Source organism: Jeotgalibaca ciconiae (assembly GCF_003955755.1).
Taxonomy (GTDB): Bacteria; Bacillota; Bacilli; order Lactobacillales; family Aerococcaceae; genus Jeotgalibaca; species Jeotgalibaca ciconiae.
The window spans coordinates 2,342,742-2,458,084 of record NZ_CP034465.1 but is presented as its reverse complement, the minus strand read 5'-3'; the positions used below and the strand labels follow the sequence as shown (position 1 = coordinate 2,458,084).

Here is a 115,343-nt window from a genome sequence, read left to right as displayed (position 1 = left end):
CAATCAATCCGTTCTTCTTCTCGAGATATATTGGGAGAAAAGGTTACTTTGCTTTCATCTTGCTCTACTGGAGTGATTTCTTCTGCAAATAACTTAGGCAGTACCTCCATTAATAAATCTCTTCCTAAGAGACTCAATTTATCAAACATGGATTGCACGTCATCATCTTCCTCAATGGGAATGCTCCTTTGAGCTAAGACAGCACCTGCATCCATTTTCTTTTCCATATACATAATGGATACGCCTGTTTCTTTTTCTCCTTCAATAATCGCATAATGAACGGGTGCTCCGCCACGATATTTTGGTAATAAAGAAGCATGGACATTAATTGCCCGATGTTTTGGCGCATTTAATAATTTAGTTGGTAAAAACTGTCCATATGCAGCTGTTATGAGCAAATCTGCTTCTAAAGCAATCAACTCTTCTAATTCTTTTGACCCTGAAATTTTTTCAGGCTGATAGATTGGAACTTGATGCTTTAAAGCAGCTTCTTTTATCGGTGGAGGTGTTAACACTCTTTTTCTCCCCACAGGTCGGTCCGGCTGCGTAACAACGGCAACTACTTCGTACTCACTTTCAAATAAAGCTTCTAGAATTGGAACCGAAAATTCTGGTGTTCCCATAAAAATAATTCGTTTCATTTTTGCGGTGTGCTTCTGATACAATCTCTGTCATTCCCACACCTTCTCCCCTTTCTAGCTAGAAAACAAAATCAGAAGAAATTCACTGGTTCTGTATCGATTGATATATATAATCCTTTTGCATTGTCTTTTTGTGATTGATCTAAAATCATTGTTAATACATCATGTAAACGTGGCTCGTTTTTATATTTAACTAATAATTGAAAATAATAACGATTATTCATTTTGGCAATTGAACTTTTTGAAGGTCCTAAGACAATAGTTCCTTCACCCATTTGTTTTCGGATCATGGCATTAATTTCGTATATTTTCACTTGTGCTTTTTTCTCATCTGCATCACTAACGGTAATTTGCGTAGTGAAATAGTAAGGCGGATAACCTCCATGATGACGCAAGACCATTTCTTGGCGGTAAAACCCATCATAGTTATGATGCTTGGCGTATTCAATGGCGTAATGTTCAGGATTGAATGTCTGGACGATCACTTCTCCCACCAAATCAGCTCGTCCCGCCCTCCCACTTACTTGGGTGAGTAACTGGAATGTTTTTTCGGAAGAGCGAAAATCTGGCAAGTTCAAAGATGTATCCGCGTTGATTACCCCTACAAGCGTAATATTGGGAAAATCCAATCCTTTTGCAATCATTTGCGTGCCTAATAATATATCTGCTTTCCCTTTCCCAAATGCATCCAATAGTTTTTCATGCGCACCTTTTTTTCTTGTTGTATCAACATCCATTCGAATGATTCTTGCTTCTGGAAAGAGCTCATTCAGCTCTTTTTCAATCTTTTGAGTGCCGGTTCCATAGTAGCGGAATTGGTGACCTGCACATTTCGGGCAGGTCTTTGGAACTGGCTTCTCATGGCCACAATAATGGCATTTCATCCCCTTTGTGTCCATATGAAAGGTCATGCTGATATCACAATTTGGACACTCTAAAACATATCCGCAATCACGGCACATAATAAATGAAGAGTAACCTCGTCTATTTAATAGTAAAACACTTTGCTCTTTCTTTTGTAGGCGATCTTGGATTTTTTCTTGTAAAACACGTGAAAAATTACCACGGTTATTTTCCTGAAACTCTTCTCTCATATCGACAATTTGAACTTCTGGCATTGCTTTTGCGTTGATTCGATCTGGTAGTTCCAATAATTTATAAACATTTTTCTGAGCTCTAGCACGGCTTTCAAGCGAAGGCGTGGCACTTCCAAGAATCACTGGACACTGATTGTACTTTCCTCTGTATATTGCAACATTTCGAGCATGGTATCGAGGGTTGTCTTCTTGTTTATAGGTCGTTTCGTGTTCTTCATCGATAATAACAATACCTAGATTTTCTACAGGAGAAAATATGGATGAGCGAGCTCCAACAACGACGTGAGCTTCGCCTCGTTTTATTTTCCGCCATTCATCATACTTTTCTCCAGCCGATAACCCACTGTGCATTACCGCCACATCATTGCCGAAACGTTCTTTAAAATGACGGACCATCTGTGGAGTAAGGGCTATTTCAGGTACCAGCATCAGAGCCGTCTTCCCTTTCTTCAAAACATCTCCGATTAACTGCAGATATACTTCTGTCTTCCCGCTGCCTGTCACACCCTTTAAAAGAAAAACATGATGTTCGTTGTTTTCAATGGCTTCTTTAACTTGATTAAAAGCTTCTGTTTGAGCATCATTTAACTGTTTATTTTCTGTTTGAGAAAAATGATGATTTTTTAGCGGATCACGATATACTTCTTTTTCTTCTTCTTTCAACCAACGCTTATTCACTCCAGTTTGAACAGTTTGCGCTGAAAGATCGAATTGTTCTTGAAATTCTTTTTTTGTCATCCACTGATCTTCTATTTTTTGTAGAGCATGCAGCAGTTCTTTTTGCTTACTAGCATTTTTCGGCAGTGTTTCTAATTCTTCTTCAATTTGCAACCAGGACATTGCTGAACAATATACTTTGATTTTTTTTGATTTTACTTGATTTTTGACGAGATAACGAAGATCAACCTTTTCTCTTTTCTTTAAATCTAATAACTGTGGAAGCACCCCTTTTTCCAGTGCTCTTTCCCACGATAATGTATCTTGTCCTTCGAACAAATCAAACCACAGAGCTTCTTCTATTTCATCTGTTAAAAAAAATTCTTTTGAATATTTTGCTTTCAGCATGGTAGGGAGCATGGTTTGATAACAATAAATTTGATAAGAATATATGCGGTCTGCCATATCTTTTCCCAACTGAAGTAATTCTTCTGTCAGTACTGGTTCGATATCAAGAGGACGAACAATTTCCTTTAACTCACCATCATAATTTGAGTCATCTACAATCTCAGTTATGAAGCCTTGAATCGAGCGAGATCCAAAAGGCACTTCCACTCGCATACCTATTTCAAGTTTTTGAACAAGATTAAGAGGAATTACATAATCATATGGTCGATTTGTTTGCATAGCAGGTACATCTACAATCACCTTTGCAATTTGTTTCAATGATTTTCCTCCTTTAACGATTGTTTTCACTACTCATTTTACTAGATTCGCATTATAAAGTCTTGTCAATTTTTATTGTCAGACTCCAAAAGAAAAAGTTGCTGGATTCGACAAGCAAATTCAGCAACTTTTATGTAATTTTTTAGTTCAGTAATCTTCTTTAACCGTTAACTCTCCAGCAACAATTTCTTCTAGAGCTCGTCCAACATTTTTATGAGATTCATACTCTTCTAAAAGAGGTTCTGCTTTTTCGTGTAATTCATGCGCACGTTTTGCGGAAACAATCACCATGGAATACTTTGAATTAACTTGACCTAACAACTTGTCAATCGATGGGTAAAGCATCATCGTATCATCACTCCTTTTCTGTTCTCAATTTTGTATCTAATATGCGTGATACTTTTAAATGTTCACTTTTAATAATTGCCAATACTTTGTTGACCGCATTATCAACGGTATCATTTTCAACTGCATAGTCATAATAGCGTATTAAGTTTAGTTCTTCAACGGCCTTTTCCATTCTCTCTCGAATAACCGGCGAAGCATCCGTCCCGCGATTAATAATTCGAGCTTCTAATTCCATCATGTCAGGAGGTGTTAGAAAGATAAAAATACCTTCTGGCATACGTTCTTTAACTTGCATTGCACCTTGAACTTCGATTTCCAGAAAAATATCATTTCCAGCTTCAAGCGTCTTTTTCACATAGTCGATTGGCGTGCCATAGTAATTGCCTACATATTCTGTATACTCAAGTAACTCATTTTTCTCAATCATTCTTTCAAACTCTTCTCGTGATTTGAAAAAATAATCAATGCCATCTACTTCCCCTTCTCTTTGTTTCCGGGTCGTAGCTGAAATTGAATACATAAACTCTTGTTCACCCTGTGAAAAAATCGCTTGCCTAACTGTTCCTTTTCCCACTCCTGAAGGACCAGATAGTACAATTAGTAATCCCTTTTCGGTCATTAGTAAATCCACCATCCATCTAATTTGCTTGCTTTTGTAACTTTCCATTAAAATGACGTAAGTTATTTCCCACTAGTGTACCACAATCCGAGAAAAGTGAAAACATACAAGTATCTTTTCACATCAAATTTTCAATTTCATGATGAATTTATTTATTGAATGCAGAAAAAAACTTATAATATCCCCATTTATAAAAAAGAAAGAGACAACATTCATTGCCTCTTTCAAAACGTATTTCATCATTCTCTAGTTGTTCGTACCCATATCTTTTACTTTCATCATGCGAACAATGGATGAGCGTTCATTTTCTTCTAGTTTCATTTGAATATAACGAATCGTCTCTTGTAATTGAGGAATCATACGGTATTCCAATGCATTTACACGTCTTCTTGTTTTTTCAATTTCATCAGCCATGAGTTGACAGGTCTTTTCGATTTCACTTAACTTTAAAAGCTTGGGCAATATCGATTCAATCCGCTCGATAGCTTCATCCAACTCGCTGCTTGAATTCAAGTAACCATACTGAATATCAGAAGTTACATCTGCTTCCTTGATGTTAAAATCCATTTGCGGAACAATCACACTCATGATGTTTTTTTCATGAATGTCCAGCTCTACATTTGTCTCAGAGCCAACGAATAATTCTTCAATAAACAATTCGTTAATTAAAGATTTCGCAATAACAAATTCCTTCATGGAATCCGTCAATTCTCTTTCAACTTCTTCACGTAAGGCATTGTTTTCCTTAATTAGGATAATGAATTGTCTCATCAATTCATCTTGTTTATCTTTTAATAACTTATGTCCGCGAGTAGATAGCTTAAGACGATCCTTAAGATTTGCCAATTCCATTCGGGTAGGTTTGACATTTAAACGAGCCATCGGATCACTCTCCTTCCGGCATGAACTCTTCGATCATATCATTCTTAATACGCTTCAACTCTGTCTTCGGCAGGATTGATAATAGTTCCCATCCTAAGTCAAGTGATTCTTGAATCGTACGATTTGTATAGAAGCCTTGATTGACATATTCTGCTTCAAAACGATTTGTAAATTCTACATAAAGTTTGTCTGTATTGGATAAAGCAGATTCCCCCAAGATAACAGCTAGCTCTTTTGCTTGTTTTCCTTCTGCATAAGCGGCAAATAACTGGTTCATGGTTGCTGAATGATCTTTACGAGTTTTTCCTTCTCCAGTCCCTTTGTCTTTCAATCGTGATAAAGAAGGTAATACATCGATTGGCGGTTGTACGTTTGCATGATCTAATTCACGTGACAAAATAATTTGTCCTTCCGTGATGTACCCTGTCAAGTCAGGAATTGGATGGGTAATATCATCTTCCGGCATGGAAAGTATCGGAATTTGGGTAACGGAACCTTTTTTTCCTACCAATCTTCCAGCACGCTCATACAACGTTGATAAGTTTGTATATAAATAACCAGGATATCCACGTCTGCCTGGAACTTCTCTTCGAGCAGCAGAAATTTCTCGTAAAGCTTCACAATAATTGGTCATGTCAGTCATAATTACCAGTACATGCATGTCTTTTTCAAATGCAAGATACTCCGCAACTGTCAAAGCCATTTTAGGCGTCGCAATTCTTTCAATCGCAGGATCATCCGCTAAGTTTACGAACATTACGGAACGGTCAATCGCACCTGTTTTCCGGAAGTCTTCCATAAAAAACTCAGCTTCTTCAAAAGTAATTCCCATTGCTGCGAAGACAACAGCAAATTTTTCATCACTATTCAATACGGAAGCTTGACGAGCAATTTGAGCCGCTAATTCTTTATGAGGTAATCCAGAGCCAGAGAAAACAGGAAGTTTCTGGCCACGAACAAGGGTGTTCAAATGATCGATTGCTGAAATACCTGTTTGGATAAATTCATCTGGATAGTCACGTGAAACAGGATTAATTGCCTGTCCGTTTATATCCAATGAAGCTTCCGGAATAATCTCTGGGCCATTATCTATCGGTCTTCCCATCCCGTCAAACACTCTACCAACCATGTCTTCAGAAACATCAATTGATAAAGGTTTTCCACGAAAACGTACTTTTGTATCTTTTATATTGATACCAGCTGGACCTTCGAAAATTTGTACCATTGCTTTATCTTCTGTAATTTCCAGAACTTGTCCTGTACGAATCTCGCCATTTTGCATTTGAATTTCCACTAACTCGTCGTATTTAACGCCTTCTACTTGCTCGACTGCCATCAGAGGGCCGACTACTTCTGTTACTGTTTTGTATTCTTTAAGCATGGTTCGTCATTCCTCCCTCTGCTAAAATTTTACGTAATGTTTCTTTCATATCTTCTTTGATTTGCTTAATATCATCGATATTTTCTTCAGCAATGAATTTACTTCTTGCAATCCGGTCACGAATTTCTTCTGTACCATCGATAATCTCGTTGAAGTAAGCTCCTAAACGCATCGCTTCGCTAGCTTCTTCTTCAAAACTTAAAATTAAATCCAACATCATTAATTGTTTTGTTTGGGAAGTATAGGTATCCACGTCATCAAATGCATTCTGTTGCAAGTAATCTTCTCGAATTGATTCAGATATTGCCATCGTTAATCGATCCGCTTCAGATAAAGATTCAATCCCAACTAGACGCACAATCTCTTCTAATTCCGATTCTTTCTGCAGTAATCTCATTGCATGTTGAACCATTTTCGACCAATTCGGATCTAGTTGCTCATCTAGATATTCACCTACTTCTTTATTGTAAAGAGAGTAAGAGTCCAACCAGTTCATCGATGGAAAATGGCGTTTTTGTGCTAATAATGCATCTAATGCCCAATAAACTTTTACAACACGAAGCGTATTTTGCGTAACAGGTTCTGAAGTATCCCCACCTGGTGGCGATACAGCTCCAATCGCAGAAATACTGCCTTCTCTTCCGTCGCTTCCAAGAGCAACTACACGACCAGCTCGCTCATAGTATTCAGCAATCCTACTTCCTAGATATGCTGGATAACCTTCGTCTCCTGGCATCTCTTCCAGACGTCCAGACATTTCACGAAGAGCTTCTGCCCAACGAGAAGTCGAATCTGCCATGACAGCCACGCTGTAGCCCATGTCACGGAAGTATTCAGCAATTGTGATCCCTGTATAAATAGATGCTTCACGGGCTGCTACCGGCATATTAGACGTATTAGCGATCAAGATGGTTCGTTCCATCAAGGATTCTCCCGTATTAGGATCAATCAATTCTGGAAACTCATTCAACACATCCGTCATTTCATTTCCACGTTCTCCACAGCCAACATAAACTACTAAATCTACATCTGCATATTTTGCGATTTGATGTTGAACAACCGTTTTACCAGCACCAAAAGGTCCGGGAACCGCAGCTCCTCCCCCTTTAGTGATTGGGAAGAAAGTATCAATAACACGTTGACCTGTTCTTAATGGAACATGTGGATTTAATTTTCTTTCGATTGGACGGCCTCTTCTTACCGGCCATTTTTGCATCATCGTGAATTCTTTCAATTCATTTTCAGTTTGTACAGTATAAATGACATCCTCTAGAGTGAAAGTACCTTCTGCTTGAATGGATTCAATCGTTCCTTCAACTCCGTAGGGTACCATGATACGATGTTCAATAACTTTTGTTTCTTGTACAATCCCCACGATATCACCGGCAATTACCTTATCACCAGCTTGTTTTGTTGCTTTAAATTCCCATGTCTTGCTACGGTCCAATGGATCTACATGAGCACCACGTACTAAATAATCACTCTTTGTAACAGCTTTAAATGTGTTAAGAGGACGTTGGATCCCGTCAAACATTTGGGATACAATTCCAGGTCCTAATTCTACTGATAGTGCTTCTCCCGTTGTTGTAACAGGTTCGCCTGGTCCTATACCTGAAGTCTCTTCATATACTTGAATAGAGGCAACATCTTTACGCATTTCAATGATTTCACCAATTAAACCTAATTCGCCTACTTGACAAATATCTTGAATATTTGCATTTTCCATGTTTTCTGCCATGACTAAAGGACCGGAAACTTTGATTATTCTACCTTTTTTCAAATAAGTTCCCTCCTAATTATAAAATATTTTGTCCAACTGCTTTTTCTACGTTATCTTGAATTCTTTGTTTTCCAATTCCTAAAGAACCACTGTGGTTTGGAATTAAAATAATCGCAGGAGTTAACTTGGCATCATATCTTTTTATTGTTTCTGGAATTTGTTCTGCTAGAGCTTCCGTTAAATAAATGATTCCATAGTTCTCCTCTGCTAGGCGGTCAATGGTTTCTCTTGCCTCATTTGCTGTACTGCAAGCAAAGACAGAGAAACCAATAATTTTAAATGGGAGGATGGAATCTTTATCGCCTACAACACCTATATTATGAGCCATAAACTTTTCGCACCCTCTCTCTTAATTTTTCTTCTTCAATTTCATTATCCTTACCAACTAAAATCAAACGAAGATTGGTAACTTCTGTTTCTTTTGCGTAAATATATCCAAGCAAAGGCAACGGTCCAAATGCTTGATAAATTCCCTCAGAAACGATTTGATGAATTAAATCATCCATCAGCTTGTCTAGCTTCAACGTATCAATTCGATTATTATCCTCGATGACGGTTTCCAATTGTGAGCCATAAGACATACCAGAGTATAACTTTCTTAGCACACTAACTGCTCCATTCATTGACTCGTCAATGATATCTTGCTTCGAAATTGAACCTGAAGAAGACAATAATGCATATAAATGGCTACGTGGCTTTCCTTGATTCAAACTTCTTACTACAGAAGTTAAATTATACAAATCAATCAATGTATCCGTAATATTTGTAATCGGAGAATAGTCAATTTCATTGGTTATTGCTCGTAAATGACGGAAATAATACGTATCCATATAGACAGTCACAGCTTCAATTAAGCCTCGTTCCTCATAATCACTTTTCGCTGATTGAACAGCTTCTACCATAATAGGATGAGCAACATCGCTTTCTCCTGTTTCAACAAGATTCTTCAGGGAGTCAATCGACAAATGTCCAATTGGAATCAATAAAGATTCATAATTTTCCTTTAAAATATATTGTTTTAGCAATACTTTTAAATTGTGATAGGTATACCTTAGGGTAAACAAGTCGATCAGTTCAGGTGTAGGAGCTAACTCATATAATTCACGGTAGACATTTGCTAAATGATTCATGGCAAATTGATTGAAGTCCTTTGTTCGAAGCACTTCCGCTTGATCAAATTCATAATCTGTTCCTTTTAGTACGTCTAAAGCAGAAGCTAAATCATCTGCTTTAATCATTCGTTCAAAATCTTCTGTTTTTAATAACCGAAGTTCATAAGTACGAATTAACGTATTGATACCTTTATAATCAGTATCTCTCATTAGCTCTTCCCCCTATTCATTTTTCTCAAATGCAAGGGAAGCCAATTTTGGTGAAAAGTCTTTTTTTATTTCGGCTACGATTTGATCAAAGAAAAAGTTATAATCAATGCCACCCTGCTCGACAATAAAGCCAGCTTTGTTGCTTGCTGTTCTATTTTCGATTATTAAATGAGGGTATTTTTTCTTTAAAGTCTCTTTAAAAGAATCTGTAAAATAGGAAGCAGATTTCTCTCCTATTATTAAATGTAGCGAATTAGTATTGAATTGGTTCAAAACTTTTTCAACAAAAGATTGAAATGTTACTGAATCCCAAGCAGTCATTTTTGCAATTGAATTTTGAAAAACTTCATTCATAATGGTTTGTTTTTCAACTAAAATTCGATTTCTTCTTTCATTAGCCAACGATTGAACTTGACGCTCATAATCGTTTTCGCTTTTTGTTTTAATTGTTGCTTTGCGCGCTTTTTGTTGTTCTACAAAGCGCACGCGGTTTTCTTCAATTTTTTGAGCTAATTCTTGTTCTTTATTTGCTAATTTTTTCTGACCAGCTTCTTTTGTACGTTTTAATATTTGTTCCGAAAGTACATTCAATTCTTTCATGTCTATCATCCCTTCGTTCAGTATTAGTTATTTAGAACTAGTAGGAAGGAAATAACAAATCCTAAAATAGCATAAGTTTCAACCATTGCTGAATAAATAATCCCTTTAGTATTATGCTCTTCTCTTTTAGCCAGGATTTGGATTGCTGCAGTTGCTACACGTCCTTGAGCGATTCCTGAAGTCAATCCAGTGAAAGCAATAGGCAAAGCAGCCATCAACATGTAAATTCCATCTTGGAAAGCCATGTCAGAAGACATATTTAAGTAGATCAAGAAACCAATAACGAATCCGTATAAACCTTGTGTACCAGGCAGCAATTGTAGGATCAAAGATTTACCAAATTTATCCGGTTGTTCCTTAATCAATGCAGAAGCAGCTTCACCTGTCATCCCAACTCCACGCGAAGATCCCATACCTGAGAAGATTACCGCGATTGCCACCCCTAAAGCAGCAAAGATGATTCCTCCGTTATTTTCAATAAAAAATTGTAGCCATGTTTGGTTTTCCATATTTCTATTCCTCCATTTTGTAAGTAAGTGTATTTTTTAAATCAATGTATTCTTCTGACGTTTTTAGCGGTTTTAGCGCTTTTCCGCCACCTTCGTAGAATTTACCGAAAAACTCCACAAAAATTAGTCTTGCCCCATGAACATAGGCACTTAAAGCAGAAAGCCCAATATTCACTAAATGTAAAACAATAAAAAGAAGGATTCCGACTGTGAACTTCGCGCCTGTTGGCAAGAAGTCAATAATCATATTAAAGGCTAAACCAATACTTCCTCCTGATACTCCCAGAGCCATTAATCGTGTGTAACTAACGATATCTCCGACATATCCGGTAATACCGTATAAATTATAAAGCCCAATACCCACTCCCAACGCTTTGTTCGCCGAAGCTAAAGCTGAGGCAACAATCACGATCACTACTCCTGCTAGGGCAATAATTGTTCCGATTGTTGATAAAGTTGCATTTGGGAAAACTAGATTTGCTAAAACTAACAGAATAATCCCTGCAAAAATTGTCAGCCAACCGATTCCATCGGAAAGTGCACCATATTTGTCATCTTCTTTTAACAGTAAATAAGTTTTTATTCCTAATCCTAATAAAATTTGGATTACACCAAAAACTACTGATATCACTAAAATCGTATTAACATCATCCATGATCGAAAGTGGAACGATTGGTAGTTCCAATCCAAAGAATGAACCATAAATGATCCCCCATACGATTGTTGCACAGCCTAACATTTGGAAAAAGCGCATGTTTTTTTGCATGCTTTTAGTAAGTGTGAAAAATTTCAATGCTAGAGTCGTTGCAAGGAACATCATTAACCCATATCCAGCATCTGCCATCATCATTCCAAAAAAGACTAGATAAAATGGCATAAGAAACGGCGTTGGATCAATCTCATTATACTTCGGTAAACTATACATCTCAGTAATAGTTTCAAAAGGTGCTATGTATTTATTATTTTCCAATACAATTGGAACTTTATCAATTTCTTCTTCCTTGACCTCTTCTACAAGAAAAGCATAATCATCAATGGAAAGCGTTTCTTGCATAGTTTGTTGGACCTCATGGACTTTCTTCTTTTCCATCCATCCTTCTAAAATAAATAGGTTAGGTTCGTCAACCAGAAGCAATTCTCCCCGAACTCTTTGAAGATGAGCATAAACCGTTTCAATCATTAATTTTAATTTCCACTCAATGTCTTTTCGATCAGTAAGTGTCTTTTGTAGGTCTTGTCTTTGTTGGATAAGAGTTTTCATCTCGTTCTCGATTTTCTTTAATTCTTCTGTTGGAGTATCTTGATATAGATAGTTAAGTTTAAAGAAATGATTCGTTTCTAATAATGAAAGGACAGCTTCTTTATCCTTATAGTCAAAGACTACTGTAACACCGTACTCATCCCTCGTCTGGTAAATTTCTTCCACATGAAGTAAGTCAGATTCGCGAATAGACCGCATAAATTCATCCGAAACTGTCTGCGGAATGGTTCCTGCTAGAACTCGGATGAATTTGTTATTCTCCATTTGATGTGGAACGTAGCTCATGTTCTTCCATTTCAACAAGAACTCCTCTGATTCTTTCATTTGCTCTAAAGATTCTTTTATTTCTTTTAAAGTATCCATGGAGCTTTGAATCGTATGGATTACTTCATGTTGATCAATATCTTTCGTTTCACGTTCTAACTCTTGAATAGTAAGGCCTTGTCTTTTTTCACGCATTTTCCCTAAAAGTGATTGTTTCGGAAAATAGTCTTGCATAAAATTCATATAATTTCTATATTCTTCATATCTATTTTCCAATAATTTAATTGATTCATCAATTTTATCTCTTTTGCGTGGGCTCATTGCACTCAATCGTTTGTATTCAGCAGACATGTCAATTAATTCAATGCTTTCCATGCCTTGAATCGTTTGTAAAATCATTTCTTTTTGTTCTTGTAACGAAATGATTTTTATTTTATTCATTTTAGCTATTGCCATATTGTTTCATCACCTCTTCAATAACAATATCAACAAGCTGATCTTTTTTAGTATGATAATTGCTCTTAAGAGCATCCATCTCTTCAGAAGTTTCTTTCTGTAGTTGCTGCTTCAATTGATCGAGCTTTTTTTCTGTCGCAAGATTTTGCTCGTTTTGATATTCTTGTAGATCCGATTCGATTGTTTCTTTCATTTCCGAAATTTTTTGTTCCGTTTGATCAACCATTTCTTTCATCTTATCATCAAAGGAAGCTTCTAATTCTTTTGCAGCTTGTTCAATCCTTTTTACTTCATCAATCGTATTCAAGTATACCACCCCCAACTCTAAAAAAATTGTCTAAAATTTCCCAACAGTACAATTATAACGTCATTTACTGATGACTTCAAATCTTTTTCGTAATATTTAAAGAGATTTAACTCTTCAGAAATTTAAAAACAAAAAAACACTTGCTTTTTAGAACAAACGTTCTATAATAAGAATATACAAACAAACGTTCGGAGGCCCTGAAATGGAAAATTATTATGATAATCACTTCTTGTCTGCAGAAGGTTCGCGCTCTACTCTTCAATCAGCCTTACCTGTCTCAATTCATTCTGAACTCACAAACTCTGTTATGCCATTATACCAAATTATTCGCTTCGCTAATCAAGCGGCTATTAATAAAAAGAAAGTTTCGATTACAATTGAAAAAAAACTTGGCCATAACCAGTACACTCGTCAATTATTAACTGGCACATTCCACTCAAAACTCAATAAAAACAAACAAATTGCTTTTAAAACTGCTGAAAATGACATGGTTCATCTATTGAAAATCGACCAAATTCTAGCCATTCAACAAATATAACTTTTTAAACCACTCCTAAAAAAGGAGTGGTTTTTAAATTTATCTGTAAGATATTGTGTTTCATTTTCTACATAAAGATCTATAGATGTCAACTGAATCGCAAAGAATCAGAACATCTTTTTTGATAGAAATCTTATGGGAATTGCGGAATAAATTCTTTATAAAATAGGAGAAAGCAAACGAGAAAAATATTGTTTGAATTTTCGCCAACGAGATTGATTTTGAAAATACTCAGCGTCAACCTGCAGACTTTTACTTAAATCTTGATTGAAATTCGCTAATAACTCCTCTGCAATGGTGGAATCATAAATAAATGCATTAATCTCAAAATTTAATTTAAAACTGCGCACATCCATGTTTGCTGATCCGATTGATGCAACTTCATTATCCACAATCAGAACTTTTGAGTGAAAAAATCCGTCCTCATAAATATAGACATGGGCACCGTACTCAATAATATCTTTCGCAAAATATTCAGTAGCACGGTAAACGAATGGATGATCGGGCTTGCAAGGAATCATAATATGAACTTCAATACCCGATAAAGCAGCAATCTTCAGCACTTCATGAACACTGTTATCAGGAATAAAATAAGGTGTTTGTATATAAATAGAATGTTTTGCTTGGCTGATCATCTTAATAAATCCCATTTTTATTGCTTGAATATCATCTTCCGGACCGCTCGATACAATCTGCATAGCAGTGTTACCCATTTTAGGTGAAATTGGGAAATAATATTCCTCATATCCTCTTTTTTCTTCTTTCGGTGCAACCGCATTCCAATCCATAAAAAAGCGACTTTGCAAGGTCAACACAGCATTTCCTTGAATTCGAATATGGGTATCACGCCAATTTCCTAAAGGTCCTTTTCCAATATATTCCTTCCCTATATTAAATCCACCCATATAAGCAATCTTACTATCAACAACAATAATTTTACGGTGATTTCGATAATTCATACGTAAATTAACGAAAGGGATACGAGAACCAAAGAATACAAGCGTCTTTCCACCGAGCTCCTCTAATCGTTTAAAAAATTTAGGATTATTCCCTCTACATCCTAAGGCATCAAAAACAACCAACACCTCGACACCTGCAGCAGCACGATTTTCCAAAGCAGCTAACACACGCTTTCCTAATTCATCTGAACGAAAAGTATAATAAAGAAGGTGCACATGATGTTTTGCTTCCATGATATCTTTAATCATCTGATCAAATTTTTCTTTACCATCAATAATGACTTCGACGTCGTTCCCTCTTGTTAAAATAGACTCATTACTTTCAAGAAAAAGAATAGCCGTGTGAACCTGCACATCATTGTCTTCCTCGGAAGCAATTTGTTCATTTTCCTCCAGCATTTCCTTTTGATAATCAGCAAGTTCGGACATTCCAAGACTCTTTTGCGACTTCATATCATAAATCCGTCCAGCTGGTATTTTTTTGCCGACAAATACATAGAGTATAAATCCGAAAACCGGTACTAAAGCTAAAGTCAGAAGCCATGCCCAAGTAGTAGGTACGTCTCGTTTCTCATGAAAAACAGTATAAATCGCACCGACTAGGTTGATAATAAAAATTGCCGTAATAATTCCTTGCCAAATACTCATCTCACATACTCCCTAAGTCATTTTATAAAAAAGTACAGAAAAGAGGTGAAAACATTTTTCCACCTCTCCTATATCGGTCATTTAGAATAATTATTAATCGTTTAATAATTTTGATTTTTCTTTTCTACTTAAAAATGGCGTATCTTTTGGAATAAAAAACTTTGGTAAAAACTTTGCTAAAAGTAGTAATACAATTGCATTAGCCGCCAAGGTAACAGCAAAAGACAGTCCATCAATCTTCAGATAGTGAGAGATAGCGCTGCTTCCCTCCGCTACTTGCTCCGCGTTAAATGATAGAGAAGCAACAAATTTCCATAGATAGAAAACCAAAGTTCCTAAAATTGATGCTGTAATAATGTTCACTGCTGCATTCGGATAGCGTTTGTTGTTTAATGTTCGCTGTGTAAATTTCGCAAAAAAACCAACTATTCCAATAAAAGCAAGTGGTCCAAATTGAGAAACGATGTTTACCAATAAATCATTGCTATTACTCATTAACAATAATGCGAGAATACCTGCAACAATTCCAGCAAAGAATCCTTGCAATAATCCTCTGCGGAGACCGATAAACAGTATCGGTAAAACTGAAAAAGTGAGGAAACTATCCCCAACCGCAATTGGTACATACAAGAGTAAGTATGAAACTACCCCAATGAGGATTGCTTCTATCCAACCCCTCAAACTATTTGAACCCATATAAAAAACCGCTCCTTTAATCATTAAAAATTTGGCGAAAAACCTTACTATTTTTTCAAGTAACTAGATGCTTCCATGATGATTGGTAAAATAACCGGACGACGTTTCGTCTGATCAAAAAGATACCTGCTTAATGAATCTCTTATCTCTTGTTTTAATGTCGACCATTCAAAATCCTTATTCTCAAGGTTATCTTCTACCACTTTTTTCGTTATTTCTGTACTCTCTTTGATAAGATCCTCACTGGCTTTCATATAAACGAACCCACGAGAAATAATTTCTGGACCCGAGACAATTCTTCCTTGACGACGCGAAATAGTAACAACTACGATAAACACTCCATCATCTGCCAATAACTTTCTATCACGCAGAACAATATTACCAATATCTCCAACGCCAATTCCATCAATTAAAACATTCCCAGCAGGAACTTGACCCGACATTCTCATGCGCCCATCTTTGTATTCAATTACATCCCCTTTTCCAGGAATAAAAATATTTTTGAATGGTATTCCAACTTCATGAGCCAATTCAGCATGCGCAGCTTGCAAGCGATAATCTCCTTGTACAGGGATAAAGAATGTTGGATTTAATAAATTCATTAACAATTTTAAATCATTGGGCGTTGCATGTCCTGATACTTTAAATGTATCCGAAATTTCTTTCACACTTCCACCAGCACTATAAATCATGTTTTTGGTGCGCGCAACGACTTTCTCCATTGCGGTAGAAGGAGTAGTTGTAATATAAACTAAGTCTCCATCTTGAATGTTCACTTGTTTATGTTTATTTTTAGACATCCGTTGAAGTGCTTCGAATGGCTCGCCACTTTGTCCGGTCTCCAATATTACCAGTTCATCATCCTGATATTGATCTAAACTCTTTTGCGTAACAATCACATTTTTAGATGGCAATATAAGCTTACCTAAATTAATGGCGGTATCTACTACTTGAACTAATTTCGTTCCGGTCATAAATATTTTTCGTTTTGTCTGATAAGCTGCATCAAATACTTGCTGGATTCGCATAACATTACTTGCCACGCAAGATACAATTACTCGTCCCTCCGCATTGTTAAACGTATCGATAATTTCTTCCGTAACTTTCATGTCGCTCACATTTTCAACGTATGATTCAGCATCGCTAGAATCACTTAACAATGCTAAAACATTTTTTTGACCGATTTGAGAAATGGCAGCGAAATCAGTTTTATACATTTCTGATGCGCTTTGATCAAATTTAAAATCACCCGTATAGACGATGGTTCCATCGGTTGTATCCAGACAAATAGCAACTGAGTCAGGAATTGAATGGGTTGTTCGGAAGAATTTTACAGTAACATTGTCAAATTCAATTTCTGTTTTTTCATTAATGACATGATAATTATCGAATTTTGGATTTAAACCAGTGCTTTTCACTGATATTTTAGCCAGTTCAATTGTTAATTCAGTCCCAAAAACAGGTGCATCGATATTTTCAAGAAAATATGGCAATGCCCCTACTGCATCTTCATGACCATGTGACAAGAAAATGCCGGCGATTCTATTTTTATTTTGTTCCAAATAGGTAAAGTCTGGTATAACGATATCTATACCAAGAAGTTCGTTATCCGGATATATTAATCCACAATCCAACACAAAAATAAGTTCGTCTACTTCTACGACGTACATATTTTTCCCGTTTTCTCGCACTCCACCTAAAGGAATGATTTTTATTTCACTCATTATTACACCTCTTCTAATTAATCATTCTACATATTTTGTTAGGAGTTAAGGAAAATTGAGCTATTGCTCCTTTAAAAAACCACTATCCCTCTCTTTTTCAGAAAGACCTAAAAAATAACCAATTGCGATCCGAAAAAATTCTTTTAAGAATCAAAAGAATAACTTCAGCTTGCATTAGCATTCAAAAGGCAGCTATTTCTTTTTATTTTTTCTGCATTATAAAAGATGATAAAAACTTTTTTATTCTTTGTATATCAAAAACGATACACGTAACCGAAGTTCTCCTAAAAATATTATACCTTATCTAGGCTGGTTTTGTAATCATTAGCAATTATTTATTACAAAAAAGCAGGACAAGCCACGCGGTTTCAAGAGATTTATAGGGATTTTTTTATAAGAAAAGCGGACAAGTCCGCCTTGGCCTATGAAAAAATAGGAAATTTGACCCTGAATTGTCAGGAGACTTCACGTTTCAGCGGGTTAGTCGAATGATATGCGTTAGCGAGCAGCGAAGCGCGCAATGGGGCAAATTTATCTTTTTTTCACTAGGTCAGGACTTGGGAGCTAGACATTGATGGCTGAACTTATAATCCCCTAGTCTATAAAAAAAGCTCTCCTTCAATCAATAGATTTTACAAATCCATTCATTGAGTGGAGAGCACCTTCTTCTTGTCAGTGTTAAATCAAATTCATATCGATCATTGTTTCCGCAATTTGAATTGAATTCCAAGCTGCTCCTTTAATTAAATTATCGGAAACAATCCATAAGTGGAAGCCTTTTTTATCATCCGGGTCTTTACGAATGCGTCCCACAAACGTATCTTTTTTATCTTCTGATTCTGTCGCTAATGGATAGAGCTGCGTTGAAGGATCATCTTGTACAATAATCCCAGGAGCGTCAGCCAACACCGCGCGAAGATCAGCTACTGATACGTCATCTTTATCGATTTCAATATAAACAGATTCAGAATGTCCATACTTTACTGGTACCCGAACGCAGGTAGCAGAAACTTTCAAATTAGGCATACCCATTATTTTTTTCGTTTCATTAATCATTTTCCATTCTTCAAAAGTGTAGCCTTCGTCAGAAAACAAGTCAATTTGAGGAATAACGTTAAAGGCCATTTGATAATGTTTCTTGTCACCTGCAGAAGGTAAAATACTAGCTTCTACTTCTTCGCCTTTTAACACGCTTGCTGTTTGTGTATCTAATTCTTCAAGGGCTTCTACTCCTGCGCCGCTTACAGCTTGATAAGTAGATACAATTACCCGGCTTAGTCCGAATGCTTCTTTGATTGGTTTTAATGCCACTACCATTTGTGTAGTGGAACAGTTTGGATTTGCGATTAGTTGATTATGGTTATGCAAGGCTTCTGCATTTACTTCCGGCACTACTAATGGTGTGTTTTCATCCATACGGAATGCACTTGTATTATCAATTACGACAGCTCCGCTTTCGCGAGCAGCTTTTTCAAATGCTTTCGTAATCGATCCGCCTGCGCTAAACAAAGCAATATCAACATTTTTAAAAGATTCATTTGTTGTTTCTTCAATTTTATATTCTTTCCCTTTAAAAGTAGCTGTCTTTCCAGCAGAACGCGCTGAAGCCAATAGCTTTAATTCTTTCAATGGTATTTCTGATTTTTCTAATAATTGAATCATTTTTTGACCTACAGCTCCTGTGGCTCCAACAACTGCAATTGTATATTCTTTCATATTTCCCATTCACTCCATCTTCTTATACTTTAAAGTTATTTAGTACCTTAAAGAGGTTTTTACCATTTTAGCATATAAATGAGTTTTTTTTAATCTATTTTCTATTTTTTTATCATTTCCATGCAAAAGCCCTGTTTTTTTCATAATTAGTGATTGTTTATTCGTCTTTACTTCAGCTGCACACCAAAAAAAGACACCTCACTTTTGAAGTATCTACAGGTCAAGAGTTTCGAAAAGAATCCTTGTACGTAATTTTTAGCTAGTTAAATTTAATTATTGGATCAAATGAAAGCTATCCACAATTCTATCAAACAGCTCACTATCACAGATTGAATCATCTAATACTGTGGTGTACCAATATTTCTTGTTCATATGATAACCTCCATAGTAGTTACAGTCATCAACCAATGACGCAACATTTTCAGCAGTTCCTTTCAAGTCAATGATTTCAACTTCTTTATCAAGAGATGATTTCAGTTTTTTTCCATCTATAGTCATGATGATTGCAAACCACTTGCTATTGTCGTGATTTCTAAACACTGCATAATTCGGGTATTTTTCCCATAGATATTCCTCGTCAACGTTATACTTGTTTTTGATAAATTGAACAACTCGTTTTGTTTGTTCTGATTGGAAAACATCGTAATCAAAACATTTATCAGAAACCTCTCGTAAAAAGTCTTCACACTTTGTCTGGATTTCTCCGACGAATGAACCTTGAGCGTTTGCAGTTTTTACTAATGCATATTCTTCATTTATAGAGGAATCTATAACAGAATAATCTACTTGATCCGTTTTGGTGACCTTTAAAGATATGTAGAACTGATTATCCAAAATTGTTTTTTTGATCTCATAATATTTGACACAGTCTACAAAACCAAATGACTTCAATTTCTCAACATTCATTTTCTTAAAATCGAAAATACTCTTTACATCAATCATAATGACACCTCACAAATGTTAATTATATTACTTTCTTTCTATTTAAAATTGGAACTCCTGATTCTCTCTTAGTCTTCATCATACTTCCAAGTACGTTGATCCCTATTTCTAATAAAACACAGGATGCCCAAAGCAACTCCGCTAGACCAAGATTTGAGTTCTGGACATAGATGGCAGAACTTATAATAAATCTGGGAGGTTCAAGGCTTTTTTACTGGTCCAAGCTTGCACTTTTAAAAACAAAGCCAAGAATATTCTTTTTTTTTATTCCATCGTCCTCCCTAACTTGAAAAATACGTAGATAATAAACAGCAACTTGTTCTTTATCATTGGGTGAGAACTTGCTAGCTCGACATAAGAAAAGCGGACAAGTCCGCCTTGACCTATGAAAAAATAGGAAATTTGACCCTGAATGAGCAGCGAAGCGCGCAATGGGGCAAATTTATCTTTTTTTCACTAGGTCAGGACTTGGGAGCTAGACATTGATGGCTGAACTTATAATCCCCTAGTCTACAAAAAACTGGAAATCAGTAAGATTTCCAGCCATAAATCCTTATTTTATTCGCTATCTTTCTTTAGCAATGCTTTACGAGATAAGTTGATTCTACCTTGTCTATCAATTTCAAGAACTTTTACTTCAATTTTATCTCCGATAGAAACTACATCTTCAACAGCACGAACTCGTTCATTTGCCAGTTCAGAAATATGGACTAAACCATCTTTTCCTTTAGTGATTTCAACGAAAGCACCGAATTTTTCAATACGTTTCACCGTACCTTCATAAATTTCTCCTGCTTTAACTTCGTGTGTTAATTCTTTAATAATATCTTTTGCACGTTGAATCATTGCAGCATCTGCAGAAGCAATGCTCACATTTCCATCTTGATCGATATCAATCTTAACGCCGGTTTCATCAATAATTCCATTGATTGTGTCGCCGCCTTTACCGATAACCACTTTGATCTTATCTGGATTAATTTGCATCATTTCAATCTTAGGCGCATATTGAGAAAGTTCTGCGCGTGGTTCTGGCAAAACAGACTCTAAATGGTTTAGTATTTCTACGCGTGCTTTTTGAGCTTGCACAAGTGCTTCTTCTAAAATCTCTTTAGTAATCCCTTGAATTTTAATGTCCATTTGTAAAGCTGTAAGACCATCTCTCGTACCAGCAACTTTAAAGTCCATATCACCTAAGTGGTCTTCCATTCCTTGAATATCCGTCAAGATTGTGTAATCTTCGCCGTCCTTCACAAGTCCCATTGCGATTCCTGCAACTGGAGCTTTAATCGGCACACCAGCATCCATTAATGCCAGCGTTCCAGCACAAATACTTGCTTGTGAAGAAGAACCATTTGATTCTAAAACTTCAGATACTAAACGGATTGTATATGGGAAAGCATCTACATCAGGAATGATTTGTTTTAATGCACGTTCGCCAAGAGCCCCATGTCCGATTTCACGGCGTCCTGGAGATCCGGCACGACCTGTGCTACCTACTGAAAATTGTGGGAAGTTATAGTGGTGAATAAATCGTTTGCTCTCTTCAACACCTAAACCGTCCAATATTTGATGCTCGCCAAGGGGAGCTAAGGTACAAGCTGTAGCAGCTTGTGTTTGTCCTCTAGTAAACATACCCGATCCATGAACACGCGGCAATAAGCCTACTTCAGAATCGAGGGAACGAATTTCGTCTAACTTACGGAAATCAGGACGGATTTTATCAACTGTAATTAAACGTCGAACTTCTTCTTTTTCAATATCTTCAATAATTTGTTGTACATCTTTAATAATCGATACAAAGTTTTCAGATTCCATATATTGTTCTGTGAAATAATCCATGATTTCTTCTTTCACAGCTTCAATCTTATCATTACGTTCTTGCTTATCTTTTGTTAGAATTGCATCTTTCATTTTTTCACTAAAGTTTTCTTTTGCTTCAGCATGCAAATCTGCATCCGTTGCTAATAAAGTAACATCCATTTTTTCTTTGCCAATTTCAGCAATGATTTTTTCTTGGAATTCGCACATTTGTTTCACTGCATCATGTCCAAATAATAATGCTTCCAACATATCTGCTTCTGATACTACTTTCGCACTACTTTCAACCATGTTAATGGCCTCTTTCGTACCTGCAACGGTTAATTCGATATCAGACTCTTCCGTTTGTTCTGGAGTCGGATTAAGAATTAATTCACCGTTCACACGACCTACGTTCACTCCCGCAATTGGTCCTGAAAATGGAATATCTGAAATTCCTAACGATAATGAAGAACCAAGCATTGCAGCCATTTCCGGTGTACACTCTTGATCCACAGACATCACAACGTTTGTTACTTGGACTTCATTTCTGAAACCTTCCGGGAACATAGGACGAATAGGACGATCGATTAGACGTGCTGTCAATGTCGCATGTTCGCTTGGTCTACCTTCACGTTTAATAAACCCACCTGGGATTTTCCCTACTGCATACATTTTTTCTTCATAATTCACAGTAAGTGGAAAGAAGTTTGTATCTTTTGCTTCCTTACTTCCTACTGCTGCAGTTAGTACAACTGTATCGCCGTATCTTATTAAAACTGCACCATTTGCTTGTTTGGCAACTTGTCCAATTTCAACTTGCAGAAGACGCCCTGCCCATTCCATTTGGAAAACTTTCTTTTCTGTCATTCCTTCATTCTCCTTTTAACTTACTTCCCTTTTGCTGACTACTAAACAAAGGTCAGATTTTTTATAATACCTTTATTTCTAAAAAAGCTCACATTTGTATAGTAGTGCCATGCTCAGGGAGCTATCTATCATTATAAACGAAACATCTCGTCTTTTGCACATAATTAGTAAAAAACTTCTAAAAATAAAACGGATTCTCCGAGAAGAATCCGTTCAATGATCTATTATTTAGATAGATTAACGACGTAGACCTAATCTTTGAATAAGATCACGGTAACGTGCAACGTCTTTTTTACGCAAATATGCTAATAAATTACGACGATGACCTACTTTTTTCATTAAGCCACGGTATGAGTGGTGGTCTTTTTTATGAACACGTGCATGCTCATTAAGTAGATTGATTTCATATGTTAGTACAGCAATTTGCACTTCTGGAGAACCAGTATCTCCTTCGTGAACAGCGTACTCTGAAATAATTTCATTTTTCTTTTCTTTTGAAATTGCCATTCTTTTCACCTCTTCTTTTTCTTATTCCTCATTCTGAGTAACACGTTGGTGACTCGCGAAACCAAGAATAAGGTATTGTGTAGAACACAAAAATAAGATTACCTTATTTTTTGTTGGATTGCAAGTAAAAATTACTTTTTATAAGTAGTTTGTAACTCCAATACAACATCTCGAAGTTCTGCTGCTTTTTCGAAATTAAGTTCTTTCGCCGCTTGACGCATTTCTAGCTCTAACTCGTCAATTAAAACCGCACGTTGTTCCCGATTCATTTGTTTATAAATTTCCATTGTATTAGATTCTGCCGGAATATCTTCTGGAATGTGTGTAATCCGAATGAGATCACGCACTTCTTTTATAATTGTTTTCGGTACGATTCCATGTTTTTCATTATATTCCTCTTGAATCCTGCGTCTTCTCTGTGTTTCATCAATTGCTTTTTGCATGGAATCAGTGATACGATCTGCGTACATAATCACTTTCCCATTCTCATTCCTCGCTGAACGGCCAATAGTTTGAATCAACGCTCGTTCGCTACGTAAAAACCCTTCTTTATCTGCATCCAAAATTGCAACCAAGGAAACTTCTGGAACATCTAAGCCTTCACGCAGTAAGTTAATTCCGATCAACACATCAAATTCTCCCAGACGAAGATCACGGATAATTTCCGTTCTTTCTAACGTCTTGATATCACTATGCAGGTATTTTACTTTTATCCCGACTTCTTTTAGATAATCAGATAAATCTTCTGACATCTTCTTCGTTAAAGTTGTAATAAACACTCTTTCGTTCTTCTCACTCCGAATGTTTATTTCACTAATCAAATCATCAATTTGATCTTTGATTGGACGAACTTCAATAACTGGATCTAACAATCCGGTTGGACGGATAATTTGCTGAGCAATATAAGGACTCTGTTCATACTCATATGGTCCAGGCGTTGCCGATATATAGATAATTTGGTTTACATGGTCTTCAAATTCTTCTAAACGCAACGGACGATTATCTAGCGCTGACGGCAAACGGAACCCATAATCAATTAGTTGCTGTTTACGAGCGCGGTCCCCATTATACATTCCACGTATTTGCGGCATTGTCATATGTGACTCATCCACAACAATTAAATAATCATCAGGAAAGAAGTCTAATAGCGTATAGGGAGCTTGACCGGGCTTTCGTCCATCCATGTGACGAGAATAATTTTCGATTCCGTTACAGTAGCCCATTTCTAAAAGCATTTCAAGATCATAATTGGTACGCTGTTCTAATCGTTGTGCTTCAAGTAGTTTATTGTCTGCTCGTAAAACCGCTAATTGTTCTTTTAATTCTGCGCGTATGGTATCAATAGCGTGTAGTGTTTGTTCTTCATTCGCAACGAAATGTGTTGCTGGAAAAATAGGAAAATGATCCACATCATTTTTTATTTCCCCTGTCAGAACATCTACTTCTCGGATACGATCAATTTCATCTCCAAAAAACTCTACTCGAATTGCTTCGCTATCGCGAGACGCTAGAAATATTTCGACAACATCTCCGCGAACACGAAATCTTCCCCGTTGAAAATCAATGTCATTTCGTTCGAATTGCATATCAACTAACCGTTGCAATAATTCATTTCGAGAAATCTCCATTCCCTTTCGAATAGAAACAACATGTTCCTTGTAGTTCCGGGGATCTACAAGACCATAAATGCAAGATACAGAAGCTACTACAATGACATCCCTTCGCTCTAGCAAAGAACTCGTTGCAGAATGCCGCAGTTTGTCAATCTCGTCATTCACACTTGCTTCCTTTTCTATATAGGAATCACTAGAAGGTACATAAGCTTCTGGTTGATAATAATCATAGTAACTGACAAAATACTCCACCGCATTATTGGGGAAAAATTCTTTTAGTTCTCCATACAATTGACCTGCGAGTGTTTTGTTGTGTGCTAAAACCAATGTCGGTTTATTTACTTCTTGAATAACATTGGCAACAGTAAAGGTTTTTCCAGTTCCTGTTGCACCTAATAAAGTTTGGGCTTTTCGATTTTCTTTTAATCCTTTTATCAATTCGCGAATTGCTTCAGGTTGGTCACCACTTGGTTGATAATTTGATTGTAGTTTAAATTGATCTTTCATTTCTGTGCTCCTTACATAAAAATAGCATCTAAGTTCTCATTACATTTAGTCCTCTACTAGTTTACCACCATAATGATTTTTCGCCAAACAACAGGATTCCAATGGGAACTTATGAAAATTAACAGAGGCAATTCCAATTTTTATTGCAATCGGAATGAAATTTAGGTATAATATTTCGTGTTGGTAACAAACGTCTGACGTTTAACAGAAATACTGAAAGAGGGGTGAACCCATTGCCAAATATCGATTCAGCAATCAAACGTGTTCGTACAAGCGAAAAAGCGAACGAATTGAATAACGCTAAGAAAAGTGCTATGCGTACTACAATCAAAAAATTTGAAGAAGCAGTAGCTGCAGGTGCAGATAACACTGAAGCTTTATTGCAAGATGCTTTCAAAGCTATTGACTCAGCAGCATCTAAAGGATTAATCCACAATAATAAAGCATCTCGTGATAAATCACGTCTTGCTAAAAAATTGAACAAATAATGCACAAAAAAAACAGACCTAAACGGCCTGTTTTTTTATCTTTATAATTTTAAAAATCCCTTAAGCACTAGCATATTTCAACATGAACAATTCAAACTGAACTTCTTTGAGTCCATCCCCTGTCTTCATCTTCGTTTCTGCTTCTACTAGTCCTAAATAGGCATCCGTTAATTTTTTTTCGTTTAAATTACGGATTTGTTGATTTGCCAGCTTGATTCGATAAGGATGAATTTTTAAAACTTTTGTCATATCCGGTTGTTGGTAGCCTTTTTTTGCTAGTAATTTTACTTGTATGAGCAAACGAAATTGCCCTAACAAGATCGCATTTATTTTAATGGGCTCTTCCTTTTGAAGAAGTAAATCACGATAAGTCTGAATTGCTTTTTCGACATCCTTTTTTAACACATAAGTTACAATATCAAAAATATTTTGTTCCAAATTCCGTGGAACCAAATCTTCTACCATACGTTTGGTAATCTTTTTATCGTCCATAGCGGCTAAAAATAATTTTTGTAATTCATCCATTCCTTTTGATAGGTTATCTTCTATTCGTTCAAAAAAGAATTGCACAGTCTGGCGATCCATCTGATACCCTTCATTTTGAATAACCTTGCTTAAATATTGACGCGTTTCTGTGTCTTTTAAGGGAGATACATTGACAACATTCGCCTTTTTTTGTATGAGTTTGCTGATTTTTTTCCGGTTATCCAACTTCTCGTAAGGCGCAAAAAAGACCAAAATCGTTGTATCGGATGGATGATTCAAATAGCGCTCTAGCCATTCGATATCATGTTCCACACTCCCTTTTGGTTTTTCTCCCGTTAGAAAAATAGGATTATCAACTATTATCACCCTTCGGTCTCCAAAAAAAGGTATGGATTCTGCATCTTCCAAAGCATTGCCTAATGGTGCTTCATCCATATTATACATACCGACATTTAAATCTTGATCTTCTGCCGGCATTGAATACTCTAATAGAGTTTTTCTTGCCTCTTGAATAAAATACATTTCTGTTCCCAAAAAAAGATAAACAGGACTAAAAACACCTTTTTTAATTTTTGCTATTTCAGTTGCATAACTCATTTTCTCACATCACATTCCACAAAATTATCTTCCATCATTGTACCATAATCTTCGTCTGATTCTTATTTCTTCGATAGATAAAATGAATAGCTCCTTGTTTATCTGTACGATATATGGTTATTCCTTCATTTTCTAGCCTTTCGATAACTTCGCTATTTGGATGCCCATATGAATTATTATCTCCCACCGAAATCCACGCAACTCGTGGGGAGACTTGTTTGACAAAAGTCTCTGTTGTGGAAGTCTTGCTGCCATGGTGTCCAACTTTTAATACATCTACTTGTAGATTCGGATAGCGCTTAATTAATAACTCCTCTCCTTTTTCTTCCATATCCCCTGTAAATAACCAAATCAAGTCACTGATTTTTGTTAACAAAACCAATGAATCATCATTCGTCCCTCCTCCTTCTTTTAAGGGGCTTAATATTTCAAAAACAATCTCTCCAACTCTCACACGTTCAGGTGCTTGCAGTGGCGTAAAAACAACTTTAGATTGATTCATGTCACTCACAGCCTCTTGAAATTTTGCTGTTTTCTCCATTCCTTTCGAGAAAAAAATGGTTGATACAGGTATTTCCTTTGCTAAATACTTTAAATTCCCCAAATGATCTACATCGCTATGCGTCAAAAAAATGGCATCCAACTCCCGTACTCCTTGGGCCTTGATACTTGAAACAAGATTTTTTGCATGCGCGTCTTGATTGATTCGCCTTTGCCATTCTGCCTCATTTCCAAATGACATTCTTCCACCGGTATCAATTAAAAAGGTGTTTCTATGAAAGGGGGAAATAAACAGAAATGAATCTCCCTGCCCCACGTCCAGCATAATAATTTTGCCGTTCGGATTTAAATACGGCGTCAAATAAAAAATGAAAAAAGTAATACTCAACAGAACAAATGATTTAATCAACTTTTTATTTTGTTCTATTGATATAAAAAAACAAATAATGCTTACTGCTAATAAAAGATAACTAAATCCTTTCTGCCTGCCGGTAACCATCAATAGCCAATTTTTTCCTGCTAAAAAGTTCGTGAATTTTTCCAAATAAAGGAGGATAGAGTCCAGACCGGTAATGATAAAGCTATAAAAAAATGAAGGCAGGTTCAGGAAAGCACAGATTGAAATGACCCATAAGACCGGAAAAAAACAAATTGAAAAGAAAAACGAAAAAAGAATATTCACAAACATCCCTAACCAGGTCACTTCAAAGTAATGGTAACTTAAAAATAAAAAAGAAAAAGTAGTCATGATGAAGGAAAGAAATAGGTCTTTAGTGATGACATTTTTATTTATTTCCTCTATATGTTTCGATAGAAAATACAAAATTCCGGATAATCCGTAGCTCAGTTGAAAAGCAAGACTAAAGACTATGTATGGATTCAACCATAAAGCAAATAAAATCGTCAGAGCAAAGGCATCTTTTGCATACAGATCTTTTTTAAATATTTTGGCTAAAAGTAGTAAACTGTTAGTACTGATTGCTCGAAAGATACCTACACCATTTCCAATAAGAAAGCCATAAGCTACTATCCCAATCAATACTAAAGGACTTGTTCGTTCCCTGGTGATTCCAATACGTAGCAGCAGGTACTTTAGAACAACTATTAAAAAGTGAATATGCATTCCTGAGATTGAAAACAAGTGAATCACACCAATTTTCCGGTAGGACTCCATTACGGAATAATCCATGTCTTTCGTTTGGTTGAATAATATAGCTAACAAATATTCTAATGTTTTCCCGTCAGGAATTTTCTTTCTAAGAAAGCGAATCCATTTCAATCGCAGACGGCTCAAAAATAATTGTGGCCGTACATCTTGTTTATAATTTTCTATTTTTTCGATTGTAGCAGTCCAATGAATTCGATTTCGATACAGATAGTTTCGGTAATCAAATTGGTGTTCATTCCATGCTACATTCGGCTTTGATAATTTCATGTGTGCATCAAAGTAAATCAGTTCGTCTAGACTTTCCCAGATTGCTTTTTCTTCTTCGCTTTGAATTTTGTATAAAAAAGAGACTTTTTCAAATCCATCCTCTGTTGCTATTTGCGCAGTTCCTGTCAATAAATTACCGTCTACTTTGTATTGCTCTGGATTCAAATGAAAGCTTGCATAATCAAGAGTTTCATCCAATACCGTTTGATTCTGCTGCTCTTGAAAAAATACAATAACGAATGTTAGTAGTAATAAAAAAATGGTTACCAAGCCGAGAGCTTTCTTCTTAAAAATAAATAATCGCAGCAACAACAAACAAAAAAATCCCCACGCATACCAATTCTGTGGAGATAGAATTAGCACAATGAGGTTAATTGCAAGGAAACTACTTAACAAATAGTATCCTTTTACTTGTTGAAATAATTTTTCTAACTTGCTAGCAACAATCTTTACTCCCATGATGTTCCTCCATCGCTTCTTCTTTTGAATGGATGGGTGATACTAAGCTAGTAAAATATTCGGGATCTAACGAGACTTTTTCATATGGAATCTCCATTTGTTCAAGAAGATGGATGGCATAGGGGTCATTACGATAGTCTTCTAAGTAATAGACTTTTTTTATCCCCGCTTGCAGCAACATCTTCATGCATTGTAAACACGGAAAATGGGTAACATAAATCTCAGCGCCATTTGTCTGGATCCCAAATTTTGCACATTGGAGAATCGCATTCATTTCTGCATGAATGGTACGTAAACAATGTCCACCAACCACATAACAACCTTCGTCAATGCAGTGAACATCACCAGAAACAGAACCATTATATCCGCCAGCAATAATTCTTTTATCTCGAACAATAGTAGCTCCAACTTCGAGTCTTTTACAAGTGCTTCTTAAAGACAACAATACTGCTTGAGCCATAAAATACTGATTCCATGGAATTCTTTCTTGCACGGTTTACCACTCCTTTTCTTTTTTATCATACACTATTACAGGAGCTTTGCCATCCCATTTTTTACTAATCGACCCCGTCCATTTTCAGTATCAATACTATCCATTATTTTGAAATTGTTATTTTATCTTGTAATCCTTCAAATGTTTTTAACCCAATCCCACTTACATTCATTAAATCTTCAACTGCAGTAAATAATCCATTTTCATCGCGGTATTGAATAATAAGTTCAGCTTTTTTATGTCCAATGCCTGTTAATTGGGTTAATTCAGCAACTTCAGCGGTATTAATATCGATTAAACCATTCGCTGATTCAGACGCTTCTTCAGGACTTTGTACAACGATTTGTCGATGATCTCCTTCTTCTGTAGTCGGAATATAGATCATCATTTGGTCTTCTAAATGCTGAGAAAAATTCAATGAAGAAGTCTCAGCATTATCTGTCACACCTCCTGCTAGTTGAATGACGTCATAAATACGCATCGTCTCATCCACTTGATAGATTCCAGGCTCTAACACTGCACCTTTTATATCCACTATCCAAGGTTGGTCTTCCCATTCTTCTCCCAACTCTTCCACCTCGGAAGTTTCTTCTGCGTTTGTTATCAAGAGAGAACTGACATCAGAATCAATTGTCGCAGGAGCAGAATCCATACGCAGCCAAAACTGAAAAAATAGAATCAATAGCTGGATACATCCAATTCCAATAAAAATTACTAGTCTATTTTTTTTAAACCAACTTTTCCAATCCACGGCTTTCTTCCCCCTTACATAAAGAAGATTCGCAAAACATTCATATTCCATTTTTTTAATAAGCATTCAAATGAAATAGATTTAAGAAAACGGAGAAGAGTGTCTTGGCCTGTGAAAAAAATAATGTCGGAAAAAAACAGGAAATTTACCAAGGAAAGCAAGGCATTTAAACATAGGCTTTCCTTGATATCTATTACTTATCAGGGAAAGGTAGCGGTAAAAATCGAGACTTCCCTTGATAAACTGCTTTTATCAAGGAAAACACACAAATTATTGGATTCCTTTATCTGATAAAAACCTAAAATAGTCATTCAAAAAACAAGAAAAACGGGATAGCCCTCTCTAGATCGCAAAAGACGTAGATAATAAACAACAAATTTATTCATAAAGATTAGAAAAGCGGACAAGTCCGCCTTGGCCTATGAAAAAATAGGAAATTTGACCCTGAATGAGCAGCGAAGCGCGCAATGGGGCAAATTTATCTTTTTTTCACTAGGTCAGGACTTGGGAGCTAGACATTGATGGCTGAACTTATAATCCCCTAGTCTATTAGAAAAGCGGACAAGTCCGCCTTGACCTATGAAAAAATAGGAAATTTGACCCTGAATTGTCAGGAGACTTCACGCTTCAGCGGGTTAGTCGAATGATATGCGTTAGCGAGCAGCGAAGCGCGCAATGGGACAAATTTATCTTTTTTTCACTAGGTCAGGACTTGGAAGCTAGACATTGATGGCTGAACTTATAATTCCCTAGTCAATAAAAAAGTCTTCACAACAACTATATCAGTTATTGTAAAGACTTTTATGGACTTCCCTTATTCATTTGCTAGTTCTTGATATTTGGCAATTACGGCTTCGTTCACAAGTGGTGGTACCAGCGATGAGATGTCTCCATCAAACATAGCCACCTCTTTAATGAGACTGGAACTTAAGAAACGATATTTTTCTGAAGCCATCAGAATGACCGTCTCTAGTTCTGGATGTTGAGTACGATTCATCATTGCAATGCTTTCTTCATATTCAAAATCCTTCACATTACGGATTCCTCTTAATAAAGCTGTACAATGATAATCTTTAGCCATCTCAACCGTTAAACCGCCCGTATGTTGCACAACCCGCACTCTTGGCATATCAGCCAATACATTTTTTACTAAAGCAACTCGTTCTTCACCATTGAATAACGATTTTTTAGAAATATTTGTAGAAACAGCTACAATCACTTCATCAAAAACTCGTGTTCCTCTTTCAATCGTATCAATATGTCCATTTGTCAATGGATCAAAACTTCCAGGAAATAATGCTATTTTCCCCATAATCCCACCCTTTTCTCTTAAGCTTCAAATATCTCAATAGCAATCGTACCATATTCGACACGTCGAATCTTCTGGTAGAGCTCAATACGATTAGGCAGCTGATTATGTTTGTCCATTTCACAAATAAAAGTTGTCTGCTCATCAACTAATTCTTCTTTGACTAACAATTGAATATCTTCAACTGTTTTTTCAGCTTGGTAAGGTGGATCAATAAAAACCAATCGAAAGCGTGTATCAGGATTTTCAGCTGCTATTTTAGCAACGTTTCGACGTGAATCTCCAGCGATTAAAGTAAATTTATCTTCTTCTTTTGTAATCTGGATATTATTTCGAATCACTTCTTGTGCTTTTCTATTTTTTTCAGATAGAAACGCATGATCAATCCCTCTTGAGACAGCTTCGATTCCAAGTCCTCCACTGCCAGCGAACATATCAAAACAAACGCCGCCATTAAAATAAGGTCCAATGATATTAAAGAGCGATTCTTTCACTTTATCTGTTGTTGGACGAGTATTATCGCCTGGCACAGCCTTTAAATTTCTACCTTTATATTCACCTGCTATTACTCGCATAAACTTCCCCCGTATTTATAGAGAATTAATTATTTTCTATTTCTATTAAATTTTCTTCTTTATCGCTTTCTAAAGCATGTTCAAAAGTCATGTCGATTTCTGGACGATGAGAAATCTCAACTTTGCGAACATAATGAAGGCTATTTAACCGTTCCATTTTATCCTTCACTTCGCCTTGATCTACATACATAACAACATATTTCAAGCGATTTGAAACATAATGAATATAGCCGAATCGTTTTAAGTTTTTTATTTGGCGTAATGTATAAACCCATACGATAATCCCTTGTCTTTTTGTTAGTTCAAAGTTCAATATCTTTCCTCTTTCCTAAATGAATCTCACATGCTGACGGCAATCCAATAAATGATAATGAAAATGCATCTCCCGCAGAAACCAGTATGTTTTTAGAGATGGCAGTCGCAAGTTTATCCGCAATCAAATCTAATTGAACCTGTAAATTTCGTTCTGCAATCCTGAATTGATAAACTGTTTCATCCAAATCCATTACTCGTTTTGCTTGAAATAGTTGTTTACGAAACTCATGGAAATCAGGAGCATATTCTCCGTATTCCTCAATTTGAGCGAATTGTTCCTGCTTTTTTTTAAATAAAGTGATTTTCTCTTGTGCTTCTTTTGATGAATGGAGCTGCGATTTAGCTTCTAAATACTCTTGCATTGCATCGCTTTCCTGAATTCGGCTCACTAAACGCTGACATTGAGTTTCTAGGGCTAATAATTCTTCATTAATAATCATCTGGTTCACCCTTCCTTCGAAACCTGTGCGTTACTATTCTTTGATAACAATAAATAAATCGTCATCTTTTACTTTTATTATAAACTCTTTATACTCTTCATTCAGCAACATCTCTCTGTTTTCCTGAATCGCATAAAACAAGCCCAGCTTCATGGCTGAATCATAGATCTGATTACCAGAAATATACTTTAATAGATACGTTGAATCATCTATTTCGCTTTTTTCATAAGGTGAAAGCTCCTTGTATGATAACTGATCACTGCCTAAATCATTAGCTAAAGAATCAGCAATATTTTCAAGTTCTTCTGAAGATAAATAAGGCTCTAGATTGTTTTTTACACGTATAATTGAAAAGTATTCCTGCAAATGAAGCTGATTTATTTGATCATTTCGATGAATATCTTTTCTTATAATGTCTACCTCATCCATTTGACTGTTCATATCTTCAATAAAATAATAGTTCAGCTGCATTATCTTATCATAAGTTAAAAAACGGATTGCATAAATGATATCTGTCTCTGGATAAAAATATAATACAGCAAAAGAATTATTTTCAAATTCAACAAGCGGAAATAATTCCATGTTTTTCGTTGATAGTGTTAGATGGTAAGAACGATTCTCATGATCGAAATAAAAATGTTTCGCTAGTTGCGTCTCGTCAAATACATTTTCCCTGCTCATACCAATCCGTAAAGAACCAGTATTTACTTGATCACCTAATACAAAAATAGATTGAATAAGTGAATCACTCACTTCTAATTGAAGATACTCTTCAACCGTTTCAGAATAGGACCACCATTGAGTACCATCTTCATTTGAAACAACTGAATCTGGCTCACCATAGCGGCTTTGATAATCTTCTATTGGTTTTCCAATATAATGTTCATAACCACTTACAGGCAACGGATACACTTTATCCATATCCGACATTAAGGTCGGTTCTTCCGTTAATCCTTTGTTCTGATTTGTATCAGGGGTTTCATGCAAGATAGGAAAATAATATAAAACAAACAAAAACAGAATTAATAGGGGAAAGAAATATCTTTTCATTTTTTCCACCCTTTTCTATCGAACAATTTCATTACCCCTTATCTATTATCAAAAAGGAAGCTCTTATTAGCTTCCTTTGCAAATTATCGATCATTCATTCGATCGTAAATGTAAATATTGTTGAGGATTCCAATTGCCATAGAGGACACAAGTATGCTAGAACCGCCATAACTTATAAATGGAAAGGTTACCCCCGTCAAAGGCATAATTCCAACTGCTCCTCCTACATTTATGGTTCCTTGTATCAAAAACATAGAGGCAATCCCAATACAAACTAATTGACCAAAAGAATCACGAATACGAAGACTCATACGAAAAATGTAATAAACAAGATAAAAGAAAATTGCAAGAATTATCAAAACTCCTATTAAACCAATCTCTTCTCCCATGATGGGGATGATGAAATCTGTATATGATTCTGGCAGATAACCAGATTTCTGAATGCTTTCTCCAATTCCTACTCCAAAAAGTCCGCCTCGTGCAAGTGCATAAAACGAATTAACCAATTGGAACGAAGAGTTTTGCATATCTCCAAAAGGATCTAGATAAGCGGTAAAACGTTCAAGCATGTAGGTAGGTACAAATGGTATCGATCCCACTAATTTAATAAACGCAATAAAAACTGCATACACAGCTCCCGCCAAACCAAAAGTTGCCAAACTAATCTTAAAAGGAACACCACTAAGTAAGACCATAATTACACAAATACTGAGCAGAATAATAACCCCACCCAAATCTGGCTGTATTAAAATAAGCGTAATAAAAACACCTAAACAGATTAATGGTTTTCTTACAATTTGATAAATCTGAGAAACTGTATTTCTTTTTTTACCATTTTCTTTAGCAGGACCATCATAAGATTCGCCAATGTTTGCTAATTTATTTTGATTGTTGGACAAGAAAACAGCCAAATATAAAATCATAGCAATCTTGAAAAACTCAGATGGCTGAATATTTATAGGTCCAGCGTCAATCCAAGCACTTGATCCGTTGATTGGATCCACTCCCAATGTTACCAAATAAATCAACATGAATAACAAAACAAACATGACGCCACTTATTATTCCAACAGACTTTAATAAGCGAAAATTTATAGTGGAAAAAAAAGAAACAACAAGAACACTAATAACGGCATACATTAGTTGTCTTTTAAAAAAATACTCAGAATTATTTAAGTTAGACATTGCAAAATAACTACTGGAACTATAAACCATGAAAACCCCTATTCCTAATAAAATTAAATAGGGAATCAATAAATTCCAATCAAAGAACTGCACTTTTTTCTTAATTGATTGAACAATTGATTTTTCTTTTTGATCCACTTTCATATGCCTCCTTCTCTTTGAGGCTTAGTTGTATGTTTTTTAAAATAATCAGAATACATGCGGTTTAATGAGGTTTCAAGGTCTGCTATAATTTGATGACCTTCTTCTTCGCCCAAGACTCCTAATTGAATTGCAAAATCAATTTGTTTAGACAAACCGAATAATTGTGTATCAACAACTTCCTCAAAAGCAGGACATGCCGCGTAACACAAATGTTCTTTTTGACTATTGATCAAGGAATAAATTTTTTCAGCATCTTGCTTCAATATTTGGAGCGCTTGTCCTTTACTCTGTACATTCATGGGATCCCTCCTTGATTCATAATTAAAAGTCTTATTTATTATAACATAGAAATATCGACCATTGACGTTTGATTCACACAAAAAAGCCAAAAAAACATGTCTGGATCTTATGAGACATTGTTTTTTTGGCTTTACTATTCATTCAGTTAGAACTCGAATTAATCGGCTTGTTCGATTGCTTTTTTCTTACGTTTTGCTGCTTTTTCACGTTCATTCTTATCTAGAATTTGTTTACGTAAACGAATACTCTGTGGTGTAATCTCACAATATTCGTCTTCGCCCATAAACTCAATCGTTTCTTCTAACGTTAAATGACGTGGACGCTTGATAACGTTCGTTTGATCTTTGTTAGCAGAACGTACGTTAGTCTGTTGTTTTGCTTTTGTGATGTTAACAGCAATGTCATTTTCACGAGCATTTTCACCAACTACCATACCTTCATAAATATCTACACCAGGTTCAATGAAAATTGTACCACGGTCTTCAACGCCCATAATACCGTATGTCGTAGTTTTACCTGTTTCTGTAGAAACCAATGCGCCATTACGACGACCACCAATTTTTCCAGATAATTCTGGCAAGTACGATTCGAATGTATGTGACATAATTCCATATCCACGTGTTAATGATAGGAATTCTGTAGAATATCCAATTAATCCGCGAGAAGGAACAAGGAAAATCAAACGAATCTGGCCATTTCCACTATTTTGCATATCTTGCATTTCGCCTTTACGTTGGCTAAGTGATTCTATTACAGATCCCATATATTCTTCTGGAGTATCAATTTGTACTCGTTCAAACGGTTCACATCTTACACCGTCAAAGTTTTTGATGATTACTTCAGGACGAGAAACTTGTAATTCATATCCCTCACGACGCATGTTTTCAATTAAAATCGATAAATGCAATTCTCCACGTCCAGATACAATCCATGCATCGGGAGAATCAGTATTTTCAACTTTCAAGGATACGTCTGTATGAAGTTCTTTCATAATACGTTCTTCAAGTTTACGAGAAGTGACAAATTTTCCTTCACGACCTGCAAAAGGTGAATTGTTCGTCAAGAATGTCATTTGAAGTGTTGGCTCATCGATATGTAATATAGGCAGTGCATCTTGATGATCAACAGGAGTGATTGTTTCACCAACAAAGATGTCTTCCATACCAGAGACAGCGATTAAATCGCCTGCAACTGCTTCATCAATTTCTACGCGGTCTAAACCGAAGAAACCAAACAACTTCGTTACACGGAAGTTTTTCGTTGTTCCGTCCAATTTCAACAAGGATACTTGATCTCCAACTTTAATCGTTCCTCTAAATACGCGACCAATACCAATTCTTCCGACAAAATCATTGTAATCAAGTAATGCTACTTGGAATTGCAATGGTTCATCTGAATTATCAATCGGGCCAGGAATGTGTTCGATAATCGTATCAAATATAAAATCCATTGTGTCTACTTGGTCTTCTGGCTTGTCAGAAAGACTGGATGTCCCATTAATTCCAGAAGCATATACGACTGGAAATTCTAATTGTTCATCATCTGCACCTAGTTCGATAAATAATTCTAATACTTCATCTACCACTTCAACTGGGCGCGCGGTTGGTTTGTCGATTTTATTGACCACTACGATAGGCGTCAGTTTTTGTTCTAGCGCTTTCTTTAGTACGAAACGTGTTTGAGGCATCGTACCTTCATATGCATCTACAATCAAAACTACCCCGTCTACCATTTTCATGATTCTTTCTACTTCTCCACCGAAGTCCGCGTGACCTGGTGTATCCATGATATTAATGCGTGTTCCTTTATAAGAAACTGCTGTGTTTTTAGCAAGAATCGTAATTCCACGCTCTTTCTCAATATCATTTGAATCCATTGCTCGTTCATTCAGTTGCGCACGTTCGTCTAAAGTTTCTGATTGTTTTAATAATTCATCAACCATCGTAGTTTTACCATGGTCAACGTGAGCAATAATCGCTACATTTCTTATATCTTCTCTTACTTTCATGTTTTTCCTCCAAACATTTACATCCCAAAAAGAAAGACCCAAACTGAAACAAGTTTAAGGGTCGGTCCAACGGTCTCTTGAAAATACTTTACATCAATTTATTTGTTTATTGACAGTCTTTTTCAACTGCTCCATTGTATCATGGCTCTTTTCATTTGGAAAGAAAAAAGAACGATAGGAAAAGAAAATAATTATTCTTTTACAAATTTGGATACAATTTCCTTATGTGCTTGAGAATTTGCTACTAAAATAGGATTTTTTTCCATTAAATTAATCGGTGTGCCGTCTCGTCTTGTAAAAGTTAAGCCCAATTCAGTAGCCAGCATATATCCTTGAGCAATGTCCCATGCACTCAAATCATTCGTAATATAGGCGGATACACGATTTGTAAGGACCTGAATCATTTCCAGACCAGCCGAACCAATCAAACGAACCCCTAATGCTTCTTGAACCACTTCTTTAGTTTTTTCCGATTCATTTGTTACCATTTTTGTACTTATTGCGATAAGACCTTCATTCAAAGAGTGAGGGGGTACAGTTTCCAATCGTCTATCGTTGCAAAAAACACCCTTGCCTTTTATTCCAAAATAAACATCCTCATGTATCACATCATTAATGAATGAAAGCACTCCTTCTCCATCTTTAAATAACGCAATCATCGAACAAAAATTACTTTTTTGCTTCACGTAATTCAATGTTCCGTCAATCGGATCAATGATCCATATAAAACCACTTAAATCATTTATTTCATCATAAGTTCCTTCTTCTCCAAAGATTTTATGATCTGGAAAATGCTTTTGTATTTTTTCTACAAAAAAAGCTTCTATTGCACGATCCATTTCGGTGACTAAGTCACTAGGATTTGTTTTCTCTTCTATTTTTAGTGACGTATTTTTTAGTGATTCCCGCAGCATCTCTCCTGCTTCATCTACCCATTCTCTCGTCAGTTCTGCTATTAATTCGTACTCCATTCAGCAATTCCTACTTTCTTTTCATTTTTATTGTCCTATTATCTGTATTGCTTGCTAACTTTACTACTTGATAAAGAGAATAACCTGTTTCTTTTTCGAACATACTTCCATACCGCTTCTCTTCTCCTTTAGATGGCACCACTTCTTTAAAGGAACGGTATCGTTTTAGGAATTCTTCTCGGTTCACTTCATTCTCATATGCAGATTCAACTGCATTCCACAACATGATAACTTTATTCATTTCATCATGAGTCCAATCTATCTCAATTGGATATTGATAATTCTGCATGCTTATCTCTCCCTGCATTTTCTCTTCTATAACTATCATATGAAAAAGAGACCTTGAAAACAAGTTTTCAAGGTCTCTTTTTATAGAAATACGGAAATTAAATATGAATCGGCAGCCCTAGAGCTAATTCAGAAGCATCCATTACAGTTTCAGATAGTGATGGATGTGAATGAATTGTTAATGCAATATCTTCAGCATTCATACCAGATTCAATTGCTAAACCTAATTCAGCAATTATATCACTAGCACTTACACCGGCAACTTGTGCACCGACAATAACATTATCTTCTTTTGTAGTAACTAAACGTACAAAACCTTCTGTAGCATTTAATGATAGAGCACGTCCGTTACCAGACAATGGGAATTTAGATGCTTTCACATCCAATCCTTGCTCTTTTGCTTCTTTTTCAGTTAAACCAACTGTCGCCAATTCTGGATCAGTAAAGGCAACTGCAGGCATTGCAGTGTAGTCAATTGCAACTGCTTTACCAGCGATTGCTTCAGCAGCAATCTTAGCTTCATAACTTGCTTTATGAGCAAGTGCAGCGCCTGGCGTGATATCTCCAATTGCAAAAATATGTTGAACGTTTGTACGTCCTTGGTTATCCACTTTAACTAAACCACGGTCAGTCATTTCAACGCCAACTACATCCAGACCTAAATCATCTGTGTTCGGACGACGACCAACAGTAACCATAACATAATCAGCATCGATTGCTTCTTCTTTACCGTCTGCTTCATATTTAACTGTTACACTGTCACCATTGTCTACCGCTTCTTTAGCCATTGCATTTGTAACGTACTTAATGCCTTTGTCTTTGAAAGATTTTTCAACAAGTTTTACCATATCTTTTTCAAATGAAGGTAATAATTGTGGTGATCCTTCAAGAATGGTTACTTCAGCACCAAGGTTTGCGTAAGCTGTACCTAATTCAGTACCCACAACTCCTCCGCCAACGATAACAAGTTTCTTAGGAACTTCTTTCAAGTTCAATCCACCTGTAGAATCGATAATACGTCCACCAAATTTAAATCCTTTAATTTCGATTGGACGACTTCCTGTCGCCACAATAGCATTTTTGAAAGTATAAGTTTGAGCGGCGTCATCAGTAAACACACGCAAAGTATCTTCATCATTGAAAAATGCAGTTCCCATGATAATTTCAACTTTGTTTTTCTTCAATAAGTATTCAACACCGCTTGTCAATGTTTTAACAACCTTGTTGTCTTTCCACTCTTGAGTCTTTGTAAAGTCCAACGTCACATTTTCAGCAGTTACACCAAAAATAGCAGAATCAAGTGATTCTTGATAACGATGGCCAGCAGCAATCAAAGCTTTTGAAGGAATACATCCAACGTTTAAACAAACGCCTCCGATGAATTCTTTCTCAACGATTGCTACCTTTTGTCCTAATTGAGCAGCACGGATGGCAGCTACATAACCACCAGGTCCTGATCCAATTACAACTGTATCTAATTCAACTGCGAAATCGCCTACTACCATTCTTTAATCATCCTTCCATCAATAATAATTCTGGATCAGCTAATAAACGTTTGATGTTGTTCATAGCTTTTTGAGCAGTTGCTCCATCGACGATACGGTGGTCGAAGCTTAATGAAAGTTTCATTACACGGCCAACAGCAATCTCGCCCTCTGCGTTCACGATTGGTTGTTGAGCAATTGTACCTACACCAAGAATTGCAACTTCTGGGAAGTTGATAACTGGTGTAAACCAACCACCACCAACAGAACCAATGTTACTAATTGTAACTGAGCCATTTCTCATTTCAGCTGCTGTTAATTTGCCATCATGTGCTTTTGCAGCTAATTCATTGATTTCGTCAGCAATTTGGAACATACCTTTAGAGTTTGTATCTTTTACGTTTGGAACGAATAGACCTGCATCAGTGTCTGTTGCAATACCAATGTTAAAGTAATTCTTGTATACAATTTCTTGAGCTGCATCGTCAATTGATGCATTCAATATAGGGAAGTCACGAACTGTTGCAGTCAATGCTTTCACAACATATGGTAAGAATGTTAATTTTGTTCCGCGGTTAGCAGCGACTTCTTTAAATTTCTTACGGTGATCCCATAATTTAGAAACTTCAACTTCATCATGCAATGTTACGTGAGGCGCAGTATGCTTGCTGTTCACCATTGCTTTTGAAATTGCTTTTCTCATTGGAGTTAATTTTTCGCGCGTTTCCAATTCTGCTACATTTGAAGTATATGGTTGAGCTGGTGCTGCTGCAGGAGCTGAAGCTTCCGTAGATGCTTTTGTTTCTTGAGCTGCTACTGGTGCCTCTTTTGCAGGCGCTGCTGCTGGTGCTCCACCAAAGTTATCAATATCTTCTTTTAGTACACGGCCAGCTTTTCCACTAGCTGTTACTTGTGTAATGTCTACGCCTTTTTCACGTGCATATTGACGAACAGATGGCATAGCTAGAACACGACGGTTTGGATCGGCTGCTTCTGGAACTCCGCCTTGTCCTTCTGAAGCTGGTTTATCAGCAGAAACTGGTGCTGCTGCAGGAGTTGAAGCTTGAGTAGATGCTGCAGAATCATTATGTCCTGGTGCATCGATTTCAACCAACACATCACCGATTACTGCTACAGTTCCTTCTGGTGCAACAATTTTTACAATTGTACCTGTTACTGGAGATGGAATCTCTTCAACAGATTTGTCGTTTTGGATTTCTACTAAAGTATCGTCCTCATTAATTGTGTCGCCTTCTTTAACTGGCCAAGAAGCTACTTCACCTTCCATAATCCCTTCGCCCAATGCTGGCAACTTAAATTGGAATACACCGCCGCCTGTAGAAGCTGGTGCTGCTGGTGCAGATTCTTCAACTGCTGGAGCTGGAGCTGCATCTTCTTCACTTTCATATCCAGGTACGTCGATTTCAACTAAAACATCGCCTATTGTTGCTACAGTTCCTTCTGGTGCAACAATTTTCAAGATTTTACCTGTTACTGGAGATGGTATTTCTTCAACAGATTTGTCATTTTGGATTTCTACTAAAGTATCGTCCTCATTAATCGTGTCGCCTTCTTTGACTGGCCAAGAAGCTACTTCACCTTCCATAATCCCTTCGCCCAGTGCTGGCAATTTGAATTTAAACGCCATTATTTTAACATCCCTTCGTTATAAAAATCGATTGTTCTTTTCTTCAATAAGAATAAGAGAAAATACAGTCCTTGTAGTTAGAACCGTATTTGCTCTTTACTCAATTTGTTAGCAAACAAATTAGAAGTTGTAAATTTCTTTTACTTTCTCTTCGATATCTGTTGCATTTGGTAACCAAGAGTTTTCAGCTTGTCCAAATGGGAATACAGTATCTGGTGCTGCAACACGTCCGATAGGTGCTTCTAGGGAAAGGATCGCACGTTCAGAAATTTCCGACATAACCATCGCGCCGACTCCAGCTTGACGTTGCGCTTCTTGTACTACTACAACGCGTCCGGTTTTTTCAACAGATGCAATAATTGTTTCAATATCTAATGGAGAAACAGTACGTAGGTCAACTACTTCGACTGAAATTCCTTCTTTTTCTAGTTTTTCTGCAGCTTTCACAGCTTCACGAACCATTGCTCCGTATGTGATGACAGAGATATCTGTTCCTTCACGTGTAATAGCAGCTTTTCCTAGAGGAACTGTGTATGCTTCATCAGGAACTTCGTCTCGGAATGAACGATACAGTTTCATATGCTCTAAGTAAACAACTGGGTCATTATCACGGATTGCAGAAATTAAAAGTCCTTTTGCATCATATGGGTTTGATGGAATAACCACTTTAATACCAGGTGATTGAGCAATTAAACCTTCTAAGTTATCTGAGTGCAATTCAGGAGTATGCACGCCACCACCAAATGGAGAACGAATAACAATCGGCATGGTACGTGTTCCACTCATACGGTAACGTGTACGAGCCATTTGAGCAACAATGGAGTCCATAACTTCAAATACAAATCCAAAGAATTGAATTTCAGGTACTGGTCGGAATCCTTCTAATGCTAATCCGAACGCTAATCCACCAATACCAGATTCTGCTAGCGGTGTGTCGAATACGCGATCTTCGCCAAATTGTTCTTGAAGACCTTGAGTAGCACGGAATACACCTCCGTTTTTACCTACGTCCTCTCCAAAAATCAGGACATTTGGATCATTTTCAAGTTCTTGTGCTAACGCATCTGTGATAGCTTGAATCATTGTTTTTTGTGCCATGATTATTTATTCTCCTTTGCTTCAAAAATTTCAATTTGTTCTGCTGTTGTGAAGCTTGGCTCTTCAAACATATTCTTCAAGAATGAAGATACTTTTTGTTTTGGAGCTTTGTCTGCTTCTTGAACTGCTTCTTTTATTTCTTCTTTTGCAGCTTCAATTACTTCATTTTCTTTTTCTTCTGTCCATAGACCTTTTTCAGTCAAATGTTTACGCATACGAATTAGAGGATCTTTTGCTTGCCATCCTTCAAGTTCTGCATCATCACGGTAACGTGTTGGATCATCTCCAGAAAGTGTATGTGGACCGAAACGGTAGCAAATTGTTTCAATTAAAACAGGACCATTTCCAGCAAGCGCATATTCACGAGCTTTTTTCGTTACAGCGTAAACAGCTAAAATATCCATTCCATCAACTTGGATTCCTGGGATACCAGCTGCTACAGCTTTCTGTGCTAATGTTGGAGCTGCTGTTTGTACATGGCGAGGTGTTGAAATAGCCCAGCCGTTATTTTGTATAACAAAAATTGCAGGCGCTTGGTAAGAACCAGCAAAGTTAATACCTTCATAGAAGTCTCCTTGAGAAGTACCACCATCACCAGTATAAGTAATCGCAACATTTTTATTTCCACGTTTTTTAAGTCCTAGTGCTACACCAGCAGTTTGAACATATTGTGCACCGATAATAATTTGTGGTGGTAAAGCTTTTAGATCTTCTGGATACTCATTACCTCCAGCATGTCCTCTAGACCATAAAAATGCTTTTGTTAAAGGAAGACCATGTTTAATTAATTGTGGGACATCACGGTATCCTGGAAGTAAAACATCCTCTTTCTCAATTGCAGCAATACTTCCTAATTGACTAGCTTCTTGACCAGCAGTTGGCGCGTAGAATCCTAGGCGACCTTGGCGGTTCAATGCAGTAGAACGTTCATGTAAAATACGAGACCAAACCATATCAGTCATGAATTGAACTAGTTCTTCATCGCTAAGTTCAGGCATTAAGTCAGGATTAACAATTTTACCTTCCTCATCCATAATTTGAACCATGCGAAAATCTGTGTTCGACGGGTTCAGCAATGCGTCAATATCAATTTTCGTTTTCTTTGTAGCCATGCTAACACATTCCTCTCTTTTTCAATGATTTTTCATCTTCCGATGACTTTTTATACAGCTTGGCGAACTGTATTATTCTTGTTACCTCACTATCTAAATTTACCACTGACTCCGCCTGAATGCAAGGTATAGGTTCGTTTTTTCATAAAAATGTTTGTCTTAACAACAATGAAAACGGTTATGGAAAATCGATTGTTCAATTTTTAACGAGAGGTAAAAACCAATATCCTTCGAGTTTTTGGATGAGTTTAGCACTTTATCCTCTCATTTTCTGTTCTCATCTGTTTTACTATAAGAAACAAACTGTACTATTATCAATTGTAAAAACGTTGATTTATCTATAAAAAATATATAACAGCATTTTATAAGGGCAAAACCACGCATTCTTTATTCCAAGGAAAATTTTTAGAGAACTTTTTTTCTGAAAAACAGTTAATCGTAATTAGCTAAAACAATCACAATTAAAGTTTTCTCACATAAAAAGAGCAAAATGATAGGAATTCTCATAATCCCTATCATTTTGCTCTTTATATTAAACGATTCCTTGAAAAATCATTGCATTTGCCACATTCAGAAAAGAGGCAATATTAACACCAGCCAGATAATTACCTGCCAGGTCATATTCAGAAGCAGTTTCTTCCACTGTTTTAAATATGTTTTTCATTATTACTTGCAATTCTTGATCGACTCTTTCAAATGTCCAGTGTCCATGTTGAGCATTTTGCGCCATTTCTAAGGCACTTGTCGCTACTCCTCCAGCATTAGCTGCTTTTGCAGGACCATAAAAGATTTTGTTATCTAAGTAAACATGAATTGCATCTAGATTACTTGGCATATTTGCCCCTTCACTAACGCAGTAGACGCCATTTTTAACCATTCGGCTTGCTTTTTCTCCGTCGATTTCATTTTGCGTCGCACATGGCAGCGCAATGGAATAGTCAACGTCAAAATCCCAAACGCTTCCTTCGTAATATGAACTATCCTCTTTCCGTTCCGCGTAATCAGTTAGACGTTTGCGTTCAACCTCTTTAAGTTGTTTCAACAGGTCAATATCAATTCCACTTTCATCGTAGATGTACCCATTTGAGTCAGAGCATGCAATCACAGTGCCACCATATTCATGAACCTTCTCAATTGCATAAATTGCTACGTTACCACTTCCAGATACAATTACTTTTTGCCCTTTAAAAGATTGACCATTTGCTTTTAGCATTTCTTCTGTATAGTATACAAGTCCATATCCAGTTGCTTCTGTTCTGGCCAAGCTTCCATTCATGCTGACCGGCTTCCCTGTCAGCACTCCTGATTGCGCTCCATTTAACCGTTTGTATTGTCCATACATATATCCAATCTCGCGACCTGACACCCCGATATCTCCAGCTGGGATGTCTTCTAGAGGTCCAATATATTTTTGTAACTCCGTCATAAATGATTGGCAAAAACGCATGACTTCTTCATCGCTTTTTCCTTTAGGATCAAAATCAGCTCCACCTTTTCCCCCGCCGATTGGTAATCCTGTCAAACTGTTTTTAAACATCTGCTCAAACCCTAAAAACTTTAAGATACTTTCATTAACAGTTGGATGGAATCGGAGTCCCCCTTTATAAGGTCCAAGTGCAGAATTAAATTGCACACGAAATCCTTTATTAACTTGAATCGTTCCATCGTCCGCTACCCAGGGTACGCGAAAGGTAATAATTCTTTCTGGCTCAATTAACTGCTCTAAAATATTCCACTTAATAAATTGAGGATTCTTTGCAATAGCAGGCTCGATTGTATCAAACATTTCTCTCACGGCTTGTAAGAATTCAACTTGATGAGCTCCTCGCTGTTCCACTTTTTGGTAAATATGCTCAATATACTCTTTCGCTGCTGTCATGAAATATTACCTTCCTTCTTCTTATAATTTTTTAACCTAATTCTCATTTTATCATTTTACATTTTTTTGATGTAAATTACAATGTATTTTAGTTTCGCTTTTTTAAATAATATGTAGTAATATATGATATGATATTTTTCGTGAGAAAAAACTTATTCAATCTATTTTCGAAAACAAAAATCATATCTAAGTTATAAAAGGGGAAATGTTTATTATGATTACAATGGAAGACATCGTCCGGGAAGGACATCCTGCTTTAAGACAGAAAGCAGAAGAACTCTCTTTCCCTTTGAGTAAAGAGGAAGTTATCCTTGCCGAAGAAATGTTGACTTTCTTAAGAAATAGCCAAGATCCAGAAATCTCTGAAAAATATGGCTTAAGAGCCGGCGTGGGTCTTGCAGCACCACAACTGGCAATATCCAAAAGAATGATCGCCTTGCTCATTCCAGGTGAATATGAAGATGATTCTCCAGAGCTGGAACAAGTGATGATTAACCCAAAAATCATTAGCCATTCCGTTGAAGGTGTGTGCCTAAAAGATGGTGAAGGTTGCCTTTCCGTTGACCGTGAAGTACCTGGCTTTGTTGTTCGACACAGTAGAGTTACCGTGAGTTACCAAGATACAACTGGAAAAACCTATAAAAAACGTTTTAAAGGATACCCAGCAATTGTCCTTCAACATGAAATCGATCATTTGAATGGGATTATGTTTTATGATTATATCGATGAAAACGAACCATTCGCACTAGACGATGACATAAGTGTCCTAGGATAAATAAAAGCTTTCAGTAAAACAATTTTGTTTTACTGAAAGCTTTTTTAATATACGAGGGTTTATAAGTTTTTTCTGCCCTCATTATTTATTGACTGGCGGTGTTATTCTTCTTGAAACTGGCTATTATAAAGATTGCTGTAGAATCCACCTTGCGCCATCAAATCGTCATGTGTACCTTGCTCAATAATCTCACCTTGGTCCATCACTAGGATTAAATCAGCATCACGAATCGTGGACAGACGGTGCGCAATTACAAAGCTTGTCCGTCCTTTCATGATTTTCGCCATTGCTTTTTGAATCAAAGCTTCTAAACGAGTATCTACAGAACTTGTCGCTTCATCTAAAATCAACACTTTTGGATCAGCAATAAATGTCCGTGCAATCGTAAGCAACTGCTTTTGTCCTAACGAGACATTCGAAGCTTCTTGGTTGATAACCGTTTGATAACCTTCTCCTAGTGTTTGAATAAAGTGATGAACATTGGCTGCTTCTGCAGCACTAATAACATCCTCATCCGAAGCCCCTAAATTCCCAAAACGGATATTCTCTTGAATGGTATCCTGATACAACCAAGCATCTTGTAATACCATTCCAAACTGAGAACGGTAATCTTGTCTCGAAAACGTACGAATATCATGTCCATCTAATGTAATTGCTCCAGAATCAACGTCATAAAAACGCATCAGCAAATTAATCATCGTAGTCTTTCCAGCACCGGTTGGTCCAACAATCGCAACGGTATCTCCACTCTTTACATCCACATTAAAATTTTTGATCAATGTTTGATCTTCGCTGTAACTAAAAGAAACATTCTCAAAGGAGATGTCCCCTTTAATCAGGCTAGGAAGCTCGCTTGTTTTTTCTTCCACTAGTTCTTCTTCATCTAAAAAGCCAAAAATACGCTGTGTTGCTGCAGCTGCAGACTGGATAATAGCAGATAACTGTGTGATTGTTGAAATGGGTTGATTGATTTGCCATACATATTGTGCAACTGCCTGCACATTACCAATTGTCATCGTACCAGCGAATACTTCCAAGATCCCTAATACCGCTACTAAAATATATGCCCCATTTGAGATTAGCGCTGTAAAAGGAGTCATTAATCCAGATACAAATGCTGCTTTAAATCCACTTTTTTGTAAAGAACCATTGATGCGTTGAAACTCTTTAACAGAATCATCTTCTTTTCCATAGAGTTTGATTACAGAAAAGCCTGTTAAATTCTCTTGTACAAAACCATTCAATTCACCAAGATATTTCGCTTGTTGGCGGAAATAAGGTTGAGACATCTGTGTAATTTTCTTCGAAATCAAATATGCTGCAGGAATCATGATAATTGCCACGATTGTTAGTTTCCAACTAATAAACAATAGCATGATGATAGCAAACGTAATCCCCAATATAGCATTCACAACTTGTAAAAGAGATTGTTGCAATGCATTTGAGATTGAATCCACATCATTTGTTACCCGACTCAACACATCCCCAAACGATTGACTATCAAAGAACGAAACTGGCAGACGGTTAATTTTCGCATCTAAATCCCTACGCAGGTCTCGCATAGACATTTGTACAACTTTGGTCATTAACCTTTGTGAAAACAAATTCGACAATTGATACGCGATCGCACGGATAAAATAAATAATCAAAATATTTCTTAAATATAAATAATTAATCCCAGCTCCTGGAACATCACGTATCATGTCAGCTACGTTATTCCCCAATTCAGTAATCGCTAAGCCCAATACAAATGGTTCGAGTACATTCAAGATAGTCATTGATACAGTTAATATGATGGAACCAAAAAATTGGATTTTATATTTTCTTATATATTGCCAAACATGTAAAAGATCATTTAACTTTTTCTCTTGTTTCATGCTAGTTCCTCCTCTCTCAATTGAGAAGAAGCAATGTCATAGTATATTTGACTTGTTCTTAATAATTCTTCGTGCGTTCCTTCTGCCACTTTCTTTCCTTCATCTAATACAATGATTTTATCGGCATGAAGAATCGTGCTTACGCGTTGCGCCACAATAATAACCGTTGACTGTCCGGTTTCCTGTTTTAGGCGACTTCTTAAACGTACATCAGTAGCGTAATCCAAAGCTGAAAAGCTATCGTCAAAAATATAGATGTCTGGTTTTCGAACGACTGCACGAGCAATTGAAAGACGCTGCTTCTGACCCCCTGAGAGGTTGCTGCCGCCTTCAGAAAGAACTTCTTCAAATCTTTCTGATTTCTTCAAAATAAAATCTTTCGCTTGAGAAATATCGGAAGCATCAATTAATTCATTTTCTGATGCATCCCACTTTCCATAGCGCAAGTTATCCGCAATCGTACCTGTGAACAACAATGATTTCTGAGGGATATACCCAATTTTTTGACGGAGAGCTTCTAAGTTATATTCACGAACATCATGACCATCAATCAACACTCTTCCTTCGGTCGTATCGTAAAACCGCGGAATCAATTGCAGCAAAGTAGATTTTCCACTTCCGGTACTTCCAATAAAAGCAATCGTTTGCCCCGGTTCTGCCGAGAAACTAACATTGTCAATAACAGGAGTATCATGATTACCTGGATATGAAAAACTTACATTCTCAAATCGTAGGTACCCATGCGTCTTTGTCTCAACAATCCCATCTTCATTGGGCGAGATAGAGCTTTCCGTATCAAATACTTCTTGGATACGTGAAGCTGATACTGCAGCACGCGGGTACATCATGAAGACAATCGCAAAGTTCAAAAAGGAAAACAAAGCATGGAAACTATATTCAATATAAGCTACCAAATTACCAATCTGCAAGCTGCCAGCTTCTAACTGAGAAGCTCCAAACCAAATGATACCGATGATAATCCAATTAATAACATGAGAGAAAACCGGTTGTGTCCATGCCATTAAATAGAATAACTTCTTGCTTACTGTACTATAAGCTTCATTGACAATTGCAAAACGTTTCATCTGAAATTTTTCTCTGACAAAAGCTCGAATGACTCTCAATCCCGATAAAGCTTCTCGTAAAATCAAGTTAATATTATCTAAATTTGATTGTTGCGCTTCTGATAACGGCCGTGATTTTTTACCAATAATCAAAACTGCTCCTAGAAGAACCGGAAATGCTGGTATTAAAACGGCTGAGAGTGATTTACTTGTTTGGAAAATCATATAAAAACTAGAAAACATCATCAAAACAGTTGTCAATCCCATTCGTAAAATCATTTGACTAAACTGCATAAGCACAAAAGCATCGTTCGTTACCCTCGTCACGAGAGAGGAGACTCCTAAGCGATCAAACTCTTCGTGAGAAAAAGTCTGAATAACGTGATACATATCATTCCTCATCTCAGCTACCATCTTTGTAGTTAATTGGCTGGTTGCATAGGATACAACACCTCTGCCAATAAAGCCAACTACTGTAAAAGCAAGCATAATAAGGATTGTATTTATGAATAAATCCCGATCGATTCCTGCTATCGCCCCATTAATTAACCGAGCTAACATTGTCGGTAAACCAAGTTCAACGAATATAAAACCGAAAGAACCAACGATATTTAAAAGCAGGAATTTTTTATAACGTTTAATGTATTTCCATATTAAACCCACTTCTTTCATCCTCCATTACAATTAATCCTAACCATCAGTCTAGTTTAGCTAAAGAAGAACAAAACGTCCATAGATATTAAAAGATTTTAAAGGATTTTTTTATTTCCAAAGTTTTCCTGATAATAAAAATAGATTTCTATGCGTATTTGTAACGATTGTGGTAAACTGAGACTAACGATTGTATCGAAAATACAAAAATGACCAGTTTGGAATTAAATTGTTTTTTCAATGCGAAAAATTTTAGAATTACCAGGAGTGATAAATATGTTATTTAAAGTTACTTATCAAGAAAATAATCTTGTGATTCCTACAAGAGAATCGACTGATTCTCTGTTTATGGAAGCAGAAAATGAAGTTGAAGCACGAAAAATATTGGAAAATAATACCCCCTACAATATTGAGTTTATTCAACCTATAGAAGGAAAACATTTGGAATATGAACAAAAAAGTCCAGATTTCCATATTACGGAGTTTTCTCAATGAAACCAAACATCCGAAATAATGAAGTAGGAGTCTTTGCCTTAGGGGGTTTAGGTGAAATTGGGAAAAATATGTACGGGGTTCAGTACCAAGACGAAATCATCATTTTAGATTCTGGAGTTATGTTTCCAGAAGATGATTTGCTTGGGATTGATTATGTTATCCCTGATTACTCTTACTTAGTACAGAACAAAAACAAAATCAAAGGCCTCTTTATTTCTCATGGACATGAAGATCATATCGGCGGCGTGCCGTTCCTTTTAAAAGAATTAAACGTTCCTGTCTATGCCGGTGAAATCGCTCTTGCGTTGATCCGCAATAAATTGGATGAGCATGGCTTACTAAGAGATGCTGAATTACACGAAATTAAAGATGATACGATTGTTAAGTTCCGAAAAACAAGTGTAAGCTTTTTCCGAACAACACATAGTATTCCTGATACACGCGGAATCGTAGTGAAGACTCCTCCAGGAAACATTGTTTTCACTGGAGATTTTAAATTTGATCTTACACCCGCTGATGGAAGTCCCGCTGATTTACATCGCATGGCAAAATTAGGAGATGAAGGTGTTCTATTATTAATGAGTGACAGTACGAACGCTGAAGTTCCAGGTTTTACCCAATCGGAACGGGCAGTCGGACAATCTTTATCGAATATCATTCAACGTATCGAAGGTCGCATTATATTTGCCTCTTTTGCTTCAAATATCTCTCGACTACAACAGGTTACCGAGGTCGCAATGGAGACAGGTAGAAAACTAGCTGTTTTTGGCAGAAGTATGGAAAATTCCTTTAAAACTGCTAGAGAGTTGGGTTATATCACAGCTCCAGACGATACTTTCATCGATGGCCGAGAACTGAACCAATATCCTGCTGACAAAGTATTGATTTTATGTACAGGCGCCCAAGGTGAGCCAATGGCAGCTTTGAGTAGAATTGCAAACGGAACACACCGACAAATCAGTATCCAGCCAGGAGACACGGTTATATTTTCTAGTTCTCCAATTCCTGGAAACACTGGCAGTGTGAACCGTGTAATTAATCAACTTCTTGAAGCAGGAGCACGAGTAATTCACGGAAAAGTGAATAACGTTCATACTTCAGGTCACGGCGGTCAAGAAGAACAAAAATTAATGTTGCGTTTAATGAAACCAAAATATTTCATGCCTGTCCACGGTGAATTTAGAATGTTAAAGATTCACGCTGGCCTTGCAGAACAATGTGGTATCTCATCAGAAAATAGTTTTATTATGGAGAACGGTGACATTCTAGCTTTAACAAGCAATTCCGCAAGACCCGCTGGAAGCTTCTCTGCTTCTGATGTATATGTCGATGGAAAAGGAATCGGAGATATCGGAAATATTGTTTTACGTGATCGCCGAATCTTGTCCCAAGATGGTCTAGTTGTTGTAGTCCTTACTGTTGATTTCAAAACAAGACAATTAGCTGCTGGACCAGATATTTTATCTCGCGGCTTTATCTACATGAGAGAGTCTGGTTCATTGATTAATGAGGCTCAAGGAATTATCAAGCAAGAAGTAAACCAAGTTCTTGGTAGTGACGGTAAAGTCAATGAAAAGCGTATCAAAGACGCAATCATCGATGTTGTTCAACCATTTTTATTTGAAAAGACTGAACGTCGTCCAATGATTGTACCAGTGATTATGCCGTTATAAACGTAAAAAGCGAACAAGTCCGACTTGGCCTATGAAAAAATAGGAAATTTGGCCCTGAATGAGCAGCAAAGCGCGCAATGGGTCAAATTTATCTTTTTTTCACTAGGTCAGGACTTGAGAGCTAGACATTGATGGCTGAACTCATAATTCCCTAGTCTACGTAAAAAGCGAACAAGTCCGACTTGGCCTATAGTCTACAAAAAAACTCCTGATAAACTGCTTTTATATGGCAGTTCATCAGGAGTTTTTTTGAGCTTATTATTACTCTTTTATTTCATGAAATATATATTCTGGTTCTTGATGTTTCTCATCAAATCCTACTTCTAAGTTATAACCAGCGAAGAACCATTCATCATTTGCATCAATAAAATAAGGAATATGATTTACTGTCGTTTCCGCAATTATATTTCCTGGTTTTGCGACTTCAATCCCAACCGAGAATCCTTCGTGAATTTGACTTTCCCCATAAATCTTCCCTAAAAACCGAACGCCATTTCCATCCGATAGACCGAGTTCTTCTTCAAACCATTTTTGTGCTTTTTCCGTGATTTTAATTTCCATATGCATTTTGTCGGATTGACTTCTTCCGACGCCTCCTCTCAATTATCCTTACTATCATCATCATAACACAGCAGTCAATTCTGTATCAATCTTACAGCTTGAAATAATCAAAAATATTAATATAAAGGAATTACTTAAACAAAACAGTTTTTTAAAAAAATAATAACAGAATATAAAAAATCACTTTATTAATTGGTGTTTGAATGCATAAATCGTGGCTTGCGTACGGTCGTCCACTTCTAACTTGGATAAAATATTGGAAACATGAGTCTTAACCGTCTTTAAAGTAATAAATAGTTGATCAGCAATCTCTTGGTTCGAATACCCTTCTGCTACTAAAAGTAAGACTTCCATTTCTCTGGAAGTTAAATCTTCATGCAAATGATGTTCCGTCTTTTTCGTCAATCTTTCTAACATTTTATCAGTCACTTCAGGTTCCAAGACACGCTCACCTTGGTAAGTTGAGCGAATGGCATCCGCAATTTCATGTGCAGAAGAAGTTTTCAACATATAACCGGCAGCGCCCGCTTCCAGAGCAGGGTAAACTTTTTCATCATCAATAAAACTTGTTACAATGATAATTTTCGCTTCTGGCCATTCCTTTAAAATTGTTTTTGTTGACTCGATTCCGTCCATTACATTCATCACTAGATCCATTAAAATGATATCCGGACGGAGATCCAGAGCCATTTCGTAGCCGATTTTCCCGTCTTCTCCTTCTCCTACCACTTCAATATCATCTTGAATCGACAGGTAGGCAGAATATCCAAGCCGTACCATTTCATGATCATCTACAATCAATACACGTATCATACATTTTCACAACCTTCTTATTCATTCATGGTATTAGGAATCCGAAGCTCCACAATCGTTCCTTGAGACGGAAAACTAATTATTTTACATGTTCCTCCAAGACCGTTTACCCGTTCTTGTATATTCACTAATCCGTAACTCCCTGTTTTTTTTACCGAAGTATCAAAACCAATTCCATCATCGAAAATCCTTAAACTAATTTCTTGCGTATTTTGCGTCAGGTAAACTTCCAACGTTTTTGCTTTTGCATGACGTAATGTGTTCGATAATAATTCTTGAACAATTCGGAATAAATGATCTTCTATTCCTGGAATAGTGTCAATGGGCATAATTTCCCATTTTATCTTTATTTGAATTTTTGTTCGAAGTTCATTTAATAATTGCTCGATTCCTTTTTTTAATGTTTTTCCTTCTAACTTAACAGGACGTAAATGTAGAAGCAGCGCTCGCATTTCAGATTGTGATTCGTTAACAATTGATTCAATCAAATGCAATGATTTCTGTATATTGTCAGGTAACGTTGCTGATTTTTCATTCACGGCTGACAACATCATCATCGCCGCAAATAATTGCTGGCTTACTGAATCATGAAGTTCTCGAGCGATCCGATGACGTTCCTGTTCCAATATTTCTTCTTTAGTCTCAGTACCAACCATTTTAGGAGTGCTGCTGAGTTCTTGCACTTCTCTTGAGAGTTGAATTAATTTATTTCTTAATAAATCTATTTCTTCTTCGATTTCATTCGAATCTTCTTTTAAAAAAAGAGAGGTATTCGCTTCTTCACCAGCATCTTCTAGATTATAATTGCCATGGTTTAATAAATTTAATTTGTGAACAATCCTTTTTTCTATCTTAAATAGATTATACTGAATTAACCAAGAAAAAATAAGCGAAAAGACAATAATAAAAACGCCCATTAATAAAATCATTGGTACTTTAAAAAAATTATTGATATCCCATAATTCTGAAAAATTTAATAATGGGCGAATCGAAAACAAGGTAGCAAAGACTGTTACGAGCAAAACTGAAAAAATGATGAAGAATAGTGTGAGAAATGCTTTCTTTCTCATAAATAAATCACCTCAAAATCTCCAAATAAGGTGTTGGATACAATTTTCACTCTGCGAGTGGCTGTTGCATAGTCTTTACTATAGATGGTGAATGTTTCATTTGAGAGTGGATAATATTCATGATTAAAAATAACGCTTCCTTGAATGGCGGATTGCTGCAGGGAAACACCTACTCCAGCAGGAACGATAATTCTAGTTTGTCCAAAGCCTTTACGAACCAAGATAATATTTTCCCCGTTTGGCAACAATGTATTTCCTAAATCAATAATAGTATCTCCCATAAAAACCGATAGATTAATATCGTTCCATTCAAAAATACTTGTTCCAGTTGTACTATTGCCAATCCATTTTTGCTTTTTACGTTTTCCAGAATGATTCTCTGGCTCCTCTACTTCCACTCCCACATAATGCTTCTTTTTCCAAGGAAACTCTACCAATGAACCTAAATTTAAATCAGAGAACAATTGATCTCCATTCATAATCAAATAAGCTAAAAATAATATGATCATAAACCATACTGAAAAAACAGAAAGTAGCGTGAATGTAATCATGAACCATCCAACCCAAAATAGAATACTGTTCTTTTTATTTTTATGTAGTCCTATTTTTACAAGAAAAGCTCCTGCTAAAAGTACAAATAATAAATCCCAATTTTTAATTAACAGGAATATAGTTAACAGAAGCAGTAGTGCTTCGAGTAGTAGAAATAATTTGAAATTTTTGTTTCGCAATTGCTTCCCCCTCCTTTTCCTTTTTCTTTCATTATATAGAAACAACTCCTTATAAGATGCGAGCCTAAGGAGTAAGCTTCTCTCAGTCTAAAGTCTTAGCCCCTTTATCTTATCACGTTTGCTAAATAAGAAAAGCGGACAAATCCGCCTTGACCTATGAAAAAATAGGAAATTTGACCCTGAATTGTCAGGAGACTTCACGCTTCAGCGGGTTAGTCGAATGATATGCGTTAGCGAGCAGCGAAGCGCGCAATGGGGCAAATTTATCTTTTTTTCACTAGGTCAGGACTTGGGAGCTAGACATTGATGGCTGAACTTATAATCCCCTAGTCTATAAGAAAAGCGGACAAGTCCGCCTTGGCCTATGAAAAAATAGGAAATTTGTCCCTGAATGAGCAGCGAAGCGCGCAATGGGGCAAATTTATCTTTTTTTCAGTAGGCCAGGACTTGGGAGCTAGACATTGATGGCTGAACTTATAATCCCCTAGTCTATAAGAAAAGCAGAGAAATCCGCCCTGACCTATAAAAAGATAAAATTATTTTTTTTTCAGTCCGAGACTTGCTAGCTAGACATAGAAGGTGTATCTTACAATTGTTAGTCTAAAATAACGATGTTCGGCTTCAAAATCCTATTCGAATGGCTGTTTCTATAAAGCCAACAAAATTCACAACCAAAAATCTCATAGGAAATGCGAAAAGAAAAAAACCAGAACAAATCTGTTCTGATTTTTTATCTTTAAAGCATTTTTACATCAGTAATTTTTACCATCATGTCTCCACCAGGAGTAGAGATACTTACTTCATCCCCAACTTTTTTACCTAACAAAGCTTTGGCAATTGGAGAATCATTGGAAATTTTCCCTTCTAACGGGTTTGCCTCTGCGCTACCCACGATTGAATAAGATTCTTCATCGTCGTATGGCATTTCTACAAATGTCACTGTTCTTCCTAATGAAACAACATCTGCTTCAATATCTTTATCGTCGATTATTTCTGCAAAACGAATCATTTTCTCTAATGTTGAAATTCTTCCTTCAACAAAAGCTTGCTCATCTTTAGCAGATTCATATTCTGAGTTTTCAGAAAGATCTCCATAACTTCTCGCAATTTTGATGCGTTCCACAATCTCTTTTCTTTTGTTAATTTTTAAATCTTCTAGTTCTTCTTCTAACTTACGTTTACCATCTAACGTCATTGGATAGACTTTTTCAATCATACACTTTTACTCCTTTGTGCCATGTAATTTCAGTTAATAGAAAATGATTACGCTTTAATTCTTTTCTCTATAAAGAAAGTCAGAGAAAGTTTAAGAAATCAGGCATCCGCAATTATTGCGAACACCTGTATACACGTATAATTCTATCAGCTTTATAGTTTCTGTTTAACAATGATAATAAAATAACATCATATTAACAAAAAAGCAATTATTATTTTATTTTTTAGTTATTTATTATGCTTTATTTGATTCAGAAAGAATTGAAGCAATTTTTGTTGTCATTAAATCAATTGCTACCTGATTTTTCCCGCCTTCAGGAATAATGATATCAGCGAATTTTTTAGTCGGCTCAACAAATTGATGATGCATTGGCTTTACAACTGAAAGATACTGCTGAATCACACTATCTAAGGTTCTGCCTCTTTCTTCGATATCTCGTTTAATTCGACGAATAATACGAATATCGTCATCTGTATCTACATATACTTTAATATCCATTAATTCGCGTAAGCGCTCATCTTCTAAAATGAGTATCCCTTCAACGATAATGACTTCCTTTGGCTCGCGATGAATTGTTTGGTCGCTTCTAGTATGTTTTGCATAATCATAGACAGGTTGGTCGATACTCTTATAAGCGATGAGTGATTCCAAATCAGAAATAAAACGGTCATTATCAAATGCGAAAGGATGATCATAGTTTGTTTTCAATCGCTCCTCAAATGGTAAATGACTTTGATCTTTATAATAATAATCTTGTTCTAATAATAAAATCGATAAGTCCGAAAACTTCTCGAAAATCGTCCGGCTCACCGTAGTCTTACCACTCCCTGATCCTCCGGTAACCCCAATCACGATTGGTCTTTTCATATCTGATTTCCTTTCTTTCTACCCATGTATATTCATTCCTCTTCAGGAGCAATAATGTACTGATCTTGTAATTCTAGGTGCTCCTCATACGTTTCGGAGAAATAAACTTCTCCTGTTTCTAAATCGGCTAGAAAATAAAAATAATCAGTATCAGTTGGATTTAGTACCGCTTGAATAGCTTCTTCTCCTGGATTATTAAATGGTCCTGGTCCTAATCCTTTATTTTGATACAGATTATATGGAGAATCAACTTCTGTATCTGCAATTGTGACATACTCTTTATGCTCATCTAAGGCATATAAAATACTAATATCAGATTGAATCGCCATATCCTCTTCCAGTCGATTGAAAAAGACATCCGCGATCATTTGACGATCCTCATACTGAACCCCTTCTTTTTCCACTAGGGAAGAAAGAGTCAGAACTTCATGAAGCGATAATCCAGATTCCTCAATTTTTGCTCGATAAGGAGTTAATACTTCATTTGTTTTTTGTACCATCTCACGTATCATGTCTTCAGGTGTATACATCGACAGATAATCGTAAGTTGCAGGGAATAAATAGCCCTCTAATTTGTACTTGAGAGAGTCATTTTGAACTGCATCAGTAATCAGCTTAGGAAATTCTTCCGCTAATTGTGCAATAAACTCATCATTCGATGCTGCATCCAGAAAATCTTTCTCTGAATATTCTGTTTTAGAGGCAAACTCACTGGCAATCTCGGTAATCATTGAGCCTTCTTTTACGAGGATCTTATAATCTTCTGAGATAGGGGTTGATGTCCCTCCCTCTTCTAACGTTACAATAATTTCATCTAACTCCATCGAAGGTGCAAACTGATAGAAACCAGCTTGAAAGTCTGAAGCATTTTGCGTCTTCATATAATAATTGAAAACAGTCGCGTCCTTCACGATTGCTTCTTCCTCTAAAATTTCAGCAATTCTCTTTGTCGAAGAACCCATTGGAATTTCAACTTCAACAAGCTCTGTATTATTTGGTTCAAGCGGACGAAGAGCGTTGGTTACATAATTATAGCCCACAATTCCAACTACTAAAATGAGCAAAACTCCAACAAATATAATTGAGAAGACTATTTTTTTAACAAGAGAGTTTTCTTTTCTTCTCATTTTCCACCGTTCCTCAACATCTGATTTGGTATCATTCACCGTTTCCGCTTTGTTTTTATTATTAGTCCGGGATTCTCTGGTTTGTTTGGCATTTCGTTTCACCAAGAACGAACCTCCTTTTTCCAACATTTTTAGAAAATCTTACTGATAGTGAGTTCTTTTATGAACGAAACTAGAAGTTTAGATTTTCTTATGCGATTAAGAAATCACTTTGTAATTTCTTTTAGCTTAGAAAATCTTACTGATAGTGAGTTCCTTTATGAACGAAACCAGAAGTTTAGATTTTCTTATGCGATTAAGAAATCACTTTGTAATTCTAGCATATAAAAGCATATATACATTAACTCAAACTATTATACATGAAAATGAAAAAAAATGAGACATTTTGTATATTTTTTATTCTTTCCTAATAATAAGTTATTTTCACCAAAACAAAGGGCTGAGATTTATGTCCCAACCCTTTTTCTAGCTATTCTAATTTAAATCTTCGTCTTCAATGAAAGTATTTAGAACTTCTTCAATCATATCCCATTCTTCTTCAGTTTCGATTGGCTCTAGGTCTCCCTCAGTTCCATCTTCATTTTCAACGTATGAATATGCTTGTAGTTCAATCTCGTCTCCTTCAGGAACACCTGCTGGATATACAAGCACATACGATTTACCGAAGTCATCTGATTCGAAAGTAAACAATACTTCATAAAGTTCTTCATTACCATTTTCGTCTACAATCGTAATATGCTCATGATCGTGCTCGTGGTCATGGTTGTGGTCATGATCGTGATTATGTTCTGTCATAATAACACCTCGCTATATTTTTCAATCATTTTACTCTTATTTCTTCCTAATTGCTACTGATATTTCAATGTGCGTCCAAATAGTTTTGCAATAAAATAACAGCAGCCAATTTATCAATTACTTTTTTTCTTTTCTTACGAGAAACGTTACCTTCATTGATTAACATTTTTTCCGCTTGAACCGTTGTCAATCGCTCATCAATATATTCAACAGGCAATCCTGTTTCATTTTTTACTAATTCTCCGTATGCTAGAGAGGCTTCTGCACGAAACCCAATGCTATTATTCATATTTTTCGGAAGGCCGATCACTACTTTTTCAACTTCATAATTGGAAATGAGCTCTTTTAACCGTTCTATACCAAATTCACTTGCTTCTTCGTTAATTGGTATTGTTTCAATTCCTTGTGCGGTCCATCCCATCAAGTCACTGACCGCAACTCCAACAGTTTTGGAGCCCACATCTAATCCCATTATTCTCATGATTTGTCACTTTCATCAACAGATAAATAGTTTCTAAGTAATTCTTCCATAATTTCATCCCGTTCAAAACGACGTATTAAATTTCTAGCATCGTTGTGGCGTGGAATATAGGCTGGATCTCCCGACAATAGGAATCCTACAATCTGGTTAATAGGATTGTATCCTTTTTCTTCTAGTGCCTTATAGACTGTTGTCAAGGTATCTCTCACATTCTGCTTCTGATAGTCATCGAAATTGAATAACATTGTTTCGTCTTTTGAATTCATATAGACACCCCAATTTTTGTGATATAAACATATTTTACAGGACTTATTCTTAAACTACAACCCAATCAGACAAACAATTGTAACCATTCTCACTTTCTAGAGCTATTATTTTTCATTTAACCAATTGGAGACTTGTTTTAATGCATCGGGAATACCTGCTGGGTTTTTACCTCCAGCTTGAGCCATATCAGGACGTCCACCACCGCCGCCGCCTACAAGTGGTGCGATTGCTTTAATCAAATCTCCCGCCTTGATTCCGACAGCAACTTTTTCTTTTGATACACTTGCCAATAAACTTACTTTTCCATCTAGTTCTGAAGCAGCTACAAAAATATCAGAAACATTTTTTTGACGCCACTGATCTGCAAGTTGGCGAAGAGTGTTCATGTCTTGATTCTTTGTTTGATAGGTAATGAAACGTATACCATTCACTTCTTGGACATCATCAAATATATTCTGAGACTCTACTTGCATTAATTTTGCGTTCAGTGATTCGTTTTCAGATTGTACTTCTTTCAGTTCTTGTTTCAATGCTTCAATCCGTTTTACAATATCTTTGGTTTGCTGTGCTTTTACTAAATAAGCTGCTTCTTGTAATTCTTTCTCTTTAGTGTGGAACCATTCATAAGCTGCTTGGCCAGTGACAGCCTCAATCCGTCGAGTACCTGCCCCAATGCCCGATTCAGACAAGATTTTGAATACCCCAATATCTTGACTGTTTTGAACATGAACACCACCACAAAGCTCGATTGAATAATCACCGATAGTAACTACTCGAACTTCATTGCCATATTTTTCACCAAAAAGAGCCATTGCGCCCATTTCTTTTGCTTTGTCAATAGTTGTTTCAACCGTTTCGACTTGGATTGCTTCCCATATTTTTTGGTTAACAGTTTTTTCCATTTCTATTAATTCTTCAGCAGTAACTTGTCCAAAATGAGTAAAATCAAATCGTAAATGATTGGGCGTTACCAAAGAGCCCGCTTGAGTGGCATGACTTCCTAATACGTCTCTTAGTGCTTGATGTAACAAATGTGTTGCCGTATGGTTTTTCGTAATATTTCTGCGGCGTGCTTCATCCACTTCAAGTATATATACGTTATTTGTTGAAATTTCAGTTTTTATTTCTACAATATGCAGATTCTGACCGTTCGGTGCCCGTTTTACATCTACAACAACAGCTACCGTTTCTCCGTCCATATTCTTAATAAGACCCGTATCGGCTACTTGTCCCCCCATCTCTGCGTAGAATGGTGTTTGACGGAAAATAAGCTGTGCGGTTTGTTCAGACATTACTTGCTCTTTTAATTCATCTTCTGAAATAACAACAAGCAATTCAGATTGAATACTCGTTTGATAGTAGCCGACGAATTCACTTGGTACAATTACCTCAGATAGCACAGCAGATTGTACACTGAATGAATCTGCTACTTGTCTTGCAGCACGCGCACGGTTCCTTTGATTTTGCATCGCTTCGTTGAAACCGTCTCGGTCGACTGTAAATCCTTTTTCTTCTGCATATTCTTCAGTCAATTCTAACGGAAAACCATAAGTATCATATAGTTTAAAAGCGTCTTCTCCTTTAATAACCGTTTCATTCTTAGATGATATTTTATCAAATACTTCTTGTAAGATTTCTAATCCATCATGAATCGTTTCTTGGAAACGTTGCTCTTCGTTGGTAATCACCTTAACAATAAATTCTTGGTCGCGTTTTACTTCCGGATAGTATTCTTCCATGATTTCAGCCACTACCGGAACTAATTCAAATAAGAAAAGTCGATTGATACCTAATTTTTGACCATGCATAACTGATCTGCGAATCAAACGGCGTAAGATGTACCCTCGTCCTTCGTTAGAAGGTAATGCTCGATCACCAATCGCAAAGCTAACTGCACGAATATGATCAGCAATTACTTTAAAGGAAGTGTCGACTTTTGCATCCATACCATAGTGAACACCATTGCTTAATTCTTCAATTTTCCGAATGATTGGCATAAACAAATCAGTCTCAAAGTTGGTAGGAGCGTCTTGAATGATACTTACAACACGCTCTAAGCCCATGCCCGTATCCACATTCTTATGCGGCAATGGTTCATAACTTCCATCAGGCTTATGATTAAATTCAGAAAACACTAAGTTCCAAATTTCTAAGTAACGTTCGTTCTCGCCTCCCGGATACATTTCAGGATCGCTATCGGGCAGGTCTTGGTACTCTACTCCTCGATCATAAAAAATCTCTGTATCTGGACCACAAGGACCTGCCCCGATATCCCAAAAGTTATCTTCAACAGGAACTACATGATCTTCAGCTAATCCAACTTTTTCAATCCAGATTTTTTTCGTTTCTTCGTCTTCTGGATAATAGGTCACATAAAGTAATTCTGGATCAAACGCTAACCATTCTTCTCCTGTTAAAAACTCCCATGCCCAAGGAATTGCTTCTTCTTTGAAGTAATCACCAATTGAAAAATTCCCTAGCATTTCAAATAACGTATGGTGTCTTGCTGTTACCCCAACATTTTCGATATCATTTGTTCGGATACTCTTTTGTGCATTCGTGATTCTTGGATTTTCCGGAACAACCGTACCATCAAAATACTTCTTTAATGTTGCTACGCCTGAGTTAATCCATAATAATGTTGGATCGTTTACGGGAACCAATGAAGCACTTGGTTCTACTTTATGACCTTTTGTTTCCCAGAATTTAAGAAACAATTGGCGAATTTCACTACTCTTCATCTGTCTCATCTTCTCTTCTCCTCATCTATCTTTTTCTAAGTAAAAGAAAAAACACTCCACAGCATTCAAGGGCGTTTTACCGCGGTACCACCTTGATTGCAATGGAATGTCCCCATTCTTCATTACTTCTTCAGAGCCGTTATCGCTGGCAGCGATGATATTTCTATCATACTCTCGAAAGGGAGCATCATCTGGAGCGTCCCCTTTCACCAACGGCAGACTCTCTACTCTTCCCAAATGATATGGCCTTTCATAATCGTTATTAGTATAGCTAATATTTTAGCGCGAGGCAAGTAAAAATTGTCTGGCAGACCACATTAAACCAACAGAACCATGCGAATATGAAACATTTTATGCCCATACTCATTTTTCAGAAAATCAGTCATAAAATCTGTTATAATTAACAAAAATGAATGGATACGATACAAAGGAGTACAAGATGACCACACGCTATCATATAATTGCTAATCTTCATTCAGGTTCTGGAAAAGGAAAAAAAGTTGTCTTAGATGTTCATAAAAAACTGAATGAGAAAAAGATCCCCTTTCTTTTATATCAAACAGAGTATCGAAAACATGCCATCACTTTAATCCAGAAAGTTATAGCGAATATGAATCTCGAAACAGATCGTATTTTAGTTATCGGCGGAGATGGAACTTTACATGAAGTAATTGCTGGAATGTCTTTGCTTGAGAAAAAAATTCCAGTTGGTTACTTACCTGCAGGCACCGGCAACGATTTCGCAAGAGCAATCGATTTACCGACAAGTTATCATAAAGGTTTAGCAAATATCTTACATGCTGAAGAACCACAAATAATGGAATGTTTTCTCTATGAAGATGCTGAACTCAAAACCATTGGTGTTGGTCTAAATAGTTTAGGCATGGGCTTCGATGGGAAAATAATCGAAATATTAGATAATAAGCACACGAAAAGAAACATACTTTCTGCTGTCCGCTTAGAAAAACTTATTTATCTAAACAGCATTGCCGATGCCTTTAAAAAAAGAAAAACATTTGAGGTAGAGGTTACAGTTGATAATAAGACCAGCACGTATTCAGATGTTCTAATTGCAGGAGCAATGAATCACCCGTACTTCGGTGGAGGAATCAAGATTGATCCAGAATCAAATCCAAATACAAGTGAATTAGCGATTATGATTATCAAAAATCTATCTTTCCCAAATTTGGTTCGACTCCTGACAAAAGTTTTGACAAGCGGAAAGCATATTCATTCTCCGTACTTCGAAAGGTTAGCTGGCAAAGAGTTAGAAATTAAAGTATCGGAGCCAGTACCTACTCAAGTAGATGGAGAGCTTTTACCAGAGGAACAATATCATTTTCATTTTAAACTATCTGCTTTTTTATTGTGGAAATAACATACTATCAGATTATAAAAAGAAGTAGACTGCCCTTTTTGATCAGTCTGCTTCTTTTTATAGACTCTCTGCCTTCGATGTCTAGCGATCCAAGACTGTCTGTTTTTTCTTATTTCATAAATTGTTCAGGAGTAATTCCTTCCATTCCGATTAAAGGATCGATACCGGCGCTTCTCACTAATTCTACTGTCAAGAGGTAATTAGCTGGCTGCTTTTGTTTTTCCTCATTCTTCTCCTTTGATGACTCTTCAATGGTTTTTGGAACTTCCACAATTATTTTATCACTATTTTTGTTACGGACTAACTTTTCAATCAGCATCGTTTTTCGTAAATCACCGGTATTTTTTATTGCAAAATCAAAGGCATCAATTTCACCGCATAAAATCAATTTACTCTTACTGCGTGTAACAGCTGTATAAAGTAAGTTGCGCTTCAACATTCGTCCGTATTGTCGAACCATGGGTAAGATAACCATTGAAAACTCACTACCTTGTGCTTTATGAATGGAACAACAATAAGCTAGAGTAAATTTGTTCCAATCATTCTTTTTATAGGTAACTTCGACACTATCGAATACAATCGTTATTTCATCCACTTTATCTTCCGTTTCTTTAGCGTACTGAATGCTTACAATTTCACCAATGTCACCATTAAAAATATTTAATTCAGGTTGATTCACCAGCTGCAAGACTTTATCTCCTACGCGATAAACAAAATCAAAATGCTGTACCTCTCTTCTTTGTTTATTTGGGTTCGGGTTCAAAATTTCCTGCATCATATTGTTTAATGCGTTAATTCCTGCTGGCCCTTTATACATAGGCGCAAGGATTTGAATGTCTTTTGAAGTAAAGCCCTTTGCTTTTGCTTTTTCTACTACAACTCGAATGAGTGGTTCAATCTGGCTTGCATTACAAGGAAAGAAAGAACGGTCGCTTTGATTACGAGTAAAATCACCCGGTAACTGTCCCTCTTTGATTTCATGAGCCAACGGTATGATTGAAGAACCATCCGCTTGACGGTAAATTTGACGTAATTCGATATGAGGTATGACGCGGCTGTTTAGCAAGTCAAATAATACTTGTCCGGGTCCGACAGATGGCAGTTGGTCTTTATCGCCAACAAAGATGACCTGCATGCCTGCCGGTATTGATTTCAACAATCGGTTCATTAACCAAGTATCCACCATGGATGCCTCGTCGATGATAAGCAGTTTTCCTTCTAATTCTTGTGTATAAAGGTCGTCATTTGGATTTTCTTGTCCCGTCAACCCTAGTAGACGGTGAATTGTACTACTTGGGATACCTGTCATCTCGTTCATTCTCTTTGCAGCTCGACCAGTCGGAGCTGCCATAATAATTGGATAAATCCCTTCGGTATATTCCAGAGAATTTGCGGGAAGACCGTTTAACTCACAAAACATATGGACAATTCCATTTAATACTGTCGTCTTTCCAGTTCCCGGACCTCCCGTCAGAATGAAAAAAGGAGTCGTTAATGCCTGGTATATCGCATCTGTCTGAACCTTATCGTACTGTATGTTTAGCTTTGCTTGCATTTTTTCGATTTCTTTTTCGATAGGAACGCCAGGATATTCAATCTCTCTATTCTTTTTCAGCAATCGATCCAAAGTAGAAGCAATTCCTTCTTCAGCAAAGAATAAAGATGGTAAAGCAAATCGTTTGTTATCTTCTACAATTTTCATATCTTGAACCATTTCAACAACCGATTCAATCAGTAGGTGTTCATCAATAACAAATCGTCGTGTGTTTTCCAATAATTGTAAAGATTTATCCAACAATTCATTGCTATCTACATAGGTATCCCCATTTGATAAAGAAAGGTCTTGAATCGTTGCCAATACAGCTCCCTTGATCCGATTTTTATCGTCCGGACCAATCTCCAGCTCCATCGCTAATTGATCAGCTCTTCGAAAGCCAATCCCTTCAATATCCTCGATCAATTGATAGGGATTTTCCCTAATTGTTTTTAACGTATCCGATTTGTAAAATTGCATAATGGTTGCAGCTTGATTATTTGTAAATCCAAGGTTTGCAAGTTCAATAATTATTTTTTCAGTCCCTTGTACTTCTTGCAGGACTTCAGAGACTACCGTTCGTTTTTTTTCATTTAATCCAGCGACTTCTTTCAAACAATCAGCATCATTTAAAATCTTATCAATAGCCCCTTCACCGAGGGTTTCAACAATTTTTTCAGCTGTACGCTGCCCAATCCCTGGGAAACGATCACTCGACAAAAAAGCAATCACGCCATTTTTACCAGTTGGTTTCTCTCTTTCATAACTGATTGCCTGAAATTGTGTACCGTATTTTGGATGCGCTACAGTAGTCCCTAAAAAACGGTATACAGTATCTAACGTAATATCGCCAAAATTACCAGTCACAACTATTTCATCTTTATCGAAAGGAAAATTATTTTCATGAAGTTCAATTAAAAGAACTTTATAAAAATTAGAAGGATTTTCAAAGAAAACAGCTTTGATCTCTCCTAATATATACGGCTGTTCACCCATTTCCATAATCCAATCTCTCCCTTCGCCTATTAATTCATAACGTATCCTATTATATACCAAATGATAGCTAGTGTGCAAAAAGCTCCTTCGTTTCAAAATAACTCAAAAAAAAATGGGGCTGGGAAAAAACTCCCGGCCCCTCTAGTATTAACGAATAATAGTGGTGTAAACGTGCTCAAAAAGGCAGATCCGACATCCACTTCACGAATAATGCGCGGATGGTCTTCGTCCATCCTGTGCTTATTCGTTCCAGTGATTCGGATCTAAACGCCTTTTTTCCCACTCTCATTTTTTATATGTATTGTAATTCTTTTTGTGCTTGGAAAGCTTTGTCGATGATTCCGCCGCCTAAACATTCCATGCCATCATAGAAAACAACTGCTTGTCCAGGTGTAATTGCACGAACTGGTTTATCAAAAACAACTTTTGCTTCCGTTTGATCGTCGTTCAAGATAACTGTTACAGATGTATCTTCTTGACGGTAGCGGAATTTCGCTGTACAAGTAAATGTACTTGGCATCTTTTCATTAGTAGTAAAATGAATATCGGTTGCCAATAAATGTTCTGCGTATAATCGCTCATGATGATATCCTTGACCGACAATTAATGTGTTGGTTTCTAATTCTTTTCCTATTACAAACCAAGGATCATCAGTGTTTCCACCGCCGCCGATTCCCAATCCTTTACGTTGACCGATGGTATAATACATAAGGCCTGCATGCTCGCCCATTTTCTTACCATCCACGGTCATCATACTACCAGATGTTGCAGGAAGATAATTAGAAAGAAATTCTTTGAAATTCTTCTCTCCAATAAAACAAATACCCGTTGAATCTTTTTTCTTAGCTGTAGCAAGACCTGCTGCTTCTGCAATTTGTCTTACTTCTGATTTTTCCATACTACCTAGCGGGAACATTGTCTTTGCTAATTGCTCTTGCGACAATTGATTTAAGAAATAAGTTTGGTCCTTGTTCTTATCGACACCTCTTAACAAATGAGCTACACCATTTTCATCACGTTTCACTTGAGCGTAATGTCCTGTTGCCACATATTCCGCACCCAAGTCCATTGCATAATCTAAAAATGCTTTGAATTTAATTTCTTTGTTACACATAACGTCTGGATTGGGAGTGCGACCTTTTTTATATTCTTCTAAAAAGTACTGGAATACTTTATCCCAATATTCCGTTTCAAAATTTACAGAATAATATGGAATACCAATTTGTTGTGCGACTGCTTGAACATCTTTATAATCTTCTGTCGCAGTACAAAAACCAAATTCGTCTGTATCGTCCCAATTTTTCATAAAAATACCAATGACATCATAGCCTTGTTCTTTCAATAATAGTGCTGTTACAGACGAGTCTACCCCACCACTCATTCCAACAACTACTCTAATTTTTGATTTGTCTTCCATTGTCACATCCTCCTTTCCCTTACAAGCTACTTCCTAAAAATAAGTAGCTTTTACACAAGATAAAATAATACACTATTCCAACTGATAATTCAAGTCTTTTACTTACTTTAAAAAAGTTATCATCATCAAGATTAACTGATGAATCGGATAATAACCATATCCCAGCCATTTAGGGAATCGAGGTAAGCGCCATTCAAATGGAAGCAAGATTGGTATGACTGCCAATAAAGCAAAGATTTGAATAGAGTTTATATAATCAATGTGAACAAGCAATAGAAGCGGTATTCCTAACTTTATGTCTTTTCGAACCATTAGATAAATTGCCCATCCTAATAAAAAGCCATAAATACTGTATTCTGTAAAATAGCTCAATAATAATCCTGGAATAAAAAAAGAAGGATATTTTAAAGACACCGCAAAAATAGCCAAGGTGAATAATATATTCAGATAGTTTCCAGTCATACTTGTAACCAGTATACTGATCAAGCCTGTTCCAACAAGTCGCAGAATATAATTTCGGAAGTCACTCGTTTTTTCAACAGCTTGAATCGTCGTATAGAGAAAACAAGGAAAAGCAATCCTTCCAATTAGACGAAGCCAGACCACAGAAGGAAATAAAAAATAACCAATATGATCGATGGTCATAGTCGTAATCGCAAGCCATTTTATCGTATTTGCCTTTTGATTCATTTTTATTCCCCCCTTGTGGAAATAGAAAAAGGAGAAGACTGAATGGGCCCTCTCCTCATTTATCAACTAATCAAAGTATACCGTTTCCCCTCGGTTTAGCCAAGAATAAACGAAACCTATTATTAATCCCCCGCCGATATAATTTCCAATCAAAGCAAAAATCCAATTATGGAGAACTGATCCCATTGTCATACCGGGAACTGCTCCACCACTTGCAAATAATGCCATTGCAAAGGAAGAAAAGTTAGCAATAACGTGTTCAAAACCAAGAAATGCGAAGATAAAGATAATGAATACTGTTGCAAAAAGCTTCCCTGCATCATCTTTCATCCGTGCAGAAGCTACGACTGCAGTATTAACGATAATATTCGCAAAGATTCCTTCTGAGATAATTTGCAAGGTAGTTTTGGTTAGTTTTCCAGAAACAGCCGTAATTAAGTAATGATTACTTGATAAATCTTGAAAAGCATTTGTTTGTGAAATGATATACGAAAAAAGGATTCCTCCAAGTAAATTACATGAAATGCAAGTAGCTAAAAGTTTAACAGCTTGAATCGGCTTAACGACTTTACGATGAACTCCCACAGTCAAATACATCATATTACTAGTGCCTAATTCAGTATCCATATAGATTATCATTACTAATGACCAACTAAACATAAACGAATACAAAAATTTACCTAAATCAGGATGGATATGATTGCCTTTCTCACCGACCATCACCGCTATTGCAGTTCCGATTGTTAAAAACATGCCGGCCAGCATGCATCTCACCATGTATTTAGGTATGGAATGTGTAAAAAGATGTTCTTTCTTCTTTGCATTCTTATCAAGCACTGACATAAGTCCTTGATTATCCAATTCCAATTCTTTCATCTCCTTGTTTGTGATTTACTGAATTAGTATAGCACAATCCCTTGAAATCGCAATAAGTAAATTGGCTGTTTTCAGTAATAATTTATCAACGATTTTCATAAAAGAAAAAAACAGACTGATAATTTTATCTCAGCCCGTTCACAATGCAATCGCAATCTTCTGTTTACACTTCTTCTAATACTTTTTCTGTCACTAGTCCTTCTAGAATATATTCAATGTTTTCAACAACCGTCTGCATACTGTCTTTCCCATAAACTTCCAGAGTTTTTAATCCATTTGCAGTAGTTGTCGACATTCTGAGTGTTTCTAAATCCTTGGATACCAAGATTTTCAACATAATTCCTTGTGTGCTATTCAAAGCATTCACATTACGGAAATATTGAAAATTCCCCGTCTTTGTTTCTTGAAAACCATTATCACGTAAGGTATACCTTTTTACATCTTCATGAAGACGGTATTCTTTTGATGATCCTTTTAGTCCAGAAATACTATCATATGCCATAATCATTCTCCTGCCTTTTTCTTCATTCTACCATAGGGTAAAAAGTCTAGCTATATCAAGATTATTTTCTTTTTTGTATTCTTTCGATTAAATCAACAAATAGAAGAATTTCTTCTTTTGTGTTTCCACTCCCAAATGAAACGCGAATGGATTCCACAATCCGTCGACTGTTTTTCCCAAACATTGCTGAAAGCACATGACTTGGTTCTAAACTTCCTGCCGTACAAGCAGACCCGGCTGAAATAAAGATATCGTTCAAGTCACATTGAATTAAAAATTTATCCGATTGAATGCCTGGCAAATATAGATTCAAAATGTGCGGAAGTCCTCCGCTTTCCATACCGTTTACAGAAAAGGCAATCTCTCTTTTGGTTAATTCTTGCAGAAAAAAACTTTTCAACTCTTCTTTTTGTTGATTGTTCTCATCGCGCTTGCGTAACATATTTTCAACTGCTTGAGCAAATCCAGCAATGTAGGGTGTATTTTCAGTTCCAGCTCGATGGTCATTTTCTTGTGTTCCACCGTGAATATAGTTCGGCAAATGGTAATTATTTCTGCGATACAAGAATCCAATACCTTTTGGTCCATTGAGTTTATGAGCGGTTACCGATAATAAATCAATCTTTTCCTTCTCGACATTTATTTCCTTTGAACCGTACACTTGTACTGCATCCGTGTGAAATAAAGCAGAATGATTTGCCACTATCGATCCAATTTCTTCAATAGGATTGATAGAACCAACTTCATTATTTCCATAAATAACCGAGACTAGAATGGTATCTGGTCGCAGTGCTTCTTCTACTTGTTGTGCAGTCACTCTAGCTGTTTCATCAACAGCTAAATAAGTTACTTCAAAACCAAGTTTCTCCAAATATTGCATAGGATGAAGAACCGAATGATGTTCCACTGCAGTTGTAATTAAATGTTTCCCTTTTTCTTGCAGAGCGAGTGCAGTTCCGATAATAGCTGTATTATTCGATTCAGAAGCACCACTGGTAATAATAAGATCTTTTTCTTGCGCCTGTATTGAGCGTGCAAAAATTTTCCGAGCATCTTCAATTACTTTCCGAGCTTCCCTTCCTTTCTGATAAAGGCTGGAAGGATTTCCATACTGATCTCTTAAAGCTTTTTCAATTATAACGACCACATCTGCATCAATAGGTGTAGTTGCGGCATGGTCTAAATAAATCATTTCTTTTCCTTCTTTCTATGTTCACTCCTGTGTGGTCTATGATACTTTGTTTAAATACCCTTGCAGCCAGCCCGCTAAAGTTTCTCTTAACTGTAATTCTGCTTTATTAAAATTCGTTTTGTTTATTTTTTCAATCTTCGGGAACAACTCTCTAGACTTTTCAATATTTATTTCCATAAAAAGCGTATAGGCAATTTGTGTAATAATGGAATGAGAGTAGTAGTCTTTCAACCCCGAATGATTTTCTATTTTCTCCATCATTTTCTTTGCTTCTTCTCTCCGCCCAAAAATAGCATCACAAAATAATTTTTCTGCAGCAATCATACGTACATAAGGAGATTTCATAAAATCCGTACTCTCTATATATTCCGATAAAATGCGATCCGCTTCAACAAAATTTAACTGTTCCATTAACGCTTGATAATAAACCATCATTGGGTATTCCCCTAGAAACGATTGCTTAGCCTTCCCATCTTTTACTTCTGTAAAATAGTTCGTTGGAATTTCAGAATAAACTTTTCCTGCTTGTAATAAAGCGCCCATTTCAATCTGCTTAAAATATAAAGTTTTATTTAATGTTGATTTCCTGATTTCTTGAATCATCCTGCCATCCGTCGCACCATAAGGAAGTGCATTTCCTAAAAATAATAATAAAGCTGGCAGTGAAAACAGGAATGAATAAAACCCCAATTTACCAACAAAGTAAAAAGAGCCGGCATATAAAAGAGCCCCTGTCAGAAAGTTTACAATGAGACCTCCAGCCAAATACAAAAAATAAGGCTTTTCTGTATCATCTTTCTTATTCGAAATATTCATTAAGCATTGACCTAACATGCCAGCAGGAGAGTTTTTTCCGCCCGATATTGATTTTGTATTCGCATCATAATGAAAATATGGGATATGGAAATAAATCAAATGATACCCAGTTAATTTACCAAAAATGAAATGTCCTATTTCATGTAATATAACGTGGAAAAACACTGAATAAGCTGCTAAAATAATTACCACGAAAAATTCATAAAAAGGAATCATAATAAATAAATCTGCTAATACCAAATTATTTCCTAGAAAATAACCGATACTTAAACCAACTAACGCTAGAAAAATAAAGATGCGTTGACTTGCTTTCATTTACGAACCTCCTTTTCATTCCTCAGTAAATCCATTTCTGGGAATAATAAAGAAAGTACGTCCAATGTAAGTCTTCTTCCTTTTCCTTCATAAGGATAAATATGCATCATCATCATCGGATTAAAATTTGCTTCAATAACACCGTAACCGGGATTTTCTTTGGTAGAAGGAATTCGATAGTCTTTAATCATCATGTCCATTCCAGAAATAGTCGCTCCTAGAGCTTGGGCCATTTCTCCAGCTAAAATCTTGTAACTTTCATCCACTTTGTCCGTATAATCAATCGAGTCTCCGCCTGTACTTACATTCGAATTATCACGTAAATAAACAGTTACCCCTTCTGCTGGAATATCTTCTAACGTATACCCTTGTTCTTCCAAGGTCATCATTTCAATTTTGCCTAATTCAATCTTTTCGAGTGGACTGCGATGGTTTCTCCCTCTTAATGGATCATTGTTTTTTGCTTCTACCAGTTCGTTAATGGTATGTACGCCATCTCCCGTAACATTTGCTGGAACCCGTAATAAAACAGCTTTTGTCTCCTTGCCAATTACAAAGAAACGATACTCTGTCCCTTCAACAAAATCTTCAACCAGAATTGTCGAATCTTCCTCAAAAGCAATTTCTACTGCTTTGGTGAAGTTCTCTTTACTTGCTCCTTCACGAAAAATACTGATTCCTAAGCCGTAATTCGTAGATTTTGGTTTGATGACAAAAGCTTTCTTTTCAAATAACGAGAAATCTTTCACTGCCTCTTCCGAATTCTGATATTCTTTACTTTCTGGAACACTATAGCCATTTTTAGCCAATATTTTTTTCGTAACAACTTTATTTTCCATGATTAAAGGAGAAATATAAGTATCTAAAGAAGTCATATTACCATTTTTTATATATTCAAGATGATTGTTATATTCTAAAGAAAGAAATTGATCGGACCGATCTAATATATCAATTTCAAATCCGTGTTGAATTGCGTCAAACAGTAAAATCTGGGTAGATAGTTCCATATCTTCGAAACCAGCTAATGTATAAGGTCTTTCTAGAGCTGTTTCTTTTGTTTGTTTAGCTTTTTTGACTCCCCATTCAAGCAAGTCTTGTCCATTTTCTTTCATGGAAGCTAGTCGTCCGCTAAGCGTCTTTTCAGGATACGTAAACGCGGCCAACTTTTCTTTTGCGATATCAATTGATTCGCTGTCAGCATTTATTTCTTCTAGCATTTCAATTATTCCAGATAACAATTGGATTCCTTCATCTTGGAAAGCTGAGACAGAGAGTGGATCTTCAAAAGCAGTCTGGTAGTTCATTTCATGACCCTTTTCCCAATCATCCTCGGAAGCCGCTTCCTCGATCCAAAGCAAATACATAAAAAATAGGTGAATGAATTGCATATCTTCAGCTGTAATGCCATATTCGGCAAATGGGTTTAAATCAAACAGACGAAATTCTAAATAAGTGATGCCATTCTTCAATACTTCACGCGCATTTTTACCGCCTCGAAAACGAACGGATGAATAAAACTCTTTTTCTTCAATTAATTTGCCATCTTCTACCATTTTTTCAATGGTTTCGACATATTCTTCGATTGTTCGAAAAGATACGTGAACGTCTTCACTGTTTACATACCCATATTTGCTGCTTCTTAAACTTCTTATCAAACGATCAGGAATGTCATCTGGTATTTTGTTATCTTGAAAATACTCAGCTTTTGTTTCAATGGATGCGCCTAATAAGTATGTTAATATCCATTGATACCGTAAAAAATTATGTGTAAGTTTAAAATATATCTGTGTTTGGAAAGCCCGGTAATTATCATACTTCTGTTGTTTTGAAAAAAGAGCTTGTAAAAAATCTTGGTGAAACTCGAAATTATAATGGATGCCACTCATCATTTGTTTTTTCTTTCCATACACTTGAGCCAAATATTCACGGTAATGAACATCTTCTTTTTTATCAAGCTTCGCAACCTGGATATTTTCTTCCGTCGGCATGATTGAAGGCAGACTGAAAGGCAATAAATATTCATCAGATGGAATGGTTCGATGAACAACATCATGAATAGCAGCCAGCCATTCCATCACTTCTCCAACAGAATCAACCGGTGGCGTAACCAGTTCTAACTGACTCTCTGCAAAATCTGTCTGTATATATGGGTGAAAATTTCGATTTCCAAATTCGATTGGATGAGAACTTTCCGTAATTGTTCCATCCTCTTTTATTCTTTGAGATTCTTTTTCAATCCCGAATACTGCTTTTGTAAATAAGTTTTCCCACTTATTCTCTTTGATGATTGATTTGATATTCATCTACATTACTCTCTTTCGTCTACATTTTTGCGTTATGTCTATTATAGCCATATTCGACTACTTTGATAAGTAGCTTGCTTTTAAATATTTAGAAAAGCGGACAAAGCTTTACTCTGAAGAATACTATCATAGTCTAAGCTTCAAAGGAAAACGAATGTTTGTTCTATTTTGTGTTTTGTCTTATAATAAGAGTACAAACAGATGAGAGGAATTAATTCTATGAAGAAACCATTAGCCTATCGGATGCGTCCAACAAACATTGATGAAGTCGTTGGGCAACAACATCTTGTAGGGCCTAACAAGATTATCCGACGAATGGTAGAAGCTCACATGTTGTCTTCAATGATTTTATATGGTCCTCCGGGAACAGGCAAAACCAGTATTGCAAGCGCGATTTCCGGATCTACGAATTCAGCCTTTCGGCATTTAAACGCAGCGACTGATTCAAAAAAAGACTTGCAGATTGTAGTCGAAGAAGCAAAATTTTCTGGACAAGTCATTCTGCTTCTTGATGAAATCCATCGATTGGATAAACCAAAACAAGACTTTTTACTGCCCCATCTGGAAAGTGGCTTAGTCATTCTGATTGGAGCAACCACCGAGAATCCATATATTAGTATTAATCCGGCGATTCGCAGTAGATCTCAGATTTTTGAAGTAAAACCTCTGTCGATTGAAGACATTATCGTGGCACTTGAGCGTGCGTTAAAAGATGAAAAAAACGGCTTAGGCGGACTTGCTATTAAACTGGATGAGAATGCCCTCCTTCACTTTGCAAGGAGCTCTATGGGTGATCTAAGAGGTTCTTTGAATGCTCTTGAGCTTGCAGCTCTATCCACACCAGGAAATGAGGAAAATGAAATTCATATTACACTAGAAATTGCTGAAGAATGTTTGCAGCGGAAGGCTTTGGTACATGATAAAGATGGGGATGCCCATTATGATGTCATTTCCGCTTTCCAAAAATCAATACGCGGAAGCGATGTTGATGCTGCTCTGCATTACTTGGCACGCTTGATAGAGGCAGGAGAATTAATTATTATCTGCAGAAGATTGATGGTTTGCGCATACGAGGACATTGGTCTCGGCAATCCTGCAGCAGTCTCTCGTGCTGTCACAGCTGTTCAGGCTGCTGAAAAACTAGGTCTTCCTGAAGCAAGAATTCCTTTAGCTCATGCCGTAGTGGATCTTGCCTTGTCGCCGAAATCCAATTCGGGAATTGAAGCGATTGATGCTGCTTTGACCGATGTACGTAACGGAAAATCAGGCGAAGTACCTCTTCACTTAAAAGATTCACATTACCAAGGAGCAAAAGACCTGGGACGCGGCATTGATTATAAATTCCCCCATGCATTCGACAATCATTGGGTGCAACAACAATACTTGCCTGATACGATAAAAAAGGCCCAATACTATGAACCAGTTATTACTGGTAAATATGAAAGTGCCCTCGCTCAACAAGTCAGACAGCTGCGAGAAAAAAGCATGGACTAACAGAAGGTTACGCTTCCAACATTGATAGAGATAGACTTTTTATAAAAAACAAAGTGTGAAATCTTGCATATTTTTATTCTATATGCTACTATACTTACAAGAAGTTCTGAGGTGTGCGATATATTCTCAATGTGTTGACCGAACAAATAATTACTACACTGGGATCCTTGATTTTTGATGGATAGCAAGCCACATCATATGGAAGCTAGTAAATCGATTTGTGGAGCCCACCTGCTAATACTGCGGGTTCAAAACTAGTAGAATTACATAAACCGGCACCATCGGATTTTCTCTATAAAGTTTTATACTTTAGAGCCGCTCTCTGAGCGGCTTTTTATTGTCCTATTTCTTTTTTTGAAAGGAGAAATCATGATTCAGTTATTAATCGGTCTTTTTGCCCTGCTATTATTTCTTGTCAGCTGGTTTTTAATAAAAAAAGCAAACCACGCTTTTATCTTATTTCCCGAAAAACTCTCGACAGAACAACGAAAAAAAATGAATGTTTTCTTTCAAACGAACGGAATCATCTATTTTGTTACAGGAATTGTTTTTATTATTAGTATTTTCATCAATCAAAAAAATCTCTATGCTGTATTGCTTTTGTTGATTTCACTTCATTCAGCCTTCTTTTCTTTTCAACTCTCTAAGTTTCTGAAAGGAAAATAAGCGTTCTCATTCATTTCTTTTTATTTTCAGTAAAGTAGGTTACAATATACCTATAAGGAATAAAAGAAATGGAGTGATTATGATGTTGCAAGAATATACAACAATATTAGCGCCGATTGATGGTTCAAGTGAGTCAGAATTAGCATTTCGAAAAGCGATTGAAGTTTCAAAGAGAAACAATGCAAAATTGATTATTGCTCATATAATCGATACGAGAGCGATTCAAACTCCATCTGGTTTTGAAGGAGACTTTACGGATGAAATTATCCGCCAAACAAAAATCATGATGGATGAATACGAAAAAATAGCAAAAGACGCCGGTCTTACCTCCATCGAAACACGTATTGAATATGGATCTCCTAAAGTAATGATTGGAAAAGATTTGCCTGATCAATACAATATTGATTTGATTATGATTGGAGCAACAGGGCTGAACGCAGTTGAGCGTCTCTTTATTGGATCTGTTTCTGAATATGTCATACGTCATTCACCATGTGACGTTATGGTTGTCCGAACAGATTTGGAAAACAAAAAAGTGAAATAAAAATTATATCAATTAAGTTATGATAAAAAAGCAATGAACATTCTTCGATAAGAAGATATTCATTGCTTTTTTCACACTCTTTATTAAAGGTGCTCAAAAAAGCAGAAGCGGGCTGCTTCCCGTAAAATGCCGAGGAGATGTGCTCCTCTTCCGCTTTTTCGGTCCAACAGCTCACTTCTGATCGCTTTTTTTCACACTCTTTATTTTCCTAGGCGAATTACGTCGTTTAGGATAACTTTTTCTTCGTCTGTCGGGATTAGAACAACCTTAACTTTTGCATCATCAGTAGATACAATTCTTTCTACTCCACGAACATTATTTTTCTCTTCATCAATGTCACAGCCAAACCAGCTGATTCCATCAATAATAATTTTACGTGTAATTGCTGAGTTTTCACCGATACCAGCTGTAAACACAATTGCATCTACACCGTTCATTGTTGCAATGTATTGGCCAATGTATTTTTGAACACGATTATAAAAAATATCCAATGCCACTTGTGCACGTTCGTTACCTTCTTCGGCTGCAGTTTCAACATCACGCATATCACTGGAAACGCCAGACAATCCTAATAATCCGGATTTTTTATTCAAAATGTTAATCATTTCTTTAATATCTGTAATTTCTAATTTATCCATTAAATATGGTAATAATGATGCGTCAATATCGCCGGAACGTGTTCCCATAGTAACTCCCGCTAGTGGCGTGAATCCCATAGATGTGTCTACTGATTTCCCACCATCAACAGCAGTAATGGAAGCTCCATTCCCTAAGTGACAAGTAATGATTTTCAAATCTTCCAACGGTTTGCCTAAAAGTTCTGCGGCACGTTCAGAAACATATTGGTGGCTTGTTCCATGAGCTCCGTATTTACGAGCGGCAAAATCTTCGTAATATTCCATTGGGATACTATAAAGGTAGTTTTCTTTTGGCATAGTAGTGTGGAATGCCGTATCAAATACAGCAACACTTGTAATTTCTGGCAATAGTTTTTTGAAAGCACGAATACCAGTAGCGTTAGCTGGATTATGCAATGGTGCTAAATCACCCAATGCTTCGATTTTTTCCAGAACATCATCATTAATCAAAGTAGACTCTTTGAAGTCTTCCCCTCCAGCAACAACACGATGACCAACGCCAGAGATTTCATTAAAGTCAGCAATAATTCCTAAATCAACTAATTGCGTCATTAATTTCTCAACTGCAATCTCATGATTGTCGATGTCTTCCGTTACTGAGTATTTTTTATCTTCACCATATTTAATTGTGAAAATGGAGTCTTTAAGACCGATTCTTTCGATAATTCCTGATGAAAGAATTGATTCTTCCGGCATTTGATATAAAGTAAATTTCAAACTGGAACTTCCAGCGTTAATTGCAATAATTTTTGACATTCGTTTTTTCCGCTCCTAACAAAATTTAATGATGCTATCAAAAAATATTATAACATAGTTTTTATCACTTTGATACGTATTGATTTCATTGATTTCCTGCGGTTTGTTGAACTTTTAAAACTCATTGGCTGGTACAGAAATTAGCTCACTAGTAACACACTAGCAACAAAAAAACTAATATCTAATTAACGTAAATAAGTTCCGTTTTTTTCATTTCCATCAGTAAGGGATATCGTTAGAGAACATTATCCTATCATGATATATTTAACCTACCAATTAAGAAAGGAGATGACTCTTATGAAAGTATTAGATAATATCGCACTTGGTCTTACGATCGTTGGTGGATTAAACTGGTTATTGGTTGGTCTTTTTGAATTTGATTTAGTCGCTTCTGTTTTTGGTGGACAAACTGCACTTTTAGCTAGAATTGTATATGTTCTTGTTGGTATCAGCTCACTTTATTGTTTGAAGTTTTTTGGACACATTAATAGAGATGGAGTAAATAGAAATGTGTAATGTTTAATAAAAAATAATTCCTGTTATACTTCTTCTACAGCTCTCTGTAGTGCTGTAACTGAACAACCTCTATCGACCTCCTTCGGGAGGTTTTTATGATATTATTGATTGTGAGAGTGGTGAAATATGGAATTTATACAAACAATGATTGAGATAAAATGGCCGTTTTTACTAGTTGAACTAGTGTTTTTAATCGGTGGAATAGCCCTTATAACTAGCGGAATCAAAGTGAGAAAAAAAAGCACTGCAACAGCCATGGTAACTATCATTATAGGTATCGTCATTACATTGGTGTCGCTGTATATTCTATTTATAACCTTCATATTTGGATATAATTCTTAACAAGAAGAAAAACGTATACTCCTCTATACGATTAAAAAACCTACTCCAATCAAGGAAGTAGGTTTTTTAGTGGATTGCTTCATCCATTTTTATTTAATACTATATAAATAAAAAGGAGAGGAATGTTTACATCTTTTCACTCCAGTTGTTAAAATCTTCTAGAAACTCTTTCATACTGCGTGCATTTTTCAAATCAGGAATGGTACCTAACAAAACTTTTTCAGCTTGCTTTGCTCCATTTCCAGATTTTTGGATCATCAAAATAGATTTTTGCATTTTATCTGATTGGAATAAAGACTCTGGCAAATGCAGCATTCCTTGCAAATAACCAGTTCCTTTTAGCCACTTCAAAAGAAGGCCTTGTTCATCACTTTCAAATAAATCTTTGGGAACAATGAAAAAGCCCCATCCAGCTTCTTTTAAATACTTCAAATGTTGTTCAATTAACAGATAGTGTGCAAAAGAATGACCCTCTTCAAAAGAAGTTTCGAATTTTTTTGCACGATCATCTAGAGGATAATACCCCACTGGAAGATCTGCAACTGCAATATCGGCAGGTTTAATTAACAGCTCCTGTAGACTGTCTGAATGGGTAAATTGAATGGCTTCTCCCCATTTTTGCAAATGTGCTCCATTTGCTGCCAACGAGATAAGCAAGTCATCATTATCTACAGCCTCTGCAGTTACATCCAGTCCTTTTTTCTCTAGGAAATCCATTACCACTGTCAAAAGATTAGCAGTTCCTACGGTTAAATCATGGATGTGAACAGGATAATTCGTATCGCTTTTAATTGCCCCAATGAAATAAGCAAGCAACGAGGCAATTGTATCAGGAGTGATTTGATGATTCACTTGGATTTTATCTTCACGGATTGCTTTTATATACGTTAATTGCAATAGCTTATGAATAACTTCTCTTGGTTCCTGCTCTATAGTTAACTTACGATAGATACGATTTAATCTCTCTACTGTTTCATCAGAAGGCAAACCATCCATTTGTTGTGTTTTTCCTTCGTATGCTAAATTTTGAATCGTTTCTGCTAGTGCCTCAATGTATGAGACATCCAGTTCTTTTTGCAGCACCATTATTGCTTCATCCAATTTCAAAAATAGTTCTTCAAGTTTTGAAGTATTCATAGACACACGCCCTTTCGATTTGTTTCACTCTAGTTGTGCCCATCAGAGCCCTAAAAGCAAGATAACACTTCGAGCTAGAAAAAAGCTAAGAATATTATTTTTCATTCCAAGAATTAAGGAGTTTTATCAAAGAAAGTACACAAATTATTGAATCTTTTTTTCTGATAAAAATCCAAACAAGAAAACCGGGATGGTCCTCTCTAGATTAAAAGAACATAAAAAGCAGGACTTATACTACACTAGTCTCTAAAAAAAAACTTGCGTCAGGTTACACCTTCGCAAGTTAATTTGTGTATGTAAATTGGGAAAAATATTATTTCTTATTGAGCAGCAGGGTAAACAGATACTTGTTTTTTGTTACGTCCTAGACGTTCAAAACGTACAATTCCGTCTGCTTTCGCATACAAAGTATCGTCTCCACCTCGACCAACGTTCACACCAGGATGAATTTTTGTTCCGCGTTGACGGTACAAAATAGATCCACCTGATACTAATTGTCCATCCGCACGTTTAGCACCTAAACGTTTTGATTGAGAATCACGTCCGTTAGAAGTAGAACCGCCACCTTTTTTAGTAGCGAACAATTGTAGATTCAGTTTCAACATGAGTTTGCACCTCCTTGGTGTTTATTTTATTTACGAGTTAATTTTTTTATTCTTACATAATCAGGATACGTTGTAGCGACATCCTCTAGTGACAAATATAAATGTTTCAGCAAAATTTGAGTGATACTCTTTTGTTCAGGAGTAAGCTCAGGTCGTACTTCGGCGTATAAATAACCGCCTTCCCTATCTGCTTCTTCTACAATCATCTGATGACCAGCCATCTTATCGAGACTATTAACCGTCTCAATTGCCAAGACCGATACAGCTGCACATACGATATCCTCGCCTATGTCAGCAAAACCAGCATGTCCTGTAATTTCAAAAGAAGTAAACATTCCAGCCAAATTTTGTTTAAACTTTGCAGTTATCATTTATCTTCACTTCGCTTATGCATTGATTGCGTCAATCATAACCTTTGTGTAAGGCTGACGATGACCTTGTTTACGGTGAGAGTCTTTTCTTCTCAAGTATTTGAAAGTAGTAACTTTCTTTTCACGGCCTTGTTTTTCAACAGTTCCGACTACAGTTGCGCCTTCAACTAGAGGAGAACCAATTTTAGTATCTTCTCCACCTACAAAAACAACTTCTTCAAAAGTAACTTGATCACCTTCGTTGTTGTTAAGTTTTTCAATGTAGATTGGTTGTCCAACTTCAACTTTTAATTGTTTACCACCTGTTTTAATAATTGCGTACATATTCCTGCACCTCCTTATATACTTAGACTCGCCGAACGAAGTGCCTTTCAAAGGACTTGTATAAACTTCTAATCGAGCGGTTGTAGCTGTGGTGCGCACATTTACAACATGAATAGTTTACCAGAACCCTGAACGGACGTCAACAAAAAGATAGATAAAGTGGAAATAAGCAAACAAGACTTTCAAAAAAATAAAAATCGACTCGATACTTTAGCTGTATCAAGCCGATTTTACTTATCTTTTTAAAGAGCTCCAATTTCTTGATCTTTTAAATGATAATTTACTTTTGAGAATTCTTTGATTGTCATCATTACTGCGAAACTTGATAGATACGCACATGCAAGGAAAAGCATAACTGTTTGAATCGTTCCGACATCCATTAAGAAACCAATAATCATAGAAGAAAAACCACCCACTGCACGGCCAACGTTAATAATTAGGTTGTTTGCCATGGAGTGAACATGTTTTGGATACAGTTTACTTACAATTGCTCCATATCCTGCGAACATGCCATTTACAAAGAACCCGACTACGGCTCCACCCAACAACATCGCAACTTCATTCGTAACAAGTGTGAATAAATATACTGCGGATGCAGATGCTAGTAAAAATACACCATATGAAATTCGTGGGCCAACAGCATCAAGAATCCGACCAAAGAATAACATTCCAATCGACATTCCAATAATAGTGGAAATCATCCATAAAGAGCTGCCGGAGATTGATAGTCCAAGACTTTCTTGCATAATTTGCGGCAACCAGTTCATTAGTCCGAAATAACCTCCAATTTGAACAATCGCCATGAACATTAAAGAGAGTGTTTGACGAGCTAGCCTCGGTGTTTTAAATAATTCTTTATAAGAAATTTTTTTATCTGCTTTTTTAGTGTTCTCTTCTTGATTAACAGACTGATTCAAAACTTCGTCTGTCACATTAAAATGTACCCAAGCAACGATTAAAAGTGGCAAGAGGCCTAGCAAGAACAATGTATTCCAGCCAAACATGGGTAGAATAATACTTGCACATAAAGCTGCAACTATATTCCCTACCATTCCCGCAACACCATTGTAAGCAGACATTTTACCCATCTTTCCTGCTGGCGTTACTTTCGCAAGAAGACTGATAGCGATCCCGTATTCTCCACCTGTCCCGATCCCTGCTAAGAATCTCAAAATATAGACAGTCGGTAGATTATTAGCAAAGAACATCGCAGCTGTCGCTAGCGAGAACAATAGCAGTGTCGTCTTGAAAAGTTTTAAACTACCATATTTATCTGCTAAATAACCAAACAAAATTCCACCAAGCAACATGCCGAGGTTGGTAATCGTTGAAATAGAGCCGGCCTGTGTATTACTGATTCCTAAATCCAAAATAATTGAAGACAAAGAAAGGGACAGAAACATATTTGTTAAATCATCTGTTCCTGACCCAATTATGGCAGCACGCTGCACAAGTATTTTATTTTTTTCCATATAAATCGCCCCTTAAAATGAATGCTCTCGTCATTCTTTATTTTATTTCTTAATCCATTATACACGGCGAGAAAAGTTTTGCAAGGAAGAGAATTAATTTTATTTAGAGAAAAATTCAGAAGATGAGATTAATCTTGTTCCGAATTTCTCTCCAAAAGAGATGTCATGCGTAACAATCAGGACTCCTGTCCCTCTTGCAGCAATTTCTTGGATTAGTTTTCCAATGCTGTCCGCAGACTCCCGGTCTAATGCTGAAGTTGGTTCATCGAAGCAAAGGATTTTAGGATTTAACATCATTGCTCTTGCAATGGCAACTCTTTGTTTTTGTCCCCCCGACAACATAGACGGCATCTTATCAAGTTGGTCCGCAATCCCCATCTCATTCATTAATTGCTCTACCTTTTGATTTAACTCTTCTTTAGTCCCCAGTTTCTGTGCTAAAGGAGCCTCCAGCAAATTTTCACGAACGGTTAGATTGGGAAATAAGGCATAATCTTGAAATACCATTCCAATTTGATTCTGATAAACTCGACGCTCTTTTCGAGAAACATAAGCGGCGCCACGTTCTGAATCTCTACATAGATAATCATTTTCAATAGCCACTGTACCATAATCAGCAGATTCAAGATTGTTCAAAATGCGCATTAAGGTTGTTTTCCCTGTTCCTGATTTTCCAGTTAGTACCACAATTTCACCAGCATCAATACTAAAAGAAAAGTTTTTGAGAACGGGTTGATTCTGAAATTTTTTTGTAATATTTTTTGCTTGTAATAACATGCTTCGTCCTCCTAATATTTTCGTCTAGTTTCCAGCCAGTTCAAACCAACTGTAATAAATCCTGTGATAATCAAATACAAGAATCCCACTCCAATAAACGGGATCAAAGAAGCATAGGTGTTTGCTGCAATTTGCCCGGCTCTCAGTAATTCTCCAATGCCTAAGATATACACTAGGGAAGTATCCTTCACGAGAGAAATTATCTCATTCCCAACCGAAGGAAGAACAATCCGAAAGACTTGGGGGATAATAATCCGAAAAAAACCTCTTACCTTTCCGATTCCCAATACTTCGATTGACTCAAATTGTCCTCGAGGAATAGCCATGATACCGCCTCTAAAAATCTCTGCATAATATGCTGCATAATTAATGATGAAGGCTAGTATGGCTGCAGTGAAACGATCCATCACTATTCCTACAAACGGAAGACCAAAGAAGAAAAACATTAATTGTAACAACAGTGGTGTCCCTCTCATAATAAATACATATACTTGAATAAGGGCACCCACCCATTTTGGAGCATAAACTCGAATGATAGCAATCAAGAATCCTAACGGAATACTGGTGATTCCTACTATACAAAATATCCTTAGTGTCATGCCAAGGCCATTCATAAGGGTTGGCCATATTGTTTGTATCAAATCCATGTTTCTCTTCTTCCTTCCATTGCAAGAATGATATTTATATCATCTTACCTATCCATACTTTTCTTATTGGTAGTTGGTCCAATTATTCCGCAAACCATGTTTCATAAATTTCTTCGTACTTCCCATTCTCACGTAATTCTGCCAAACCATTGTTAATTGCTTCTTGAAGTTGGACATCTTCTTTACGCATTCCAACACCGTATTCTTCTTCACCAAAGTTTTCTTCCAATACTTTGTAATTTTCAGCGCCTTTTTGTTTCATAATATAGCGTCCAAGTACTTCATCCACTACAATTGCACCGCTTCGGCCGCTATCCAAATCATTAAATACATCTGTAAATGTTGGATATAAAATTGGTTCTCCGCCATCAAATTTCTCTACAACACCTGTTTCATCTGCGTAAAGAGCATCTAATGTGGCAGAGGCTTGTTGAGTAGCTACCACTACCCCTTCCAGATCTGCTTTTGTTTCGATGTCGCTATCTGCCAACGTCACAATAATTTGTTTGTTATCAAGGTATGCATCACTGAAAGCGACTTTTTCCTTTCTTTCATCCGTAATACTATAACCATTCCAAATCAAATCGATATTGCCTGCGTTCAGCTCTGTTTCTTTCATTACCCAATCAATTGGCTGGAAAGTAAATTCTGCTCCGATCATTTCTCCAATTTCATTCGCTAAGTCAACATCAAAACCAACGATACTTCCATCTGTATCACGGAAGCTCATAGGTGCGAATGTATCATCAAGTCCAACAATATAAGAATCCTTTAGACCTTCAGCTGAACCCGGATTGACTGCTTCATCCGTTCCAACTTCATTTCCTGCCCCATTTCCACATGCTGCTAATAAACTCACTGTTGCGAATAATCCCAATAATTGTTTTTTCATCGTTATTCCTCCTAAGTTTTCTCCACATTTTTCCCTATCGAAATGGATAGATGATTTCGCCGACGTCTTATTGGCTGCAGCCCAATAAAAAAAGTCCTTTGATTTCCCTCACATCAGGAAATCAAAGGACGATAGCTTTTGCTTCGTGGTTCCACCTTTTTTTACACAATCTTCACAGATTATGCCTTGTCGTGTTCAAAACTACTAAACACTAGTGCTATAACGGGCACTCCCGAGAATACTTACTCGCGAATCTATCTCTTTTCAGTATTCTTGCTCTGAGATGTGTGTTCATTTCCTCCAAACACTTGCTTTCACCAACCGCAAGCTCTCTAAGGTTTAAAAAAAATTACTTTTTCTCTTCTTCGCATTTCTATTAGGTAAAAATATCATATCACAGCTTTCAAAATTTGCAAGAGATTTTTATGAGTTTTATCATTTATTTCTCATAAATAGTTGAAAGAAGCTTTTTACTGCTCATACATCCACTGACTTAACCTGTAAAATGGATAGTAACATACAATAAAAAACACAATATTTAATAACAATGTTGGGCCTAAACGTGTCGACAAGAATACCTGAAAGGACATCCCTGTATAGCCCAATAAACGATACATAGCAAAAATAAAAGTTTCTAGATACGCATCTGCGAAAATGAACAAAATCAAAGAAACCAGCACCGTAGGATTCAAGTACGTTTGTAATCTCTTGATCAGATAAATTACGGTAGCCAATCCTGCTGCATATAACCCTAAAATCCCCGCATAATAACTATCGTAGATAATCCCAAATAATAAAGCATATAAAAACAATGGTTGCTTTGGGAAAAAAATAGTAAAAACAACTAAAACAAATAAAAGCAAACGAGGTGTAAGAATATAACTGGGCGAAATAAAATGTTCAGCGAATAAATTCATCACAATTCCATCAAAAATTAAAGCTAGAAAAATAAAAACTGGAATAAGATAAGTGTGATTCAAAGAACGATTCTGACTCATTCGTTGGCCTCCTCACTCTTTCGTAAAATAACCGTTACAAAACGAACATCTTTTAAGTTTCCAGATGGCTCGATGGTTACTTCTTGGAAAAGACCATATTCATCCATTCGAACTTCTTTTACAGTCCCAATTAATAAAGAACTTGGAGAAACACCGCCTAAGCCCGAGGTAACCACTTTGCTCCCCGCTTCAATTTCTAGATCCGGATCTATTTCAGACATAATCATTAATCCGTTCTGGTTGTCATAACCATCTACAATTCCGTGTACAGGTTTATCAGCAGTCTGGATCTCTGCTGAAAAGCGGTTTACTGACTCATTTGCGGTGGACATCAACAATACTTTAGCAGTTGTAGGGCTCACTTCTGATACACGACCCACTAGACCATTTCCGGACATAACAGACATGTTTACTTCAATGCCATCTTCACTGCCTTTATCTATAATGATTTGTTCCAGCCAATTATCTGGATTACGAGCGATGACTGTAGCGCTTGTGCGTTCATAATCGCTCAGCACACTCTGTAATTCGATTTCTTCTTTCAACGTCATATTTTCTTGTTCAAGCGTATAAACACGAGCTTGCATCTCGTCCAACTCATCTATTTTTTGCTTTAATGTTTGATTTTCTTCGTATGTATTTAATAAATTATCTACGGAATCAACAAATTTAGTAACAGTTTCCGCTGGCTTTGAAAGTATGTTGGTTGTAAATCCAGCCATATCATTCACAAAAAGTTGCGGAATAGATGTATTTTCTCGATTACGAGAGATTGAAAAAGCGATTGTACTAATAAATAAAATCACAGAGATTAACAATACAATCATCCTCTTGTTATTGAAAAACTGTTTCACCTTAATTCCTCATTTCTTTCCGTGTTTACCGTGCTTCATTACGGTAACTTCTCTTTAAAACATCAATATTTTTTAATGACTCTCCTGTACCCAATACTACACATTCAAGTGGATCATTAGCAATAATAACCGGCACTAATACCTCTTTGGAGATGACACTTGCAAGGTCTCTCAATAAAGAGCCTCCTCCTGTTACAATGATACCATGATTAATCACATCTGCCGATATTTCAGGTGGTGTTTCTTCTAAAACTTGTTTAATTGAAGTGATAATATCCTCAATAACACTTTGGATTGCTCTGGCAATATCAATCGCCTGAATCGTAACTGTTTTAGGTAATCCACTTACCATATTTCTACCACGAACTTCCATGCTTCCATATCGAGAAGCTTCATCGATATCTGCAGAACCGATTGTCATTTTAATTATTTCTGCAGTGCGATCTCCAATTGTCAAAGAGTAATCTCTGCGAATCTGATGAATGATCGCTTCATCCATTCGATCGCCGCCTGCATAACTCACGCGGCTATCCACAATTCCACCTAAGGAAATAGTTGCCACGTCTGTTGTCCCGCCACCAATATCAACGACCATACTCCCTGTAGGAGCATGTACAGGCAAGCCTGCACCAATTGCAGCAGCAAAAGGCTCTTCTATTAAAAATGTCTCTTTTGCGCCTGCACTGCGAGCAGCATCGATAACAGCGCGTTTTTCAACTTCTGTTATTCCGCTTGGAACGCAAATCATAACATATGGTTTTTGTATTGCATACTTGCTTGCTTTTTTTATAAAATATTTAATCATTACAACGGTTGTCTCATAATCAGCGATTACGCCCTCTTTCATTGGTCGTGATGCTACAATACTTCCCGGAGTTCTTCCTAGCATTTCGAAAGCTTCTTTTCCAACGGCCAGCATTTCGCCTGTGTGGATGTTTTTTGCAACGACAGAAGGTTCTTTATACACAATGCCTTGTCCATCAATAAATACAATTGTATTTGCCGTCCCCAAATCAATTCCGATTCGTTGAGGCTTTAAAATAAATGTTGCCAAACGGTTCCCTTCCTTCCATCGTTTACTGCTTTTTCACAGCATTAAAGTCCATAATATTTTACCACAAAAGACACTAGGAAAAAGGAAAAACAGAAAAACTATAGAAAATTCTAATAACTTCTGTAAATACAGAAAAGGCCGGAACAAGTGAATGTTCCAGCCTTTTTTTATCTAAAAGTTAAATTAGATTTTTTCTACGTTAGCAGCTTGAGGGCCACGGTTTCCATCAACGATGTCGAAAGATACTGCTTGACCTTCTTCTAAAGTTTTGAATCCGTCAGTGTTGATAGCTGAGAAGTGTACGAATACGTCGTCTCCTGCTTCACGTTCGATAAATCCAAATCCTTTTTCTGAGTTAAACCATTTTACTGTTCCATTTTCCATGAAAAATTCCTCCTCGTGCATCTTGCACAATTTATTATTGTTATTGCAAATGGTACGATCGGAATGTTCACGACATAACTTTCTTTACCTTACAAAAACATAAACAAAGTATACCTTAGATTTTCACACAATGCAAGTGATTCAAACTTTTTTTAATTTTAACTGAGTAAGATACTTCTATTTTAGTTATTTTTTAGACTTTCACCATTTGTTTCAATGACTTCTTTATACCAATTAAATGATTTTTTCTTGTAACGATTTAACGTTCCTGTACCATCATCATGACGATCTACATAAATATATCCGTAACGTTTACTCATTTCAGCAGTTGACGCACTTACTAAGTCAATACATCCCCAAGATGTGTATCCCATTACTTCTACACCGTCTTCGATTGCTTCTCCCACTTGCAGCAAATGATCATTCAGATACTTGATACGGTAATCGTCTTCTACTGTCAATTCACCGTCTGGACCTTCAACTAGTTGATCTTTCGCTCCCAAGCCATTTTCTACAATAAATAGTGGTAATTGATAGCGGTCATAGAAGTCGTTTAATACGATTCTCAAACCAACTGGGTCTACTTGCCAACCCCATTTAGAAGCTTCTAAAGGCGGATTTTATAATGAACTTAGCCATTTGAAATACAAAAACGCCACGTGAATTCCATGTTATATTGAAGTTACCACAACTCTCAATAGACAAGGATGAATTCACATGACGCAAACCCATGATAACACAGTTTCACGCAAGGGAAAACATCTTTCCTACTCAGAACGTTGCCAAATCGCTATCCTGAAAAAGGAAGGCTATTCCAACCGTCAGGTTGCCAAAGTGCTGGGACGTGTTCCGCAAACCATAAACAATGAGATTGATCGCGGAACCATCACCCAGTTAAAACGCCAAACGCAAAATGGAAAAGTGTATGACACCTACTATTCTGTTTATGACGCTGATGCAGGACAGGCCTTCTATGAAAAGAAACGACTGAACTGTGGCAGACGCCCCAAATGGGCGAACACGGACGCCTTCATTGATTGGGCAGATGACAAAATGTTAAATTAGAAAAGCGGACAAGTCCGCCTTGGCCTATGAAAAAATAGGAAATTTGACCCTGAATGAGCAGCGAAGCGCACAATGGGGCAAATTTATCTTTTTTTCATTAGGCCAGGACTTGGGAGCTAGACATTGATGGCTGAACTTATAATCCCCTAGTCTATGAAAAATGGTCGCCCGACGTCGTGGTCGGCTTTGCCAGAAAACACGAGCTGTTCGATTTTGCCATCATTCCTGGCACAACCGCTCTCTATCAATGGATTGACCGCGGCGTCATGCGAACAAAGAACATGGACTTGCTCGAAAAACTGTCCCGTAAAATCAAAGCTGTCCGTCCAGGACACCGATCCAACAAGCGTGTTCTCGGGACGTCAATTGAAGAACGCCCTAAAGAAGTGGAAACCCGGGAAACGTTCGGACATTGGGAAATCGACACGGTCGTAGGAAACAAGACCAAGTCGGATGCCGTGCTTCTGACGCTCGCTGAACGGCAGACGCGCTTTGAAGTCATCCTGAAGTTGGACGGGATGGACACCCAATCGGTGGACCAAGCGATTCAACAGCTAAGAGAACGGGCTGGCGCTACCTTCGATCAACTATTTAAGACCGTCACCTCCGACAATGGATCAGAATTTTCAGGTCTACACGATGCCCTGAAAGATGTAGCTGACGTCTATTTCAGCCATCCTTATGCTTCTTGGGAGCGTGGGACGAGCGAAAACCAGCACAAATTAATTCGCCGTTTCATCCCCAAGGGCAGCCCGATTAGTGATGTGAGCGAGAATCAGATTTTACGGATCCAACGTTAGATGAACGATTACCCGCGGAAAATTTTAGGTTATGCGACACCACATGACACATTTGTCCGGGCATTCAAGCAAGCCCGATTGGTGGCTTGACCCATTATTCCTTGACAACGCGCCTCCCTCTGCATGGCTTCATGTCTAGAAAGATGGCCTGGGGCCAGATTGGTCGGAAAACTACCATCCCTCAGCTCATTATCAATGGGTCACTGAATTAGAATAACAAGGCAGTTACAGTATCAAACAAATGAGTTACCTGTAGTGGCTAACTTAAACTTGAAATTTACGTTTTTTATTTTTTTCAATTTGAGAAAATATTTTATGAGTAAATTTAAAAAGCTAATCCCTGTTCGAACTTACAGAGATTAGCAATAATTTTTTATATGATGCCGTATTCTTTTAAACTTAAATATTTTTTATTTCCAACAATAAAATGGTCGAGTACTTCAATTCCCATCATTTCTCCACATTCTACCATCCTTCGGGTAAATACTAAATCAGCTTCAGATGGCTCTGGATTCCCAGAAGATAGCGATAGGTAAGTCTTTGATATTCTCTCCAACCTTTCCCCCGCTCCACACCGTGCGTACGGCTTTCACCGTACACGGCGTTCCATCGTTCGTTATATATTCCACTTATCTCAGTCGTCTTAATAAATTCCGGTTGCTATTTCTTTATTCTCGACTAGCTTTCTGAGTGCGTTGAGTTTATTGATTTGTTCGCTATTCAAATCTGTCATTCTTAGATATTCTGCTATGGTTACCTCTTTTGTAGCATGAATTAATCTATGCACATTTTCGGTTACCAGAATGAGGTTTGAATAGCTGTCATCATTCGTTTCACTTCTTGGGATTTTGTGCTGGCAGTGAAATTCCGTTAGGAAAAGATTTTCCCCGCTTATTCCACATTTTCCGTTTTTCGCTACGAAAAGTGATATTCGATTGTCGTTAAACTCAACTGTTGCGCGTTTATTGATTACCGGGTGCTGGCGTAGCCACTGTATTTGGACTTCCGAGACTGTCATAAGGGCCTTGTGCATCAATTCCCGCCCTTCGGGGGTATATTTGCATAAGCCGTTTTTCGGAAGTAGCGCTGTTCTCGTTTTGATAAAACCAATTGGGATAATTGGATAACCATTAATATATCTGGTCATTTTGGACTTGAGATAGGGCTTAATCCCATTGTCTTTGATTTTATAGCTAGTCGTTTTCCTTAATGCGAGATGTTTGAGCCGATGTCTCTCAACTTGAGTCAGTTGATATTGAATTGGCATAAGGTCAGCATTTACTTGTGTTGCGATTTGGTAATAGTTATGAATTCCTATTACCATACTGTTGTAAATGACCAAATTCTTCGTCAACTCCGATCCATCGGATCTTTTCTGCATTAATTTGATTTGGTCTTTCAGTTGTTTTTTGATTCGTTTCTTTGCCTTCTCACAGATGTGTGATTGGCATACGAATTTTTTCCTTCCCATTCGGTCATAGCCTTTTCTTTCCATTTTTAGTTCGAATCCTAAAAATTCACTGCTTTTCTTTTTGAGGTTCGTGATTTTGGATTTCTCTATTGAAATAGGGAGAGAAAGGCGTTCCTCTAACCACACTTTGATTGCTATGAAGATTTTCTCTGCATTAGCTCTCGTTGTGGTGAATATCTTGAAATCATCTGCATACCTTACGATATACATTTCTTTCAAACCAGAGGTTTTTCGTAGTTGACGGTAACGATATTGGTGGGACCAGTGTCCCGTCTTCTCGTTGTAATAATCCTTGATGTTTTGGCACGCAAAGCTTTCCCATTGATTTGCTATCCACCAATCAAATTCATTCAGATTAATGTTAGCCAATAGAGGCGATAGGATGCCTCATTGGGGAGTGCCTTTTGTAGGATGCATTACCTTACCGTCCAGAAGGAGAATCGGAGCCTTCAACATCTTGCGTATGACCACAAGCAGTTGTTTATCATGAATGCCCAGAGTCCAGATTTGTTTCATAAGCTTCGTATGATTGACTTCATCAAAGAAGCCCTTGATGTCCATTTCGACTACATACTGCATTTTATCTCTGTTTATTCTTCCCGCACACATCGAGATGGCATTTTCAGCTGATTTGTTTGGGCGGAATCCGAAGCTGTTCTTGTTGAACTTGGCTTCACAGATTGGTTCCAGTACTTGTAAGATACTCTGTTGGGCGATTCTGTCCCACATGGATGGGATTCCTAGCGGTCTCGTTTCTCCATTTGGTTTAGGAATCTCTTTTCTTCGTACCTTACGAGGGCAATAATGGCTGAATCTCCTCTTTACAACTTCAAGAAAATCATTTTGACTCATCTTCTCAATGTCTTTGATTGTCACTTTATCGACACCCGGCGTGGCACTCCCGTTATTTCGCTTGATGTTTCTATATGCTAGGAGAATGTTGTCATCCGAAGTGACAACTGACATGAGATTGCTGAAATTTTCATTCTTTTTGCTTCTCGCAAAGAGTGAGTCGAAGGTTTCGGTCATTCCATAGTATTCGGCATGACGTAGCCTCGTGTTTTTCATGAGTGGAATTTTCTTAAAACTTTCTTTCAAGGTCTATCACGCTCCTTTTCAGGCTCGTGACCTTTTGAGTCATACGAGAATCCTTGGTATGACTGAGTTGAAATATTGACTAACGAACGACTTGAGGCTATTGCTCCATTTCCATTACAGAAATTTCTTCGCTCCTGCCTCTACTCTCACTGTCATGAATGAAAGTTATACATACGTTTTCCTTTCAAACGTTTCATCGAGTGTATTCTCTCCGCGCTGACAGCTTTCCACGTTCCCCAAACCCTATCAATGTCTTAACTTAGGTGCTAGCTCTTACCTAGTGTCCTCTCTGCAGCCTGTAACTGCACATGGAGCTTTCGAAACCACCATAGGTACTCGCCCACGGAACACAACTGACATACTGTCAGCCCCAAATCCATTTATGGATGTTCACCACTCATAGATATTTCATTCGCTAGTTTGTCAGTGTTTTTACCACATTCTCACCATATTAAGTTTTTTACGACTCCCGGCCTATCGATTACACCCCTCACCGCTGAGGAGATTTCATTGACGTTCACCATGAATGAGAATCATCAGACGGTAATTTTCAGCCGACTTCACCGAGATTCACACCGCAACCTTGCATACCTAGATTGGAGCATGTCGGAGTATCAGAGCGGGCGCTTCTAGACGTTACTCTATCATTTCACCCGTTGGGTTTAGAGTTCACAACTATCTAAATTGTTCTAACGCAATTTAGATAGAGTGCGTAATCTTTTCAATTACGAACATGTCTCACGATGATTATGGGCTAGAATAATTCTCGCAGCTGAAAAGCGCACTGCTTCTCGAAATATTTCTCTTGGATGAGCGACACTGCTGTTAAGCGATCCGATAAAGATGGTTTTCTTTTTGATGATTTCATTTTTAGTATTCAGATATAGAGCTACAACATGCTCTTGCTGCAAGTCTCGCATCTCAGCCTTCAATAAAGTACCAGCCTCTTGTGTGGAGGTAATGGTTCCACTTTTCAACTGTGATGCGTGCGCCAAACGAATTCCTAATTCAATGCATGCCTTTAATTCGATTGCTTTTATTCTGCCAATGCCATTTATGGCATGTAACTCTTCAATCGTTGCCATTTTTAACGAATAAAGATCTTCAAAATGATTCATGACTTGTAACGCTAACTGAACCACATTGCTGTCTCTTGGACCAGTTCGCAGTAAAATTGCAAGCAATTCATGAGTCGCCAAAGCTTTTTCACCATAATTTTCCAATCGTTCTCGCGGACGAGAGGCAATCGGCATTTCTTTTACCAAAGTTGTTTTTTGCATTTTCCCACTCCTTCTTTTCCGTACCTAACAATAGAATACGTAAGAAGTGAAATTTACATTATTTCTTTAACAAAAGATGTCTGACTTTCGAAAGAAAATATAAAGAGCCGGTAATTAATAATAACTCGTCGTCCTTTGTTTTTTCCAATAAATCCTTCACTGCTGCTTGCCAATCAGGATGATAGATGGCAGTCGGGATTTCCATTCGTTCTTCTAATTCAATCAAGCTGGCTACTTGCGGAAAATCAAAGGTCGTCAAGTGAATAGTTGAATTCGGAATTCTCTTTAGCCATTCCCCAATCTTTTCTAATTCTTTTGTCGTCAAAGATGCGTAAAGAACATGGATTTTTTTGCCGGAAAAATGATTTTCAAGAGCCTTTAATAAAGCTTTCATTGCCGGCTCGTTATGAGCACCGTCCAGGACGACTAGTGGCTTTTGTGATACTACTTCCATCCTCACAGGCCAAAAAGCATGCAACAGTCCTGTCTTTATTTTTTCTTTCGTATAGGAAAGTTGATTCTCATCGCAGAATATTCGGAAAACATGTAAAGCAGTTGCAGCATTTTCCACTTGATGTTTGCCCATTAAAGAAATTTCTAGATTCTCTAAATCGCAAGTATCGCTCTGGTAATCAAAAGTTTCATGAAAACCAGAGCTAGTTGGATGATGTTCTGCTTTAAAAGTTTCTCCAAACATGCTGACCTTCGCGCCTCTTTCTTTTGCAACTTCAAGCAGTACTTTTTTAGCTGGATACGAAATATTTCCCACCACTACTGATACGCTGTCTTTGATAATTCCTGCTTTTTGAAAGGCAATTTCTTCTATGGTACTGCCCAAGATCTTAATATGGTCAATCCCAATAGTTGTAATGACAGATAAATTGGGCACCACGACATTCGTACTATCGAATAGGCCGCCCAGCCCTACTTCAAGTAAAACAACATTCGGTTTTACTTGAGAGAAATAAAGAAACATCATTGATGTAACTACTTCAAATTCCGTTAATCCCCCTAATTCAGTAAGTGAAATTTCCTCGTAAAGAGGTCGAATCCTATTAGCTAACCCAACCACTTCTTCATCAGAAATTGGTTTTCCATTTAAACTGATTCGTTCATTGAATTTCATGATATGGGGAGAAGTAAAGCTTCCCACAGTATGGCCATTCTCTTTAAATAAACTCGTCAAATAAGCTACTGTCGACCCTTTTCCATTGGTTCCAGCGATGTGGATGGATTTAAATTTCTGCTCTGGATGATCCAATCTCTCCATCATCCATTCCATTCGACGAATACCCGGTTTCGGTCCCATTCCTCGTCTTGTGTGAATCCATTCTAAAGCTTCTTCATATGTCTCAAACATTTTATCATCACCTTAATGAAAAGCGGCCAAATCTCTTTAGCCGCTTTTAAAAATATGAATAAAAATTATCCTAATTGTTTTTTCAATGTCGCAATGCGTTCTTCTACAATCTCAAGCTTTCCGCGATAATCTTTTTCTTTTGCTCGCTCACCTTCAACCACTGTTTCAGGTGCTTTACTTACGAATTTTTCATTGCCCAGTTTCTTAACGACACGATCTACTTCTTTTTGAAGTTTCTCAGCTTCACCTTCCAGACGTTTGATTTCATCTTCCAGTTTCACTAAGCCAGCTAACGGCATCCGCACTTCGCCACCAGAAATAACAGCCGTTACGCTTTCTCCAGCTACCTCTAGATTTTGACCAATTTCTAATTCAGATGGATTACAAAAACGAATAATGTACGCTTTATTATTTTTGAAAACCGCTTCTGTTTCTGCATCCATTACATTTATTTGCATCGGTACTTGTTTTGAAATAGGCGTGTTCATTTCATTGCGTATGTTACGCACCCCACGAATTAAACCAATGAGTTTTTCCATCGCATTTTCAGCATCAGGGTCAACCATTTCAGCGTCTTCAGTCGGATAAGCAGCTGTTACAATCGAATTTCCTTCATGAGGAGCATTTTGCCAAATTTCTTCTGTAACAAAAGGCATGATTGGGTGCAGCAAACGTAAAATATTATCTAGTACGTGAGCTAAGATACTTCGAGCAGTGTGTTTTGCTGCTTCGTCTTCTCCCTGCAACACTTCTTTCGTCATTTCGATATACCAATCACAATATTCATCCCAAATGAAATGATACAAAATACGTCCTGCTTCGCCAAATTCAAATTTTTCAAATAAGTCGGTTACTTTTCTAATTGTTCGGTTCAAGCTGGATAGAATCCACTTGTCTGCCAGAGTTTTTTCTCCGCTCAAGTCAATGTCTTCATAACTTAAACCATCCAAGTTCATTAAAACATAGCGACTTGCATTCCATATTTTATTGATAAAGTTCCAAGCGGCATCCATTCGATCATAACTAAAGCGAACGTCTTGCCCCGGGGAAGAACCATTTGCCAAGAACCATCTTAGTGCATCTGCACCGTATTGTTCAATGACTTCCATTGGATCAATTCCGTTACCAAGAGATTTACTCATTTTGCGGCCTTGTTCATCACGAATCAAACCGTGAATCAATACATTCTCAAAAGGACGTTCTCCTGTAAACTCTAATGATTGGAAGATCATTCTGCTTACCCAGAAAGAAATAATATCGTAACCTGTTACTAATGTACTAGTTGGGAAATAGCGTTTGTAGTCAGCTGCGTCTTCATCTGGCCATCCCATCGTTGAAAAGGGCCAGAGAGCGGAGCTGAACCATGTATCTAATACATCTGGATCCTGTTCCCAGTTTTCAATATCTTCTGGAGCGTCCATTCCTACATACATTTCACCTGTTTCTTTGTGATACCATGCTGGAATTTGATGTCCCCACCACAACTGACGAGAAATTACCCAATCATGAATATTATCCATCCAACGTATAAAGGTATTTTCAAATCGATCTGGGAAGAAACTTACTTTATTATCTGTTTCTTGATTTTGTATTGCTTTTTCAGCTAGTGGTTTCATTTTAACGAACCATTGTGTTGAAATTAATGGTTCAACAACTACATCTGTTCTTTCAGAGTGGCCTACACTATGAACCATTTCTTCTACTTTCACTAAGAACCCTTGTTCATCCATATCTTTTACGACTGCTTTTCTTGCTTCGAAGCGATCCATACCTGCATATTTACCAGCTTCTTCGTTCATCGTAGCATCTTTATTCATGACATTTATTTGTGGTAAATGGTGACGCAAACCTACTTCAAAGTCATTAGGATCATGGGCGGGTGTTATCTTCACTACACCTGTTCCAAAATCCTTATCTACATAATCATCTGTAATAATCGGAATTTCCCGATTCATCAATGGCAGAAGGATGGTTTTCCCAACAAGGTCCTCATAACGTTCATCTTCTGGATGAACTGCTACTGCGGTATCACCTAGCATGGTTTCTGGGCGAGTCGTTGCCAACTCAACAAAGCCGCTCCCATCCGCTAATGGATAACGGAAATGATAAAAAGCACCATTTACATCTTTATGGATTACTTCAATATCTGATAAAGCCGTTTGTGCTTGCGGATCCCAGTTGATTAAATAAGCCCCACGATAAATTAAGCCTTTTTCGTATAGAGTAACAAATACTTTACGCACTGCATCGGATAGACCATCATCTAATGTGAATCTTTCTCGTTCATAATCTACAGAAATCCCCATTTTTTCCCATTGATCACGGATGACAGAAGCGTAATCTTCTTTCCACTCCCAGACTTTATCAATGAAAGGCTCACGACCTAAATCATGACGAGAAACTCCTTGTTCAGCCAATTTTGCTTCTACTTTTGCTTGTGTTGCAATTCCTGCATGATCCATGCCTGGAAGCCATAGAGTATCATATCCTTGCATTCTCTTCATCCGAATCAGCATATCTTGCAAGCTAACGTCCCAAGCATGCCCTAAATGCAACCGTCCTGTAACATTTGGAGGGGGAATTACAATTGAATATGGTTTTGCATCTGGATTTCCATTTGGACGGAATAGTCTCTCTTCCACCCATTTTTTATATTTTCCTTTTTCAACTTCATTTGGTTGGTATTTCGTTGACATTGTATGATCAATCGACATATTTTTCTTCCTTTCTTTCTGCTGGTTTCTTATCAATTAAGAAAAGCGGACAAGTCCGCCTTGACCTATGAAAAAATAGGAAATTTGACCCTGAATGAGCAGCGAAGCGCGCAATGGGGCAAATTTATCTTTTTTTCATTAGGTCAGGACTTGGGAGCCAGACATTGTTGGCTGAACTTATAATCCCCTAGTCTATAAAAAAATCGCCCTACATAAAATGCAGGACGAATCAATCGCGGTACCACCTAAGCTTACAGGGTTTCCCCCATCTCTCATTTTTGGTAACGGAGAAGTCTCCGAATAAAGCTACTCAGCTAATAAGCCTTCACTCTATTTGCTTCTAAGGCTACGTTCAACCAATTGATTAAAAAAGCTCCCACCTTATGCTTTTCTCTCTTCATAATCAAATTTTAGTTTACTCTTCCTTGTACAATCGCATCAATATTCTTTACTAGTTTATCATCTGTCAACAGAAATCACAATATCTTAAACTAAATCTTTTGCAGCTTCTACTGCCGCTTCATAATTTGGCTCAGGTCCACCTGATTCTGGAAGAATTTCTTTATAACCGACTAAACCATTCTCATCAATAACAAAGACACTGCGTGCCAACAAATCAACCTCAGGAATGTAAACGCCAAATGCTTTACCAAACGATCCGTCATCCGAGAGCATCTCCATTTGCAATCCCTTTGCAGCACACCATTCTGTCAATTCTTCATTGGTATTTTTTGATACGGAAACTAGACGAACCCCTTCAATATCAGAAGCAACTTCATTAAATTCACGCGTCTGCTTATCACAAACACTCGTATTGATATTCGGGAAGACACTTAAAATTGTAACTTTTCCAGCTAAACTCTCTGTGCTTACTTCTTCCCCTGCTGTGTTCTTCAATGAAAATGCTGGAGCTTTCTCTCCAACTGTTGGTTGCGTTCCTTCAAGCTCTATTGGCTCACCTTTAAATGTAATTTTCATATTCGATTCCTCCTCGTCTCAATATCTTCATTATACCAAGTTTGTTTGGAAAAGTAAGGAATAACTCTTTTTATTTCGATGAAGCAAGTTATAATAACCCAGAAAAAGTATCTTTATTTTGTTGTTGGCTGGATAACTCTGAAGTAATATTTGTTATGACCAACCCATCCATAGCACGCTGGATTAAAGCATCTACATCTAATTTATCTTCATAATAACGAGCTTTATCCGCTCGTGGTTTTGTCTTTGGTGCAGTCGGTGCAAAAATGGTACAGCAATCTTCAAAAGGTTGAATTGATAAATCGAACGTATCAATCTTTTGAGCGATATCGATAATTTCTTGCTTGTCGAGTGTTGCTACAGGACGGATAATGGGGGTGTTTGTCACATCATTGATGGCAATCATACTTTCCAACGTTTGCGAAGCAACTTGCCCCAAACTTTCCCCATTAAAAATCGCTAAAGCATTTCTTTGTTCGCGAATCGCATCTGTTAAGCGCAACATCATTCTTCTTGTAACTGTCATTAAATAACCTTCTGGTACTTTTGCTTTAATTTCTTCTTGAATTTCTGTAAAAGGAACTTCGATAAACTGGACATTTCCTCCGTAACGAGTTAATTTTGCAGTTAAATCTTTTGCTTTTTGCAGCGCTTGTGGACTTGTGTAAGGCGGACTATGGAAATGAACAGCTTCAATTTCCACGCCACGTTTCATTGCAAGATAGCCCGCAACAGGGGAATCAATTCCGCCAGAAAGCATAATGACTCCTTTGCCGCTTGTTCCCACTGGCAATCCTCCAGCTCCCTGATACTTTTTCGTACTTATCAAAAAGTGTTCTTTTTTTACATCTACCCGCACAGTTATTTCTGGTTTTTTTACTTGAACAGCTATTTCTGGGATACTTTCTAAAACGGCAGCGCCAAACTCAGCATTCAACCAATTTGTATCATGTTCGTAACTATGGTCTGCACGACGAGTAGCAATTTTAAATGTTTTTCCGGCTGGCTCCATATCATTTACTAAATCAACGATAAATTTTCGTGCTGTTTCGAAATCGCGCGGTAAAACATAAACAGGCGAAAAGCTTTGAATCCCAAAAACATCTTTCAATTTTTCAATGACGCTTTTTTCATCTGCCCCATTTAAATCTAAAAAGATAAAATCATGGTCCGGTTTAATTTTTATTTGGCTGAATTCCTTGGTAGCGAAACGAATATTTTGTGCAAGTTTTTGAATAAATCTTCTTTTATTTCTACCTTTAGTAGATAATTCACCGAAGCGAATTTGGATACGTGTTTCCATAGTGAATTCCTCTCTATTTTTGAATAATGTTAAATTTTTTATGTAACTGTTTAAATACTTCAGTAAACCGTTTGGCTTCTTCCATGGTGTTTTCCTCGCCGAAACTTAATCGCACGGCGCATTTTGACCATTCCGAAGGTACACTCATCGACTCTAAGGTGGCAGGTACCTCTCCTTTTTTACTTGAGCAGGCACTGGTAGTAGAGATGATTATGTCTTCTTGTTCAAAAGCATGTACCATCACTTCACCACGGACACCCTGCAAAGCAAAACATAGAATATGAGCAGCTCCTTCTTCATGACTAAACAACTGAACATTAGGATATTGTTCTAAAAATGATCGGATATAATCTCGAATTGCCAGCTCTTTTTGGCGAGCTGCCTCTTTTCTTTCTATTGTCATCCGAAGCGCTTTAGCCGTTGCTGCAATTCCGCCAATATTTTCAGTTGAACTTCTCTCGCCCGATTCTTGCCCGCCGCCTGACAGCAAGGGTGCAATTCGTTTTCCATGCTTTTTATAGACAATCCCGACTCCTTTTGGTCCATGGAATTTATGAGCAGACAACACAAGAAAATCGATTCTAGGATGCAATAAAATTTGATTAAACTCTGTTACTGCTTGAACAGCGTCTACGTGAAAATGGATTGTTGGATGATTCTTCAACAATTCCCCCACTTCCTTGATAGGTTGGATTGAACCCACTTCATTATTAACAGCAATAAGAGAAACTAGAATCGTATCTTCCCGAATAGCTTCTTTCAAATCCGTCACAGAAATCAAACCTTCTTTATTAACTGGCAAATAAGTTACTTCAAAACCCAACTTCTCTAATTGTTGCATCGATCTTGAAACGGCAGGATGTTCAATACTGGATGTGATCAAATGTTTTCCATACATTCTTTTTTCCATGGCAGTGCCTTTGATCACCCAGTTATCCCCTTCTGTTCCACCGCTCGTAAAAAAAATCTCTTTCGGAGAAACGCTCAATAAGTCTGCTACTTGCTTACGTGATTGTTGCAGCAAATTATCTGCTAGCGTCCCGAGCTTGTGCAGACTGGAAGGATTGCCAAAGAAGGATTGATTGACTTTTACATAGGTATCCAATGCTTCTGGATACATGTATGTTGTAGCACTATTATCAAAATAAATCATTTTTTTCACTCTTTCTATTCTAATACAAAGCTAAAGCTGAGACATAAGTAGAAATCTACGTCTCAGCTTTCATCCACACATTCTTTATCAAATTCTTTTTAAAATGATTTACGGGATTTATCTTCAAAATAACCATTTTCTACTTTTTTAGCAGCTCCTGGTTCAATCTTATTCAAAATATCTTTCATTATTTCTAATGATTTTTCAAACTCATATTCTTCTTGGAATAATCGCAAAGATTCTGCAATTGCTCGTTCCACTTCCGGATTAGAATGGCGATAGCGATTCGCGTACTGTATGGTATATTCTGTCAAGTTTGCATTATCTAAAATTTCTTGTGTGCGGTTCTCCAACATTTCAATATCTTCTTCACACATTTTCACTAGTGATTCTATTTCATCCATGTCGATTTTCACTCGGTTTAATTTTGCCGAAACATCTTCGATACGATCAGAAACTGCGAAGAATAAATCCAGATAAACTTTCGGCAAACCTGGAAGATGTTGTTTTTCCAAAGTACGCTTCATATTACGCATATCCATTTCAAACAAATCAACTGAATCTTTTGCTTCTTTTTCACGGTTACGCAAATTGCTTAATTTTGCGACTAAATCAGATTGTTCTTTATCCATCTCGCTTAGTTTTTGGCTTAATTTCTCAAAATAACTTTTTGCTAGAGAATAAGCAATTTGGTGCTCAGACAACATTTTTTCATGGTAACGCAATGCTTCATTTTCTTTTAGCAGCTGCTCTTCAAAGTCTTCTGCACGAGCTAACTCATTTTGATTTAAAAAGAAGTTCTGAGATACACGATCAATCTCTAATAACACATAACGATTGCTCTGCAATACATGATCCATTTTTCGTGATAAGTTTGATTGATGGCGGTCAACAAATTCTTTAGCTGCCATCTCATTCTCCATAACCGCATAGCAGTCATCGATTTTACGTTCAACTTTATCCATTTTCTTCTGTGCTTCATCTATATCAGCTAAAGCAATAGAATCTTTTACGTCCTTAATAACCGCTTCGATGTCTTTAATCTTTTCAGGTACATCCACTTTATCGAATACGTAATTATCACTGACTAAACGTTCGTATCCTTCTTCTAAATCATGGATTTGTTCTTCGTATTCTTCTTTTATCTTTTTGTTTAATTCAGGAATCTTCTCAATTAAATCTTCCATTAATGTTAAATCTTCTGCGATACGATCTAAGATTTCTTTTGCTTCCATGTGGTCGCCTTCGTTCGTCAATGAGTTAAATTTAGAAAAGTCCAACTCCATATAATTCAAGTTTTTCTCCAGTGTTTCTACTGAAGGTCCGAATGTAAAGCTATGGGCAAGCAATTGTTTTCTTATTACATTGTACCGCTCTTGAACATCCTCAAGTTCTTTGCGATTTTCTTGGGCACTTTCCAACAATGCCTCCAGCGCTTTGTTTATTTTTTCTACGCTACTATTTGTTTCACCGATTAATTTTTCTGCATTTTCAGTTGCTTTCTTAGCTTTTACAAAGTTCATTTGCTGAATACTCTGTTCTGCGCTTAATAAAGCTGCTTCAATCTCTGGATATTGAAAACGGGTAACCGTCTGCCAAGTTGCTTGCCAACTTTCGTAGGTACGCTTTGTTTGACCGGTTAAATTAAGATGTTTCAATGTATACAAATTGTCGGCTACTGGTATTGCCATCATTTTAAATTTCTTTTCATCAAGCTCTTTAACGCGATTTGCTTGTTTTCGATTTAAGTAAAAAACTATTCCGTATCCTATCAAGACAATGATAAAAATACCTGCTAACCAATATATTAAGTCCATTTAAGAATCCTCCGTCTATTCAACTGGTGCCACTTTCTTCTAAAGCTGGCCACGATGTCAACATTCAGTATATCATAGAAGAATTCATAAAAAAAGCAAGCCTTTCACGTTTTTTGAGGAAAGAATCTAAATTTTATTTAACTTTTAATTTTTCGTGATTTTCCAGACTTTTTCTTGCATATTTTTACCAAGCATGCTATGATAATCTTCGTGTAAAATAATGCAGCGAAAGTAAAGCTTCCGCGTCAACAGCTTATCGCCTATCTAGGTTCAATTGCGTACCCTGTCGGCTGCATAAGGTGAAGATTGAAGGATAAACTGCACGCACTGCTGAGCTTTCAAACAAATTATTTTACTCCAAACAAACATTATTGGAGGAATAAAATTATGTCACGTTATACAGGACCAAGCTGGAAGAAATCTCGCCGCTTAGGCATTTCACTTTCAGGTACAGGTAAAGAATTAGAACGTCGTCCTTATGCACCAGGTCAACATGGCCCAACAAGCCGTAAAAAACTTTCTGAATATGGATTACAACTACAAGAAAAACAAAAACTACGTCATATGTACGGTTTAAACGAGCGTCAATTTGCTACTTTATTTAAAAAAGCTGGTAAAATGACTGAAGGTAAACATGGTGAAAACTTCATGGTTCTTCTAGAACGTCGTTTAGATAATGTTGTTTACCGTTTGGGATTGGCTTCAACTCGTCGTCAAGCTCGTCAGTTGGTAAACCATGGTCACATTACAGTTGATGGCAAACGTATCGACATCCCTTCTTACCAAGTGGAAGTTGGTCAAGTAATTGCTGTTCGTGAAAAATCAAAAGAAATGACTACAATCCGTGCTGCAGTAGACGCACTATTTGGTCGTCCAGAATTCATCACTTTTGACACTGAAACATTAGAAGGTTCTCTGAACCGTCTTCCATTACGTGAAGAATTAACAGCTGATATTGATGAGTCTTACATCGTTGAGTACTACAACAAATTAGGTTAATCTTTAAAATTAATAAGTATAGAATCCGCATTAAGTGGAATCTATACTTATTTTTTTACCCATCTTTTAGCACATAAGATTCTCTGTGAAAAATTACTTCACAAAAACTAAAGCAATCGTCTTCATCTGATTAAGAGCTGCTTCATTCTCAAATCATGATACGCTTTTGGCCAGTTCAACGGGAGCTTCTCCCAATTTTCTCCATACGTTTCACTTCGAAAGACACCCTTATTATTTGCTGCATAAAATACTCCTTGTTCCGTGGGAGAATTAGCTAATGCTGAAACTGTCATTCCTTCCGCCTCTGGAAGTCCTTTTTCAATAAGTCTCCAATTTTGATTATCTTCTCTCTTCAAAATAACGCTGTGTGCTTGTTCAGCCTGATAAGCCTGCCGTGGTCCTTTCGCTCCTGATACAAGTATACAATCTGGCTGATCCGCAGCTACTGCAATATTGACTAAATAAGTAAAGGGATCTAATCCCTTATTCTCCGTCTGCCATGTTTCTCCGCCATTCCGCGATTGAGCAAAACCGCCGCCAGCCGCTTCATAGATACGTTCTTCTCTCTTGGGATGGGTAGCCATTGTGTGACAATCAAACTGAGAACCCGGCTTTCTATCCTCCCAAGTCAATCCTTTATCGAGACTTCTCATCACACCACCTAATTCAATTCCCACAAAAACTTTATCTTGATTAAATCGATCAGCTTCAATCCAACGAACATGATGGGTATCTGGTCTTGGTGGAAAACTCCAGCTGGATTGGGAAGGAAGATCTAGTAAAGCCGGACAATCTGTCCACGTTTCCCCACCATCTTCCGAACGATAAAGACGACTTGGCTCGGTTCCGGCCCAAACGACTCCTCTTCCATTTATCACTTCAACTGGACTGACTGCAATTGCTGAAACCCGAAAAGAATTAATCCCCTTACCAGCAACTCGCCATTGTTTCCCGCCGTCATCAGAGACCCATAGACCATGGTCAAATGTTCCTGCATACATCCGTTTTACATCGTGAGGATCAAATGCTAAACACTCAAATTGCACTTGTTCAATCCTACGTTCTACTAACTTCCAATTTTCTTCCACTTCTTCAATTTGGACAATGGCATGTGGCATAACTAAATAACCGATTGTCATTATTAACACCTCCAAATATTGGCAATTCTCTAATTTTGCTCGTTTTACAATTATCTGGATTTAATCTTAGTCTGGTTACATTCCCTCTCCTTTATTATAACTGTTATAGCAAATAGAGTTAATTTATTTCCGGCGGTGAATGGTCTATCAAGGCAATTAGAGAATTTTAATGGCCTCTTTCCTTGATAAATAGTGGTTATCAAGGAAAGGAGGGGATAAAAAAGAAGGCTTTACCTGATTAGTTATTTTTATCAAGGGAAGTTTTCATTTTAATGGGTAGTTTTACCTGATAAAAGTCAAACAAGTCGGGGGGACTGGGTATCTAGACTTTAAGGGCCGAAAAAATTATAAACCGTTCCTTACACGATAAAAAGAGAAGTGTCTCTACTTTCATAGAAGCACTTCTCATAGTACGAAGACAAGAAAATTTAACAACCATTTCAAATTTCCATTAGATTTCTTAAATATACTCATTTTTTTTAATTTCATAACTAATAGATAGCTACTGGCCCATGAGGACCATCAATCACTTCAATTTTTGTTTCAAAAATATCAGTCAAAACTTTTGAGTCCATAACTTCTTCTACTGTTCCAAATGTGACAATCCGACCATCCTTCATAGCACAGATTCTATCAGAATATCTAGCTGCGAAATTGATGTCATGCAGAACAGTCACGATTGTTCTGCCAAATTCATTAGCAGCATATCTCAAATGTTCCATCATTTGAACAGAACTAGCAACATCTAGATTATTCAGCGGCTCATCCAAAAGGATATATTCGGTCTCTTGGCATAAAACCATTGCGACATACGCCCTTTGCCTTTGCCCCCCAGAAAGCTCGTCCAGGTACCTATTCTCTAGATTAGTCAGACCCAAAAAATTGATATATTTAGAAATAATAGCCTCATCTTCTTTCGTTAATCTTCCCTTTGAATAAGGAAAACGTCCAAAACCAGCTAATTGTCTAATCGTAAGTCTTGTTACAAAATGATTTTCTTGTCGCAAAATGGTCAAAACCTTTGCTAGATCTTCTGATTTTGTTTCAGAAACATCCATATTCGCTACCTTAATTTTGCCTTCATTCATATCCAAAAGTCTTCCAATCATCAATAGCGTCGTAGATTTCCCGGCACCATTTGGTCCAATTAAAGAGGTGAGACCAGCATTTGGTATTTCAATATTTAAAGGTCCTATTTCTACTTCATCCGTGTACACCTTTTTTACATTATCGATTTTTATCATAAAGTACCCTTCCTTAAAATTACAATTAAAAATGTTATTCCACCAAACATTTCAATAATAACTGAAACAACACCTTGAGCATTAAATACATGATACATAAAAAAGTATGCAGCTGTTATTATTAAAAATGCTATAGCGAGAGCCATTGGAAAAATATATCTATGATCATAAGTTGGCGCTGCTTGATAACTTAATGTTGCCACTAAAAATCCATAGAAAGTAAGCGGTCCAACCAAAGCTGTTGAAATCGACATCAAAACCGAAACTACTACAAGCGTATAAATTACACTAAGTTGATGTCTCACTCCCAAAGATGTAGAAACATCCTTTCCAAGCGACAATACATTTAAATTCTTAGAAAAAACAAGCAGCAGGATAACTGCAATGATTACAATTGGAATGGCAATAGGAAAATATTCAGAATCCGCATTGTTAACAGAACCAAACAATCTTGCTTGTAAAATATCAAACTCAGACGGTGCAAGAAGTCTTCTCATGAAAGATGAAAAGGACCTCAGCCCAGTTCCAATAATAACACCAACTAAAAGCATCAGTTGTAAGTCTCCGTATTTTCCAGAAAGCAGCCAGCCATAAAGAATCAAACACATTAAGACCATGACAATAACTTGAAATAAAAACGATCCGACACCACTGAAATTTATAAACGTCCCGGCACCAAAGAAAAATATCGTGCTCGTATGAATCGTGGAATAAAGTGCTTCAAATCCTAAAAGTGAAGGAGTTATCACTCTATTATTGGTAATCGATTGGAAAGCAACGGTCGACAAACTTTGACAAACCGCAGTAATAATCATTGCAATAAGGGCTACTAATCTTCTTCTAACAACCGGGATAAAAGAAGGTGAATCTACTGGAACTGGATTATTATGAACCAAAAGTCCATAGGAAGAAAGAAGTCCCAAAGCAATCAATATTATCAGCAAAATCCAATAACGTTTCTCTTCTTTCTTCGTCCGAAAAGCTCTAGCAGATCTATTGTCATTATGGAGGCTAGGATCGATGTCAACATTTTTTCTATTACTGTATAATTCGTTCATCTTGGCCTCCTTTGTCTTAATAAAATAACAATAAACACGATTGCCCCCACCGTTCCAAGTATCAAAGAAACAGGTACTTCAAAGGGCATGATAATTGTTCGGGAAATTATATCACAAATAGTTATTGTACCCATTCCTAACACACATACCCATGGCAAATTACTTCGAAGGTCATCGCCTCTATACATTGAAACAATATTTGGGACAATCAAACCTAAAAATGGTAAATTTCCAATAACAGCAGCGACGATTCCCACAGCAAAAGAAATAAGAATGGTTCCCAGAAGAACAATTATATTATAATTTACTCCCAGGCTTATGGTAACATCTTCCCCTAATCCCGCTAAAGTCAATCGATCGGCGTAGATAAAAATAAAAAAAGTAATGATAACAATCAACCATAAATATTCATACCTTCCAATTTGAACCGATGCAAAAGACCCTACAAACCAACTTTCAATATTTTGAGTCATTTGAAAAACAAGCCCTATAAAAGTGGAAAATGCAGAAATGACCGCTCCAAGCATCATTCCAATAATGGGAACTATTAAAGAAGAACGAAGTTTTACTCTTCTTAAAAAGAAAAAGAAAATCATCGTTCCTATAAAAGAAAAAACGATTGCACCCGTCATTCTTTGAACCAAAGTAGGTGCAGGAAATAATAAATAAACAAAAATAAGCCCCAAACCTGCCCATTCAACAGTTCCTGTTGTAGTGGATTCCACTAAACGATTCTGTGTAATAAGCTGCATTACGAGTCCTGCCATGGACATTGCTGCTCCAGTAAGCATTAATGACATCGTTCTTGGAACACGAGTTATGAAAAACATATTCATTCCGTCCTCTTGCCCTTGTATATCATAAACGCCCGTAAACAGTGATATAATACCTAAAATAATTACAACGATCATTGCTATTATAAAAGGTTTTGTCCATATTTTATTGTGATTAGAATGTTGGGACTGAGTATTCTCAGTCCCAAACGTTTTCTTTATTGTTTTTTTTGACATTTTACTCCACTACTTTGCTAAACTAGTTGCAAGTTCTTCAAATAACTCAATGTAAGTTTGTATTGATTCATTTGTATAAGTATCTTTTGGTGCGTAAATAATCTGTCCTTCAGAAATGGCCGTTACATTTTGAAGAGCCGGTGAGTTATCAATAACATCCTGAGCAGGAACTGCGTCAGATGTAGAGGATACTGCAGCATCACGGTCGAGTACAAATATCCAATCAGGATTACTTTGTGCAATCGCTTCAACAGAAACATCATCACCTTGATGATCTGAAGTAGAATTGTCGACTTCTAATGAAGGAACCCACCCGAAAATATCATACATTGGTCCCCAAACACGACCAGAATGAGGAGCAGAAAAACCAATATCCCCGCCAGAAACGACAACACTCATAACTGTATCGGTTCCATTATATGCAGTCTTAGCATCTTCGATGACTTGATCAAATTCAGCAATCAGTTGTTCAGCATCTTCATTTTTATCAAAGATTTGTCCCAAAGAAACTGTAGAATCTTTAAGGCCATTTACCAAGTTATCCCCTGGTGTATCAGCTTCCTCAGATACGTCAATATTAAGATCAATAACAGCTGCATTTGGTACCAATTCTTTTATCTCTTCATAATACCCAGCAAACCTTTGGCCCACAATCACTAGCTCAGGTTCTACAGCTGCTATTATTTCAAGATTTGGTTCTCGATGGTTTCCAATATCTTGAACTGATTCATTACTAACGTATGGCGAATCCGCAGGCATTACCCCTTTTGGAACAGCCGCTAATTCAATATCCCAATCAGCTAAAGTTTCAAAAATTCTATTATCCAAAGCAACTACATTCTTAGGATTTACCGGAACAGTAACCGTTCCATGAGCGTCGGTGATTTCTACCGTGGAAGTTTCAGCCGGCTCTGTAACAGATTCCGTTACGGATTCTGTAACTTCTGATTCAACCGATTCCTCTCCTGTGTTTGTACAAGCTGCTAATATGAAAGTCGATATCACTATGCTCATAGTCACTTTTAAAAATTTAGGTTTTCCCATACTTATCTCTCCCTATCTATCTTGAATGCTTGAAAAGCATATATATTTTATAAAAATTTAAAAATGCTAAAAATCCTTTCTCTATTTCTACTTAATGAGAATCATTCTAATTGAGAATGATTCTCAATTAACTTATCGCTTATTCTACTTCAAGAAAGTATAAATTACAACCTAAATCTTGATTTAAAGCGTTTTCTTATTAAAAAACAGTTAAAAAATACTGTTAATTATGAAATTCACATGGTTTTCATTAAAAAAGTGAGATTAACCCAATCTATTCCTATAGTGTTTTGTACAATTTCATCTAGTAGTGAACTCTTTAGTGGTCACTGGATGAGAATAATCGTGAATCTCATCCAGTGACTCGTGCTCAATTTTCCACTAGACGAGATTAGGGAAATAGCTCCGTGTATTTGGGGGGTCCATTAAATTCTGAGAAATTTTTCTTTTCCTAGGCAATAAGAAAAGCGGACAAGTCCGCCTTGGCCTATGAAAAAATAGGAAATTTGACCCTGAATGAGCAGCGAAGCGCGCAATGGGGCAAATTTATCTTTTTTTCATTAGGTCAGGACTTGGGAGCTAGACATTGATGGCTGAACTTATAATCCCCTAGGCAATAAAAAAAGGAGCAATCTGCTCCTTTTCATTCTCACTCAGAATAATATTTAATAAATTCAATGACCATTTCCGCAGATTTTTTGCCTGCCTCCACAATAAAGTCATCAAATGAGATGGATGCTTCCTCATCTGCGCGATCCGAAATCGCGCGAACCACAACAAATGGTACATCCATGGTATAGCAAGTCTGAGCGATCGATGCCCCTTCCATTTCTGTTGCGTAAGCTTCTGGGAATTCTGATATAATTCGAGTAATTTCTTCCTTACTTGCAATAAAAGAATCACTTGAAACAATCAGACCCTTTTCTGCTGCTAAGCCAACTTCTTGCGCAGCTTTCATGATGTTCTCGACAACATTGGGGGCACTTTCATAGAGAGCAGGCATTTGTGGAACCTGTCCTTTTTGATAACCGAATACTGTAGCATCTACATCATGATAAGCTAGTGAATCCGCGATAACAACATCCCCTACTGCTAAGGTATGTTTTAAACCGCCGGCAGAGCCCGTATTAATGACTACTTCAGGTTTATATCGATCAATTAAAAATGCCGTAGCTAAAGCAGAATTTACTTTTCCGATTCCAGATTGAGCCAAAACTACTTTTTTATTGTCAATCAAACCTGATATATACTCAAGATGATGAATCACTTCTTTTTGAGGATTTTCCATTTTTTCAAGTAAAACGCGTGTTTCTTCTTCCATTGCTCCGATAATACCGATCATAATCTTTTCACATTCCCTTTAGTAAAATTTATGGTTGCATCAAATGACAAACGCTAATACAAAAACAAGAACAATTGCAACAAGCACAATGATAATCGACCAGTTGTAAAATCGATCTAATCTGCGACCTTTTTCTTTAACTGTCAATCGTGTCTTTGCAGTGTTTTTTGTTTTTTTCTTTTCTGTTTTTTGTTCTTCTGTGTTTACTTTATTTTTTTCGCTCCGTAAATTTACCTTCGTATCTTTTTCTTCTTTTTTCTTTGTTTCATTTTGAAGATATTCTTGGTAATTCTTACGTGTGATTAATTGTTTTTTTTCTTTTTTACTCATCATCAAGCTTCCTTTTCTAATAAGCGCAACTTCCAGTATAACAGAGCGTATAATGTTTTCGCATCGCAAATTTCACCTGATGCTTTTAATTTCAACGCCTCTTCATACGTACATTCTACTACTTCTACAAATTCATCTTCATCCTGAGGCAAAGGGTCGGCAACTTTTTCAAGACCTTCTGCAAGAAAAATAGTGAATTTCTCATCTAAATAAGCAGGTGATGGGTACATTGTTTCCAACTCCGACCAATTCCTTGCCGCATAATGCGTTTCTTCTTCTAATTCACGTTTTGCAGCTTCCAATGGTTCCAGATCATTTTTCTCTAGCTTTCCAGCCGGTATTTCTATCACCGTGCGATTTAACGGTTTACGAAATTGACGAACTAAGACCATTTTTCCTTCCTTTGTGAAAGGTATCATGGCAACTGCTCCTGGATGACGAATAATTTCCCGAATCGAAGTTTTACCATTTGGGAGCAGCACTTCTTCTCTTTCCAAATGAACCAAGACTCCATCAAAAATCGTTTCTGTACTTAGTGTTTTTTCTTCAAATTCCATGTATTAATCCTCACTTCTTCATGCCATTTAAGTCTATGATACCCCAATTCTTTTCCTGAATACAAGATTTCATTTCAAATTGACTAAAAATCATCCTTTTGACCGATAGGTGTTTCTAAGCTATGTGTGCTAAAATTAAGGAAAGAAAGATTTCAGCAAGAAGCTAAGGAGGACCACTTATGTTTAATAATACGAAAGAAATCCTGAAATATACTTTCTCAAGTGTCATATGTTTAATAGGCTTAGTAATATTCCTGTTTATTTTTGAATTCGATCTTATTACCTCCCTTATTTTAACAATCATTATGGGGATTGTTTTATACTATCGCTCTTCAAAAGTAAAAAGGAGTACAAAAAATGGAAAATACACGCCGGTCAAAGGAAAACCGTTAGAACGCGTTTCTTCTCAAAAAGAAAATTTTTATCGTTCGAAAGGTCTATCAAAAGACGAGATGAATTTATTTCGTAATACGATGCATTCTGCTCGAGAAGATATTTATAAAATCGAAGAAAATGTTCAATCGCGGAATAAATTGAAGGCAATCGTTACTCGAAACAATACCATCAATATCTTAAAGGACTTCTTTAAGCATATTGTAGAGCAACCAGAGCGCCTGCATGAAGTTAACAAACTTCTCTATACTTATCTGCCGAACTTAAAAGAGCTTACGGATCAATATGTAGAAATCGACGGTCATATTGCCAAAAATAAAGAAACTTATCAATCATTAGAAAATAGTGCTACTACGATTGATGAAATGTGTAAGCTGATTACGAAAGAGTATCTTGATTTTATGTCTAATGATATTGACAACATGGATATCGAGTTAGAACTTGCTAATCATGTATTGAAAAGAGATAATAAAGAGAATATTGAAGTAAAAGAACCTTCAGAAAATGAATTATAATAGGAGGGATTTCATTGGAAAATAAGCCTGAAACAACTGATCAAAATGTAAATAAAGAACTGGAAGATTTACTAGCTAATCCTTTTGCTGATCCATATGCCAATCCAGCAGCCAAAGTAGAAAATACAGAATTAAAGGAAAATAGTAAAACCGAAAAATTATTAGATCGTTTACCAGAAGACCGGAAAAAACAAGCGGTAGCTTTAGCAGAACAAATTGATGAAAATAATATGCAGGCGATTATTAGTTACGGAGCCGCTGCTCAAAAGCAATTAGGTGATTTTTCACACTCCATGCTTGCCCATGTTCAAAATCAGGACACAGGTGAAATCGGTAATTCCTTAAATGAGTTGATGTTTAAGTTAAATGAGACAAGCCCCGATGACCTACGTGCTGAAGATAATAATATATTTAGAAAAATGTTTGGGAAAATCAAACAAAGTGTCTATGAAATGACTGCGAAATACCAACAAATCGGCGCACAAATTGATAAAATCGCTGTGAAGTTAGATCGTGAAAAAAATGGTTTATTGAACGACAATATTATGTTGGAACAACTTTACAAAAAAAATGAAGATTATTTCCATGCTCTAAATA

At 36.8% G+C, this 115,343-nt stretch carries 102 protein-coding genes, 1 other RNA gene, 5 pseudogenes and 3 other annotated features (2 of these 111 cut by a window edge); of the genes and pseudogenes, 16 read left to right on the top strand and 92 right to left on the bottom strand.

Annotated features, from left to right (window positions below; translation table 11 throughout):
• The 13 genes from fmt to EJN90_RS11365 form a co-directional block, all read right to left on the bottom strand.
• On the bottom strand, window positions 1-641 hold the 5' portion of the coding sequence (gene fmt / locus EJN90_RS11425) for a methionyl-tRNA formyltransferase (protein WP_126111354.1). 301 nt of this gene lie to the left of the window's left edge; 641 of the gene's 942 nt are visible here — the first part of the coding sequence; the start codon lies at window positions 639-641; the stop codon falls past the left edge of the window.
• 71 nt (window positions 642-712) lie between these two features.
• On the bottom strand, window positions 713-3,121 hold the full coding sequence (gene priA, locus EJN90_RS11420) for a primosomal protein N' (protein WP_126111351.1): 2,409 nt from the start codon (window positions 3,119-3,121) through the stop codon (window positions 713-715).
• A 147-nt stretch (window positions 3,122-3,268) separates the two neighbouring features.
• Entirely contained in the window at window positions 3,269-3,469 is a 201-nt protein-coding gene (gene rpoZ, locus EJN90_RS11415; RefSeq protein WP_164544077.1) for a DNA-directed RNA polymerase subunit omega, read from the bottom strand.
• Window positions 3,470-3,476: 7 nt separating this feature from the next.
• The gene (gene gmk / locus EJN90_RS11410) at window positions 3,477-4,088 is read right to left on the bottom strand and encodes a guanylate kinase (protein ID WP_126111349.1); all 612 of its coding nucleotides are present in this window, start codon (window positions 4,086-4,088) and stop codon (window positions 3,477-3,479) included.
• A 246-nt stretch (window positions 4,089-4,334) separates the two neighbouring features.
• The gene (locus EJN90_RS11405) at window positions 4,335-4,970 is read right to left on the bottom strand and encodes a V-type ATP synthase subunit D (RefSeq protein WP_126111347.1); all 636 of its coding nucleotides are present in this window, start codon (window positions 4,968-4,970) and stop codon (window positions 4,335-4,337) included.
• 4 nt (window positions 4,971-4,974) lie between these two features.
• The gene (locus tag EJN90_RS11400; protein WP_126111345.1) at window positions 4,975-6,351 is read right to left on the bottom strand and encodes a V-type ATP synthase subunit B; all 1,377 of its coding nucleotides are present in this window, start codon (window positions 6,349-6,351) and stop codon (window positions 4,975-4,977) included.
• Window positions 6,344-8,131, bottom strand: a complete 1,788-nt coding sequence (locus tag EJN90_RS11395; RefSeq protein WP_126111343.1) for a V-type ATP synthase subunit A — start codon at window positions 8,129-8,131, stop codon at window positions 6,344-6,346. Before EJN90_RS11395 ends, EJN90_RS11400 begins: the two co-directional genes overlap by 8 nt.
• A gap of 16 nt (window positions 8,132-8,147) precedes the next feature.
• Entirely contained in the window at window positions 8,148-8,459 is a 312-nt protein-coding gene (locus tag EJN90_RS11390; protein ID WP_126111341.1) for a V-type ATP synthase subunit F, read from the bottom strand.
• The gene (locus EJN90_RS11385) at window positions 8,449-9,453 is read right to left on the bottom strand and encodes a V-type ATPase subunit (protein ID WP_126111339.1); all 1,005 of its coding nucleotides are present in this window, start codon (window positions 9,451-9,453) and stop codon (window positions 8,449-8,451) included. The genes EJN90_RS11390 and EJN90_RS11385 overlap by 11 nt, the downstream gene beginning before the upstream one ends.
• Before the next feature lie 12 nt (window positions 9,454-9,465).
• Window positions 9,466-10,053: a V-type ATP synthase subunit E gene (locus EJN90_RS11380; protein WP_126111337.1), complete on the bottom strand. Its 588-nt coding sequence runs from the start codon at window positions 10,051-10,053 to the stop codon at window positions 9,466-9,468.
• Window positions 10,054-10,076: 23 nt separating this feature from the next.
• Window positions 10,077-10,562, bottom strand: a complete 486-nt coding sequence (locus EJN90_RS11375; protein WP_126111335.1) for a V-type ATP synthase subunit K — start codon at window positions 10,560-10,562, stop codon at window positions 10,077-10,079.
• A gap of 4 nt (window positions 10,563-10,566) precedes the next feature.
• The gene (locus EJN90_RS11370; RefSeq protein WP_126111333.1) at window positions 10,567-12,543 is read right to left on the bottom strand and encodes a V-type ATP synthase subunit I; all 1,977 of its coding nucleotides are present in this window, start codon (window positions 12,541-12,543) and stop codon (window positions 10,567-10,569) included.
• Window positions 12,530-12,850, bottom strand: a complete 321-nt coding sequence (locus EJN90_RS11365; RefSeq protein WP_126111331.1) for a hypothetical protein — start codon at window positions 12,848-12,850, stop codon at window positions 12,530-12,532. Before EJN90_RS11365 ends, EJN90_RS11370 begins: the two co-directional genes overlap by 14 nt.
• Before the next feature lie 202 nt (window positions 12,851-13,052).
• Here EJN90_RS11365 and EJN90_RS11360 point away from each other — a divergent pair, with 202 nt between their 5' ends.
• Complete coding sequence (locus EJN90_RS11360) at window positions 13,053-13,388, top strand: hypothetical protein (RefSeq protein WP_126111329.1); 336 nt, start codon at window positions 13,053-13,055, stop codon at window positions 13,386-13,388.
• Window positions 13,389-13,546: 158 nt separating this feature from the next.
• Here EJN90_RS11360 and cls read toward each other — a convergent pair whose 3' ends face one another.
• The 8 genes from cls to uvrB all read right to left on the bottom strand — a co-directional run bounded on the left by cls (window position 13,547) and on the right by uvrB (window position 25,367).
• Window positions 13,547-14,995 carry a cardiolipin synthase gene (gene cls / locus EJN90_RS11355; protein ID WP_126111327.1) on the bottom strand — a complete coding sequence of 483 codons (1,449 nt, stop codon included), beginning with the start codon at window positions 14,993-14,995 and terminating at the stop codon, window positions 13,547-13,549.
• A 93-nt stretch (window positions 14,996-15,088) separates the two neighbouring features.
• Complete coding sequence (locus EJN90_RS11350; protein ID WP_164544076.1) at window positions 15,089-15,691, bottom strand: energy-coupled thiamine transporter ThiT; 603 nt, start codon at window positions 15,689-15,691, stop codon at window positions 15,089-15,091.
• Between the two features lie 47 nt (window positions 15,692-15,738).
• Window positions 15,739-17,415, bottom strand: a complete 1,677-nt coding sequence (locus EJN90_RS11345; protein WP_126111323.1) for a ribonuclease J — start codon at window positions 17,413-17,415, stop codon at window positions 15,739-15,741.
• A gap of 678 nt (window positions 17,416-18,093) precedes the next feature.
• A complete protein-coding gene (locus tag EJN90_RS11340; protein WP_407657540.1) occupies window positions 18,094-19,131 on the bottom strand; it encodes an aspartate-semialdehyde dehydrogenase in 1,038 nt (345 codons plus the stop codon).
• Between the two features lie 273 nt (window positions 19,132-19,404).
• On the bottom strand, window positions 19,405-20,073 hold the full coding sequence (locus tag EJN90_RS11335; RefSeq protein ID WP_126111318.1) for an MmcQ/YjbR family DNA-binding protein: 669 nt from the start codon (window positions 20,071-20,073) through the stop codon (window positions 19,405-19,407).
• Between the two features lie 558 nt (window positions 20,074-20,631).
• Window positions 20,632-22,740, bottom strand: a complete 2,109-nt coding sequence (pnp, locus tag EJN90_RS11330) for a polyribonucleotide nucleotidyltransferase (protein WP_126111316.1) — start codon at window positions 22,738-22,740, stop codon at window positions 20,632-20,634.
• Between the two features lie 237 nt (window positions 22,741-22,977).
• Window positions 22,978-23,247, bottom strand: a complete 270-nt coding sequence (rpsO, locus tag EJN90_RS11325; RefSeq protein ID WP_126111314.1) for a 30S ribosomal protein S15 — start codon at window positions 23,245-23,247, stop codon at window positions 22,978-22,980.
• 131 nt (window positions 23,248-23,378) lie between these two features.
• On the bottom strand, window positions 23,379-25,367 hold the full coding sequence (uvrB, locus tag EJN90_RS11320; protein WP_126111312.1) for an excinuclease ABC subunit UvrB: 1,989 nt from the start codon (window positions 25,365-25,367) through the stop codon (window positions 23,379-23,381).
• Between the two features lie 233 nt (window positions 25,368-25,600).
• On the opposite strand from uvrB, the gene rpsT reads away from it, so the two are divergent.
• Window positions 25,601-25,855, top strand: a complete 255-nt coding sequence (rpsT, locus tag EJN90_RS11315) for a 30S ribosomal protein S20 (protein ID WP_126111310.1) — start codon at window positions 25,601-25,603, stop codon at window positions 25,853-25,855.
• Between the two features lie 60 nt (window positions 25,856-25,915).
• On the opposite strand, the gene holA is transcribed toward rpsT, so the two are convergent.
• From holA to gdhA, 19 genes are all read right to left on the bottom strand, one after another.
• Window positions 25,916-26,938, bottom strand: a complete 1,023-nt coding sequence (gene holA / locus EJN90_RS11310; protein ID WP_126111308.1) for a DNA polymerase III subunit delta — start codon at window positions 26,936-26,938, stop codon at window positions 25,916-25,918.
• Between the two features lie 34 nt (window positions 26,939-26,972).
• Window positions 26,973-29,333 (bottom strand): DNA internalization-related competence protein ComEC/Rec2, encoded by a 2,361-nt coding sequence (locus EJN90_RS11305; RefSeq protein WP_126111306.1) that lies wholly within the window; start codon window positions 29,331-29,333, stop codon window positions 26,973-26,975.
• A complete protein-coding gene (locus tag EJN90_RS11300; RefSeq protein WP_126111304.1) occupies window positions 29,311-29,826 on the bottom strand; it encodes a ComE operon protein 2 in 516 nt (171 codons plus the stop codon). Before EJN90_RS11300 ends, EJN90_RS11305 begins: the two co-directional genes overlap by 23 nt.
• A gap of 103 nt (window positions 29,827-29,929) precedes the next feature.
• The gene (locus tag EJN90_RS11295; protein WP_164544075.1) at window positions 29,930-30,577 is read right to left on the bottom strand and encodes a helix-hairpin-helix domain-containing protein; all 648 of its coding nucleotides are present in this window, start codon (window positions 30,575-30,577) and stop codon (window positions 29,930-29,932) included.
• 814 nt (window positions 30,578-31,391) lie between these two features.
• Window positions 31,392-31,889: a pantetheine-phosphate adenylyltransferase gene (gene coaD, locus EJN90_RS11290; protein ID WP_126111300.1), complete on the bottom strand. Its 498-nt coding sequence runs from the start codon at window positions 31,887-31,889 to the stop codon at window positions 31,392-31,394.
• A 17-nt stretch (window positions 31,890-31,906) separates the two neighbouring features.
• A complete protein-coding gene (rsmD, locus tag EJN90_RS11285) occupies window positions 31,907-32,461 on the bottom strand; it encodes a 16S rRNA (guanine(966)-N(2))-methyltransferase RsmD (RefSeq protein WP_126111298.1) in 555 nt (184 codons plus the stop codon).
• 25 nt (window positions 32,462-32,486) lie between these two features.
• Entirely contained in the window at window positions 32,487-32,774 is a 288-nt protein-coding gene (locus EJN90_RS11280) for a YlbG family protein (protein WP_126111296.1), read from the bottom strand.
• On the bottom strand, window positions 32,764-33,216 hold the full coding sequence (locus tag EJN90_RS11275; protein WP_126111295.1) for a YlbF family regulator: 453 nt from the start codon (window positions 33,214-33,216) through the stop codon (window positions 32,764-32,766). Before EJN90_RS11275 ends, EJN90_RS11280 begins: the two co-directional genes overlap by 11 nt.
• Window positions 33,217-33,249: 33 nt before the next feature.
• Window positions 33,250-34,266: a CAP-associated domain-containing protein gene (locus EJN90_RS11270; protein ID WP_126111293.1), complete on the bottom strand. Its 1,017-nt coding sequence runs from the start codon at window positions 34,264-34,266 to the stop codon at window positions 33,250-33,252.
• Window positions 34,267-34,349: 83 nt separating this feature from the next.
• Window positions 34,350-35,588, bottom strand: coding sequence for an FtsW/RodA/SpoVE family cell cycle protein (locus EJN90_RS11265; protein ID WP_164544074.1), 1,239 nt, complete (start codon window positions 35,586-35,588; stop codon window positions 34,350-34,352).
• Between the two features lie 2 nt (window positions 35,589-35,590).
• A complete protein-coding gene (locus tag EJN90_RS11260; RefSeq protein WP_126111289.1) occupies window positions 35,591-35,893 on the bottom strand; it encodes a DUF1507 family protein in 303 nt (100 codons plus the stop codon).
• 158 nt (window positions 35,894-36,051) lie between these two features.
• Entirely contained in the window at window positions 36,052-37,902 is a 1,851-nt protein-coding gene (gene typA, locus EJN90_RS11255) for a translational GTPase TypA (protein ID WP_126111287.1), read from the bottom strand.
• Window positions 37,903-38,093: 191 nt separating this feature from the next.
• On the bottom strand, window positions 38,094-38,873 hold the full coding sequence (locus EJN90_RS11250) for an inositol monophosphatase family protein (RefSeq protein ID WP_126111285.1): 780 nt from the start codon (window positions 38,871-38,873) through the stop codon (window positions 38,094-38,096).
• Between the two features lie 10 nt (window positions 38,874-38,883).
• Complete coding sequence (locus EJN90_RS11245) at window positions 38,884-39,162, bottom strand: UPF0223 family protein (protein ID WP_126111283.1); 279 nt, start codon at window positions 39,160-39,162, stop codon at window positions 38,884-38,886.
• 97 nt (window positions 39,163-39,259) lie between these two features.
• Window positions 39,260-40,666: a dihydrolipoyl dehydrogenase gene (gene lpdA / locus EJN90_RS11240; protein ID WP_126111281.1), complete on the bottom strand. Its 1,407-nt coding sequence runs from the start codon at window positions 40,664-40,666 to the stop codon at window positions 39,260-39,262.
• Between the two features lie 7 nt (window positions 40,667-40,673).
• Entirely contained in the window at window positions 40,674-42,293 is a 1,620-nt protein-coding gene (locus EJN90_RS11235; RefSeq protein WP_126111279.1) for a dihydrolipoyllysine-residue acetyltransferase, read from the bottom strand.
• A gap of 120 nt (window positions 42,294-42,413) precedes the next feature.
• Entirely contained in the window at window positions 42,414-43,391 is a 978-nt protein-coding gene (locus EJN90_RS11230) for an alpha-ketoacid dehydrogenase subunit beta (RefSeq protein WP_126111277.1), read from the bottom strand.
• A 2-nt stretch (window positions 43,392-43,393) separates the two neighbouring features.
• Entirely contained in the window at window positions 43,394-44,503 is a 1,110-nt protein-coding gene (pdhA, locus tag EJN90_RS11225; RefSeq protein WP_126111275.1) for a pyruvate dehydrogenase (acetyl-transferring) E1 component subunit alpha, read from the bottom strand.
• Window positions 44,504-45,035: 532 nt separating this feature from the next.
• Window positions 45,036-46,382 carry an NADP-specific glutamate dehydrogenase gene (gene gdhA / locus EJN90_RS11220; protein WP_126111273.1) on the bottom strand — a complete coding sequence of 449 codons (1,347 nt, stop codon included), beginning with the start codon at window positions 46,380-46,382 and terminating at the stop codon, window positions 45,036-45,038.
• A 214-nt stretch (window positions 46,383-46,596) separates the two neighbouring features.
• On the opposite strand from gdhA, the gene def reads away from it, so the two are divergent.
• Window positions 46,597-47,157, top strand: coding sequence for a peptide deformylase (gene def, locus EJN90_RS11215; protein ID WP_126111271.1), 561 nt, complete (start codon window positions 46,597-46,599; stop codon window positions 47,155-47,157).
• Between the two features lie 101 nt (window positions 47,158-47,258).
• On the opposite strand, the gene EJN90_RS11210 is transcribed toward def, so the two are convergent.
• Both EJN90_RS11210 and EJN90_RS11205 read right to left on the bottom strand, forming a co-directional pair.
• Window positions 47,259-49,034: an ABC transporter ATP-binding protein gene (locus EJN90_RS11210; protein WP_126111269.1), complete on the bottom strand. Its 1,776-nt coding sequence runs from the start codon at window positions 49,032-49,034 to the stop codon at window positions 47,259-47,261.
• Window positions 49,031-50,761, bottom strand: a complete 1,731-nt coding sequence (locus tag EJN90_RS11205; RefSeq protein WP_126111267.1) for an ABC transporter ATP-binding protein — start codon at window positions 50,759-50,761, stop codon at window positions 49,031-49,033. The genes EJN90_RS11210 and EJN90_RS11205 overlap by 4 nt, the downstream gene beginning before the upstream one ends.
• A 264-nt stretch (window positions 50,762-51,025) precedes the next feature.
• Between EJN90_RS11205 and EJN90_RS11200 the strand changes: the two genes are divergently transcribed.
• A complete protein-coding gene (locus tag EJN90_RS11200; protein ID WP_126111265.1) occupies window positions 51,026-51,244 on the top strand; it encodes a DNA-directed RNA polymerase subunit epsilon in 219 nt (72 codons plus the stop codon).
• On the top strand, window positions 51,241-52,917 hold the full coding sequence (gene rnjA / locus EJN90_RS11195; RefSeq protein WP_126111263.1) for a ribonuclease J1: 1,677 nt from the start codon (window positions 51,241-51,243) through the stop codon (window positions 52,915-52,917). Before EJN90_RS11200 ends, rnjA begins: the two co-directional genes overlap by 4 nt.
• Window positions 52,918-53,178: 261 nt before the next feature.
• Here rnjA and EJN90_RS11190 read toward each other — a convergent pair whose 3' ends face one another.
• From EJN90_RS11190 to alaS, 11 genes are all read right to left on the bottom strand, one after another.
• A complete protein-coding gene (locus EJN90_RS11190; RefSeq protein WP_227872508.1) occupies window positions 53,179-53,484 on the bottom strand; it encodes a HesB/YadR/YfhF family protein in 306 nt (101 codons plus the stop codon).
• A 174-nt stretch (window positions 53,485-53,658) separates the two neighbouring features.
• Entirely contained in the window at window positions 53,659-54,291 is a 633-nt protein-coding gene (locus EJN90_RS11185) for a response regulator transcription factor (RefSeq protein ID WP_126111261.1), read from the bottom strand.
• 17 nt (window positions 54,292-54,308) lie between these two features.
• The gene (locus tag EJN90_RS11180) at window positions 54,309-55,361 is read right to left on the bottom strand and encodes a sensor histidine kinase (protein WP_126111259.1); all 1,053 of its coding nucleotides are present in this window, start codon (window positions 55,359-55,361) and stop codon (window positions 54,309-54,311) included.
• Complete coding sequence (gene liaF / locus EJN90_RS11175; protein WP_126111257.1) at window positions 55,358-56,092, bottom strand: cell wall-active antibiotics response protein LiaF; 735 nt, start codon at window positions 56,090-56,092, stop codon at window positions 55,358-55,360. The genes EJN90_RS11180 and liaF overlap by 4 nt, the downstream gene beginning before the upstream one ends.
• 736 nt (window positions 56,093-56,828) lie before the next feature.
• Complete coding sequence (gene greA, locus EJN90_RS11170) at window positions 56,829-57,308, bottom strand: transcription elongation factor GreA (protein ID WP_126111255.1); 480 nt, start codon at window positions 57,306-57,308, stop codon at window positions 56,829-56,831.
• 234 nt (window positions 57,309-57,542) lie between these two features.
• Window positions 57,543-58,175 carry a uridine kinase gene (udk, locus tag EJN90_RS11165; RefSeq protein WP_126111253.1) on the bottom strand — a complete coding sequence of 211 codons (633 nt, stop codon included), beginning with the start codon at window positions 58,173-58,175 and terminating at the stop codon, window positions 57,543-57,545.
• Between the two features lie 32 nt (window positions 58,176-58,207).
• Window positions 58,208-59,404 (bottom strand): endolytic transglycosylase MltG, encoded by a 1,197-nt coding sequence (gene mltG / locus EJN90_RS11160; protein WP_227872625.1) that lies wholly within the window; start codon window positions 59,402-59,404, stop codon window positions 58,208-58,210.
• 372 nt (window positions 59,405-59,776) lie between these two features.
• Window positions 59,777-60,097 carry a DUF1292 domain-containing protein gene (locus tag EJN90_RS11155; protein ID WP_126111249.1) on the bottom strand — a complete coding sequence of 107 codons (321 nt, stop codon included), beginning with the start codon at window positions 60,095-60,097 and terminating at the stop codon, window positions 59,777-59,779.
• Between the two features lie 64 nt (window positions 60,098-60,161).
• Window positions 60,162-60,578, bottom strand: coding sequence for a Holliday junction resolvase RuvX (ruvX, locus tag EJN90_RS11150; protein WP_126111247.1), 417 nt, complete (start codon window positions 60,576-60,578; stop codon window positions 60,162-60,164).
• Entirely contained in the window at window positions 60,575-60,844 is a 270-nt protein-coding gene (locus EJN90_RS11145) for an IreB family regulatory phosphoprotein (protein ID WP_126111245.1), read from the bottom strand. Before EJN90_RS11145 ends, ruvX begins: the two co-directional genes overlap by 4 nt.
• Before the next feature lie 105 nt (window positions 60,845-60,949).
• Window positions 60,950-63,595: an alanine--tRNA ligase gene (gene alaS, locus EJN90_RS11140; RefSeq protein WP_126111243.1), complete on the bottom strand. Its 2,646-nt coding sequence runs from the start codon at window positions 63,593-63,595 to the stop codon at window positions 60,950-60,952.
• A 430-nt stretch (window positions 63,596-64,025) separates the two neighbouring features.
• Here alaS and EJN90_RS11135 point away from each other — a divergent pair, with 430 nt between their 5' ends.
• Window positions 64,026-64,964, top strand: coding sequence for a diacylglycerol/lipid kinase family protein (locus tag EJN90_RS11135; RefSeq protein ID WP_164544073.1), 939 nt, complete (start codon window positions 64,026-64,028; stop codon window positions 64,962-64,964).
• A gap of 109 nt (window positions 64,965-65,073) precedes the next feature.
• Here EJN90_RS11135 and recD2 read toward each other — a convergent pair whose 3' ends face one another.
• The 8 genes from recD2 to gshAB all read right to left on the bottom strand — a co-directional run bounded on the left by recD2 (window position 65,074) and on the right by gshAB (window position 75,605).
• Complete coding sequence (recD2, locus tag EJN90_RS11130) at window positions 65,074-67,500, bottom strand: SF1B family DNA helicase RecD2 (RefSeq protein ID WP_407657483.1); 2,427 nt, start codon at window positions 67,498-67,500, stop codon at window positions 65,074-65,076.
• A 286-nt stretch (window positions 67,501-67,786) separates the two neighbouring features.
• Window positions 67,787-68,911 carry a tRNA 2-thiouridine(34) synthase MnmA gene (gene mnmA / locus EJN90_RS11125; protein WP_126111239.1) on the bottom strand — a complete coding sequence of 375 codons (1,125 nt, stop codon included), beginning with the start codon at window positions 68,909-68,911 and terminating at the stop codon, window positions 67,787-67,789.
• Window positions 68,912-69,013: 102 nt separating this feature from the next.
• A complete protein-coding gene (locus tag EJN90_RS11120; protein ID WP_126111237.1) occupies window positions 69,014-69,601 on the bottom strand; it encodes a TraX family protein in 588 nt (195 codons plus the stop codon).
• Between the two features lie 66 nt (window positions 69,602-69,667).
• The gene (locus EJN90_RS11115; protein ID WP_227872507.1) at window positions 69,668-70,477 is read right to left on the bottom strand and encodes a formate/nitrite transporter family protein; all 810 of its coding nucleotides are present in this window, start codon (window positions 70,475-70,477) and stop codon (window positions 69,668-69,670) included.
• A gap of 163 nt (window positions 70,478-70,640) precedes the next feature.
• Window positions 70,641-70,979: a DUF1831 domain-containing protein gene (locus EJN90_RS11110; protein WP_164544072.1), complete on the bottom strand. Its 339-nt coding sequence runs from the start codon at window positions 70,977-70,979 to the stop codon at window positions 70,641-70,643.
• A 61-nt stretch (window positions 70,980-71,040) separates the two neighbouring features.
• A complete protein-coding gene (locus EJN90_RS11105) occupies window positions 71,041-72,171 on the bottom strand; it encodes a cysteine desulfurase family protein (RefSeq protein ID WP_126111231.1) in 1,131 nt (376 codons plus the stop codon).
• A 36-nt stretch (window positions 72,172-72,207) separates the two neighbouring features.
• Window positions 72,208-73,302, bottom strand: coding sequence for a hypothetical protein (locus tag EJN90_RS11100; protein WP_126111229.1), 1,095 nt, complete (start codon window positions 73,300-73,302; stop codon window positions 72,208-72,210).
• Window positions 73,299-75,605 (bottom strand): bifunctional glutamate--cysteine ligase GshA/glutathione synthetase GshB, encoded by a 2,307-nt coding sequence (gene gshAB, locus EJN90_RS11095; protein ID WP_126111227.1) that lies wholly within the window; start codon window positions 75,603-75,605, stop codon window positions 73,299-73,301. Before gshAB ends, EJN90_RS11100 begins: the two co-directional genes overlap by 4 nt.
• A 219-nt stretch (window positions 75,606-75,824) precedes the next feature.
• On the opposite strand from gshAB, the gene EJN90_RS11090 reads away from it, so the two are divergent.
• The 4 genes from EJN90_RS11090 (at window position 75,825) to EJN90_RS11075 (ending at window position 78,309) form a co-directional block, all read left to right on the top strand.
• A complete protein-coding gene (locus EJN90_RS11090) occupies window positions 75,825-77,099 on the top strand; it encodes a replication-associated recombination protein A (RefSeq protein ID WP_126111225.1) in 1,275 nt (424 codons plus the stop codon).
• A gap of 100 nt (window positions 77,100-77,199) precedes the next feature.
• Window positions 77,200-77,391: non-coding RNA, 6S RNA (gene ssrS / locus EJN90_RS11085), on the top strand.
• Between the two features lie 77 nt (window positions 77,392-77,468).
• Window positions 77,469-77,765, top strand: coding sequence for a hypothetical protein (locus EJN90_RS11080; protein WP_126111223.1), 297 nt, complete (start codon window positions 77,469-77,471; stop codon window positions 77,763-77,765).
• A gap of 82 nt (window positions 77,766-77,847) precedes the next feature.
• The gene (locus tag EJN90_RS11075; RefSeq protein WP_126111221.1) at window positions 77,848-78,309 is read left to right on the top strand and encodes a universal stress protein; all 462 of its coding nucleotides are present in this window, start codon (window positions 77,848-77,850) and stop codon (window positions 78,307-78,309) included.
• Window positions 78,310-78,509: 200 nt separating this feature from the next.
• Here EJN90_RS11075 and EJN90_RS11070 read toward each other — a convergent pair whose 3' ends face one another.
• A complete protein-coding gene (locus tag EJN90_RS11070) occupies window positions 78,510-79,703 on the bottom strand; it encodes an acetate/propionate family kinase (RefSeq protein ID WP_126111219.1) in 1,194 nt (397 codons plus the stop codon).
• 297 nt (window positions 79,704-80,000) lie between these two features.
• On the opposite strand from EJN90_RS11070, the gene EJN90_RS11065 reads away from it, so the two are divergent.
• Window positions 80,001-80,219: a DUF378 domain-containing protein gene (locus tag EJN90_RS11065; protein WP_126111217.1), complete on the top strand. Its 219-nt coding sequence runs from the start codon at window positions 80,001-80,003 to the stop codon at window positions 80,217-80,219.
• A gap of 468 nt (window positions 80,220-80,687) precedes the next feature.
• Here the strand turns inward: EJN90_RS11065 and EJN90_RS11060 are convergent, their stop codons facing one another.
• The 13 genes and pseudogenes from EJN90_RS11060 to EJN90_RS11000 form a co-directional block, all read right to left on the bottom strand.
• Window positions 80,688-81,698, bottom strand: coding sequence for a class I SAM-dependent methyltransferase (locus tag EJN90_RS11060; RefSeq protein WP_126111215.1), 1,011 nt, complete (start codon window positions 81,696-81,698; stop codon window positions 80,688-80,690).
• A gap of 320 nt (window positions 81,699-82,018) precedes the next feature.
• Entirely contained in the window at window positions 82,019-82,303 is a 285-nt protein-coding gene (gene rpmA / locus EJN90_RS11055) for a 50S ribosomal protein L27 (RefSeq protein WP_126111213.1), read from the bottom strand.
• 26 nt (window positions 82,304-82,329) lie between these two features.
• The gene (locus tag EJN90_RS11050; RefSeq protein WP_126111211.1) at window positions 82,330-82,674 is read right to left on the bottom strand and encodes a ribosomal-processing cysteine protease Prp; all 345 of its coding nucleotides are present in this window, start codon (window positions 82,672-82,674) and stop codon (window positions 82,330-82,332) included.
• Between the two features lie 15 nt (window positions 82,675-82,689).
• Window positions 82,690-82,998 (bottom strand): 50S ribosomal protein L21, encoded by a 309-nt coding sequence (gene rplU, locus EJN90_RS11045; protein ID WP_126111209.1) that lies wholly within the window; start codon window positions 82,996-82,998, stop codon window positions 82,690-82,692.
• 14 nt (window positions 82,999-83,012) lie between these two features.
• Window positions 83,013-83,090, bottom strand: a sequence feature (ribosomal protein L21 leader region).
• 150 nt (window positions 83,091-83,240) lie between these two features.
• Entirely contained in the window at window positions 83,241-84,470 is a 1,230-nt protein-coding gene (locus tag EJN90_RS11040; RefSeq protein ID WP_126111207.1) for an MFS transporter, read from the bottom strand.
• A 99-nt stretch (window positions 84,471-84,569) separates the two neighbouring features.
• The gene (locus EJN90_RS11035) at window positions 84,570-85,247 is read right to left on the bottom strand and encodes an amino acid ABC transporter ATP-binding protein (RefSeq protein WP_126111205.1); all 678 of its coding nucleotides are present in this window, start codon (window positions 85,245-85,247) and stop codon (window positions 84,570-84,572) included.
• An 11-nt stretch (window positions 85,248-85,258) separates the two neighbouring features.
• The gene (locus EJN90_RS11030) at window positions 85,259-85,894 is read right to left on the bottom strand and encodes an amino acid ABC transporter permease (RefSeq protein WP_164544071.1); all 636 of its coding nucleotides are present in this window, start codon (window positions 85,892-85,894) and stop codon (window positions 85,259-85,261) included.
• Window positions 85,895-85,976: 82 nt separating this feature from the next.
• Entirely contained in the window at window positions 85,977-86,786 is an 810-nt protein-coding gene (locus EJN90_RS11025; protein WP_126111203.1) for an amino acid ABC transporter substrate-binding protein, read from the bottom strand.
• 121 nt (window positions 86,787-86,907) lie between these two features.
• Window positions 86,908-87,161, bottom strand: a binding site (T-box leader).
• Window positions 87,162-87,256: 95 nt separating this feature from the next.
• Window positions 87,257-87,784 carry a rod shape-determining protein MreD gene (mreD, locus tag EJN90_RS11020; RefSeq protein ID WP_126111201.1) on the bottom strand — a complete coding sequence of 176 codons (528 nt, stop codon included), beginning with the start codon at window positions 87,782-87,784 and terminating at the stop codon, window positions 87,257-87,259.
• Window positions 87,781-88,638, bottom strand: coding sequence for a rod shape-determining protein MreC (gene mreC / locus EJN90_RS11015; RefSeq protein ID WP_126111199.1), 858 nt, complete (start codon window positions 88,636-88,638; stop codon window positions 87,781-87,783). Before mreC ends, mreD begins: the two co-directional genes overlap by 4 nt.
• A 25-nt stretch (window positions 88,639-88,663) precedes the next feature.
• Entirely contained in the window at window positions 88,664-89,692 is a 1,029-nt protein-coding gene (locus tag EJN90_RS11010; protein WP_174919283.1) for a rod shape-determining protein, read from the bottom strand.
• 183 nt (window positions 89,693-89,875) lie between these two features.
• The gene (locus EJN90_RS11005; RefSeq protein WP_076766616.1) at window positions 89,876-90,076 is read right to left on the bottom strand and encodes a cold-shock protein; all 201 of its coding nucleotides are present in this window, start codon (window positions 90,074-90,076) and stop codon (window positions 89,876-89,878) included.
• Between the two features lie 182 nt (window positions 90,077-90,258).
• Window positions 90,259-90,696, bottom strand: a pseudogene (locus tag EJN90_RS11000) (family 1 glycosylhydrolase); the annotation flags it as partial.
• Window positions 90,697-90,793: 97 nt separating this feature from the next.
• Between EJN90_RS11000 and EJN90_RS10995 the strand changes: the two are divergent.
• Window positions 90,794-91,135 (top strand): annotated as a pseudogene (locus EJN90_RS10995) (helix-turn-helix domain-containing protein); the annotation flags it as partial.
• A 161-nt stretch (window positions 91,136-91,296) separates the two neighbouring features.
• Window positions 91,297-92,031: pseudogene (locus EJN90_RS10990) on the top strand (IS30 family transposase); the annotation flags it as partial.
• Window positions 92,032-92,314: 283 nt separating this feature from the next.
• On the opposite strand, the pseudogene EJN90_RS10985 reads toward EJN90_RS10990, so the two are convergent.
• The 9 genes and pseudogenes from EJN90_RS10985 to EJN90_RS10940 all read right to left on the bottom strand — a co-directional run.
• Window positions 92,315-92,461: pseudogene (locus EJN90_RS10985) on the bottom strand (JAB domain-containing protein); the annotation flags it as partial.
• A 123-nt stretch (window positions 92,462-92,584) separates the two neighbouring features.
• Window positions 92,585-94,480, bottom strand: a pseudogene (gene ltrA / locus EJN90_RS10980) (group II intron reverse transcriptase/maturase).
• Window positions 94,481-95,235: 755 nt separating this feature from the next.
• The gene (gene radC / locus EJN90_RS10970; protein ID WP_126111195.1) at window positions 95,236-95,790 is read right to left on the bottom strand and encodes a RadC family protein; all 555 of its coding nucleotides are present in this window, start codon (window positions 95,788-95,790) and stop codon (window positions 95,236-95,238) included.
• Window positions 95,791-95,848: 58 nt separating this feature from the next.
• Entirely contained in the window at window positions 95,849-97,150 is a 1,302-nt protein-coding gene (locus tag EJN90_RS10965) for a bifunctional folylpolyglutamate synthase/dihydrofolate synthase (protein WP_126111193.1), read from the bottom strand.
• A gap of 65 nt (window positions 97,151-97,215) precedes the next feature.
• Window positions 97,216-99,864: a valine--tRNA ligase gene (locus EJN90_RS10960; protein WP_126111191.1), complete on the bottom strand. Its 2,649-nt coding sequence runs from the start codon at window positions 99,862-99,864 to the stop codon at window positions 97,216-97,218.
• Window positions 99,865-100,081: 217 nt separating this feature from the next.
• Window positions 100,082-100,307: a binding site (T-box leader), on the bottom strand.
• 43 nt (window positions 100,308-100,350) lie between these two features.
• On the bottom strand, window positions 100,351-100,842 hold the full coding sequence (gene tpx, locus EJN90_RS10955) for a thiol peroxidase (RefSeq protein ID WP_126111189.1): 492 nt from the start codon (window positions 100,840-100,842) through the stop codon (window positions 100,351-100,353).
• 88 nt (window positions 100,843-100,930) lie between these two features.
• Complete coding sequence (gene thiI / locus EJN90_RS10950; RefSeq protein WP_126111187.1) at window positions 100,931-102,145, bottom strand: tRNA uracil 4-sulfurtransferase ThiI; 1,215 nt, start codon at window positions 102,143-102,145, stop codon at window positions 100,931-100,933.
• A gap of 13 nt (window positions 102,146-102,158) precedes the next feature.
• A complete protein-coding gene (locus tag EJN90_RS10945) occupies window positions 102,159-103,298 on the bottom strand; it encodes a cysteine desulfurase family protein (protein ID WP_126111185.1) in 1,140 nt (379 codons plus the stop codon).
• Between the two features lie 98 nt (window positions 103,299-103,396).
• Window positions 103,397-105,115: a septation ring formation regulator EzrA gene (locus tag EJN90_RS10940; RefSeq protein WP_126111183.1), complete on the bottom strand. Its 1,719-nt coding sequence runs from the start codon at window positions 105,113-105,115 to the stop codon at window positions 103,397-103,399.
• A 387-nt stretch (window positions 105,116-105,502) separates the two neighbouring features.
• On the opposite strand from EJN90_RS10940, the gene rpsD reads away from it, so the two are divergent.
• Window positions 105,503-106,114, top strand: coding sequence for a 30S ribosomal protein S4 (gene rpsD / locus EJN90_RS10935; RefSeq protein WP_126111181.1), 612 nt, complete (start codon window positions 105,503-105,505; stop codon window positions 106,112-106,114).
• 122 nt (window positions 106,115-106,236) lie between these two features.
• Here the strand turns inward: rpsD and EJN90_RS10930 are convergent, their stop codons facing one another.
• The 8 genes from EJN90_RS10930 to EJN90_RS10895 form a co-directional block, all read right to left on the bottom strand.
• Window positions 106,237-107,253, bottom strand: coding sequence for a WD40/YVTN/BNR-like repeat-containing protein (locus tag EJN90_RS10930; protein WP_126111179.1), 1,017 nt, complete (start codon window positions 107,251-107,253; stop codon window positions 106,237-106,239).
• Window positions 107,254-107,744: 491 nt separating this feature from the next.
• Window positions 107,745-108,497, bottom strand: coding sequence for an iron ABC transporter ATP-binding protein (locus EJN90_RS10925; RefSeq protein WP_126111177.1), 753 nt, complete (start codon window positions 108,495-108,497; stop codon window positions 107,745-107,747).
• Window positions 108,494-109,555 carry an iron chelate uptake ABC transporter family permease subunit gene (locus EJN90_RS10920; RefSeq protein ID WP_126111175.1) on the bottom strand — a complete coding sequence of 354 codons (1,062 nt, stop codon included), beginning with the start codon at window positions 109,553-109,555 and terminating at the stop codon, window positions 108,494-108,496. The genes EJN90_RS10925 and EJN90_RS10920 overlap by 4 nt, the downstream gene beginning before the upstream one ends.
• Window positions 109,552-110,565, bottom strand: a complete 1,014-nt coding sequence (locus EJN90_RS10915; protein WP_126111173.1) for an ABC transporter permease — start codon at window positions 110,563-110,565, stop codon at window positions 109,552-109,554. The genes EJN90_RS10920 and EJN90_RS10915 overlap by 4 nt, the downstream gene beginning before the upstream one ends.
• A gap of 9 nt (window positions 110,566-110,574) precedes the next feature.
• On the bottom strand, window positions 110,575-111,609 hold the full coding sequence (locus tag EJN90_RS10910; protein WP_126111171.1) for a siderophore ABC transporter substrate-binding protein: 1,035 nt from the start codon (window positions 111,607-111,609) through the stop codon (window positions 110,575-110,577).
• Between the two features lie 649 nt (window positions 111,610-112,258).
• Complete coding sequence (locus tag EJN90_RS10905; protein WP_174919282.1) at window positions 112,259-112,951, bottom strand: 5'-methylthioadenosine/adenosylhomocysteine nucleosidase; 693 nt, start codon at window positions 112,949-112,951, stop codon at window positions 112,259-112,261.
• Window positions 112,952-112,990: 39 nt separating this feature from the next.
• Window positions 112,991-113,281: a hypothetical protein gene (locus tag EJN90_RS10900; protein WP_126111167.1), complete on the bottom strand. Its 291-nt coding sequence runs from the start codon at window positions 113,279-113,281 to the stop codon at window positions 112,991-112,993.
• Window positions 113,282-113,283: 2 nt separating this feature from the next.
• A complete protein-coding gene (locus EJN90_RS10895) occupies window positions 113,284-113,838 on the bottom strand; it encodes an NUDIX domain-containing protein (protein WP_126111165.1) in 555 nt (184 codons plus the stop codon).
• Between the two features lie 179 nt (window positions 113,839-114,017).
• On the opposite strand from EJN90_RS10895, the gene EJN90_RS10890 reads away from it, so the two are divergent.
• Together EJN90_RS10890 and EJN90_RS10885 are read left to right on the top strand one after the other, a co-directional pair.
• A complete protein-coding gene (locus EJN90_RS10890) occupies window positions 114,018-114,746 on the top strand; it encodes a 5-bromo-4-chloroindolyl phosphate hydrolysis family protein (protein ID WP_126111163.1) in 729 nt (242 codons plus the stop codon).
• A 14-nt stretch (window positions 114,747-114,760) separates the two neighbouring features.
• Window positions 114,761-115,343: the 5' end (the start) of a toxic anion resistance protein gene (locus tag EJN90_RS10885; RefSeq protein WP_126111161.1), read on the top strand. Its footprint extends 623 nt past the window's final position; the window shows 583 of its 1,206 coding nt (coding positions 1-583); it begins with the start codon at window positions 114,761-114,763; its stop codon lies beyond the right edge, outside the window.

What these genes read in the sequence shown, in the direction of transcription:
- EJN90_RS11115 (WP_227872507.1), bottom strand. Translation starts at nt 70,477, where the DNA reads ATGAAAGAATTGGAATTGGATAATCAAGGACTTATGTCAGTGCTTGAT.
- ruvX (WP_126111247.1), bottom strand. Translation starts at nt 60,578, where the DNA reads ATGAGAATAATGGGATTAGATGTGGGCTCCAAAACTGTTGGAGTTGCG.
- EJN90_RS10895 (WP_126111165.1), bottom strand. Translation starts at nt 113,838, where the DNA reads ATGGAATTTGAAGAAAAAACACTAAGTACAGAAACGATTTTTGATGGA.
- mnmA (WP_126111239.1), bottom strand. Translation starts at nt 68,911, where the DNA reads ATGGAAGACAAATCAAAAATTAGAGTAGTTGTTGGAATGAGTGGTGGG.
- EJN90_RS10965 (WP_126111193.1), bottom strand. Translation starts at nt 97,150, where the DNA reads ATGTTTGAGACATATGAAGAAGCTTTAGAATGGATTCACACAAGACGA.
- EJN90_RS11210 (WP_126111269.1), bottom strand. Translation starts at nt 49,034, where the DNA reads ATGAAACAAGAGAAAAAGTTAAATGATCTTTTACATGTTTGGCAATAT.
- EJN90_RS11105 (WP_126111231.1), bottom strand. Translation starts at nt 72,171, where the DNA reads ATGATTTATTTAGACCATGCCGCAACTACACCTATTGATGCAGATGTG.
- rplU (WP_126111209.1), bottom strand. Translation starts at nt 82,998, where the DNA reads ATGTACGCAATTATTAAAACAGGTGGTAAACAATTAAAAGTTGAAGTT.
- EJN90_RS10920 (WP_126111175.1), bottom strand. Translation starts at nt 109,555, where the DNA reads ATGAACGAATTATACAGTAATAGAAAAAATGTTGACATCGATCCTAGC.
- gdhA (WP_126111273.1), bottom strand. Translation starts at nt 46,382, where the DNA reads ATGACAGCAGCGAAAGAGTATATTGAGCATATTTACCAAAAAGTGGAA.
- EJN90_RS11340 (WP_407657540.1), bottom strand. Translation starts at nt 19,131, where the DNA reads ATGAAAGAATATACAATTGCAGTTGTTGGAGCCACAGGAGCTGTAGGT.
- EJN90_RS11360 (WP_126111329.1), top strand. Translation starts at nt 13,053, where the DNA reads ATGGAAAATTATTATGATAATCACTTCTTGTCTGCAGAAGGTTCGCGC.
- EJN90_RS11350 (WP_164544076.1), bottom strand. Translation starts at nt 15,691, where the DNA reads ATGGGTTCAAATAGTTTGAGGGGTTGGATAGAAGCAATCCTCATTGGG.
- EJN90_RS11405 (WP_126111347.1), bottom strand. Translation starts at nt 4,970, where the DNA reads ATGGCTCGTTTAAATGTCAAACCTACCCGAATGGAATTGGCAAATCTT.
- EJN90_RS11275 (WP_126111295.1), bottom strand. Translation starts at nt 33,216, where the DNA reads ATGATTATTAATGAAGAATTATTAGCCCTAGAAACTCAATGTCAGCGT.
- EJN90_RS11100 (WP_126111229.1), bottom strand. Translation starts at nt 73,302, where the DNA reads ATGAAAGCAAGTCAACGCATCTTTATTTTTCTAGCGTTAGTTGGTTTA.
- EJN90_RS11245 (WP_126111283.1), bottom strand. Translation starts at nt 39,162, where the DNA reads ATGCAGAATTATCAATATCCAATTGAGATAGATTGGACTCATGATGAA.
- EJN90_RS11035 (WP_126111205.1), bottom strand. Translation starts at nt 85,247, where the DNA reads ATGTTATTACAAGCAAAAAATATTACAAAAAAATTTCAGAATCAACCC.
- EJN90_RS11370 (WP_126111333.1), bottom strand. Translation starts at nt 12,543, where the DNA reads ATGGCAATAGCTAAAATGAATAAAATAAAAATCATTTCGTTACAAGAA.
- mreD (WP_126111201.1), bottom strand. Translation starts at nt 87,784, where the DNA reads ATGAGTCAGAATCGTTCTTTGAATCACACTTATCTTATTCCAGTTTTT.
- EJN90_RS10960 (WP_126111191.1), bottom strand. Translation starts at nt 99,864, where the DNA reads ATGTCGATTGATCATACAATGTCAACGAAATACCAACCAAATGAAGTT.
- EJN90_RS10900 (WP_126111167.1), bottom strand. Translation starts at nt 113,281, where the DNA reads ATGAGTAAAAAAGAAAAAAAACAATTAATCACACGTAAGAATTACCAA.
- rpsD (WP_126111181.1), top strand. Translation starts at nt 105,503, where the DNA reads ATGTCACGTTATACAGGACCAAGCTGGAAGAAATCTCGCCGCTTAGGC.
- EJN90_RS10905 (WP_174919282.1), bottom strand. Translation starts at nt 112,951, where the DNA reads ATGATCGGTATTATCGGAGCAATGGAAGAAGAAACACGCGTTTTACTT.
- holA (WP_126111308.1), bottom strand. Translation starts at nt 26,938, where the DNA reads ATGAGTTATGCAACTGAAATAGCAAAAATTAAAAAAGGTGTTTTTAGT.
- EJN90_RS11090 (WP_126111225.1), top strand. Translation starts at nt 75,825, where the DNA reads ATGAAGAAACCATTAGCCTATCGGATGCGTCCAACAAACATTGATGAA.
- EJN90_RS11270 (WP_126111293.1), bottom strand. Translation starts at nt 34,266, where the DNA reads ATGAAAAGATATTTCTTTCCCCTATTAATTCTGTTTTTGTTTGTTTTA.
- EJN90_RS11235 (WP_126111279.1), bottom strand. Translation starts at nt 42,293, where the DNA reads ATGGCGTTTAAATTCAAATTGCCAGCACTGGGCGAAGGGATTATGGAA.
- EJN90_RS11305 (WP_126111306.1), bottom strand. Translation starts at nt 29,333, where the DNA reads ATGGGAGTAAAGATTGTTGCTAGCAAGTTAGAAAAATTATTTCAACAA.
- EJN90_RS11145 (WP_126111245.1), bottom strand. Translation starts at nt 60,844, where the DNA reads ATGAATTCAAAAGACGAAACAATGTTATTCAATTTCGATGACTATCAG.
- EJN90_RS10940 (WP_126111183.1), bottom strand. Translation starts at nt 105,115, where the DNA reads ATGGACTTAATATATTGGTTAGCAGGTATTTTTATCATTGTCTTGATA.
- def (WP_126111271.1), top strand. Translation starts at nt 46,597, where the DNA reads ATGATTACAATGGAAGACATCGTCCGGGAAGGACATCCTGCTTTAAGA.
- gshAB (WP_126111227.1), bottom strand. Translation starts at nt 75,605, where the DNA reads ATGAATATCAAATCAATCATCAAAGAGAATAAGTGGGAAAACTTATTT.
- EJN90_RS11385 (WP_126111339.1), bottom strand. Translation starts at nt 9,453, where the DNA reads ATGAGAGATACTGATTATAAAGGTATCAATACGTTAATTCGTACTTAT.
- EJN90_RS11005 (WP_076766616.1), bottom strand. Translation starts at nt 90,076, where the DNA reads ATGGAAAATGGAACAGTAAAATGGTTTAACTCAGAAAAAGGATTTGGA.
- udk (WP_126111253.1), bottom strand. Translation starts at nt 58,175, where the DNA reads ATGAAAAGACCAATCGTGATTGGGGTTACCGGAGGATCAGGGAGTGGT.
- EJN90_RS11070 (WP_126111219.1), bottom strand. Translation starts at nt 79,703, where the DNA reads ATGTCAAAAATTATTGCAATTAACGCTGGAAGTTCCAGTTTGAAATTT.
- pnp (WP_126111316.1), bottom strand. Translation starts at nt 22,740, where the DNA reads ATGACAGAAAAGAAAGTTTTCCAAATGGAATGGGCAGGGCGTCTTCTG.
- EJN90_RS11185 (WP_126111261.1), bottom strand. Translation starts at nt 54,291, where the DNA reads ATGATACGTGTATTGATTGTAGATGATCATGAAATGGTACGGCTTGGA.
- EJN90_RS11050 (WP_126111211.1), bottom strand. Translation starts at nt 82,674, where the DNA reads ATGATAACTGCAAAGTTTAAACAAAATTTGGCTGGAATGTTTACTTCT.
- EJN90_RS10915 (WP_126111173.1), bottom strand. Translation starts at nt 110,565, where the DNA reads ATGTCAAAAAAAACAATAAAGAAAACGTTTGGGACTGAGAATACTCAG.
- lpdA (WP_126111281.1), bottom strand. Translation starts at nt 40,666, where the DNA reads ATGGTAGTAGGCGATTTCGCAGTTGAATTAGATACAGTTGTAATTGGA.
- uvrB (WP_126111312.1), bottom strand. Translation starts at nt 25,367, where the DNA reads ATGAAAGATCAATTTAAACTACAATCAAATTATCAACCAAGTGGTGAC.
- rsmD (WP_126111298.1), bottom strand. Translation starts at nt 32,461, where the DNA reads ATGCGAGTAATAGCAGGTGAATATAAAGGTAGAAATTTAAAGGCTGTG.
- EJN90_RS11065 (WP_126111217.1), top strand. Translation starts at nt 80,001, where the DNA reads ATGAAAGTATTAGATAATATCGCACTTGGTCTTACGATCGTTGGTGGA.
- EJN90_RS11375 (WP_126111335.1), bottom strand. Translation starts at nt 10,562, where the DNA reads ATGGAAAACCAAACATGGCTACAATTTTTTATTGAAAATAACGGAGGA.
- greA (WP_126111255.1), bottom strand. Translation starts at nt 57,308, where the DNA reads ATGATTGAAAAAGTCTATCCAATGACGTTAGATGGTAAACGTAAGTTA.
- coaD (WP_126111300.1), bottom strand. Translation starts at nt 31,889, where the DNA reads ATGGGGAAAATAGCATTATTTCCTGGAAGTTTTGATCCATTGACAAAT.
- EJN90_RS10910 (WP_126111171.1), bottom strand. Translation starts at nt 111,609, where the DNA reads ATGGGAAAACCTAAATTTTTAAAAGTGACTATGAGCATAGTGATATCG.
- EJN90_RS11030 (WP_164544071.1), bottom strand. Translation starts at nt 85,894, where the DNA reads ATGGATTTGATACAAACAATATGGCCAACCCTTATGAATGGCCTTGGC.
- rnjA (WP_126111263.1), top strand. Translation starts at nt 51,241, where the DNA reads ATGAAACCAAACATCCGAAATAATGAAGTAGGAGTCTTTGCCTTAGGG.
- EJN90_RS11080 (WP_126111223.1), top strand. Translation starts at nt 77,469, where the DNA reads ATGATTCAGTTATTAATCGGTCTTTTTGCCCTGCTATTATTTCTTGTC.
- cls (WP_126111327.1), bottom strand. Translation starts at nt 14,995, where the DNA reads ATGAGTATTTGGCAAGGAATTATTACGGCAATTTTTATTATCAACCTA.
- recD2 (WP_407657483.1), bottom strand. Translation starts at nt 67,500, where the DNA reads ATGGAAATGGGTGAACAGCCGTATATATTAGGAGAGATCAAAGCTGTT.
- EJN90_RS10890 (WP_126111163.1), top strand. Translation starts at nt 114,018, where the DNA reads ATGTTTAATAATACGAAAGAAATCCTGAAATATACTTTCTCAAGTGTC.
- EJN90_RS11335 (WP_126111318.1), bottom strand. Translation starts at nt 20,073, where the DNA reads ATGATTGATGTAAAGAGTATTTTCGATTTTAAGAAAATGAATGTTGAG.
- EJN90_RS11040 (WP_126111207.1), bottom strand. Translation starts at nt 84,470, where the DNA reads ATGGAAAAAAATAAAATACTTGTGCAGCGTGCTGCCATAATTGGGTCA.
- tpx (WP_126111189.1), bottom strand. Translation starts at nt 100,842, where the DNA reads ATGAAAATTACATTTAAAGGTGAGCCAATAGAGCTTGAAGGAACGCAA.
- EJN90_RS11120 (WP_126111237.1), bottom strand. Translation starts at nt 69,601, where the DNA reads ATGAATCAAAAGGCAAATACGATAAAATGGCTTGCGATTACGACTATG.
- radC (WP_126111195.1), bottom strand. Translation starts at nt 95,790, where the DNA reads ATGCAAAAAACAACTTTGGTAAAAGAAATGCCGATTGCCTCTCGTCCG.
- rpmA (WP_126111213.1), bottom strand. Translation starts at nt 82,303, where the DNA reads ATGTTGAAACTGAATCTACAATTGTTCGCTACTAAAAAAGGTGGCGGT.
- EJN90_RS11025 (WP_126111203.1), bottom strand. Translation starts at nt 86,786, where the DNA reads ATGAAAAAACAATTATTGGGATTATTCGCAACAGTGAGTTTATTAGCA.
- EJN90_RS10925 (WP_126111177.1), bottom strand. Translation starts at nt 108,497, where the DNA reads ATGATAAAAATCGATAATGTAAAAAAGGTGTACACGGATGAAGTAGAA.
- EJN90_RS11200 (WP_126111265.1), top strand. Translation starts at nt 51,026, where the DNA reads ATGTTATTTAAAGTTACTTATCAAGAAAATAATCTTGTGATTCCTACA.
- EJN90_RS11190 (WP_227872508.1), bottom strand. Translation starts at nt 53,484, where the DNA reads ATGCATATGGAAATTAAAATCACGGAAAAAGCACAAAAATGGTTTGAA.
- EJN90_RS11345 (WP_126111323.1), bottom strand. Translation starts at nt 17,415, where the DNA reads ATGAGTGAAATAAAAATCATTCCTTTAGGTGGAGTGCGAGAAAACGGG.
- EJN90_RS10930 (WP_126111179.1), bottom strand. Translation starts at nt 107,253, where the DNA reads ATGACAATCGGTTATTTAGTTATGCCACATGCCATTGTCCAAATTGAA.
- EJN90_RS11250 (WP_126111285.1), bottom strand. Translation starts at nt 38,873, where the DNA reads ATGGAGTACGAATTAATAGCAGAACTGACGAGAGAATGGGTAGATGAA.
- alaS (WP_126111243.1), bottom strand. Translation starts at nt 63,595, where the DNA reads ATGAGACAGATGAAGAGTAGTGAAATTCGCCAATTGTTTCTTAAATTC.
- EJN90_RS11155 (WP_126111249.1), bottom strand. Translation starts at nt 60,097, where the DNA reads ATGACAGAACATAATCACGATCATGACCACAACCATGACCACGAGCAC.
- EJN90_RS11230 (WP_126111277.1), bottom strand. Translation starts at nt 43,391, where the DNA reads ATGGCACAAAAAACAATGATTCAAGCTATCACAGATGCGTTAGCACAA.
- EJN90_RS11060 (WP_126111215.1), bottom strand. Translation starts at nt 81,698, where the DNA reads ATGAATACTTCAAAACTTGAAGAACTATTTTTGAAATTGGATGAAGCA.
- EJN90_RS11110 (WP_164544072.1), bottom strand. Translation starts at nt 70,979, where the DNA reads ATGGCATATGATAGTATTTCTGGACTAAAAGGATCATCAAAAGAATAC.
- typA (WP_126111287.1), bottom strand. Translation starts at nt 37,902, where the DNA reads ATGAAAGTAAGAGAAGATATAAGAAATGTAGCGATTATTGCTCACGTT.
- EJN90_RS11135 (WP_164544073.1), top strand. Translation starts at nt 64,026, where the DNA reads ATGACCACACGCTATCATATAATTGCTAATCTTCATTCAGGTTCTGGA.
- EJN90_RS11400 (WP_126111345.1), bottom strand. Translation starts at nt 6,351, where the DNA reads ATGCTTAAAGAATACAAAACAGTAACAGAAGTAGTCGGCCCTCTGATG.
- rpoZ (WP_164544077.1), bottom strand. Translation starts at nt 3,469, where the DNA reads ATGATGCTTTACCCATCGATTGACAAGTTGTTAGGTCAAGTTAATTCA.
- EJN90_RS10945 (WP_126111185.1), bottom strand. Translation starts at nt 103,298, where the DNA reads ATGATTTATTTTGATAATAGTGCTACAACATACATGTATCCAGAAGCA.
- EJN90_RS11260 (WP_126111289.1), bottom strand. Translation starts at nt 35,893, where the DNA reads ATGAATGTACAGAGTAAAGGACAAGCGCTCCAAATATTGAAGCAAGAT.
- rpsO (WP_126111314.1), bottom strand. Translation starts at nt 23,247, where the DNA reads ATGGCAATTTCAAAAGAAAAGAAAAATGAAATTATTTCAGAGTACGCT.
- thiI (WP_126111187.1), bottom strand. Translation starts at nt 102,145, where the DNA reads ATGGAAACACGTATCCAAATTCGCTTCGGTGAATTATCTACTAAAGGT.
- gmk (WP_126111349.1), bottom strand. Translation starts at nt 4,088, where the DNA reads ATGACCGAAAAGGGATTACTAATTGTACTATCTGGTCCTTCAGGAGTG.
- EJN90_RS11180 (WP_126111259.1), bottom strand. Translation starts at nt 55,361, where the DNA reads ATGAGAAAGAAAGCATTTCTCACACTATTCTTCATCATTTTTTCAGTT.
- pdhA (WP_126111275.1), bottom strand. Translation starts at nt 44,503, where the DNA reads ATGGCTACAAAGAAAACGAAAATTGATATTGACGCATTGCTGAACCCG.
- EJN90_RS11380 (WP_126111337.1), bottom strand. Translation starts at nt 10,053, where the DNA reads ATGAAAGAATTGAATGTACTTTCGGAACAAATATTAAAACGTACAAAA.
- EJN90_RS11390 (WP_126111341.1), bottom strand. Translation starts at nt 8,459, where the DNA reads ATGGCTCATAATATAGGTGTTGTAGGCGATAAAGATTCCATCCTCCCA.
- EJN90_RS11075 (WP_126111221.1), top strand. Translation starts at nt 77,848, where the DNA reads ATGTTGCAAGAATATACAACAATATTAGCGCCGATTGATGGTTCAAGT.